The sequence below is a fragment of the Microbispora bryophytorum genome, assembly GCF_006874465.1.
In the GTDB taxonomy this organism is placed as follows: Bacteria; Actinomycetota; Actinomycetes; order Streptosporangiales; family Streptosporangiaceae; genus Microbispora; species Microbispora bryophytorum.
The window spans coordinates 676,830-789,355 of record NZ_VIRL01000001.1 but is presented as its reverse complement, the minus strand read 5'-3'; the positions used below and the strand labels follow the sequence as shown (position 1 = coordinate 789,355).

The 112,526-nt window shown below is 70.8% G+C and carries 108 protein-coding genes, 2 tRNA genes, 2 pseudogenes and 1 riboswitch (2 of these 113 cut by a window edge); of the genes and pseudogenes, 58 read left to right on the top strand and 54 right to left on the bottom strand.

Going from position 1 to position 112,526, the window contains the following annotated elements:
- The 4 genes from FLX07_RS03785 to FLX07_RS03770 all read left to right on the top strand — a co-directional run.
- A protein-coding gene (locus tag FLX07_RS03785; RefSeq protein ID WP_142567961.1) for an STAS domain-containing protein crosses the window boundary here: on the top strand, window positions 1-358 show its 3' portion. Its footprint begins 26 nt before the window's first position; 358 of the gene's 384 nt are visible here — the last part of the coding sequence; its start codon lies beyond the left edge, outside the window; its stop codon occupies window positions 356-358.
- 126 nt (window positions 359-484) lie between these two features.
- The gene (locus FLX07_RS03780; RefSeq protein WP_142567960.1) at window positions 485-958 is read left to right on the top strand and encodes a hypothetical protein; all 474 of its coding nucleotides are present in this window, start codon (window positions 485-487) and stop codon (window positions 956-958) included.
- Entirely contained in the window at window positions 955-2,130 is a 1,176-nt protein-coding gene (locus tag FLX07_RS03775; protein ID WP_142567959.1) for a zinc-dependent alcohol dehydrogenase, read from the top strand. The genes FLX07_RS03780 and FLX07_RS03775 overlap by 4 nt, the downstream gene beginning before the upstream one ends.
- 568 nt (window positions 2,131-2,698) lie before the next feature.
- Complete coding sequence (locus FLX07_RS03770; protein WP_142567958.1) at window positions 2,699-4,975, top strand: HelD family protein; 2,277 nt, start codon at window positions 2,699-2,701, stop codon at window positions 4,973-4,975.
- Window positions 4,976-5,045: 70 nt separating this feature from the next.
- Here the strand turns inward: FLX07_RS03770 and FLX07_RS03765 are convergent, their stop codons facing one another.
- Window positions 5,046-5,447, bottom strand: a complete 402-nt coding sequence (locus FLX07_RS03765; protein WP_142567957.1) for a hypothetical protein — start codon at window positions 5,445-5,447, stop codon at window positions 5,046-5,048.
- Between the two features lie 239 nt (window positions 5,448-5,686).
- Between FLX07_RS03765 and FLX07_RS03760 the strand changes: the two genes are divergently transcribed.
- Both FLX07_RS03760 and FLX07_RS03755 read left to right on the top strand, forming a co-directional pair.
- The gene (locus FLX07_RS03760) at window positions 5,687-6,217 is read left to right on the top strand and encodes a peptidylprolyl isomerase (protein WP_142567956.1); all 531 of its coding nucleotides are present in this window, start codon (window positions 5,687-5,689) and stop codon (window positions 6,215-6,217) included.
- A 122-nt stretch (window positions 6,218-6,339) separates the two neighbouring features.
- Window positions 6,340-7,206 carry a rhomboid family intramembrane serine protease gene (locus FLX07_RS03755; RefSeq protein WP_142567955.1) on the top strand — a complete coding sequence of 289 codons (867 nt, stop codon included), beginning with the start codon at window positions 6,340-6,342 and terminating at the stop codon, window positions 7,204-7,206.
- Window positions 7,207-7,350: 144 nt separating this feature from the next.
- On the opposite strand, the gene FLX07_RS03750 is transcribed toward FLX07_RS03755, so the two are convergent.
- Window positions 7,351-7,596: a cell division protein CrgA gene (locus FLX07_RS03750; RefSeq protein ID WP_142567954.1), complete on the bottom strand. Its 246-nt coding sequence runs from the start codon at window positions 7,594-7,596 to the stop codon at window positions 7,351-7,353.
- Window positions 7,597-7,791: 195 nt separating this feature from the next.
- Between FLX07_RS03750 and FLX07_RS03745 the strand changes: the two genes are divergently transcribed.
- Window positions 7,792-8,370 (top strand): anthranilate synthase component II, encoded by a 579-nt coding sequence (locus FLX07_RS03745; RefSeq protein WP_142567953.1) that lies wholly within the window; start codon window positions 7,792-7,794, stop codon window positions 8,368-8,370.
- 266 nt (window positions 8,371-8,636) lie between these two features.
- On the opposite strand, the gene pknB is transcribed toward FLX07_RS03745, so the two are convergent.
- From pknB to FLX07_RS03710, 7 genes are all read right to left on the bottom strand, one after another.
- Window positions 8,637-10,553 (bottom strand): Stk1 family PASTA domain-containing Ser/Thr kinase, encoded by a 1,917-nt coding sequence (pknB, locus tag FLX07_RS03740; protein ID WP_142567952.1) that lies wholly within the window; start codon window positions 10,551-10,553, stop codon window positions 8,637-8,639.
- A gap of 67 nt (window positions 10,554-10,620) precedes the next feature.
- Window positions 10,621-12,102: a serine/threonine-protein kinase gene (locus FLX07_RS03735; RefSeq protein WP_142567951.1), complete on the bottom strand. Its 1,482-nt coding sequence runs from the start codon at window positions 12,100-12,102 to the stop codon at window positions 10,621-10,623.
- 7 nt (window positions 12,103-12,109) lie between these two features.
- Window positions 12,110-13,567, bottom strand: a complete 1,458-nt coding sequence (locus FLX07_RS03730) for a peptidoglycan D,D-transpeptidase FtsI family protein (protein WP_142567950.1) — start codon at window positions 13,565-13,567, stop codon at window positions 12,110-12,112.
- Window positions 13,564-14,913 carry an FtsW/RodA/SpoVE family cell cycle protein gene (locus FLX07_RS03725; protein ID WP_142567949.1) on the bottom strand — a complete coding sequence of 450 codons (1,350 nt, stop codon included), beginning with the start codon at window positions 14,911-14,913 and terminating at the stop codon, window positions 13,564-13,566. The genes FLX07_RS03730 and FLX07_RS03725 overlap by 4 nt, the downstream gene beginning before the upstream one ends.
- A 26-nt stretch (window positions 14,914-14,939) precedes the next feature.
- A complete protein-coding gene (locus tag FLX07_RS03720) occupies window positions 14,940-16,214 on the bottom strand; it encodes a Stp1/IreP family PP2C-type Ser/Thr phosphatase (protein ID WP_142567948.1) in 1,275 nt (424 codons plus the stop codon).
- Window positions 16,211-16,675: an FHA domain-containing protein FhaB/FipA gene (locus tag FLX07_RS03715; RefSeq protein WP_142567947.1), complete on the bottom strand. Its 465-nt coding sequence runs from the start codon at window positions 16,673-16,675 to the stop codon at window positions 16,211-16,213. The genes FLX07_RS03720 and FLX07_RS03715 overlap by 4 nt, the downstream gene beginning before the upstream one ends.
- Before the next feature lie 17 nt (window positions 16,676-16,692).
- Window positions 16,693-17,433, bottom strand: coding sequence for an FhaA domain-containing protein (locus tag FLX07_RS03710; RefSeq protein ID WP_142567946.1), 741 nt, complete (start codon window positions 17,431-17,433; stop codon window positions 16,693-16,695).
- 157 nt (window positions 17,434-17,590) lie between these two features.
- On the opposite strand from FLX07_RS03710, the gene FLX07_RS03705 reads away from it, so the two are divergent.
- Window positions 17,591-17,676: transfer RNA gene (locus FLX07_RS03705), tRNA-Leu, on the top strand.
- Window positions 17,677-18,181: 505 nt separating this feature from the next.
- Here FLX07_RS03705 and FLX07_RS03700 read toward each other — a convergent pair.
- Both FLX07_RS03700 and FLX07_RS03695 read right to left on the bottom strand, forming a co-directional pair.
- Entirely contained in the window at window positions 18,182-19,198 is a 1,017-nt protein-coding gene (locus tag FLX07_RS03700) for a CNNM domain-containing protein (protein ID WP_142567945.1), read from the bottom strand.
- Window positions 19,195-20,664, bottom strand: a complete 1,470-nt coding sequence (locus FLX07_RS03695) for a hemolysin family protein (protein WP_142567944.1) — start codon at window positions 20,662-20,664, stop codon at window positions 19,195-19,197. Before FLX07_RS03695 ends, FLX07_RS03700 begins: the two co-directional genes overlap by 4 nt.
- A 253-nt stretch (window positions 20,665-20,917) precedes the next feature.
- Here FLX07_RS03695 and FLX07_RS03690 point away from each other — a divergent pair, with 253 nt between their 5' ends.
- Window positions 20,918-22,186 (top strand): LCP family protein, encoded by a 1,269-nt coding sequence (locus FLX07_RS03690; protein ID WP_229689471.1) that lies wholly within the window; start codon window positions 20,918-20,920, stop codon window positions 22,184-22,186.
- Window positions 22,187-22,283: 97 nt separating this feature from the next.
- On the opposite strand, the gene FLX07_RS03685 is transcribed toward FLX07_RS03690, so the two are convergent.
- On the bottom strand, window positions 22,284-22,934 hold the full coding sequence (locus FLX07_RS03685; protein WP_142567943.1) for a GOLPH3/VPS74 family protein: 651 nt from the start codon (window positions 22,932-22,934) through the stop codon (window positions 22,284-22,286).
- Between the two features lie 43 nt (window positions 22,935-22,977).
- Between FLX07_RS03685 and FLX07_RS03680 the strand changes: the two genes are divergently transcribed.
- The 4 genes from FLX07_RS03680 (at window position 22,978) to FLX07_RS03665 (ending at window position 26,415) form a co-directional block, all read left to right on the top strand.
- Window positions 22,978-23,583 (top strand): TenA family protein, encoded by a 606-nt coding sequence (locus tag FLX07_RS03680; RefSeq protein WP_142567942.1) that lies wholly within the window; start codon window positions 22,978-22,980, stop codon window positions 23,581-23,583.
- A 21-nt stretch (window positions 23,584-23,604) separates the two neighbouring features.
- The gene (locus tag FLX07_RS03675; protein WP_142567941.1) at window positions 23,605-24,483 is read left to right on the top strand and encodes an Fpg/Nei family DNA glycosylase; all 879 of its coding nucleotides are present in this window, start codon (window positions 23,605-23,607) and stop codon (window positions 24,481-24,483) included.
- A gap of 105 nt (window positions 24,484-24,588) precedes the next feature.
- Window positions 24,589-24,912: a rhodanese-like domain-containing protein gene (locus FLX07_RS03670; protein WP_142567940.1), complete on the top strand. Its 324-nt coding sequence runs from the start codon at window positions 24,589-24,591 to the stop codon at window positions 24,910-24,912.
- Window positions 24,913-24,967: 55 nt separating this feature from the next.
- Window positions 24,968-25,084: riboswitch (TPP riboswitch) on the top strand.
- Window positions 25,075-26,415 (top strand): purine-cytosine permease family protein, encoded by a 1,341-nt coding sequence (locus tag FLX07_RS03665; RefSeq protein ID WP_142567939.1) that lies wholly within the window; start codon window positions 25,075-25,077, stop codon window positions 26,413-26,415. (Overlaps the previous riboswitch by 10 nt.)
- 54 nt (window positions 26,416-26,469) lie before the next feature.
- On the opposite strand, the gene FLX07_RS03660 is transcribed toward FLX07_RS03665, so the two are convergent.
- Window positions 26,470-27,030 (bottom strand): methylated-DNA--[protein]-cysteine S-methyltransferase, encoded by a 561-nt coding sequence (locus tag FLX07_RS03660; protein WP_142567938.1) that lies wholly within the window; start codon window positions 27,028-27,030, stop codon window positions 26,470-26,472.
- A gap of 212 nt (window positions 27,031-27,242) precedes the next feature.
- Here FLX07_RS03660 and FLX07_RS03655 point away from each other — a divergent pair, with 212 nt between their 5' ends.
- Window positions 27,243-29,093, top strand: coding sequence for a PAS domain S-box protein (locus FLX07_RS03655; protein WP_142568127.1), 1,851 nt, complete (start codon window positions 27,243-27,245; stop codon window positions 29,091-29,093).
- Between the two features lie 148 nt (window positions 29,094-29,241).
- Entirely contained in the window at window positions 29,242-29,694 is a 453-nt protein-coding gene (locus FLX07_RS03650; RefSeq protein ID WP_229689470.1) for an ATP-binding protein, read from the top strand.
- A 108-nt stretch (window positions 29,695-29,802) separates the two neighbouring features.
- Here FLX07_RS03650 and FLX07_RS03645 read toward each other — a convergent pair whose 3' ends face one another.
- From FLX07_RS03645 to FLX07_RS36275, 3 genes are all read right to left on the bottom strand, one after another.
- Window positions 29,803-30,465, bottom strand: coding sequence for a YidC/Oxa1 family membrane protein insertase (locus FLX07_RS03645; protein WP_142567937.1), 663 nt, complete (start codon window positions 30,463-30,465; stop codon window positions 29,803-29,805).
- 73 nt (window positions 30,466-30,538) lie between these two features.
- A complete protein-coding gene (locus tag FLX07_RS03640) occupies window positions 30,539-30,820 on the bottom strand; it encodes a DUF6412 domain-containing protein (protein WP_142567936.1) in 282 nt (93 codons plus the stop codon).
- A gap of 1 nt (window position 30,821) precedes the next feature.
- Window positions 30,822-30,989 (bottom strand): hypothetical protein, encoded by a 168-nt coding sequence (locus FLX07_RS36275; protein WP_167748099.1) that lies wholly within the window; start codon window positions 30,987-30,989, stop codon window positions 30,822-30,824.
- Between the two features lie 271 nt (window positions 30,990-31,260).
- Between FLX07_RS36275 and FLX07_RS03635 the strand changes: the two genes are divergently transcribed.
- A complete protein-coding gene (locus FLX07_RS03635) occupies window positions 31,261-31,974 on the top strand; it encodes a response regulator transcription factor (RefSeq protein ID WP_142567935.1) in 714 nt (237 codons plus the stop codon).
- Window positions 31,971-33,086, top strand: coding sequence for a sensor histidine kinase (locus FLX07_RS03630; RefSeq protein ID WP_208762055.1), 1,116 nt, complete (start codon window positions 31,971-31,973; stop codon window positions 33,084-33,086). The genes FLX07_RS03635 and FLX07_RS03630 overlap by 4 nt, the downstream gene beginning before the upstream one ends.
- A gap of 23 nt (window positions 33,087-33,109) precedes the next feature.
- On the opposite strand, the gene FLX07_RS03625 is transcribed toward FLX07_RS03630, so the two are convergent.
- From FLX07_RS03625 to FLX07_RS03615, 3 genes are all read right to left on the bottom strand, one after another.
- Entirely contained in the window at window positions 33,110-34,714 is a 1,605-nt protein-coding gene (locus FLX07_RS03625; RefSeq protein ID WP_208762054.1) for a multicopper oxidase family protein, read from the bottom strand.
- 11 nt (window positions 34,715-34,725) lie between these two features.
- The gene (locus FLX07_RS03620; RefSeq protein WP_142567934.1) at window positions 34,726-35,196 is read right to left on the bottom strand and encodes a hypothetical protein; all 471 of its coding nucleotides are present in this window, start codon (window positions 35,194-35,196) and stop codon (window positions 34,726-34,728) included.
- Between the two features lie 213 nt (window positions 35,197-35,409).
- Entirely contained in the window at window positions 35,410-35,811 is a 402-nt protein-coding gene (locus tag FLX07_RS03615) for a hypothetical protein (RefSeq protein ID WP_244311149.1), read from the bottom strand.
- A 260-nt stretch (window positions 35,812-36,071) separates the two neighbouring features.
- Between FLX07_RS03615 and FLX07_RS03610 the strand changes: the two genes are divergently transcribed.
- The 7 genes from FLX07_RS03610 (at window position 36,072) to serS (ending at window position 45,191) form a co-directional block, all read left to right on the top strand.
- Window positions 36,072-36,422 (top strand): STAS domain-containing protein, encoded by a 351-nt coding sequence (locus FLX07_RS03610; protein ID WP_142567933.1) that lies wholly within the window; start codon window positions 36,072-36,074, stop codon window positions 36,420-36,422.
- Between the two features lie 13 nt (window positions 36,423-36,435).
- Window positions 36,436-37,182 (top strand): glycosyltransferase family 2 protein, encoded by a 747-nt coding sequence (locus FLX07_RS03605; RefSeq protein ID WP_189104864.1) that lies wholly within the window; start codon window positions 36,436-36,438, stop codon window positions 37,180-37,182.
- Window positions 37,183-37,462: 280 nt separating this feature from the next.
- Window positions 37,463-38,923 (top strand): polyprenol phosphomannose-dependent alpha 1,6 mannosyltransferase MptB, encoded by a 1,461-nt coding sequence (gene mptB, locus FLX07_RS38800; protein WP_373292428.1) that lies wholly within the window; start codon window positions 37,463-37,465, stop codon window positions 38,921-38,923.
- A gap of 2,139 nt (window positions 38,924-41,062) precedes the next feature.
- Window positions 41,063-42,337, top strand: coding sequence for a glycosyltransferase 87 family protein (locus FLX07_RS03590; RefSeq protein ID WP_142567930.1), 1,275 nt, complete (start codon window positions 41,063-41,065; stop codon window positions 42,335-42,337).
- Window positions 42,338-42,359: 22 nt separating this feature from the next.
- On the top strand, window positions 42,360-42,779 hold the full coding sequence (locus FLX07_RS03585) for a DUF4446 family protein (RefSeq protein WP_142567929.1): 420 nt from the start codon (window positions 42,360-42,362) through the stop codon (window positions 42,777-42,779).
- Between the two features lie 187 nt (window positions 42,780-42,966).
- Entirely contained in the window at window positions 42,967-43,887 is a 921-nt protein-coding gene (gene pheA / locus FLX07_RS03580; protein ID WP_142567928.1) for a prephenate dehydratase, read from the top strand.
- 38 nt (window positions 43,888-43,925) lie between these two features.
- Window positions 43,926-45,191, top strand: coding sequence for a serine--tRNA ligase (gene serS, locus FLX07_RS03575; protein ID WP_142567927.1), 1,266 nt, complete (start codon window positions 43,926-43,928; stop codon window positions 45,189-45,191).
- Between the two features lie 346 nt (window positions 45,192-45,537).
- Here the strand turns inward: serS and FLX07_RS03570 are convergent, their stop codons facing one another.
- Entirely contained in the window at window positions 45,538-45,741 is a 204-nt protein-coding gene (locus FLX07_RS03570; protein ID WP_041952879.1) for a cold-shock protein, read from the bottom strand.
- 396 nt (window positions 45,742-46,137) lie between these two features.
- On the opposite strand from FLX07_RS03570, the gene FLX07_RS03560 reads away from it, so the two are divergent.
- Window positions 46,138-46,935, top strand: a complete 798-nt coding sequence (locus tag FLX07_RS03560) for an HAD family hydrolase (protein ID WP_142567925.1) — start codon at window positions 46,138-46,140, stop codon at window positions 46,933-46,935.
- 19 nt (window positions 46,936-46,954) lie between these two features.
- Here the strand turns inward: FLX07_RS03560 and FLX07_RS03555 are convergent, their stop codons facing one another.
- Window positions 46,955-47,482 carry a bacterial proteasome activator family protein gene (locus FLX07_RS03555; RefSeq protein ID WP_142567924.1) on the bottom strand — a complete coding sequence of 176 codons (528 nt, stop codon included), beginning with the start codon at window positions 47,480-47,482 and terminating at the stop codon, window positions 46,955-46,957.
- A gap of 58 nt (window positions 47,483-47,540) precedes the next feature.
- Window positions 47,541-48,503 carry an NAD(P)H-quinone oxidoreductase gene (locus tag FLX07_RS03550; protein ID WP_142567923.1) on the bottom strand — a complete coding sequence of 321 codons (963 nt, stop codon included), beginning with the start codon at window positions 48,501-48,503 and terminating at the stop codon, window positions 47,541-47,543.
- Window positions 48,504-48,689: 186 nt separating this feature from the next.
- On the opposite strand from FLX07_RS03550, the gene FLX07_RS38265 reads away from it, so the two are divergent.
- Window positions 48,690-51,137, top strand: coding sequence for a nucleotide-binding protein (locus FLX07_RS38265; protein ID WP_208762053.1), 2,448 nt, complete (start codon window positions 48,690-48,692; stop codon window positions 51,135-51,137).
- Between the two features lie 99 nt (window positions 51,138-51,236).
- Window positions 51,237-51,325, top strand: a tRNA-Ser gene (locus tag FLX07_RS03540).
- Between the two features lie 958 nt (window positions 51,326-52,283).
- On the opposite strand, the gene FLX07_RS03530 is transcribed toward FLX07_RS03540, so the two are convergent.
- From FLX07_RS03530 to FLX07_RS03505, 6 genes are all read right to left on the bottom strand, one after another.
- Window positions 52,284-53,600, bottom strand: a complete 1,317-nt coding sequence (locus FLX07_RS03530) for a DJ-1/PfpI family protein (protein WP_142567922.1) — start codon at window positions 53,598-53,600, stop codon at window positions 52,284-52,286.
- Between the two features lie 7 nt (window positions 53,601-53,607).
- Window positions 53,608-53,997 (bottom strand): hypothetical protein, encoded by a 390-nt coding sequence (locus tag FLX07_RS03525; protein ID WP_142567921.1) that lies wholly within the window; start codon window positions 53,995-53,997, stop codon window positions 53,608-53,610.
- 121 nt (window positions 53,998-54,118) lie between these two features.
- Window positions 54,119-54,772, bottom strand: coding sequence for a response regulator (locus FLX07_RS03520; protein ID WP_142567920.1), 654 nt, complete (start codon window positions 54,770-54,772; stop codon window positions 54,119-54,121).
- Window positions 54,769-55,974 (bottom strand): sensor histidine kinase, encoded by a 1,206-nt coding sequence (locus FLX07_RS03515; protein ID WP_208762052.1) that lies wholly within the window; start codon window positions 55,972-55,974, stop codon window positions 54,769-54,771. Before FLX07_RS03515 ends, FLX07_RS03520 begins: the two co-directional genes overlap by 4 nt.
- A 39-nt stretch (window positions 55,975-56,013) precedes the next feature.
- A complete protein-coding gene (locus FLX07_RS03510; protein ID WP_142567919.1) occupies window positions 56,014-56,613 on the bottom strand; it encodes a YdeI/OmpD-associated family protein in 600 nt (199 codons plus the stop codon).
- A 160-nt stretch (window positions 56,614-56,773) separates the two neighbouring features.
- Window positions 56,774-57,223: a carboxymuconolactone decarboxylase family protein gene (locus tag FLX07_RS03505; protein WP_142567918.1), complete on the bottom strand. Its 450-nt coding sequence runs from the start codon at window positions 57,221-57,223 to the stop codon at window positions 56,774-56,776.
- Window positions 57,224-57,398: 175 nt separating this feature from the next.
- On the opposite strand from FLX07_RS03505, the gene FLX07_RS03500 reads away from it, so the two are divergent.
- Window positions 57,399-58,355: a helix-turn-helix transcriptional regulator gene (locus FLX07_RS03500; RefSeq protein WP_142567917.1), complete on the top strand. Its 957-nt coding sequence runs from the start codon at window positions 57,399-57,401 to the stop codon at window positions 58,353-58,355.
- A gap of 16 nt (window positions 58,356-58,371) precedes the next feature.
- On the opposite strand, the gene FLX07_RS03495 is transcribed toward FLX07_RS03500, so the two are convergent.
- The gene (locus tag FLX07_RS03495; RefSeq protein WP_142567916.1) at window positions 58,372-60,066 is read right to left on the bottom strand and encodes a hypothetical protein; all 1,695 of its coding nucleotides are present in this window, start codon (window positions 60,064-60,066) and stop codon (window positions 58,372-58,374) included.
- 382 nt (window positions 60,067-60,448) lie between these two features.
- Between FLX07_RS03495 and FLX07_RS36270 the strand changes: the two genes are divergently transcribed.
- The 6 genes from FLX07_RS36270 (at window position 60,449) to FLX07_RS03470 (ending at window position 65,828) form a co-directional block, all read left to right on the top strand.
- Window positions 60,449-60,613: a hypothetical protein gene (locus tag FLX07_RS36270; protein ID WP_167748098.1), complete on the top strand. Its 165-nt coding sequence runs from the start codon at window positions 60,449-60,451 to the stop codon at window positions 60,611-60,613.
- A 77-nt stretch (window positions 60,614-60,690) separates the two neighbouring features.
- The gene (locus FLX07_RS03490) at window positions 60,691-61,155 is read left to right on the top strand and encodes a S26 family signal peptidase (protein WP_208762051.1); all 465 of its coding nucleotides are present in this window, start codon (window positions 60,691-60,693) and stop codon (window positions 61,153-61,155) included.
- Between the two features lie 17 nt (window positions 61,156-61,172).
- Entirely contained in the window at window positions 61,173-64,031 is a 2,859-nt protein-coding gene (locus FLX07_RS03485; protein ID WP_142567915.1) for an ABC transporter permease, read from the top strand.
- A gap of 8 nt (window positions 64,032-64,039) precedes the next feature.
- Window positions 64,040-64,543, top strand: a complete 504-nt coding sequence (locus FLX07_RS03480) for a MauE/DoxX family redox-associated membrane protein (protein WP_142567914.1) — start codon at window positions 64,040-64,042, stop codon at window positions 64,541-64,543.
- Between the two features lie 17 nt (window positions 64,544-64,560).
- The gene (locus tag FLX07_RS03475; protein WP_142567913.1) at window positions 64,561-65,118 is read left to right on the top strand and encodes a TlpA family protein disulfide reductase; all 558 of its coding nucleotides are present in this window, start codon (window positions 64,561-64,563) and stop codon (window positions 65,116-65,118) included.
- A 2-nt stretch (window positions 65,119-65,120) separates the two neighbouring features.
- Window positions 65,121-65,828: an ABC transporter ATP-binding protein gene (locus tag FLX07_RS03470; RefSeq protein ID WP_142567912.1), complete on the top strand. Its 708-nt coding sequence runs from the start codon at window positions 65,121-65,123 to the stop codon at window positions 65,826-65,828.
- 11 nt (window positions 65,829-65,839) lie between these two features.
- Here the strand turns inward: FLX07_RS03470 and FLX07_RS03465 are convergent, their stop codons facing one another.
- Together FLX07_RS03465 and FLX07_RS03460 are read right to left on the bottom strand one after the other, a co-directional pair.
- Window positions 65,840-66,553, bottom strand: coding sequence for an AfsR/SARP family transcriptional regulator (locus FLX07_RS03465; protein ID WP_223853790.1), 714 nt, complete (start codon window positions 66,551-66,553; stop codon window positions 65,840-65,842).
- A gap of 164 nt (window positions 66,554-66,717) precedes the next feature.
- Window positions 66,718-68,547 carry an ABC transporter ATP-binding protein gene (locus tag FLX07_RS03460; RefSeq protein ID WP_142567910.1) on the bottom strand — a complete coding sequence of 610 codons (1,830 nt, stop codon included), beginning with the start codon at window positions 68,545-68,547 and terminating at the stop codon, window positions 66,718-66,720.
- Between the two features lie 479 nt (window positions 68,548-69,026).
- Between FLX07_RS03460 and FLX07_RS03455 the strand changes: the two genes are divergently transcribed.
- The gene (locus tag FLX07_RS03455) at window positions 69,027-70,208 is read left to right on the top strand and encodes a geranylgeranyl reductase family protein (protein ID WP_142567909.1); all 1,182 of its coding nucleotides are present in this window, start codon (window positions 69,027-69,029) and stop codon (window positions 70,206-70,208) included.
- A 355-nt stretch (window positions 70,209-70,563) separates the two neighbouring features.
- On the top strand, window positions 70,564-71,496 hold the full coding sequence (locus FLX07_RS03450; protein WP_142567908.1) for a hypothetical protein: 933 nt from the start codon (window positions 70,564-70,566) through the stop codon (window positions 71,494-71,496).
- 17 nt (window positions 71,497-71,513) lie between these two features.
- On the opposite strand, the pseudogene FLX07_RS38795 reads toward FLX07_RS03450, so the two are convergent.
- Both FLX07_RS38795 and FLX07_RS03445 read right to left on the bottom strand, forming a co-directional pair.
- Window positions 71,514-71,815 (bottom strand): annotated as a pseudogene (locus tag FLX07_RS38795) (IS5/IS1182 family transposase); the annotation flags it as partial.
- Window positions 71,816-71,896: 81 nt separating this feature from the next.
- On the bottom strand, window positions 71,897-72,613 hold the full coding sequence (locus tag FLX07_RS03445; RefSeq protein ID WP_142567907.1) for a hypothetical protein: 717 nt from the start codon (window positions 72,611-72,613) through the stop codon (window positions 71,897-71,899).
- Window positions 72,614-72,772: 159 nt separating this feature from the next.
- Here FLX07_RS03445 and FLX07_RS03440 point away from each other — a divergent pair, with 159 nt between their 5' ends.
- Together FLX07_RS03440 and FLX07_RS03435 are read left to right on the top strand one after the other, a co-directional pair.
- On the top strand, window positions 72,773-73,945 hold the full coding sequence (locus FLX07_RS03440; RefSeq protein WP_142567906.1) for a sensor histidine kinase: 1,173 nt from the start codon (window positions 72,773-72,775) through the stop codon (window positions 73,943-73,945).
- Entirely contained in the window at window positions 73,942-74,598 is a 657-nt protein-coding gene (locus FLX07_RS03435) for a response regulator (RefSeq protein ID WP_142567905.1), read from the top strand. The genes FLX07_RS03440 and FLX07_RS03435 overlap by 4 nt, the downstream gene beginning before the upstream one ends.
- A 247-nt stretch (window positions 74,599-74,845) precedes the next feature.
- Here FLX07_RS03435 and FLX07_RS03430 read toward each other — a convergent pair whose 3' ends face one another.
- Complete coding sequence (locus FLX07_RS03430) at window positions 74,846-76,453, bottom strand: ABC-F family ATP-binding cassette domain-containing protein (RefSeq protein WP_142567904.1); 1,608 nt, start codon at window positions 76,451-76,453, stop codon at window positions 74,846-74,848.
- A 26-nt stretch (window positions 76,454-76,479) separates the two neighbouring features.
- Complete coding sequence (locus FLX07_RS03425; protein WP_142567903.1) at window positions 76,480-76,671, bottom strand: hypothetical protein; 192 nt, start codon at window positions 76,669-76,671, stop codon at window positions 76,480-76,482.
- Between the two features lie 731 nt (window positions 76,672-77,402).
- On the opposite strand from FLX07_RS03425, the gene FLX07_RS03420 reads away from it, so the two are divergent.
- The gene (locus tag FLX07_RS03420; protein WP_229689469.1) at window positions 77,403-78,860 is read left to right on the top strand and encodes an MDR family MFS transporter; all 1,458 of its coding nucleotides are present in this window, start codon (window positions 77,403-77,405) and stop codon (window positions 78,858-78,860) included.
- Window positions 78,861-79,006: 146 nt separating this feature from the next.
- Here FLX07_RS03420 and FLX07_RS03415 read toward each other — a convergent pair whose 3' ends face one another.
- The 4 genes from FLX07_RS03415 to FLX07_RS03400 form a co-directional block, all read right to left on the bottom strand.
- A complete protein-coding gene (locus FLX07_RS03415) occupies window positions 79,007-80,200 on the bottom strand; it encodes an endo-1,4-beta-xylanase (protein WP_208762050.1) in 1,194 nt (397 codons plus the stop codon).
- A gap of 47 nt (window positions 80,201-80,247) precedes the next feature.
- On the bottom strand, window positions 80,248-80,637 hold the full coding sequence (locus FLX07_RS03410) for a polysaccharide deacetylase family protein (protein WP_229689468.1): 390 nt from the start codon (window positions 80,635-80,637) through the stop codon (window positions 80,248-80,250).
- A 224-nt stretch (window positions 80,638-80,861) separates the two neighbouring features.
- Complete coding sequence (locus FLX07_RS03405; RefSeq protein WP_142567902.1) at window positions 80,862-82,856, bottom strand: ABC transporter ATP-binding protein; 1,995 nt, start codon at window positions 82,854-82,856, stop codon at window positions 80,862-80,864.
- A gap of 32 nt (window positions 82,857-82,888) precedes the next feature.
- Window positions 82,889-83,563, bottom strand: a complete 675-nt coding sequence (locus tag FLX07_RS03400; RefSeq protein ID WP_142567901.1) for a TetR family transcriptional regulator — start codon at window positions 83,561-83,563, stop codon at window positions 82,889-82,891.
- Between the two features lie 178 nt (window positions 83,564-83,741).
- On the opposite strand from FLX07_RS03400, the gene FLX07_RS03395 reads away from it, so the two are divergent.
- Window positions 83,742-84,476, top strand: coding sequence for an alanyl-tRNA editing protein (locus tag FLX07_RS03395; protein ID WP_208762049.1), 735 nt, complete (start codon window positions 83,742-83,744; stop codon window positions 84,474-84,476).
- 24 nt (window positions 84,477-84,500) lie between these two features.
- Here the strand turns inward: FLX07_RS03395 and FLX07_RS03390 are convergent, their stop codons facing one another.
- Both FLX07_RS03390 and FLX07_RS03385 read right to left on the bottom strand, forming a co-directional pair.
- Complete coding sequence (locus FLX07_RS03390) at window positions 84,501-85,115, bottom strand: GNAT family N-acetyltransferase (RefSeq protein WP_142567900.1); 615 nt, start codon at window positions 85,113-85,115, stop codon at window positions 84,501-84,503.
- On the bottom strand, window positions 85,112-85,657 hold the full coding sequence (locus tag FLX07_RS03385; protein ID WP_142567899.1) for a DinB family protein: 546 nt from the start codon (window positions 85,655-85,657) through the stop codon (window positions 85,112-85,114). Before FLX07_RS03385 ends, FLX07_RS03390 begins: the two co-directional genes overlap by 4 nt.
- A gap of 59 nt (window positions 85,658-85,716) precedes the next feature.
- Here FLX07_RS03385 and FLX07_RS03380 point away from each other — a divergent pair, with 59 nt between their 5' ends.
- A complete protein-coding gene (locus FLX07_RS03380) occupies window positions 85,717-86,727 on the top strand; it encodes a helix-turn-helix transcriptional regulator (RefSeq protein ID WP_142567898.1) in 1,011 nt (336 codons plus the stop codon).
- A 126-nt stretch (window positions 86,728-86,853) separates the two neighbouring features.
- On the opposite strand, the gene FLX07_RS03375 is transcribed toward FLX07_RS03380, so the two are convergent.
- A complete protein-coding gene (locus FLX07_RS03375) occupies window positions 86,854-87,450 on the bottom strand; it encodes a hypothetical protein (RefSeq protein WP_142567897.1) in 597 nt (198 codons plus the stop codon).
- 117 nt (window positions 87,451-87,567) lie between these two features.
- On the bottom strand, window positions 87,568-87,699 hold the full coding sequence (locus FLX07_RS38260) for a helix-turn-helix domain-containing protein (RefSeq protein WP_263407669.1): 132 nt from the start codon (window positions 87,697-87,699) through the stop codon (window positions 87,568-87,570).
- Window positions 87,700-87,791: 92 nt separating this feature from the next.
- Between FLX07_RS38260 and FLX07_RS37450 the strand changes: the two genes are divergently transcribed.
- Both FLX07_RS37450 and FLX07_RS03370 read left to right on the top strand, forming a co-directional pair.
- The gene (locus FLX07_RS37450) at window positions 87,792-88,136 is read left to right on the top strand and encodes a hypothetical protein (RefSeq protein WP_223853774.1); all 345 of its coding nucleotides are present in this window, start codon (window positions 87,792-87,794) and stop codon (window positions 88,134-88,136) included.
- Entirely contained in the window at window positions 88,064-88,597 is a 534-nt protein-coding gene (locus FLX07_RS03370) for a serine aminopeptidase domain-containing protein (protein ID WP_229689467.1), read from the top strand. The genes FLX07_RS37450 and FLX07_RS03370 overlap by 73 nt, the downstream gene beginning before the upstream one ends.
- On the opposite strand, the gene FLX07_RS03365 is transcribed toward FLX07_RS03370, so the two are convergent.
- Window positions 88,530-89,375, bottom strand: a complete 846-nt coding sequence (locus FLX07_RS03365) for a PIG-L family deacetylase (protein ID WP_229689466.1) — start codon at window positions 89,373-89,375, stop codon at window positions 88,530-88,532. The genes FLX07_RS03370 and FLX07_RS03365 overlap by 68 nt on opposite strands.
- An 80-nt stretch (window positions 89,376-89,455) precedes the next feature.
- Here FLX07_RS03365 and FLX07_RS03360 point away from each other — a divergent pair, with 80 nt between their 5' ends.
- Complete coding sequence (locus FLX07_RS03360) at window positions 89,456-89,935, top strand: hypothetical protein (RefSeq protein WP_223853773.1); 480 nt, start codon at window positions 89,456-89,458, stop codon at window positions 89,933-89,935.
- 31 nt (window positions 89,936-89,966) lie between these two features.
- Here FLX07_RS03360 and FLX07_RS03355 read toward each other — a convergent pair whose 3' ends face one another.
- The gene (locus FLX07_RS03355) at window positions 89,967-91,166 is read right to left on the bottom strand and encodes an MFS transporter (protein WP_142567896.1); all 1,200 of its coding nucleotides are present in this window, start codon (window positions 91,164-91,166) and stop codon (window positions 89,967-89,969) included.
- A gap of 147 nt (window positions 91,167-91,313) precedes the next feature.
- Here FLX07_RS03355 and FLX07_RS03350 point away from each other — a divergent pair, with 147 nt between their 5' ends.
- A complete protein-coding gene (locus tag FLX07_RS03350) occupies window positions 91,314-92,042 on the top strand; it encodes an alpha/beta fold hydrolase (RefSeq protein WP_229689465.1) in 729 nt (242 codons plus the stop codon).
- A gap of 34 nt (window positions 92,043-92,076) precedes the next feature.
- Here the strand turns inward: FLX07_RS03350 and FLX07_RS03345 are convergent, their stop codons facing one another.
- Window positions 92,077-93,027, bottom strand: coding sequence for a sigma-70 family RNA polymerase sigma factor (locus FLX07_RS03345; RefSeq protein ID WP_142567894.1), 951 nt, complete (start codon window positions 93,025-93,027; stop codon window positions 92,077-92,079).
- Window positions 93,028-93,181: 154 nt separating this feature from the next.
- Between FLX07_RS03345 and FLX07_RS03340 the strand changes: the two genes are divergently transcribed.
- From FLX07_RS03340 to FLX07_RS03325, 4 genes are all read left to right on the top strand, one after another.
- Window positions 93,182-94,573, top strand: a complete 1,392-nt coding sequence (locus FLX07_RS03340; RefSeq protein WP_208762047.1) for an MFS transporter — start codon at window positions 93,182-93,184, stop codon at window positions 94,571-94,573.
- Between the two features lie 200 nt (window positions 94,574-94,773).
- A complete protein-coding gene (locus tag FLX07_RS03335) occupies window positions 94,774-95,199 on the top strand; it encodes an ester cyclase (protein WP_142567893.1) in 426 nt (141 codons plus the stop codon).
- Window positions 95,200-95,270: 71 nt separating this feature from the next.
- Complete coding sequence (locus FLX07_RS03330) at window positions 95,271-96,116, top strand: MBL fold metallo-hydrolase (protein WP_142567892.1); 846 nt, start codon at window positions 95,271-95,273, stop codon at window positions 96,114-96,116.
- A 167-nt stretch (window positions 96,117-96,283) separates the two neighbouring features.
- Complete coding sequence (locus FLX07_RS03325; RefSeq protein WP_142567891.1) at window positions 96,284-97,519, top strand: glycoside hydrolase family 16 protein; 1,236 nt, start codon at window positions 96,284-96,286, stop codon at window positions 97,517-97,519.
- A 13-nt stretch (window positions 97,520-97,532) separates the two neighbouring features.
- Here the strand turns inward: FLX07_RS03325 and FLX07_RS03320 are convergent, their stop codons facing one another.
- The 3 genes from FLX07_RS03320 to FLX07_RS03310 form a co-directional block, all read right to left on the bottom strand.
- The gene (locus FLX07_RS03320) at window positions 97,533-98,633 is read right to left on the bottom strand and encodes a calcium:cation antiporter (protein WP_142567890.1); all 1,101 of its coding nucleotides are present in this window, start codon (window positions 98,631-98,633) and stop codon (window positions 97,533-97,535) included.
- Window positions 98,634-98,830: 197 nt separating this feature from the next.
- Entirely contained in the window at window positions 98,831-99,706 is an 876-nt protein-coding gene (locus FLX07_RS03315) for an NUDIX hydrolase (protein ID WP_142567889.1), read from the bottom strand.
- A gap of 39 nt (window positions 99,707-99,745) precedes the next feature.
- The gene (locus FLX07_RS03310; RefSeq protein ID WP_142567888.1) at window positions 99,746-99,997 is read right to left on the bottom strand and encodes a hypothetical protein; all 252 of its coding nucleotides are present in this window, start codon (window positions 99,995-99,997) and stop codon (window positions 99,746-99,748) included.
- Window positions 99,998-100,703: 706 nt separating this feature from the next.
- Between FLX07_RS03310 and FLX07_RS03305 the strand changes: the two genes are divergently transcribed.
- Window positions 100,704-102,332, top strand: coding sequence for a cellulose-binding domain-containing protein (locus FLX07_RS03305; protein ID WP_142567887.1), 1,629 nt, complete (start codon window positions 100,704-100,706; stop codon window positions 102,330-102,332).
- Between the two features lie 161 nt (window positions 102,333-102,493).
- On the opposite strand, the pseudogene FLX07_RS03300 reads toward FLX07_RS03305, so the two are convergent.
- Together FLX07_RS03300 and FLX07_RS03295 are read right to left on the bottom strand one after the other, a co-directional pair.
- Window positions 102,494-102,907, bottom strand: a pseudogene (locus tag FLX07_RS03300) (ISL3 family transposase); the annotation flags it as partial.
- Between the two features lie 88 nt (window positions 102,908-102,995).
- On the bottom strand, window positions 102,996-103,364 hold the full coding sequence (locus FLX07_RS03295; RefSeq protein ID WP_030510433.1) for a VOC family protein: 369 nt from the start codon (window positions 103,362-103,364) through the stop codon (window positions 102,996-102,998).
- 63 nt (window positions 103,365-103,427) lie between these two features.
- Here FLX07_RS03295 and FLX07_RS03290 point away from each other — a divergent pair, with 63 nt between their 5' ends.
- A complete protein-coding gene (locus FLX07_RS03290) occupies window positions 103,428-103,877 on the top strand; it encodes a MarR family winged helix-turn-helix transcriptional regulator (RefSeq protein WP_142567886.1) in 450 nt (149 codons plus the stop codon).
- A gap of 279 nt (window positions 103,878-104,156) precedes the next feature.
- Here the strand turns inward: FLX07_RS03290 and FLX07_RS03285 are convergent, their stop codons facing one another.
- Complete coding sequence (locus FLX07_RS03285) at window positions 104,157-105,002, bottom strand: M15 family metallopeptidase (protein WP_223853772.1); 846 nt, start codon at window positions 105,000-105,002, stop codon at window positions 104,157-104,159.
- A gap of 174 nt (window positions 105,003-105,176) precedes the next feature.
- On the opposite strand from FLX07_RS03285, the gene FLX07_RS03280 reads away from it, so the two are divergent.
- From FLX07_RS03280 to FLX07_RS03265, 4 genes are all read left to right on the top strand, one after another.
- Complete coding sequence (locus FLX07_RS03280) at window positions 105,177-106,010, top strand: prolipoprotein diacylglyceryl transferase (protein WP_142567885.1); 834 nt, start codon at window positions 105,177-105,179, stop codon at window positions 106,008-106,010.
- Between the two features lie 368 nt (window positions 106,011-106,378).
- Window positions 106,379-106,684 carry a hypothetical protein gene (locus tag FLX07_RS36265; protein WP_167748096.1) on the top strand — a complete coding sequence of 102 codons (306 nt, stop codon included), beginning with the start codon at window positions 106,379-106,381 and terminating at the stop codon, window positions 106,682-106,684.
- Complete coding sequence (locus FLX07_RS03270) at window positions 106,681-108,249, top strand: radical SAM protein (RefSeq protein WP_142567884.1); 1,569 nt, start codon at window positions 106,681-106,683, stop codon at window positions 108,247-108,249. The genes FLX07_RS36265 and FLX07_RS03270 overlap by 4 nt, the downstream gene beginning before the upstream one ends.
- Before the next feature lie 16 nt (window positions 108,250-108,265).
- Window positions 108,266-108,613, top strand: coding sequence for a hypothetical protein (locus FLX07_RS03265; RefSeq protein ID WP_223853771.1), 348 nt, complete (start codon window positions 108,266-108,268; stop codon window positions 108,611-108,613).
- A gap of 51 nt (window positions 108,614-108,664) precedes the next feature.
- On the opposite strand, the gene FLX07_RS03260 is transcribed toward FLX07_RS03265, so the two are convergent.
- Window positions 108,665-108,886 carry a hypothetical protein gene (locus FLX07_RS03260; protein ID WP_142567883.1) on the bottom strand — a complete coding sequence of 74 codons (222 nt, stop codon included), beginning with the start codon at window positions 108,884-108,886 and terminating at the stop codon, window positions 108,665-108,667.
- A 219-nt stretch (window positions 108,887-109,105) separates the two neighbouring features.
- A complete protein-coding gene (locus FLX07_RS03255; protein WP_142567882.1) occupies window positions 109,106-109,771 on the bottom strand; it encodes a helix-turn-helix domain-containing protein in 666 nt (221 codons plus the stop codon).
- Between the two features lie 82 nt (window positions 109,772-109,853).
- On the opposite strand from FLX07_RS03255, the gene FLX07_RS03250 reads away from it, so the two are divergent.
- The 3 genes from FLX07_RS03250 to FLX07_RS03240 form a co-directional block, all read left to right on the top strand.
- Window positions 109,854-110,732 carry an oxidoreductase gene (locus tag FLX07_RS03250; protein ID WP_142567881.1) on the top strand — a complete coding sequence of 293 codons (879 nt, stop codon included), beginning with the start codon at window positions 109,854-109,856 and terminating at the stop codon, window positions 110,730-110,732.
- A gap of 105 nt (window positions 110,733-110,837) precedes the next feature.
- Window positions 110,838-111,800: an ankyrin repeat domain-containing protein gene (locus FLX07_RS03245; RefSeq protein ID WP_142567880.1), complete on the top strand. Its 963-nt coding sequence runs from the start codon at window positions 110,838-110,840 to the stop codon at window positions 111,798-111,800.
- A gap of 417 nt (window positions 111,801-112,217) precedes the next feature.
- A protein-coding gene (locus tag FLX07_RS03240; protein WP_142567879.1) for an ATP-binding protein crosses the window boundary here: on the top strand, window positions 112,218-112,526 show its beginning. Its footprint extends 873 nt past the window's final position; the window shows 309 of its 1,182 coding nt (coding positions 1-309); its start codon is at window positions 112,218-112,220; its stop codon lies beyond the right edge, outside the window.

Here is a 112,526-nt window from a genome sequence, read left to right as displayed (position 1 = left end):
AGCCGAGACCACGTTCGCCGCCGAGAGCAGCGGAAGCATGGGCGTGCTGACGGTGCGGGGAACGCTCGACTTCACCACGCACGAATCGGCCACCGAATTCTTCGACAAGGCATTCGCCCAGTTCGGGCCGCACCTCGTGGTGAACCTGCTCGGGCTGGACTTCCTCGACTCCAGAGCGACGGGGCTGCTGGTCACCTGCTGGAAGCGCGCGCTGGACGACGGAGGCTGGCTGGGCCTCGTCGCGGTCGAGCAGGGCGCGGCCCGCGCGTTGTGGATCACCGGGCTGGCGTCCCACGTCCCGATCTTCCCCACCGTCGCGGACGCCCTCGCCGCCGCGCCGTCTCCCGACGCCGGATAGCCCGCGGACCGTCGTCCCGCGACCGTCACCTGGCGTCCAACTCCTCCTCAGATGCCTGCCTTGGGCGGATAGAGCCCATGAGCGGGGGTAGCACCCGAGGAAGTCGGCCGTGGAGGGGGCGAAGCAATGAAACGTCTCGTTGCCGGAGCGGCGCTCGCGGCTGCCGGCCTGGCGGTGGCGCGATGGGTGGCCGCGCGTGGCCGGGTGCCGGCCGCGGCGAAGGACCCGCTGGAATCCAGCCGCTGGCTGGGCGTCACCGTCAACCGGCCGCCGGACGAGGTCGCCCCGGCTGGGCACCTGCCCGAGCCGCTGGCCCAGGTGGACGCCGAGGTGCGGATGAACCGGGCGCCCGGCGACCGGGGCACGGAGATCTACGCACGGCCGAGGGAGCACCGGGGCGGCGCCGACGGCGTCCTCGCCCGGCTGCGGGGTGAGGATCCCCGCCCGGGGATCCGTACGGCGCTGCGCGAGACGAAGTCACTGCTGGAGACCGGCGACGTGCTGCGCTCGGACGAGGAGATCGCGACGACCCGGCCGACGCTGCCGGGCAAGGTCCTCGACATGGCGCTGGGACGCGCGGCTGAAGGGGGGCGGCTGTGAAGGCGCTGTGCTGGCAGGGCGTGAACGACCTGTCGGTCGAGCAGGTGCCCGACCCCGCGATCCTCAACGCCCAGGACGCGATCGTGAAGGTGACGGCGAGCACCACCTGCGGTTCCGACCTCCACCTGCTCGGCGGCTACATCCCGGCCATGCGGGCCGGCGACGTCATCGGGCACGAGTTCATCGGCGAGATCGTCGACGTCGGCCCCGAGGTGAGCCGGCACCGGCGGGGCGACCGGGTGGTGGTCTGCTCGATTATCGGATGCGGCCGCTGCTGGGCCTGCCGTCACGACGAGTGGTCGCTGTGCGAGAACAGCAACCCCAAGCCGGGCGTCACGGACCTGATGTGGGGTGGCACGACCGCGGGCATCTTCGGCTACTCCCACGCGATGGGCGGCTTCCGGGGCAGCCACGCCGAGTACATCCGGGTGCCCTTCGTGGACTACAACGCGTTCACCATCCCCGAGGGGGTCGCGGACCTCGACGCCCTGTTCGCCTCCGACGCGGCCCCGACGGGCTGGATGGGCGCCGAGCTCGGCGGCGTACGACCCGGAGACGTGGTCGCGGTGTGGGGCTGCGGCGGCGTCGGCCAGATGGCCGCCCGGGCCGCCATGCTCCTCGGGGCCGAGCGGGTCATCGCGATCGACCGCTACCCGGAACGGCTGGCGATGACCGCCCGGCATGTCGGCTGCGAGGTGATCGACTACACGAGCACCGACGTCACCGCCGAGCTGCGCGAGCGCACCGGCGGCCGGGGCCCGGACGTGTGCGTCGAGGCCGTCGGCATGGAGGCCGACAGCACGGGGATCCAGCGCGTCTACGACGGCGTCAAGCAGCAGCTGCGCCTGGAGCAGGACCGCCCGATCGCGGTGCGGGAGGCGATTCACGCCTGCCGCAAGGGCGGCTCGGTGTTCGTGCTGGGGGTCTTCGCCGGCTTCGTGGACAAGTTCCCGCTCGGTGCGCTGATGAACAAGGGCCTCACGCTGCGCGGTGCGCAGCAGCACGGCCAGCGGTACATCCCGAAGCTCCTCGAACGCATCGCGAAGGGCGATCTGAAGACCTCCTACCTCGCGACGCACACGATGACGCTCGACGAGGGGCCCAAGGGCTACGACATGTTCAAGCACAAGAAGGACGGCTGCGTCCGCGCGGTCTTCCGCCCCTGGGCCTGACCTGCCGGGGTCTGACCTGCATGGGTGTGACCTGTGTGGGCCTGCGTGGGTGTGACCTGCCGGGCCCTGCGTGGGCCAGGGTGGGTGTTACCTGCCTGGGCCCGCATCTGACGGGGGCTGACCCGTGGAGAGCGCCCGCCGCCCCCGTGTGAGGCGGCGGGCGGGTGATCTCAGCGGACGGCCGGGGCGGCCAGCCGTTCCGCCTCGTGGTGCAGCGCCTCGATGACGACGAGCTCCAGGCGGAGCTCGTCGTCCACGAGGCTTTCGAGGACGTCCATCCGGGCCTCCTTGTTTCCAAAGACGTTCCGCGGCGCGCGACGGTTGACCCTGGTGCGATGCGAATCGGGACGGAAATGTGGCGATGCGTCCCGGTGATCGCGCCGTACGGCGGCTACCCAGGACGGAGGCGACATCACTCACTTCAGTCACAGAAGTCTCGGTAAACAAAAAATCCACCCCGGAACGGAGTGGATAGAAGCGCGCCGCATCACAGAGGCGCGATGCCCTATAGTGAGAGATTCCCAGTTATCTGAAAATCAGACGCTCTCACTAGGAGTTTATCACGGGAATGGGTGACCGTCAATCTGAATCCGCTCGCGCTGAGGCCCTGCGGATCGAGCAGTCACATGTCTCCATGCTGTACGGCCGTCTCGACATCGCCCGCGAACGGGCCGAGCGTGGCATGCGGGAAGTCCTGGCCCGTGGCGGCACGGGAACCCGGCAGGCCGTCGTGGAGCGCGAGGCGGCGGCGGCCGAGCACGCCCGCCGCCACGCGCAACTGTCGGCCGTCGAACGCGGCCTGTGCTTCGGCCGCATCGACGACGCCGGGGGCGAGACCCTCTACATCGGCCGCGTCGGGCTGCGCGACGACGACCACACGTCCGTGCTCGTCGACTGGCGTGCCCCCGCCGCCCGGCCCTTCTACGTCGCCACCCCCAGCGACCCGGGCTCCCTCGTACGCCGACGGCACCTGCACACGCGGCACCGCGACGTCGTGGGCATCGACGACGAGGTCTTCGACCTCGACCGGATGGCCGACGGAGACCGCCGTACGCTCGTCGGCGAGGCCGCGCTGCTCGCGGCGCTGCGCCGGGGGCGCACCGGACGCATGGGCGAGGTCGTCGCCACCATCCAACGCGAGCAGGACCGGGTGATCCGCGCCGGCCTGGCGGGGGCGCTCGTCGTGCAGGGCGGGCCGGGCACGGGCAAGACCGTCGCCGCCCTGCACCGGGCGGCGTACCTGCTCTACACCCACCGCGACACGCTGGAGCGGCGCGGCGTTCTCGTCGTCGGCCCCAACGCGACCTTCTCCCGCTACATCGGCCAGGTGCTGCCCGCGCTGGGTGAGACGCAGGTGGTGCTGACGAGCATGGGCGGGCTCCACCCCGGGGTGCGGGCCACCGCCGAGGACGAGCCGGCCGTCGCCGTCGTCAAGGGCGACCCGCGCATGGTCCTGGTGGTCGAGGAGGCGGTCCGCGACCGCGAGCGCGTGCCCGAGGGCGACCTGGAGGTGAAGATCCCAGTTCGCACGTCGGTGCGCGGCGGCGTGGAGGTCGTGGTCGAGGAGATGACGCTGCGGGTGGACCACGCCACCTGCCTGCGGGCCCGCGACCGCGCCCGCGGCCTGCGGCGGCAGCACAACATCGCCCGGTGGACGTTCATGGACCGGGTGCTGCTGGCGCTGGCCCGTGACGAGGCGGCACAACTCGACCGGCCGCTGGAGGACGGCGACCTGCGGTACGCCGCCACGACCCTGTGGGAGCACCGGTCGGTGCGCGACGCGCTCGACGCCCTGTGGACGGAGATCACCCCTGAGCGGCTCGTCCGCGAGCTTCTGTCGGACGAGGAGCGGCTGCGTACGGCGGCCGGGCCCTACCTGACGGAGGAGGAGCGCGCGCTCCTGCTGCGGCCCCGCGAGGCGCCGTGGACGGTCGGCGACGTCCCCCTGCTGGACGAGGCCGCCGAACTGCTCGGCGAGTACGACTACGGGGCCGGGGCCAGGCGGCGCCGTGCGGACGACGAGCGCCGCGAGGAGGAGCTGTACGCGCGGGAGGTCCTGACCATCACCGACGTCGATCCGGTGCTCGACGCGACCCTGCTGGCCGGCCGCAACCGCGACGCCGGGCCGTACGTCACGACGGCCGACCGGGCCGGCCGCGACCGCACCTGGGCGTACGGGCACGTGATCGTGGACGAGGCGCAGGAGCTGTCGGCGATGGCCTGGCGGACGGTGATGCGGCGGGTCCCGGCCCGCTCCCTGACGGTCGTCGGCGACATCGCCCAGACCGGCTCGGCGGCGGGCGCGCGGTCGTGGGGCGAGATGCTCGACCCGTACGTGAAAGGACGCTGGCGGGAGGAGCGCCTGCTGGTCAACTACCGGACGCCGGCCGAGATCATGGAGGTCGCCGCCGACGTGCTGCGCGCCGTGGCGCCCGGGGAGGAGCCGCCCGAGTCGGTCCGGTTCGGCGGCGCCCGCCCCCGCGCCGTGCCCGCCGACGGCACCGACCTGCGCCGGCTCGTGGAGTCGGAGCTGCGCGAGATCGGGGAGGGGCGGGTCGGCGTCGTCACGCCGGACGCCCGGCACGCGGAGGTCGCCGCGCTGTTCCCCGAGGCCGTCGACCCCCTGGACAGCCCGGTGGCCGTCCTCACCGTGCGCGGCTCGAAGGGCCTGGAGTTCGACGCCGTGGTGGTCGTGGATCCCGAGGGTATCCTGCGTCAGTCGCCGAAGGGCGGCCAGGACCTGTACGTCGCCATCACCCGGGCGACCCGGCGGCTCACCGTGGTCTACGAGGACCGTCTCCCCGCCGTACTGCACCGCCTGGAGACCGCTCCAACACCCCTATGAGTGAAGCGGGAAACACAGTACGGCCGGCGTTGGGGGAACGCCGGCCGTACTGGTGGCTGTGAGGGATGTGTCAGGGCATTTTCCCCGAGATCTCGTCGGCGGCCTTGTCGGCCTTCTCGCCGGCCTCCCCGGCCTTGTCTCCGACCCACTTGCTGGCGTCGGAGCCGGTGTGACGTATGCTCTCCCGCATCGTCTCGGTCCAGCGCTGGGCGTTGTTGCGGTACATCGCCACACCCACCGCGCCGATCGCGACGCCGCCCAGCAGTGCGACAACCGGCCAGCGCCTGCGGGGCTTCCTGGTGCTGCCCACATCGATCCGGCGGGCCAGTTCGGCCAGGAACGCGCTCACGATCGGAGCGATCTGCTCCTCGACCGACTGCGCCGCCTGATCGAGCTTCGGCGCCGCCCAGACCCTGGCGTCCTCGATCCGGTGCGAGGCGAGATCTCGTGCGGTCTCCGCGACCGGACTCATCCGGCCGCCGGCCTTTGTCGCCTGGTCTCTCATCCTGCTCAGCCACGTTTGCGGGATGACCACCTCGGCACGCTGCCTTCTGTTCATTGTCAGGGACACGATCAACCTCCCCAATCGACGGGGCCCCGGAACGACCCCTTCCCGGATGGTTGTGCCTCAATCACGAGCGGTGCTTGAAGGCATGCTCGATACCCTGTTCCCCGGACAACTAACACGAGCTACCAAAGGGGGCGGCCCTCGTGGCTGACAACCTCATCGCGAATCTGCGCACGAACCACGGCACGATCCGTGTCCAGCTTTTCCCCAACAAGGCGCCGAAGACCGTGCGCAACTTCGTCGAACTCGCCGAGGGCACCCGGGAGTGGACCCACCCGGAGACCGGTGAGAAGACGAACGCCAAGCTCTACGACGGCACGATCTTCCACCGTGTCATCAGCGGCTTCATGATCCAGGGCGGCGACCCGCTCGGGCAGGGCGTCGGCGGCCCGGGCTACAGCTTCGACGACGAGATCCACCCGGAGAACCAGTTCAACCGGCCCTACCTGCTCGCCATGGCGAACGCGGGCAAGCGGTTCGGCAAGGGCACCAACGGCTCGCAGTTCTTCATCACCGTCGCGCCGACGCCCCACCTTAACCAGGGGCACACGATCTTCGGTGAGGTGATCGAGGGCGCCGAGGTGGTCGACGCGATCGCCAAGGCCCCCACCGGCCGCAACGACCGGCCGGTGAACGACGTGGTCATCGAAGAGGTCACCATCGAACGGTCCTGACGCCGCCCTTCCGGCGCTCCGGAGACGCCTCGGCCCCGCGAACACGCGGCCGGGGCGTTTCCGGCTTATAGGCTGGCTGGTGGATGCGCCCCCGCACAGGGACTCGCCCAGGAAAGGACCGCATGACCTCCCAGCCTCCGCCGCCCCCGCAGTCGGGGGCGCAAGCCGTGCCCACCTGCTACCGGCACCCCGACCGCGAGACCTACGTCCGCTGCCAGCGCTGTGAGCGCCCGATCTGCCCCGACTGCATGCGCGAGGCGGCCGTCGGTCACCAGTGCCCCGAGTGCGTCCGCGACGGCGGTCGCGAGGCGCCGCAGGCCCGAGCGACCTTCGGCGGCGCCGCCGTGGCCGTGCCCCGCGTCACGTGGACTCTGCTGATCCTCAACGTGCTCGCGTACGGGGCCGAGGTCCTGCGTCCCGACGAGGTCATCCAGCGGTTCGCGATGTGGTCGCTCGGGGTCCACATGGGCGAGTGGTGGCGGCTGATCACCAGTGCCTTCCTGCACTCCCCGCCGCCGTCGTTCTGGCACATCCTGTTCAACATGTGGGCGCTCTACGCGATCGGCCCGGAACTGGAGCGCAGGCTCGGCGCGGGCCGGTTCGCCGCGCTCTACCTGCTGTCGGCGCTGGGCGGCTCGGTCGCCATCTACCTGTTCGGCACGTCGGCCGTCGGCGCCTCCGGAGCCATCTACGGCCTGTTCGGCGCGTTGTTCGTCGTCGCCCGCAGGCTCGGCTACGATGCCCGCGGCGTTCTGTGGCTGATCGGCATCAACGTGGTGCTCACGTTCGTCGTGCCGGGCATCAGCTGGCAGGGGCATCTCGGCGGGCTCGTGACCGGCACGGTCGTCGCCGTCGGCTTCGCCTACGCTCCGCCGCGCAACCGCACCCTCGTGCAGGCCTGCGTCGCGGCCGTGGTGCTGGTGGCGCTGGTCCTGCTCGTCACCATGCTTCCGCCGTACGGCCTGCCCCTGGAGGGCGCCTTCACCTGACACCCCGCGCACCGGGCTGGGTGACGCGGTCGAGCCGGCCGGAGCCGGCTCGACCGGGCCGGCGTCTACCCCACCAGGGGGTCGCTCGGCGCCTGCTGCCCACAGGCTGTGGATAAAGGCTGTGGAAAGATTTCAGAAAGCAGCCTATCGCCACTTCGTGGAGAGCACGACGCCGACGATGATGAGCCCGAAACCGATCAGCAGGTTCCAGTTCGCCAGGGCGGAGATGACGGGAACGCTCGGCGCGATGTAGTAGATCGCGATCCAGACGATACCGATGATCCAGCAGGCCACCATGACGGGGGCGAGCCAACGTGGGCTGACCTTCACCGTCTGCGACTTCTGCGGCGGCGTGTAAACGGCCTTCTTGCGGGTCTTCGACTTGGGCACGGGAGTTTCTCCTGGTGGGTACCCGCGCGGTCGTGCGGGCTGGTGTCAATAGCGTAATCGCTGTGGCGGTGAAGTCCCGAGCAAGGATAGTCGTCGCGGACCCCAACGGGCGATCCCCCATGCGGGATTGCCGTACGCTGAAAGTCCGGTTTCCGCTCTGGACACCCAGCAACCCCCGTGAAGCGGGAGACATCTATGAGCCCGGTCCGGGTGCTCGTGGTCGACAATCACGACAGCTTCGTGCACACGATCGTGCAGTATCTACGCGGTCTGGGGGCCGACTGCGACGTACGGCCGCGCGATCACGTCGCCGTGGGCGACGCCGACGAATTCGACGCCGTGCTCGTGTCGCCGGGGCCCGGCACGCCGAAGGCCGCCGGGGTGTCGGTGTCCCTCGTGCGGCACTGCGCCGACCGCGGCCTGCCGCTGCTCGGGGTCTGTCTCGGCCACCAGGCCATCGCCGTGGCGTACGGGGCCGCGGTGGAGCGCGCGCCCGAGCTCATGCACGGCCGCACCAGCCTGATCTCCCACGACGGGCGGGGGGTGTTCCGGGAGCTCCCGTCGCCGGTCACGATGACGCGCTACCACTCGCTCGCCGTGGTCCCCGGCACCGTGCCGGACACGCTGGAGGTCACGGCCACCACGCCCGACGGCGTCATCATGGGTTTGCGCCACCGCGACGCCCCCATCGAGGGCGTGCAGTTCCACCCCGAGTCGGTCGTGTCCGAGCACGGCCATCGGCTGCTCGGAAACTGGCTCGCGCAGATTGTGTAACGCTTTCCGCTCTCGTTACGAATAGGAAAGTGAGGGCTTCCGCCATTGCCCCCGAGTGGCGGAAGCCCTTCCTCATGCCCGGCGACCTCCGGCAGGGTGAACGGGGGATGCCGGGCGGCCGCGGCCTCGCCGACGTCGATGCCCCGTCCGGGCCGCTCGCCGGGGTGGGGGCAGCCGTTCACCGGCAGAGGTCCCGGGAGAGACCCCGGTCGATGAAACGCCGACGGCGGCCACCGCCTCGCGGTGACCGCCGTCCGCTCGCTCGCCTAGTTGCCGAACGGGTTGTCCCCGCCCTCTCCGGGCGGCCCGATCTGCACGCCGCCGCCACCGTCACCGCCGTCACCCATGTCGCCGCCGTCTCCGGTGTCGTCCCCGGTGCCGTCTCCGGTGCCGTCCGTCGGCGTGTCGGGTACGGGCTGGTCGGTCGGCTGCTGCTGCGGCTGCGGGCCGCTGGAGACCGTCAGCGTGATGGTGGTGCCGGGGTTGAGCTTCGCCCCCGCCTGCGGCGACTGGTCGATCACGTTGCCCTGCGCCACCACGTCGCTCGGCTGCTCCGACGTCTTGACCTTGAAGCCGGCGCCCTTCAGCGTCTGACTCGCGTCCTCGAGCGTGAGGCCGACGACGCTCGGGACCTCGGTCATCTCCTTGGGCACGTACAGCCGGACCAGGGCGCCCTTCTCGACCTTCTCGCCGCCCTTCGGGCTGCTGTCGAAGACCTTGCCCTGCTCCTTGGTCGAGGCCTTCGGCACGATGCTGACCTTCAGCTCCAGCGCCTCCAGTTCGGACCTGGCCTCTTCCGTCGTCTTGCCGATCAGGTCCTCGGGGACGGTGACCTTCTCCTCGCCCTTGGACACGACGACGGTGACCGCGCCCCCGCGGTCGGCCTGCTCGCCCCCGGCGGGGTCGGTGCTCACGACGGCGCCCTTGGGGACGTCGCTGTTGTACTCCTCCGGTCCGAAGGTGACCGTGAACCCGGCCGCCTTCAGCGCCTGCTCGGCCGCCGCCTTCGTCTGGTTCGTCACCCGCGGCACCTCGACCTTGTCGGACGCCGAGGATCCGCCGGACCCGAGGAACGCGTATCCGACACCGATCATGGCGCCGATCACCGCCAGCGGGATCAGGATCCACAGGGCGGTCTTCAGCGCGGTGTTGCCGCCGCCGCTGCGCCGCCGTCCGTCGTACCGGCCCCCGCCGCGCTGCTCCTGGGCGTACTCGTAGTCGGGGATGGCGCGGGTGCTCTGCGTCATGGGGGCGCCGGAGGCGGCCATCGTCCGCGTGCGGTCCGCCGTGCCGTACCCGTTGTACTGCTGGGTGGCCATCGCCATCGTCTGCGGGTCGACCGGCATGCCCGACAGGGCCCGCTGGAGGTCGCCGCGCATCTCCGTGGCGCTCTGGTAGCGGTGGAGCGGGTCCTTGGCCATCGCCTTGAGCACGATCGCGTCGGCCCACTGCGGGATCTCGGGGTCGATCCGCGACGGCGGGATCGGGTCCTCCCGCACGTGCTGGTAGGCGATCGCCACGGGCGAGTCGCCGGTGAAGGGCGGCTGGCCGGTGAGCAACTCGTACAGCACGCAGCCGGTCGAGTAGATGTCGCTGCGGGCGTCCACGCGCTCGCCGCGGGCCTGCTCGGGAGACAGGTACTGCGCGGTGCCGATCACCTGCGCCGTCTGGGTCATCGTGGCGGCGGAGTCGGCCATCGCCCGGGCGATGCCGAAGTCCATGACCTTGACCTCGCCGTTGACTGTCAACATGATGTTGGCCGGCTTGATGTCCCGGTGGACGATGCCGCCCCGGTGGCTGTAGTCCAGCGCCCGCAGGATGCCGTCCACCAGCTCCACGGCCCGCTCGGGCAGCAGCCGCCGGTCGGCGCGCAGCAGGTCGCGCAGCGTCCGCCCGTCGACGAACTCCATCACGATGTACGGCACGGGCGTGCCGTCCATCATGTCCTCGCCGGTGTCGTACACAGCGATGATCGACGGGTGGTTGAGCGAGGCGGCGGACTGCGCCTCACGCCGGAAGCGCGCCTGGAACGTGTGGTCCCTGGCGAGGTCGGAGCGGAGCGTCTTGATGGCGACGATACGGTCCAGCCGGATGTCCCGGGCGCGATACACCTCGGCCATGCCGCCACGCCCCACGACGCCGTCCAGCTCGTAGCGTCCGCCGAGAAGTCGTGGCTGAGTCATTTCCTGCACTGTCCCTTGCCGTTCATCGTGGGGTGCCACCGGTCTCCATCATCGACCCCTGTTCTCATCACTCCCCCTCATCCGGAGGGTTCGTGTCGGGTGGGTCGTCCGCGGGGGGCGGAGTCTCACTGGGTTCCGTGGCCGGGGTGGACGTCGGAGTCGGGGTCGAGGTCGAGGTCGGGGACGAAGCCGGTGTAGGCGTCTGGGGGGTTGATGCCGACCTGCTTACGGTAGCCGACGGAACGGCGCTCGGCTCGTCCGACATTGCCGGAGCGGTCGGCCGATGCGTCCGTGGAATCTCTGACCTGTGCGTACGCGCCGACGACGGCGATGGCGACGGCGAGGGGGACGGAGAGACGGGCGCGACCGTCTCACCCGGGGCCGGCGGTTCGCCGGTACGGGCGGCGGAGAAGGCCAGGACCCCGATGCCGACCGCGGCGGCGCAGCCGGCCGTCACGAGGAGCAGGGTCGCGGGACGGGGGCGCCGTTCGCCGGCCGGCCCCCGACCTCCGGGCCGCCGCGTACCGGCGTCGGGGACTCCCACAGCCCGGCGCGAGGTGGCCGGGACCGGGCTCAGCGGCGCGGTGGCGCCGGAACCCGGGGTGCGAGCGCCGGGCTCGCCGAGGGGCGTCGTGAGGCCGGGCGCGACCGGAGGGATCGTGCGGCCGGGGCCGCCCGCCACGGGGAAGCCCCGGGGGTCGGTCAGCGAACCGAGGGCCGCCGGGGAGGCCGTGCCAGCGAGGGTCTCGCGCAGCGCCCGCGCCCCGTCGAGGAGCACCGGCCCGGTCTCCGGCCGCGCGGCTGGGTCCTTGGCGATCATGGCCGTCACGAGGGCCGCCACCGGAGCGGGCACGTTCCCGGGCAGCGGCGGGGGCGTGTCGTTGAGGTGCCGCAGCGCGAGCGCCACCGGGTTGTCCGCCGTGAACGGCGGGCGGCCCGCGAGGCACTCGTAGGCCACCACTCCGAGCGAGTAGATGTCGCTCGCCGGGGTGAGGGTGGCGCCGGACGCCTGCTCCGGGCTTATGTACTGGGCGGTGCCGAGGATGGTGCCGGTCGCGGTCAGCGGCGCGGCCTCCAGCGCGCGGGCGATGCCGAAGTCGGTGATCTTCACCTGGCCGGTCTCGGTGACGAGCAGGTTGCCGGGCTTGACGTCGCGGTGGATGACCCCGGCCCGGTGGGCCGCGTGCAGGCCACGGGCGGTCTGCTCGACGAGGTCGAGCGTGACGTGCGGCCCGAGCACGCCGTTGCGGGCGAGGATGGCCGACAGCGGCTCGCCCCGCACCAGTTCCATCACGAGGTAGGCCACGCCGTCGGTCTCGCCGTAGTCGAAGACCTGGGCGATCCCGGGGTCGGTCAGCCCGGCGGTGATCCTGGCCTCGGAGCGGAACCGGTCGCGGAAGGTGGCGTCGCCCGCGACATGGCGCCCGAGCAGCTTGACCGCCACCTCCCGGCCGAGCAGCTCGTCCTCGGCCCGCCAGACCTCGCCCATGCCGCCCGCGGCGATGGGGGAGGTCAGCCGGTAGCGGCCGCCGAGCACGGTGTCGGTCATGTGTCGGTCACCGTCCGAGCACCGCCTGCATGACGTCGTGGGCGATCGGCGCGGCCACCGCGCCGCCGGTGGCGTCGTTGCCGGCGCTGCCGGACTCCACGAAGACCGCCACGGCGACCTTCGGGTCCTCCACCGGAGCGAAGGAGATGAACCACGCGTGCGACGGCTTGCCCGGCAGGGTCTCCGCCGTGCCCGTCTTGCCGGCCACGGTGATGCCCGGAAGCTTGGCCGCGCCGCCGGTGCCGTTCTCGATCACGCCGATCATCATCTTGGTCAGCTCGCCGGCCACCTCGGGCGTGACGGCCTCGTCCAGCTCCTCGGGGTCGGTCCCGTCGATCTCCGCGCCGTCCGGTCCCATGATCTTGTTGACCAGGTACGGCTTCATGACGGTGCCCTGGTTGGCGATGCCGGCCGCGACCATCGCCATCTGCAGCGGGGTCATCTGGTTGCTCTGCTGGCCGATCGCGGTCTTGGCGAGAGCCGCCTTGCCCTCGTCCGCGCCGATGTTGCTGGCCGCGACGTTGAGGGGGATCTCCAGCGGCTGGCCGACGCCGAACTTCTCGGCCTGCTCCTTGAGCTTGTCGTAGCCGAGTTCCATGCCCATCTTCGCGAACGGCGTGTTGCAGGAGATGGTCAGCGCCTCCACCAGCGTCGCCCGGCCGCCGCAGGACTCTCCGTGGTAGTTGGGCAGCGAGATGCTCGTGCCCGGCAGCGGCAGCGAGTCGGGCGCGTCGACCTGCGTGTTCTCGTCGCGTGAGGTGTCGTCGCTGAGGTAGGCCGCCGAGGTGACCGTCTTGAACGTGGACCCCGGGGCGAACGTCAGGTCGATGGCCCGGTTGAGCAGCGGCTTGTTGTCGTCCTTGTTCAGCTTGTTGTACGCCTTGTTGACGGTGTCCTTGTTCGCCTTGGCCAGCGGGTTCGGGTCGTACGACGGCACCGACACCATCGCCAGGACCTTGCCCGTCTTCGGCTCGAGCGCGACGACCGCGCCGCGCTTGCCGGTGCCCGCCAGGTCCTTGTACGCGATCTCCTGCGCCTTGCTGTTCAGCGTGAGGTCGACGCTCGCGCCCTTGGCGGGCTTGCCGCTGACCATGTCGATGGCCCGGCGGACCACCAGTTCGGGGTGGCTGCCGTCGAGGTAGCGGTTCATCGCGGCCTCGATGCCCGAGGCGCTCTCCGGCGCGAACCAGCCGACGACATGCGTGAACGGCTTGCCGAGGGGGTATTCGCGCTCAAAACGGAACGTCTTGTCCCCGCTGTCCACGGTCTTGGCGAGGGTCGTCTTGCCGTTGTCGGCCGTGATCCAGCCGCGGTCGACCGCATACCGGGCGTAGAAGCCCCTGACGTTGCGCGAGTCGGTCCGCAGCCCGTCGGCCTTCACCGTGCCGATGTAGGTCACGTTGGCCATGAGCAGGCCGAACATGAGCAGGCAGGCCACGGAGACGCGCTTGAGCGGGCTGTTCATCGCTGCATCACCTGGGTCATTCCCTCGTCCTGGATCGCCTGCGGCGGCGGCCGGCGGGCCGCGTCGGACATCCGTACGAGCAGGGCGATGAGCATCCAGTTGGCCAGCAGCGCCGAGCCTCCCGCGGACATGAACGGCGTCACGAGACCGGTCAGCGGGATCAGCCGGGTCACACCGCCGACGATGATGAACACCTGCCAGGCGAGGATGAACGACAGGCCGCCCGCGAGCAGCTTGGTGAACGGGTCGCGGGCGGCCAGCGACGTGCGCAGCCCCCGCTGGACGATCAGCGCGTAGATCATCAGGATCGCCATCAGACCGGTGAGACCCAGCTCCTCGCCCGTCGCCGAGAAGATGAAGTCGGAGAACGACAGCGGGATCAGCTTGGGGTAGCCCTGCCCGAGGCCGGTGCCGAGGATGCCGCCCGAGCCCATGGCGAACATGCCCTGCATGAGCTGGTAGCTGCCGCCGCCCGCGTCGTACAGCGCGGGGTCCTCGGCGTGCAGCCAGACGTTGAAGCGGGCCTCGACATGGCTGAAGACCTGCCCGGCGAGGAAGGCGCCGCCGACGAACAACAGGATGCCGATGAGCACCCAGGACGTGCGCTGGGTGGCGATGTAGAGCATCGCGATGAACGCGCCGAACAGCAGCAGCGAGGTGCCGAGGTCCTTCTCCAGGACCAGCGTGGCGATCGCGAAGCCCCAGGTGATGAGCACCGGGCCGAGGTCGCGGGCGCGGGGCAGGTCGATGAACAGCAGCCGGCGGCCGGCGAGAGCGAGCACGTCGCGCTTGGCCACGAGATAGCCGGCGAAGAAGACGACGAGTGCCAGCTTGGCGAACTCGCCGGGCTGGATCGAGAACCCGCCGATGCGGATCCAGATCTTGGCGCCCTGGACCTCGCTCAGCGACCCGGGCAGCAGCGCCGGGATGGCCATCAGCACCACGCCGACGAACCCGGCGGTGTAGGTGAGGCGCTGCAAGGCGCGGTGGTCCTTCAACACGATCAGAGTCGCGGAGAACATCACCACGCCGAGCGCCGTCCACATGAGCTGGTTCGTGGCGGACGCGCCCGCCTGCCCGGCCAGCTCGATCCGGTAGATCATCACCAGGCCGATGCCGTTGACCAGCGTCACGAGGGGAAGCAGAAGGGGATCGGCCCACGGCGCCCACTTGGCGAGCACCAGGTAGGCCGCGAGCATCAGACCGCCGAGGCCGAGGCCGTAGCCGAGCATGCCGGACGGGACCTTGCCGTTGATCCCGAGCCCGACGCTCGCGTACGCGCCCATCACGATCAGCACGGCGAAGGCGAGCATGCCCAGCTGGGCCCCCCGCCTCTTCGCGGTCATCGGTACGGGCGTGGCTTCGACAGCAGTCACTTACTGGACCTCGTGGGGGTCGGCGTCGACTTGGCGTCCGGCGGGGGTGTCGCCGAGTCGCCGAAGCTCTTGATCCTGGTTATCCCGGTCTGCAGGTTGTCGACCGGGATGCCGCTGCGGACCTGGTCCTGCTGCACCGCCGGCAGCGACGAGACGCGCATGTGGTCGGTGTAGGCGACCTTCTTGAAGGACACAGGGCCGACCTCCGCGTCGACGCCCTGGAAGACGACGAGCTCGTCTCCCTTGGCGCCTATGTAGAACTGGCTCTGGGTCCACTGGTAGCCGAGATAGCCGCCGACCCCGAGCGCGGCGGCGACGACCAGCACCCCGACGGCCACTTTCGGACCCGATCGGCTTTTGCGCGAACGCCGCGCGGAGGCCGGGGCCTCGCGCACGGGTTCGTCGTCCAGGTCGTCGTCGGTGAGCACGGGTTGGGGCGCGGTGACCGTGGTGGCCCGGCCCGCGGGTGTGTCGGGCGGCGCCGAGCGGGCCCGGCCGGAGCCGGCCGCACCGACGACCGCCGCCACCGCCGGGGGCGGCTGCAGGTCGTCCACCTCGATCACGTCGGCGAGCACGCAGGTGATGTTGTCCGGCCCGCCGCCCCGGTTGGCGAGGTCGATGAGCTGCCGGACGACGTCCTCGGGATCGTCGATCGTGGACAGGGTGTGGTGCAGGGTCTCGGCGCTGACCACCGTGGACAGGCCGTCCGAGCAAAGCAGGTACCGGTCGCCCACCTGGGCCTCCCGGTCCTGCAGGTCGGGGTCGACCTCACCGCTCCCGTCCAGCGCGCGCAGCAGGATCGAGCGCTGGGGGTGGTTGGCGGCCTCCTCCTGGGTGATCCGCCCGTCGTCCACCAACGACTGCACGAGCGTGTGGTCGTGCGTGATCTGGTACAGCTCGCCGTTCCTGAGCAGGTACGCGCGGGAGTCGCCCACGTGGACCAGCGCGAAGCGTGAGCCGCTCCAGAGCATCGCGGTGAGGGTGGTGCCCATGCCTTTGAGACTCGGGTCCCGGCCCACCATCGCGTGCAACTGGTGGTTGGCGTCCCGGACCGCCGCCTCGATGGCGCTGAGCAGGTCATTGCCGAAGGCGTCCCGGTCGAGGGACGACAGTGCGGCGATGGCGACCGAACTGGCCACCTCGCCGTGGGCATGCCCGCCCATGCCGTCTGCGACGGCCAGCAGGCGGGCACTGGCGTACGCCGAGTCCTCGTTGCCTTCACGGAGGAGCCCGACGTCCGAGCGAGCGGCGTAGCGGAGTGCGATGGTCATTTGCGCAATTCGATGACGGTTTTGCCGATGCGGATCGGAACTCCGAGGGGCACCGGGGTCGGGCGGGTCACTTTGGAGCGTTCAAGGTACGTGCCATTGGTGGAGCCGAGATCCTCCACGATCCACTGGCCGTCCTGAGGGAAGAGCCGGGCGTGCCGGCTCGAAGCGTAGTCGTCGCTGAGAACCAGCGTGGCGTCGTTCGCCCGGCCGATGGTGATTGGCGTCTCCGTGAGGTTGATGATGGTCCCTTGCAGGGGGCCACCGGTGACGATCAGCTGGCGGGGTTCGCCCTTCTTGGGCTTGGAAACCGCTCGGGGCTGCTTGACCGGTTTGCGTGTGGGCGCGGGTGCCGTACGCGGACCGAACAGGTCTGTCCGGATGACGCCGACCGCGGCGATCACGAAGAACCACAGCACCGCCAGGAAGGCGAGCCGGATCAGCAGCAGCGTTAGCTCGGACATGGACCGTTTGTCTACCTCTAATCGCGCCTGAAAACCAGTGTCGTGCGGCCGAGCGTCACCCTCGTCCCGTCCTGCATCTCGATCCTGCGGATCGGCTGGCCGTTGATGAAGGTGCCGTTGGTCGACCCCAGGTCCACGAGCACGACCTGCGGCCCTTCCACTCTTAGCTCGGCATGATGCCGTGATACGCCGGGATCCACCAGCCGAAGATCACAATCGGTTCCGCGGCCCAGCAAAGTGACCGGCGTGGTCAGCTCGTACGAGCGCTGGCCCTGGGGGTCGTCCTGGGTGGAGACGAGCAGCCGGGGACGGCCCTGGAACGCGCTGGGCCGGCCGGTCGGCACGTCGCTCGGCGGCTGACGGATCTCGTCCTGCTCGACCGTGGCGCCCCGGATCACACCCGACCGGATGCGGAAGAGCCCGACCGCGAGGTCGTCTGCGGTCTCGAAACGCACCCGCACCGGCCCGACGAACGAATAGCCCTGCTCCTTGGCGTACTCCCGTGCGAGAGTGGCGAGCTCGTGGCTGATGCTGTCGGCGTACACCTCCAGCCGCTCGCTGTCGGTCGTCGACAGCTCCACCACGAAGTCGTTCGGCACGAGCGTGCGACCCTGAGCGACGATCGCGGCGCGCTCGTCCATCTCCCTCTGCACGGCGCTGGCGACCTCGACCGGCTGGAGATCGGACTTGAACGCCCGAGCGAAGGCACCTTCAACCAACCCTTCGAGCCTGCGCTCGAAGCGCTGAAGGACTCCCACCGGATCCCTCCCTTCCATTGCCACTATGGTCGCGACCGCTCCGGTGCTGCACTGAGCCCCTTCGCATCGTCGTTTAGAAGGATCGTATCCGGGTTCGTAAGCACGGGCGGTTACGTGCTAACCTTTCCAGGCACCCAGAGATGGGGACCAACCGCAAGGGCAAGTGGCGGAATGGCAGACGCGCACGGTTCAGGTCCGTGTGTCCGAAAGGACGTGGGGGTTCAACTCCCCCCTTGCCCACCAAGAACAGGCCTCGCTCGGCAGTAGCCCGGCGGGGCTTCTTCGTTGTGTGACCTAGGGGGACAGCCCCGGGGAACTCCCGGGCCGACGAGCGGCCTCGCCCGGTGGGAAGGAAATCTCCGCCCCGGCGAATATTTTCCTCCGCACCGTCGAAAAGGACCGTCTCCTGCGGCCCCGGGGCGGGTGGGCGGCCTCGCCCGGTCGCAAGCGAAGCGTCCACGTCCGGCCCCCCATTCCGTCCCGGCCCGTACGGCACGGGCCCTCCCTGGCGATGTCGCGGCGGGGGTCCCGGACTCGGGGCCCCCCGCCGCGCACTGCACATTCTCAGGAGATCGCCTTTCAAACCACTTTCCCCGCGCTTGCAGGGGCGACCTTTACCTTCTGTCCTGGTTCATGAGCTCAGCGGCCTCGCTGAGGGAGATCCTCCGTGCGGCCGCGGGCGTGGGGCCGCGCCGTGACGTCCCAGGCCGGCGCGCCCGCTCACGGGAGGGGCGCGCCGCCTCGGTCGTCAGGCGACGAGCAGTTCGCCGACCAGGGTGGTGAGATCGATCACACCGACGGGCGTGCCGCCGGCGTCCGTGACGAGCCCGAGCTGCGCGCGGGCCTCCTGCAGCAGGGTCACGGCGTCGGAGATCGTGGTGTCCCTCGCCATGCGGGGGACGGGGGTCGCGAGCTCGGCGGCCCTGCGCCCCGGCTGGAGGACCGCGTCGCGCACGTGGAGCACGCCGACCACGTCGTCGGCGGTCGGCTTGTGCGCGAGGACCAGCATGCGCAGGCTCCCGCCGCCCGCGGCCGTCCGGCGCACGAGCAGGTCGTCGGCGTCGGCGGGCACCGAAGGCGCCTCGCCGACGGGCACCATCAGCCGTTCGACCGGCTGGGAGTGGACCCGCAGCGCGCGGGTGAGCAGGTCGTGCTCGTCGCGGTCGAGCATGCCCATCCGGCCCGACTCGGCGACCAGCATGGCGAGCTGGCGCGGTGTCCGGGTGGTGGCCAGCTCGTCGCGGGGCCGCACGCCGGCCAGGCGCAGGATGCCGTTGGTCAGCGCGTTCAGCAGGGCCAGGATCGGGCGGACGACCCAGGCGAAGCTACGGAACGGCAGCGCCAGCCCCATCGCGGCGCGCTCGGGGTGGGTGAGCGCCAGCGACTTGGGCGCCATCTCGCCGACGACCATGTGGAGGAACGTCACCAGGGCGAGCGCCACGACGTACGCCAGGGGCGTGCGCAGCGACTCCGGCAGCAGCGTGAGGACCGGCTCCATCAGATGCTCGATGGAGGGCTCGGCGACCATGCCGAGGCCCAGGGAGGCCAGCGTGATGCCGAGCTGCGCCCCGGCGAGCATGAGCGACAGCTCGCGCCCGCCCCTGACCGCGGCGCGGGCCGTGACCTTGGCCAGCCGGCCGCCGCTGACGGCGACCTCCTCCAGCCGGTGACGGCGGGCGGAGACCAGGGCGAACTCGGCCGCGACGAAGAACCCGTTGACGGCGAGCAGGACGACGCCGAGCAGGACCCCCGTGAGAGAGCTCATGCGGGCCTGCCCTGGAACAGCGCGGAGAACAGCTCGGGGGCGTAGTCGGCGCCGCCCGCGCCGCGGGCGGCCGCGCGGGCCTTCTCCCGTTCCGGCCGCTCCTCCTCGTCCGCGCCGGCCGGCGCGTCCGCCGGCGGATGCGTCGACACCCGCACCCACTCGGGGACACGGCGGCGCACGCTCAGGACCGTGAGCGCGGCCCGCTCGGCGTCGTCCTCGTCGTCGAAGAGATGGGGCTCGGGCACGAGGGGGGAGACGACCTGGTCGCCCTCCTCGGCCATCCGGCCGAGGAGGGCGAGGACGAGGCCGGCCACGGTCTCGTAGTCCTCGCTCTCGGGCAGCCGGACGTGCGTGGCGCGCTCGACCTCGTCGAGGCGGAGGGTGCCCGGCACGTCCCAGACGCCGTCACCGTGTCGTACGACGCCGAGGGGTTCGGGGTCGTTCTCGTCCACCAGCTCGCCGACGAGCTCCTCGGCCAGGTCCTCCAGCGTCACCACGCCGGCCAGACCGCCGTACTCGTCGATCACGCAGGTGAACGTCTCACCGGCGGAGGTCATCCGCCGAAGCAGTTCGGGCAGCGGCAGGGTCGCGGGGACGAGCAGCGGCGCGTGGGTGATGCCGCCGACGAGCCCTCGGGAGGGAGAGCCGGCCTTCAGATACTCGGGCAGCCCGGCCACCCCGACGACGTCGTCGGCGTCGGTGCCCAGCACGGGGTAGCGGGAGTGCCCGTGCGTGCGCAGGGCGTCGAGGAACTCGCCGACCGGCCACTCGGCCCGCAGCGAGACCACGCGCGGGCGGGGGACCATGACGTCCTCGGCGGTGCGGTCGCCGAACTCCAGCGCGCGCTCCAGCATGTCGGCCAGCCGGGGCGGCAGCTCGCCGGCCGCGGCCGACTCCGTCACGATGCGCGACAGCTCCTCGGGGGTGGCGCCGTGTTCGAGCTCCTCCACGGGCTCGATGCCGAACAGGCGCACGAGCCGGGTGGCCGCGGCGTCGAACTGGCGGATGAGCGGCCCGGCGACCATGAGATACACGTGCGTCGGGCGGGAGAGGGACTTCGCGACGTCCTCGGGCCGCGCGATGCCGAGGTTCTTGGGGGCCAGTTCGCCGAGGATCATCTGCACGACCGTGGCGATCGCGACGCCGAGGGCGACCGCGACACCGGGGACGGCCGAGCCGGGCAGCCCGGCGGCCTCCAAGGGGCCGCGCAGCACGCCGGCGATCGCGGGCTGGGCGATGAAGCCCACCAGCAGGGTGGTGACGGTGATCCCGAGCTGCGCGCCGGAGAGCATGAACGACAGGCGTCCGGTGATGTCGAGGGCCCGTTGCGCCGCGTCGTCACCGGCGGCCGCCTGCTCGCGGAGGGCGCCACGGTCGGCGGCCACGAAGGCGAACTCCTGCGCCACGAAGAATCCGGTGGCCAGGGTAAGAAGGAGGACGGCCAGGAGGCCGAGGGCGGCGCTCATCGGGCGCCCGCCGTGCGATCATGAGATCCCGTGCCGGTGCACGGGCAGGTACTCCAGGGGTCCGGAACGGACACGACGATCCTTTCGCGTGGTGGTATACCACCGTAACGGCTGGAATCTCTCCTGTGTTTCCCGGCAACCTTTACTGACTGCTTAGAAGGCGTCTGGGTACCGTGAAGTAGGGGACGCATCGGCAAAGACTTCGGCCGCTGCGATGAAAGCAGTAGCAAGACGCTGAGGGCTGGGGGATCAGGTGGCCGACGAGGACGAGGCGACCCGTGCGTACCGGCGTGCGGTCCAACCCCCCGCTGCCCCGCCCAGGGCGGCCCAATCCCCGGCTGCCCCGCCCAGGGCGGCACAGCCTCAGGCGGCGGCGCCGGCGGGGTCCGGCAGGGAGGACACCGTCCCCCGCGCCCAGTCCAAGGTGTACGGCAAGCCGCGCTCCGGCAGCGCCCCGGTCCGCCCGCTCGGCGGGAGCAGGCACGAGGCCGGAGACCGGGCAGGCGCCCCGCACGGCGGGGGCGGTGGGCCGGCGGGCCGCGACGGGTCCGTGCGCGGCGGCGGACGCGGGCCGCGCCGGACCGGGAGGCTCGTTCTGCGGGTCGTCCTCGTGGTGGTCGTGCTCCTGCTCGTCGCCGCCGTCGCCGGATATTTCTGGATCGGCTCCCGGCTCCGGCCGGTCGAGTCGCTGACCGACTACGACGGGCGGCCCGCCGAGACGCCGGGCCAGGACTGGCTGCTGGTCGGGTCCGACAGCCGGGCGGGCCTGACGGCCGCGCAGCGCAGGAAGCTGGCGACGGGAAAGGCGGTCGGCAAGCGCACCGACACGATGATGTTGCTGCACATCCCCGACAGCGGCCGGCCCACCCTGGTCAGCCTGCCCCGTGACTCGTACGTCCCGATCGAGGGGCACGGCAGCGGCAAGCTGAACGCGGCGTACGCCTTCGGCGGCCCGAAGCTGCTGGCCAAGACCGTCGAGCGGGTGACCGGCATCAGGATCGACCACTACATGGAGATCGGCTTCGGCGGGTTCGTCGGCATCGTGGACGCGGTCGGCGGGGTCAACATCTGTGTGAAGCAGGACATCAAGGACCCGAAGGCCGGGATCAACCTGAAGAAGGGCTGCCAGGACATGGACGGCGGCACCGCGCTCGGCTACGTGCGCACCCGTGCCACCGGCGCCATCCCCGACTTCGAGCGCACCCAGCGGCAGCGCCAGTTCTTCTCCGCCGTCGTGCAGAAGGCCGCGAGCCCGGGCACGCTGATCAACCCGTTCACCTCGGTCCCGCTGGCGCTGAGCGCGGCCGACTCGGTCGCCGTCGACCCCGGCACCGGCCTGTTCAACCTGCTGTCGGTCGGTCTCGCGATGCGCGAGGGACCCGTCGCCACCGCCGTGCCGATCGGCTCGCTGCCCACGATCGGGGGCCAGGCGGTGGTCAAGTGGGACACGCAGAAGGCGCTGCGCCTGTTCGAGGCGCTCGCCGCCGACAAGCAGGTGCCCAAGGACGTCATCACCAAGTAGGGCGTCATCACCGAGCAGGACGTCGTCTCCACGTAGGGGCACCGCCGCTCGCGCGGGCGCACGACGCGCGCGGCACGAGCGGCACGAGCGGCAGGGCTCAGCTCCCCGCGGTGGCGGCGACCGTCGCGGCGGTGGTGGCGGCGACCACGGCGGCGTGGATCGAGGCGATCGTCTTGCGGACCGCATCGGCGGTCCACTGGCCCTCGGCGATCTCCTTGATCCGGCCCTTCGGCGCGTCGGGGAACGCCTTGCGGTCGAGCTTGGCCGCGTGCATGACCGCGATCAGGACCGCCGTCCGCTCGTCCGGCTCGGCTCCGGCCAGCACGTTCCGCACGCGCTCCCGCACGCCCTGCTCGTGGCTCGGGTCGAGCTCGGGATAGCGCGTCGTGGGGAAGATCCCCAGGATCTTGCCCTCCTGCTCGCTCAGCACACCCCGGGCGGCCAGACGGGTCAGCAGCCGCTTGCGCAGCCTGCCCGCGCGGAGCTTGCCCACCCACCAGTCGGCCTTGCGCGGGGCGCGCTCCTCGGCGATGCGGGTGAGCGTCGCGTTCAGCTCCTCCTCGCCCACCGGGGTGGGGTCGACGGGCACGACCTTCGCGCCGTCGAGGTCCACCCGGCGGCGTACGGCCAGATCCGCGAGCAGGGCCCCGGCCAGGGCGCAGTCGAGCTCCACCGAACCGATGATCGGCTTGCCGGTGTCCTCCCGGTAGGCCAGAAGCAGCACTTCCTCGGCGATCGTCAGTGTCACGGAGTCGAGCCTAACTCGCGGATTACGGCCACAATGAGCCCTTATGGGAATCTCTGCGGACCTGCACGCCATCGGGCGGCCGATGCTGGACGCCCAGCTCGCGCACCCGACCGTACGCGGCATCGCGGCGGGCGACCTGCCCGAGGCGGTCTTCCGGTCATGGCTTGAGCAGGACTACCTGTACCTGCTCGACTACGTCCGGGTGTTCTCGCGGCTGGCCTGGCAGGCTCCGGACGCCCACCTCGGCGACCTGGTCGACCTGGCGCACTCGACGTGGCACGACGAGCTCGACCTGCACCGGTCGCTGTCGGCCGGGTTCGGCGCCGACCTCGACGGCGCGGTGAAGGGCCCGGCCTGCGCGGCGTACACCTCGTTCCTGCTGGAGTCGGCGGCGGACTATGGCGAGGGGCTGGCGGCCCTCTACCCCTGCATGTGGGGCTACTCGACGCTCGGCCGGATCCTGGCCGCCGACCCGCCCGCCGAGCCTCGGTACAAGGCGTGGGTGGACACCTACGCCGACCCGGCGTTCGCCGCCCTGTCCGCGCGCATCGCCGTCATGATCGACGAGGCGGCTCCGGACCCGGCGCGCGCCCGGGAGCTGTTCGTCCGCGGCATGGAGCACGAACTCGCGTTCTGGGACGTCCCCTGAACGCGGAGCTAGTGTGAGGACATGCCGGAGCTGCCCGAGGTCGAGGCGCTCGCCGAGTTCCTTCGCGAGCACGCCGTCGGCCATGCCGTCGTCGGGGTCGACGTGACCGCCTTCCAAGCGCTCAAGACCGTCGACCCGCCCGTCACCGCGCTCGCCGGACTGCTCGTCACCGGTGTGGCGCGGCACGGCAAGTTTCTCGACGTCGACTGCGACGGCCTGCACTTCGTCACCCATCTGGCCCGCGGCGGCTGGCTGCGCTGGCGCGACGACCTCACCGGAGCGAAACCGGTGCGGCCGGGCAAGGGCCCGCTGGCGGTGCGGGTGAGACTGTCGCCGGACGAGGACGGCCGCGCCCCCGGGTTCGAGCTGACCGAGGCGGGCACGCAGAAACGCCTGGCCGTCTACGTGGTGCGCGATCCGGAGGACGTCCCCGGCATCGCCGGCCTCGGGCCGGACCCGCTGGCCGAGGGCTTCACGCCGGACCTGCTCAAGACGATCGTGGGCGGGAGCCGCACGCAGATCAAGGGCCTGCTGCGGGACCAGAAGGTGATCGCCGGCATCGGCAACGCCTACTCCGACGAGGTGTTGCACGTCGCGAAGATGTCCCCCTTCAAGATCGCCGGAACGCTGACGGACGGCCAGGTCGCCGACCTGCACGACGCGATCGTCAGCACGCTGCGGGACGCGGTCGGGCGGGCCAGGGGGCTGGCGGCCAAGGACCTCAAGTCGGAGAAGAAGTCGGGCCTGCGCGTGCACGGCCGTACGGGCGAGGCGTGTGAGGTGTGCGGCGACACGATCAGGGAGGTCTCGTTCGCCGACTCGTCGCTGCAGTACTGCCCGACCTGCCAGACCGGCGGCAAACCGCTGGCCGACCGCCGGATGTCCCGCCTGCTCAAGTAGGCCCCGCGAGGAGCGGCCGGACCTGCAGAGGGTTCTGCGCATCACCGTGGGTCACAGCTCGCCGCATGGGCCCGGGCACCGATGGTGTGCCGTCAGAATGGGCGCATGACATTGCCGGAAATCGCCCCCGACGCACTGCCCGAGGACGCGTACCTGCTGGACGTCCGCGAGAACGAGGAGTGGGTGGCGGGCCACGCCCCCGGCGCCGTCCACATCCCGCTCGGCGAGCTGCAGGTGCGGGTGGACGAGGTGCCGCACGACCGGCCGGTGTACGTGGTCTGCCGGGTCGGCGGACGTTCGGCGCACGCCGCGATGTGGCTCAACCACATCGGCCGGGACGCCGTGAACGTGGACGGCGGCATGCGGTCCTGGGCCGCGGCCGGACGTCCGATGGTGAGCGAGGGCGGTGAGGCGCCCTACGTCGCGTAGGGACGGGGGCGGCGTAGGGCAACGGTCAAAGAAGTGTCATAATCCCCAAGACATCATGAATACCCGCGGGAGCTCGGGCGTGACCGGGCTGAGAGGGCGGATCGAAGTCGTGCCGCCGACCGCATGAACCTGTCCGGATAATGCCGGCGTAGGGAGCGTGTGATGACTTCTGCCGTCGTCGACGACGTGCACGCGGAGGTTCCGCTCACCCTGGACGAGGAGGCTCCGAGGACTCTGGGCCTGCTCGACCAGGGTGCCTTCTGGGCCAACCTCGGCGTCAGCCTCCTCGGCTTCTCGGGGGCGCTGTTCCTGCTCGACCCGCTGGGCGGCAAGCCGCTCACCTTCACCGCGGCGGTGCTCGCCGCCGTCGTCGGCAGCCTGCTCGGGACGGCGATGGTCGGCCTGGCCGCGATCCCCGGCGTACGCACCGGGCGGCCCGCGATGGTGCTGCTGCGCGGCCTGTTCGGGGCCCGGCTCTCCTACATCCCGACCGTGCTGAACATCGTGCAGATGCTCGGCTGGGGCGCCTTCGAGCTGTGGGTCATCGCCAACGGCGCGCAGGCGCTATTTGGCACGGCCGTGCCGTACGCGGTGTGGGCGGTCGCGGCGGGCGCGCTGACGATCGCGCTGACGATCCGGCCGCTCGGCGCGCTGCGGCTGCTGCGGCGGTACGTCACGGCGGGCGTGGTGATCGCGATGATCTGGCTGTCGATCGCCCTGTTCCGGCAGGGGCCGTCCGTGGGCGGCGGCAGCTGGGACGCCTTCGCCCCCGCCGTCGACTACGTCATCGCGCTGTCGGTGTCGTGGGTGCCGATGGCCGCCGACTACGCCAGGCACTCGCGGTCGAGCGGCGCGGCGTTCACGGGCGTCGTCGCCGGATACACGATCGCTCAGGTGGCCTGCCTGGCCCTCGGCATCGCCGCGCTCGCCCTGGTCGGCAACGACGGGGACAAGGTGTGGGACCCGTTCGTGGCCGCCCCTCTCGGGGTCGTGTTCTTCGGCATCCTGGTGCTGCGTGAGGCCGACCAGTCGTTCGCGAACGTCTACTCGACGACCGTCTCGATCCAGAACCTCGCGCCGCGCTGGGACCGCCGGGTGATCTCGGTCGTGATCGGCGTGCTCACCACGCTGATCGCGCTGTTCGCCGACGTCAACTCCTACGGCGCCTTCCTGAGCGTGATCGGGGCGGTGTTCGTGCCGATGTTCGCCGTGCTCGTGGTGGACTACTTCCTGCTCGGCGGGGCCGCCCGGTGGAACACGGCCAAGGACGCCCCCTCCCGCTGGCTCATGGTCGTGCCGTGGATCCTCGGGTTCGCGGCGTACTGGATCGTGACCTCCACCCCGACCGTCGGCTGGTGGGACGGGATCTGGACCGAGGTCCGCCTCGCCCTCGGGTTCGTCCACCAGCCCTGGATGAACGCGGCGCTCGCCGCGTTCCTCGTGGCCGCGCTGGCGACCGTGGTGCTGTCCCTTCCGGCGCGCCGCCTGCGGTCGCGCCGTTAGAGGCGCCCGGTCTGGCGCTCGGCCTGGCGCTCGGCCTGGCGCTCGGTCTGGCGGTCAGAGGGCGCCTTCGAGGCGGAGCAGATGCTCCTTGGCCGCCGGGCCGCCGGCGTACCCGCCGAGCGCGCCGGGGCCCTCCACCGCCCGATGGCACGGCAGGAGCAGGCAGACCGGGTTGCCGGCCAGGGCGTTGGCCACCGCGCGGGGCGCCTGCGGCCGCCCGATCCGCTCGGCGATCTCCTGGTAGGTGGTGACGCTGCCGTACGGCACGGCCGGCATGAGCTGGATCACCGTACGGCTGAAGCCGGTGACCAGGCGCAGGTCCACCGAGAGGGAGAAGGTGCGCAGCCTGCCGGTGAAGTACGCGTCCAGCTCCCTGCGCAGGGGATCGAGGCGGCGCGGGTCGGGCCCGATGAACGAGCCGACGGCGCGGGAGATCCGGGCGAAGACCTTGTGCTCGTCCTCGTAGGCGCAGGCCAGCACGCCACGTGCGGTCACCGCGAGGGCCAGGCGGCCCATCGGCGCGTCCATGGTGCCGAAGGCGACCTCGGGCGGGGCCACGCCGACATAGCCCGGCGAGGTCACGCGGAGCAGGGCTTCGAGGTCCTCGGTGGACATGGGCGCCCCACTTTCTCTTCTCTGCGTGCAGGCAGCGTATCGGAGCGGTCGCGAGGTGACGGAAAACCCCAAGATCAAAAGGTGAAAGGGGGCACGATGGGGACGTGGGTGACAGCAGCGTGGACGGCCGGGCGGCGGACCTCGCCCCCGTGGTCCCGGACGTCACGGTCGCGGACGTCACGGTCCCGGACGTCGCGCCCCTCAGTGACGCGGTGTTCGGTGACGCGGAGGAGGGCCTCGCGCGGGCGGTCCTGGCCGGCTCCCCCGACGCGATCGTCGCGCTCGACCGCGACCTGGCCGTGCTGAGCTGGAACGCGGCGGCCGAGCGGCTGTTCGGCTGGCCCGCGTCCGATCTGCTGGGCAGGAGGGCCCCGATCGTGCCCGACGAGCTGACGGCCGAGCACAACGCCGTGCTCGAACGCGTACGCGCGGGCGGCCGGGTGTCGTTGACCACCAAGCGCCTCCACCAGGACGGGCGGCTGCTCGACCTGCGGGTGGACACGAGCGCGTTGTGCTCGCCGGGCGGCGTCCTGCTCGGATACGTGAGCGTCTACCACGCCGCCGAGGACGACGACGCCGCGCACGGCAGAATGGTGCAGCGCGCCCGCCTGGTGCGGCGGCTGACCGACGTGGTCGGCGACATCAACGCCGAGCTCGACCTGCCCGTCGTGCTCGACCGCATCGCCGCGAGCCTGACCGAGCTGACCGGCGCCGACGCCGGCGGCTTCGTGTCCATCGAGGGGGAGCGGCTGCGCCTGGTCGGCGTCCACCAGTTGCCCGAAACGCTGCGCGGGGCGACCGCCGGGCTGCACACCAGCCTGGTCGCCAAGCTGCTGCGCACCGGCAAGACCGTGTTGCTCGAGACCGGCCCGGAGGGCTTCCAGGACCTGATCTGGGCGCGTCTGCCCGGCCTGCACACGATCGCCGTCGGCATCGCCGCCGTGGGCGGGCGTCCCTATGGAGCGCTCTACGCGCTGTTCGCCCGGCGCAAGGCGAGCCATCTGGAGCTCGAACTGCTCGAACTGCTCGCCGGACACGCCGGGATCGCGGTCGCCAACGCCATGGCGTACCAGGAAGCGGTGCGGCAGCGCGCACACGAGCGGGCCGTCTTCGACGCCAGCGCCGACGGCATCGCGGTGCTCGACGGCTCGGGCGCGGTCGTGCGGTGGAACCCCGCGGCGGCCGAGCTGACCGGCCACCCGGAGGACCGGGTGATCGGAGGGCCGCCGCCCTTCCCGCTGCCGGCGCCGGGGGAGAAGCTCACCTTCCAGCTTCCGTCCGGCCGATGGCTCGACGTGCTGTGCGCGGAGATCCGGGAGACGGGGGAGACCGTCGTCGACTTCCGCGACGTGACCCGGGCCAAGGAGCTGGAGGAGGCGAAGGACCTGTTCCTCGCCACCACCAGCCACGAGCTGCGTACGCCGATCACGATCGTCCACGGCTTCGCCAGCACGCTCGACTCCCGCTGGGAGCACCTGGCGGACGAGGAGCGGCGGTCGGCGGTTCACACGATCGCCGAGCGCGCCCGCTCGCTCGGGCAGCTCATGGACCATCTGCTGCTGGGCGCGCGGGCAGGGGCGAAGGAGCTGAAGGTCAGGGTCGAGCCCTTCGACCTGGCCGCGCGGGTGCACGCGGCGACGCTCGGGCTGCCGGTCCTGTCCGACCGGCACCGGCTGGAGGTGGACATCCCGCCCGATCTCCCCTTCGTGTACGGGGACGCGCTGGCCACCGACATCCTTCTGGCCCAGCTCCTGGAGAACGCGTTCAAGTACTCCCCCGACGGCGGCCTGATCCGGGTCGAGGCATGGCCGGAGGACGACCGGGTCGTGCTGGTGGTGGACGACGAGGGAGTGGGCATCGCGGCGAGCGACCGAGAGCGGATCTTCGAGCGGTTCGTCCAGGCCGACGGCGGCGACCGGCGCAGGTTCGGCGGGGTCGGGCTCGGGCTCTACATCGTGCGCAACCTCGCCCGCGCCCAGGGCGGAGACGTCGCCGCGCTGCCCCGATCCAGCGGGGGAACACGCATGTGGCTGGTGTTGAACTCGGCAGGATCTTCATCCTGATAAGACAGATCGGAGCGTGGCGTCACCACTTAAGGACTGAACTATTGTCCAATGTGCACAAGCTGTGATCCGGAGCACGGTTTCCCAGCCGAGTAAGCGGGGCATTTCGGTCGTACTGGCTCGTGCAGCAGGAACGGGGGAACGGGAGGTGAGTGCGTCGAGCGTCGTGATGCTGCCGTACGCACCGTCGAGCGTCGCCGTCGCACGTCAGCGCCTCAGCGCCGACCTTTCGAACGCGGGGCTGCTCGCCACCGCCGTGGACGACGTCGTTCTGATCATGAGCGAACTGCTGAGCAACGCGCTGCGCCACGCCCACCCCCTTCCGTCCGGCCAGCTCAAAGTGGCATGGCTCTGCTCGGACACCCAGGTCGAGGTGGCCGTGAGCGACGGCGGCGCGTACACCGAACCCCGTGCCGGTCGCCCGACCCTGTCGTCCCTCGGCGGACGCGGGCTCGGCATCGTCGAATACCTGGCCGAGCGCTGGGGGGTCAGGCACGAGGAGGAGACGACCACTGTCTGGGCCGTCGTCCCCGCCTCATGGCCCGCCCGAAATGTGCATCCCGAGCTGTCCGAAACCCCGGTGCTGCGCGAGGTCGGCTGAGCGCCCCGCTACGCTCCGCGCCCGCAGGCCGTCCCCGCCGGTGTCCCCCGCCGCCCAGGTCATGATCGCGTGGTGACGGGTCCTGCCGTCGGCGTTCCAGGCGCCTCGTCACGCGGCGCGCGGGTGGAGGACGGCCCGCTCGGCCGTCGTCCAGGCGCTGCTCACCAGCAGGTAGACGCCCGCCGCGAGCGGGAGGAAGGCCGCCACGGCCACGGTCCAGAACGGTGCGAGGAGTTGCAGGCGCCGCATCGGCGCCGTGGGCTCGACCCTGCGGGCGGCGACCACGGCCACGGCCACGAGCAGCGCGAGCAGCCCGGCGAAGACCAGGACCGGCGGGCCGGCCAGGCCCGCCCCGGCGACCGCGGCGGCGAGGTGCTCCCCCAGCGGCACGCCGAGCACGCTCTGCGCCAGCAGCAGGTTCGGGTGTCCCGCGATCACGGCGGCCGTGAACAGCCGGTAGGTCACCATGAAGAACGGCGACTGCGCGAACGCCGGAAGATAGCCGGTGAACCGGCCGACGCCCTCCTTTGCGTGCAACGCGTTCACCTCACGCAGGAGCCGCTGCGGATCGTTCTTCCACCGCGTGCGCAGCCTGTCCACCTGGGGAGCGAGCCGCGTCCTGATCCGCTGGGCGCGGGCGACGCGGACGCTCAGCGGTAGCAGCGACAGCCGTACGGCGAGGGTGACCAGGACGATCGCGAGCCCGGCGCCGGTGACCTGACTGAGTGCCTCGACGAGGCGATAGGCGGGATCGAGCACGAAGTCGAACATGGGAAGCCTTTCGTCTGTGACCTTTTGCGAGGGATCAGGACATGACGAAAGCGCTCGTGACCGGAATGGCCGGTCAGGCGAGCGCGGGGCTTCCGGATGGCGCACGGGGACGGGGACGGCCGGGCGCGCCGGGATCGCGCAGCCTGACCATCGCCGTCTCGCCGTTGTACGGCGGACTGCCCGGCCCCCGGCGCAGAACGGCGACGCCGGTCAGCCGGCAGAGCATCCAGGCGAACACCAGGACGGTCACGCCGGCCAGGCCGGCCGCGGTCAGCGCGCCGGGGCCCGAAGACCCGGCGGCCGACTCGGCCAGCAGCCAGACGAGCGATCCGATGGCGGCCTGGAGCGCGTGCACGTCAGCGGGACAGCTTCCCGACGACGGTGACCACGGCGACGGCGACGAGGGCGATGATCCCGATGATGAGCAGGAACTTCAGCGTCGCGAACAGTGCGGGGATCACGAATCCGAACACCAGCCAGAGGGCCAGGAGGATCCCCAGTACGGTCAGTACGGTACGGGCCATGGCCCCAAGGTACGCGGTGGCACCGACAACTGCGAGCTTGATCCAGAATCGGTTCACATACCCGCGTTCCATGAGGTTTCACGTGAATCATCGTTTTCGGCGGCGGCCCGCCGGACGGTGAACAGCCGGACGCCGCGCCCGGCGCCTGCTCGCCGCGCTGGAACCCGCGGCCGGAACCCGCGGCCGGAACCCGCGGCCGGGAGCGGCGGCGGGTTCTTACGAGACGGTGACGGGACTCCGCCGGGTCGGCCGGCGGACATACCGTTGAGGCGTGCCGCCCTCAAAGACTCCCTCGAATCCCGCCCGTGTCCTCGTGGTGGACGACGACCCCACCGTCGCCGAGGTGGTGGCCCGCTATCTGGAGCGGGACGGGCACCAGGTCGAGTGCGTGGGTGACGGGGCCGAGGCGCTGCGGCGGGCCCTGGCCGACCCGCCCGACCTGATGGTGCTCGACCTGATGCTGCCCAAGCTCGACGGCCTTCAGGTCTGCCGGAAGCTGCGGGAGCGCTGGCCCGTCCCGGTGATCATGCTGACCGCCCTCGGCGAGGAGATGGACCGGGTGGTCGGCCTGGAGACCGGCGCCGACGACTACGTGACGAAGCCGTTCAGCCCGCGCGAGCTGGCCCTGCGCGTGCAGTCCGTGCTGCGGCGGGCCCGCGGCGCGCTGGTGCCGACGGGCACCGGCGTGCTGCGTGACGGCGACCTGGTGGTGGACGTCGGCGCCCACGAGGTGCGCCTGGACGGCAAGGAGATCACGCTGACCGCCCGGGAGTTCGACCTGCTCGTCTACCTGCTGCGCAACCCCCGCCAGGCGTTCAGCCGCGCGGCCCTGCTCGACCAGGTCTGGGGCTGGTCGTTCGGCGACTCCTCCACGGTGACGGTCCACGTGCGCAGGCTGCGGGAGAAGATCGAGGACGATCCCACCGACCCGCGCCGGATCGTCACGGTCTGGGGCGTCGGCTACCGCTACGAGCCGCTGTCGTGATCGTCCAGATCGTCGCGGTCGCCGCCGGGCTCGGTCTCGTCATCGCGGCCCTCGGCCTGGCGCTGCTGCGGGTGCTGCGCCGCCGGTCGATCGGAGTGATGCTCGCGGTCGTCGCGGCCGTGACGGTCTCCGCGACGCTGGCCGGGGTGGTCGCCATCACCCTCGCCATGATCCTCGACGGACGGCCGAAGAACATCGTGCTCACCGTCGTCGGCATCGGCGGCCTGGTGGGCATCGGCGTCGCGCTGGTGAACGCCCGCACGGTGGTGCGCGCCAGCAGGAGCCTCGTCGGCGCGCTGGAGAGCGTGCCGCCCTCCGGCCTGTTCACCCCGCCGCCCGCGCCGCTCCCCGCCGAACTGCAGACCATCAGCACCGCGCTCGAGCAGGCGTACGAGCGGCTGCGGCTGGGCCACGAACGCGAGCGGGCGCTGGAGAGCGCGCGGCGCGAACTGGTCGCGTGGGTCAGCCACGACCTGCGCACTCCTCTCGCCGGCATGCGGGCGATGGTGGAGGCCCTGGAGGACGGGGTGGCCGACGACCCCGAGACCGTCAAGCGCTACCACGTCCAGATCAGGGTGGAGGTCGACCGGCTCGCCGGGATGGTGGAGGACCTGTTCGAGCTGTCGCGCATCCACGCGGGCACGCTGCGGCCCAGGCTCACCCGCACGGGGCTCGGCGACCTCGTCGCGGACACCCTCGCCGCCGTCGAACCGCTGGCCCGCGCCGAGGGCGTGCACCTCACCGGCGAGGCGGACCCGCGGGTCCCGGTGTCCGCGGACGCCGGGCAACTCGGCCGGGCCGTACGCAACCTGGTGGTGAACGCCATCCGCCACACGCCCGCCCGGGGCACGGTCGTCGTACGGGCGGTGGCGGAGGGGACGACCGCCCGCCTGTCCGTGCTGGACGGCTGCGGCGGCATCCCGGAGGAGGACCTTCCCCGGGTCTTCGACGTCGCGTTCCGCGGCGAGGCGGCGCGGACACCCGGCCCCGACGGAGGCGCCGGGCTCGGCCTCGCCATCGCGCGCGGCATCGTGGAGGCCCACGACGGCGAGATCGACGTGGTCAACCAGGGCCCCGGCTGCCTGTTCACGATCACGCTGCCACTGGCCTGACCGCGCCTCGCCGCGGCCGGGGGTCACTCCGGCTCGTTCCCGGCCGTCCCGCCCACGGTGAAGGGCGTGGTGACCCCCTCGTACATGAGATGGGCGACGAGCCCCTCCGTGGCGTGCGGCAGGTTGTGGCAGTGGTCCATCCAGATGCCCGGGTTGCCGGCGACGAAGGCGAGGTCGTACGACTCGCCGGCGCCGACTTCGAGCGAGTCCACCCACCAGGGGCCGCCCGTCGCGCGCACGCCGTCACGGCTCAGCACCACGGCGTGGTGGCCGTGCAGGTGCATCGGGTGCGGCTCTCCGCTGTCGTTGACGATCCGCACCCGCACCACGTCGCCCTCCGCGACGACGAACATCGGCACGTCGGGGAACATGTGGCCGTTGATCGTCCACCAGATTCCGGGACGTCCGTCGAGGAAGCCCGGACGGCGCCCGATCACGTAGTCGAACCGCCGATCGGGCCGGTCCGGGTCGAACCCGAGCGGCGCCGGCGTGCCGTAGGTGAGCAGGTCCAGCGAGGTCGCGGGCCGGGGGACGGCGGGCACGTCGTACGACCGCGAACCGAGCACGACGCCGGCCGGACCGCCGATGTGCACCCGCACCGGCGAGCCGTCCTCGGGCATCGTCACCTCGATGTCGGCCCGGCCTCCCGCCGTGACCGTCACGGCGGTGTCCCGTACGGGAGCGGGCTCGTGCAGGTCCGTGCCGTCGACGGCGATGAGCCGGAACGGGGCGCCGCCGACCCATAGGGACGTCTGGCCGTTCTCCGTGTTGATCATACGTACGCGCACCCGTTCGCCGGGGAGCGCCTCGGCGCGGACGTCTCCCTCACGCCCGTTGATCGTGCGGGCCCCGTCGTAGAGGTGCAACAGCGCCACGACGTCGGCCGTGCCCGCGGGCGGCCGCGCCGCCGGGGTCACCACCAGGGCGCCCAGCAGGCCGCGGCGCACCTGCTCGTGGGACACCTGGTGGGAGTGGTACCAGAAGGTGCCGGCCTGACCGGCGACGAACCGGTAGGTGAACGACCGGCCCTCGCCGACCGCGTCCTGGGTGACACCGGCGACCCCGTCCGCGGCGTTGGGCACGTCGACGCCGTGCCAGTGCAGCGTGATGCCGTCCGGCACCGACTCGTTGACCAGGCGGACCTGCACCAACTGTCCGACGGTCGCGTGGATGACCGGGCCGGGGGAGGTGCCGTTCAGCGTGTACCCGTCCACCGGGCGGCCGGTGGACAGGCGGAACCGCTGCCTGCGCGCGACCAGGGTGATCGAGACGTCGGCCTCGCGGTCGGGGTCGGCCGTCAACGACGTCAGGCTGCGCGCCGACGCCGCGTGTTCCGACGCCCCGTGTTCCGAGGGCATGTGCTCCGGGCGCCCGCTGTGTTCCGAGGGCGTGTGCGCCGAGGGCATGTGCTCCGAGTCCGAGTGCGTGTGCGCCGAGTGCGCGGAGGTGCCGGCGGCCACGTGTGTCAGGGCGCCGCCGTAGTCCGCGTACCCCATGTCCATGACGGAGTACGCGCCGGGCATGAGGCTGTCCTGCCACATCCAGGCCGGCGGGCCGAGCAGGGCGATGGTCGCGGCGCCCGCCAGGACGGTCCGGAGGCGGGCGCCGCGACGGCGAGTCCCGTCCATGCGAGTCGTCGTCAGACGACGGTCTCGACCCGGGCGTGGGGCTGGGCGGTCACGCTCGCCGCCGCCCGACGCCCGCGAAGCGCCGCGTGGACGGCCGCGCCGAACAGCAGCAGCGCGTTCAGGCCGTGCAGGGCGCCCAGGGCGGGGATCTGGTGGCCGAGGAGGCCCAGGGAGACCTGGACCGCGACGAGCAGGACCACGAGGGCGGCCCCCTTGACCGCGCCGGGGAGCTTCGCGAAGAACGAGGAGACCAGCAGGAGCAGCGCGATCGCAGGGATGATCATCATCCCGTTCATGCCGTGGACCATGAAGGCGAAGAACTCGGGGAACTCGATCCCCCCGCTCTCCACGCCCGCCTTGTCGATCACGCCGCCCTGCTCGATGTACTTGAACAGCCCCGCGTCGCCGAGCACGACCATCATCGCCTGCACGGCGACCTCGACCGCGACGAGTGCGGCCAGGACCTTGTAGACCAGCTTCATGACGCTCTTCCCATCCGGGACCCGGCAAGCCCTTCGACGCCGGGCTCCGCGGTCCTCTCCTGTGTCGGCCGGCGCCCGTCTCCGCGCGCCGGCCCTTACACAGAGGACGTTAGGAACGCCTCCATGGCGAACACTTAACACCGACTTGGTGACTCTTGGCGTCGCCGGTTCCGGCATGAGAAGCGCGGCTCGGCGCCGCGCTCGCCGCCCAGGTCACAGGTCGGTCTGGTGTTCCAGCTGGCCGCGCCAGGAGGGGACGTCCGGGGCGACCTCCCGCCGGCGCGGGGTGAACGCCTCCGCCATGGCCCGGAACGTGGGGCACGGCCAGCGCCACATGCAGCTCCGGCACCGCAGGATCGGGTTGCCCGGGTCGCTGGAGATACCGCCGGCGTCCCGGGGCTGGTGCAGATCGAGCAGCCGGATGCCGAGCTCGGAGAAGCTCAGCAGCTCCTCGCGCGCCTCGGCGAGGAAGTCGAGGTCCTCGGACGCCAGCCGGGCGCTGACCGGGACGTACCCCTCGCGGTTGACCAGGCCGCGCAGCGGCTCGGCCGCGTCGCGCCACGATGAGGCCTTCTCGGTGCGCACCTGCATGGTCTCCAGATGCTCGCGTAGCACACGCCGCTGTGGATCCTCGGGAATCTCACTGTTCATCTGCTCTCGGGCCCGCTGTGCTCGGCGCCCGCCCTCCTTTGCGAAGTGACGACCAAGACGCGGAGGATCCGGGCCCTCCATCCGGCGACGCCGGTGTCGCATACCGTCAAGCTTCGCGCACTCCGCGTTTACGTGGGGCCGGAATCGGGGACAAAGGGCGGACGACTCTTCGACGAATCCGATGGAGCGTGACCCGGGGCCGGGACGACGCTAGTGTGCGCCTCGTGGAGCTCAAAGTCGCGACGCAATCCCACGCCAGTCAGGCCGTCATGGCCGTCTTCGGCGAAATCGACCTATATACCGCGCCCCGGCTGCAGGCGGAGTTCACCCGTCTGCTGGAGACCGGGCCCGACAGGGTGGTCATCGACATGTCAGGAGTGGAGTTCTGCGACTCCACGGGCATGAACGTGCTGCTGTCGGCGCTCAAGCGGCTGCGCGAGCGGGGCGGCACGCTGGAGGTGGCGGCCCCGAGACCGGCGGTACGCAAGATTCTCCAGGTCACCGGCCTGGACTCGGTGTTCACCGTGCACGACACGGTGCCCGCCGACCTGCTCACGGCCGAGCATCAGGGCTAGGCGCATGGGGGAGATGGCAGTACCCGAGCCGGACACCGCGGTGGTGATCCCGGCGAAGGACGAGGCCGACCGGATCGGCGCCACCGTGACCGCCGCCCTGAAGCTGCCCGGCGTGGATCTCGTGGTCGTGGTGGACGACGGCTCGTCCGACGAGACCGGCCGGGTGGCCAGGGCGGCGGGCGCCCGGGTCGTACGGCACAGCCGCAACCGGGGCAAGGCGGCGGCGATGGAGAGCGGCGCCGAGGCCGTGCGCCTCCTGGACGAGGACCATCCCCGGCACCTGCTGTTCCTCGACGCCGACCTGGGCGAGACGGCGGCGGCGGCTCTCCCGCTGATCGCGCCGGTGCGCGCGGGCGAGGCCGACATGACCATCGCGAAGTTCGCGACCAGGGTGAAGCTCGGCGGGCACGGCATCGTCGTGCGGCTGGCCCGCGACGGCATCAAGCGGCTCACCGGCTGGGAGGCCACCCAGCCGCTCAACGGGCAGCGGTGCCTCACCCGGGCGGCGTTCGAGGCGGCCCGGCCGCTCGCGCACGGCTTCGGCGTCGAGACCGGCATGACCGTCGACCTGCTCAGGAAGGGCTTCCGAGTGGTCGAGGCCGAGGTCGAGATGTCGCACCGGGCGACCGGCACCGACTGGCGCGCCCAGTTGCACAGGGCCAAGCAGCTCCGCGACGTCGGCCTGGCCCTCGCCGCCCGCGAGCCCGCAGTGGACCAGGCACGCGCCGCCCTGCGCCCGCCCCGCCGCCACCTCCCCTAACCCCCGCCGTGATCTTGTAGTTTGTCGCAGGCTGCGCGTCTACCTGGGCCGATCGGCTCCGTGATCATGCAGCAAAGCGACCTGTGGGCGTCTTGACCCGCGGCTACATTGTTCGTGATCTTGCACTGTCCGTCGCAATGCAAGATCATCTGTCGAGATGCCGCAGGTGAGCGCCCGTCGGTCGTGATCAGTGCAAGATCACGAAAGGGATAGCCCCTGGTCGACGCCGCCACTTGCGACAAAATCCAAGATCACGGCGCGGGTGTGGTGGAATTCGGGGGTGGATTCGCGGGGGCGTGCTCGGATCGCCGCCCGGCTGGCCCCGGCCGCCGGCGGCCTGTCGATCGTTCTCACGATCACCATCGGCGTCCTCGGGCCGTCGGCGATGGTGCCCCGACTGCCGGGGCGGTCGTGGCAGCCTCCCTACTCGCTCGATCTCGCGCCGGACGGTCGTCTCGTCGTCGCGCTGGCCGCCGCGGCGCTCGTCCTCGGCGCGGCAGGCCTGGCCGCCGGCCTCGCGTACGCCGACCGATTGCCGCAGGCGCGCGCACTGGTCGTCGCCGGGTGCGCCGCCGCCGCGGTCCTCGCGTTCCTGCCGCCCTCCGGGTCGGCCGACCACCTCAACTACGCGGCGTACGGCCGGATGGCGGCCCTCGGCCACGACCCGTACGCGACCGTGCCCGCCGACCTTCCCGCCGATCCGGTCATCGGCCGGGTGGAGGAGTGGACCAGGACGCCCAGCGTGTACGGCCCGGTCGCGACGGCAGTACAGGCGCTGGCGAGCCATGCCGGGGGCGACTCGGTCCGCCTGACGGTCTTCGTGATGGCCCTGGTCAACGCCGCCGCCTTCGTCGCCACCGGCCTGCTGCTCCACCGCGCAACCGCCGGCGATCCCGTACGGCAGCGCCGCGCGGCCCTGCTGTGGACGGCCAATCCGCTGCTCGTCTACGAGCTCGTGGCCGGGATGCACCTCGACACCGTGGCGATCGCGTTCGTCGTGGCGGGGCTGGTCGCCCGCAGGGGCGTGCCGCTCGGCCTGGGGGTCGCGGTCAAGGCCACCGTGGGCCTGGTGGCGCTGGGCACGGCGTGGGAGTTGCGCAGGAGCCCTCGGCGGCTCGCCCTGGTCGCCGGGCTGGCGGCGCTGACCGTGTTCGTGGCCTATCTGCTGGCCGGGCCCCACGCGCTCGACCAGCTGCTGAACGCGAGCAAGTCGGTCTCGCTGGCCACGCCGTGGAAGCTCGCGCAAAGGGCCCTGCAGGTGATGTTCGGGTCCGGGGCCTACCGGGCGTGGATCCAGGCGGGGTCGCTGCTCCTGCTGGCCGCGCTCGCCGCCCTCCTGCTGCGTGGACGTCCCACCGCCGAGCGCGAGGGGCCGGTGGTGGCCCTGGCCGTCGCCGTGGCCTGGTTGTTCGCCACGCCGTACGCGCTGCCCTGGTATGACGGGCTGGGGTTCGCGCTGCTAGCCCTGGTCGCCTGGCCGGGCCTGGAGGCGTTCCTGGTCGCCCGGCTCGCCGTGCTCTCGCTCGCCTACCTGCCCGCGCGCCAGGCGGATCAGCCGGCCGACCTGGGGTGGCTCGTCGGCGTAGTCAGGGCCTGGGTGGCGCCGTCGCTCCTGCTGGCGCTGACGATCGCGCTGCTGTGGTGGGCGGCGCGGTCTGGAACGCGCGTACGGACGCCGCCAGCGCCAGCGGCACCGCGACCGTCAGGGCCATCGCCGGAATCGCGATCCCCGAGTCGTTGATCAGGAACCCGGCGAACGCCGCGGTCAGCGCGCCGAACAGCCCGGCCCGCAGCTCCGGCGCCCGCTCGTAGGCCAGGCTCAGCGCGGGCGCGCCCCACCGGGACGGCCGGGCCAGCACGAGGAACAGGAACGCCAGCGCGACCACCGACAGCAGCGTCAGCGGGAGATTGCCCAGCGTGTGGAGCATCGCCCCGAGTTTGCGCCCGACGACCGAGCCGCCCTCGCCGCCGATGATCTGCTGGACGAACGCCCCGAGGTGGGTCCGCCGGTCGGCGGGACGCAGCCAGTCGGCCACCGCGATCAGCGAGATGAGCAGAACCCCCGCCACGCCGATCAGCCCCAGCCGGAGGACCGACACCCGCTTGCCCGCGGCCATCAGCACGCACACCGCCACGCCGAGGACGAACGACGGCACCCCGCCGAAGTCCGCGCCCCAGGTCGGCCAGCCGTCCCCGGCGATCGCGAGCAGGCCGTACGCCACGCACACGGCCGCGGCGAGCCTCGGCCGGCGGCGCAGCACGTGGGCGACGGCCGCCAGGAGCAGGATCGTGCCGGTCGAGTAGACGGCGAAGGCCATGTTGCCGAAGCCGTAGAACCTGCCGCCGGTCACGGGCTCGTAGCCGGCCACCGCGTTCACCTGCAGCCGCGAGCCCGTCACCACGTCGGCGAGGAGCGCGAGCGAGCTGATCCCGGCGACCACGGCGGGCGGCCCCAGCACATGGCGGCGCCACGGCCCGGCGTACGCGAGCCCGGCCACCAGGACGGCGAAGCCCAGGATCGTGCCGAGCAGGGCGGGCATCGGGTGCGCGAAGCCCCACCACGGCACGAGCTGCGCCAGGAAGATCGACACCGGGAGCGCGCCGCTGACCGTCGCGACGACCCGTGTGGTCGTCGGCATCCGCCGGTGGCGCCTGATCACGAGCGCGGCCAGGCCGTAGAAGAGCAGTTGCGCGGCGACCAGCGTGATGAAGAACGGCTCTCTGACCTCCCTGAGCACCTGGCTCGCGAGGTCGGCGTCGGCCAGCTCGGCCGCTGAGGGCGCCTCGCCGCCCCCGGACCAGGGCCTGCCGACCGCGCCGTCGGGAGTGGGGAGGCCGAGCAGGTGCGTGACCGTCATCGTGACGTCGGTGACCGTGACCAGCGCCCGCTGCCGGGTCGAGGAGGCGGTCAGCGCCCCGTGCCCGTACGGCCCGCCGGCGGCGATCGCGACGTGCAGGTGGGCGATGGCCCCCTCGCCGCGGCCGGGGGAGTCGGACAGCCCCGCCACGAGCACGACCGAACCGGCGGGCACCTTGGCGAGCACCTCGGCGACGGTCCGGTCGGCGGCGCTCACGGCCGCCCGCCGCGCCTGCCCGCGCCCGTCGCCGGCCGGGTCGCCGGCCTGGTCACCGGCCGGGTCGTCTGCCGGGCCGTCGGCCTGGGCCCCGGTGATCTCCCCCGCCTCCGCGACCACGAGGGCGTACGGCGCGAGGTCGGGCAGCGCGGCGGGCGTCGCGGCGTACGTCGCGACCCTGCCGGACCGGTCGGCGGCGGCCAGGGCGGCCCCCGGGCCGACGGCCGCGATCCTTCCCCCGGCGGCGGTCACTGTGTCGGCGAGGAGTCCGAGCCGGGCCTTGAAGGGACCGGCCTGCTGTACGGCGACCAGTTCGGACCAGTTCGGGATCGTCGCCGTGCCGCCGGCGGCGGTCACGGGCTCGGGAAGGGGGCCGCAACCGGCGCCGGGAGCTCCCGCCCGCTGGCCCGCGGAGACCGTCAGCCAGCCGGCGGCCGGGCAGGTCACCGGCAGCCCCTCGGGAGGGACCGTCCTCGTGGACAGCGACGCGCTGGAGCCGCGGGCGGCCAGCCCCCACAGCGCGGGGGTCCGCCGCGGGTCGAGGTCGTCCCAGCGCAGGCCGGGCACTCCGATCACCACGACCCGGCCCGTCACCGAGGCGGCCTGCCGTGCGGCCGACGCGGGAGCGGCGGGCAGGACGAGGGCCGCCACGACGAGCACCAGGATCGACGCCAACAGCCTCGCCGCGGCTCGGGCCGCCGGGCCCCGAGCCGGGCCCTGTGCCGGGGCTGATCCAGGTGGCACTGTCCCGCGCTCCCTCATGATCGATAACGGTGCGGACACGGTCCACGGTAGCCTGCCTGGTCATGACGACTGGCCGCATCGCCGGGGGCCGCCGGCCCGCCTGGGCGTGGGCGCTCGCCCTGGTGGCGCTGGCCGCCGCGGCGTCGCCGCTGATCGCCTACTGGCTGACCAACCCCGAGGACCAGCGTCTGGTGGACCTGGACGTCTACCGTACGGGCGGCTGGGCGCTGCTGCGGGGTCTGCCCGTCTACGACGTGATCACGCCGGCTCCTCAACTGCTGCCGTTCACCTATCCGCCGGTGGCCGCGATGCTGGCGGTGCCGCTCGCCGTGATGTCGTGGCCGGTCGCGCAGTGGGTGTGGACGGTCGCCATCGTCGCCGTCCTCGCCGTGACGGTCCGGCACGCCTTCCGGGCCTTACTGGACGGGGTGCGCGGCGTCCTGGCCGCGCCGCTGCTGTTCGCCGTGCTGTGCGCCGCGTGCACCTATCTCATGCCGATCAGGGACCAGTTCAGGTTCGGCCAGGTGGACCTGTTCCTCCTGGCGTTGTGCCTGCTCGACTGCGTGGCCCGCAGGCCGTGGTGGCCGCGCGGGATGCTCATCGGCCTCGCCACGGCGGTGAAGCTCACGCCCGGCGTGTTCCTCGTCTACCTGGCGATCACCGCCTTCCCCGCCCGGGAGGGGGATACAAGGCAGCGTCACGGGAGCGCAGGACAGCGGCGTGCCTTCTTCATGGCGGTGTTCACGGCGGCCCTGCTCACGCTGCTGCCGTTGCTGGTGATCTTCGACGACGCCCGGGACTTCTGGTTCGGGGCGCTGCTCGACTCCGAGCGCCTCGGCGCGAACGCCGCCACCACCAACCAGTCGCTGCGCGGCATGCTGCTCAGGCTCTACCTGCCCGATTGGCTGACCACGGTGCTCTGGCTCGCCGCCGTCGCCGTGATCGGCTGGTACGGCTTCCGCCGCGCCCGGCGGGCGTACCTGGCCGGTGACGTGACGACCGCGGTGGCGCTGACCGGGCTGATGGCGGTGCTGCTGTCGCCGGTGGCCTGGATCCACCACATCGCCTGGGTCGTGGTCGTCCTCGCGGCCCTCGCGGGATCCGGGCGCGACCCGGTCCGGCTGCTGGTCGCGGCGGGTGTGTGGCTCTATTACGTGCTGCCCATCCCGTGGTGGGGAGTGACGCTCAAGGCGCTGGAGATCCCCGTGCTCAGCCCGGTCGCGGGCAAGATCGTGCAGAACGCGTTCGGACTCGGCGCCATCGGGCTCGTCTGGCTCCTCGGCACCTGGTTGCCCCGGCGGCGGGCCGCTGTCGCCGTTCCCGCTGCGGCCACTTGACCGAGTCATTACGCTCAGTGCCGTGCTGGTTACCGTTGTGGAGATGGCCGGTGTCCTGGCGGGGGTGACCGGCGTGGCCGTCGGCCTGATCGCGCTGCGCGCCGCCCGCCGTTCCGTGCGAGTGTGCCTGGACGCCCTTGATCGGCGGGCCGCCGTCGAGGGCCCGGTGGACAGCAGGGCGATCCGCGACGTGGCGCTGTATCGGTATGAGGCGCTCGACGAGATGACCGGCAGGCTGTCGTTCTCGCTCGCGCTCATCAACGGCTTCGGCGACGGCGTCGTGCTGACGTCGATCAACGGGCGCACCGAGACCCGCACGTACGCCCGGGCCGTACGCGGCGGGAAGGGGCTGCAGCCGCTGTCGCCGGAGGAGGAGCACGCCGTGCGGGCCGCCAGGCTCGGCATCGGGCCCGAGGTCGAGCCGCAACGCCTCCCCGGCTGAGCCGCGACACCTCCCCGGCCAAGCTGGGCCGATGCCTCCCCGGCTGAGCCGGGCCGGCGGTTCACCGGCCGAGCTGGGCCGATGCCTCCCCGGCTGAGCGGGGCCGGCCGGTTCACCGGCGAAAGCCGGTCGGGCACAGGGGTGTCTCCGCACGCAGGCCACACCTACCTGCGGATACCCTTGGGGCATGTCGAAGCTCGCGTACCTGGGGCCCCAGGGCACCTTCTGTGAGGCGGCCCTGCGGCTCCTGGAGCCCGATGCCGAGCGCCTGCCCTGCGCCAACGTCGGAGCCGCGCTCGACGCCGCCCGCGACGGCGAGGCGGACGGCGCGGTGGTCCCGCTGGAGAACTCGGTGGAGGGGGCGATCACGCAGACCCTCGACGAGCTGGCCGGGGGGAGGGCGCTCCACATCACCGGCGAGTGGCTGCTTCCGGTCGAGTTCTCCCTGCTGGTGCGGCCCGGCACCGAGCTGGCCCAGATCAAGCGGGTCCTCACCCACCCGGCGGCCCACACCCAGTGCCGCGGGTTCATCGAGCGCGAGATGCCCGGCGCCGTGGTGATCGCGGCCTCGTCGACGGCCGCCGCCGCGCAGGAGGTCGCCTCTCCCGGGTCTCCGTACGACGCGGCGATCAGCCCGGCCATCGCCGGGGAGTACTACGGGCTCGACGCGATCGCCTCGGACATCGGCGACCGCTCCGACACCGTCACCCGGTTCATCAAAGTGAACCGCCCCGGGCGGCTGCCCGAGCCGACCGGCGCCGACCGCACCTCGCTCGTGGCCTTCCTGCGCGACGACCACCCGGGCGCGCTGCTGGAGATGCTGAGCGAGTTCGCGGTGCGCGGGGTCAACCTGACCCGCATCGAGTCGCGTCCCACCGGCGACGGCATCGGCCGCTACTTCTTCCACTTCGACTTCGAGGGGCACATCGCCGACGCCCGGGTCGGGGAGGCCGTCGCCGGGCTCCACCGGCTCTGCGACGATCTGCGTTTTCTCGGCAGCTATCCGCGGGCCGACCGGGTCGCGACGCAGATCAAGGAGGGTACGGCCGACCCGGACTTCGCCGAGGCCGCCGAATGGCTCGGAAAGATCCGCGCCGGCCTCGCTTGACGGGCGGGAGCCGCACCGGCTCCGGTAGCCTTTGAGCCGTGATTGACCTGCGAACCCTTCGTGAGGACCCTGACCGGCTCCGGGCGTCGCAGCGCGTCCGCGGCGAGGACTACTCGGTCGTGGAGACCCTGCTGTCGCTCGACGAGCGCCGCCGTGCCGCGCTCAACACCTTCGAGTCGCTGCGCGCCGAGCAGAAGAGCATCGGCAAGTCGGTGTCCCGCGCGTCCGGAGACGAGCGCCAGACGCTGCTCGACCGCGCGAAGGAGCTGGCCGCGCAGGTGAAGGCGGCCGAGACCGAGGCCGCCGCGCTGGCGAGCGAGCTCGACGAGCTGCTCATGACCGTGCCGAACTTCGTCGAGGAGGGCGCGCCTCCCGGCGGCGAGGACGACTACGTGGTGCTGGAGGAGGTCGGCGAGAAGCCGGTCTTCGACTTCGAGCCCCGCGACCACGTCGAGCTGGGCGAGCGGCTCGGCGCGATCGACACCGAGCGCGGGGCCAAGGTTTCCGGCGCCCGGTTCTTCTTCCTCAAGGGCGTCGGCGCGCGGCTCCAGCTCGGGCTGCTGAACATGGCGATCCAGCAGGCCGTCGAGGCCGGCTTCACCCCGATGATCACGCCCGTGCTGGTCAAGCCCGAGGCGATGGCCGGCACCGGCTTCCTCGGCGCCCACGCGAGCGAGGTCTACCGGCTGGAGGCCGACGACCTCTACCTGGTCGGCACCAGCGAGGTGCCGCTGGCGGCCTACCACTCCGACGAGATCCTCGACCGGGCGTCGCTGCCGATGCGGTACGCCGGCTGGTCGTCCTGCTTCCGGCGCGAGGCCGGGTCGTACGGCAAGGACACCCGGGGCATCATTCGCGTCCACCAGTTCGACAAGGTGGAGATGTTCTCCTACTGCCGTCCTGAGGACGCGCACGAGGAGCACCTGCGGCTCCTCGCGTGGGAGAAGGAGATGCTGGAGAAGGTCGAGATCCCCTACCGCGTGATCGACGTCGCGGGCGGCGACCTCGGCTCGTCGGCGGCGCGCAAGTACGACTGCGAGGGCTGGGTGCCCACGCAGGGCCGCTACCGCGAGCTCACCTCGACCTCCAACTGCACCGACTACCAGGCCCGCCGCCTCAAGGTGCGCTACAAGGACGAGGACGGCAAGCCGCACCACGTGGCGACGCTCAACGGCACGCTCGCCACCACCCGCTGGATCGTGGCGATCCTGGAGAACCACCAGCAGGCCGACGGCTCGGTGGTCGTGCCGAAGGCGCTGCGGCCGTACGTGGGGCTCGACGTCCTGGAGCCGCTGTCCCGGTAGATCCACCGGCCCTGATCGAGGAGACCTCCGGCGTGGTGCCGCCCACCACGTCCGGAGGTCTTCGCGTCTCACGCTCTGTGGCGGGTTCCGGCGGCAGCGCCGGGCCGGCATCGATTGCCTCAGATGTCCGGCGAAAGGGCAATCTGCACCTTTGATGGCACGGTGCCGTCAGGTGTGATGTAAATCTCTCGGTTCGGACGGCATCCGAGTGCGAGAAGGGCTCCGTGCGTGAAACTTTCATGCGCGAGGGTCTTCCACGGGTCCGCCCCCGCGCTTACGGCCGGATGCCCCCGGACATGCGAAAGGCGGGGCTCGCCACCGCGAACCCCGCCTTCGTTACGTCAGGTCACAGACCGCGGACGTTCGACGCCTGCGGACCCTTCGGACCGGCGATGACCTCGAACTCGACCCGCTGGCCGTCCTCGAGGTTGCGGTAGCCGCTGCCAGTGATCGCGGAGAAGTGCACGAACACGTCGGGCTCGCCGCCGTCCGGTGCGATGAAGCCGAAGCCCTTCTCAGCGTTGAACCACTTGACGGTTCCCTGAGCCATTACTGCTCTCCCTAAGGAAGTGAATCTTGGGGGCCACACCTCGTGGACCCCGGGTGTGTCGCACAGCTCCCCGGGTGGCTCATACAGTCAAACTGGTTTTCGCTACGGGAACAGCTAATACAACGCCTTCATATCTAACACTATGTAGCCCGTTGGTGTTCCATGTCCGGGGGAGATTTCTCGCCGCCGATGTGGCCACCGGTGTGGGTGTGACCGCCGGTGTGGCAGTGGCCGTAGGCGTCGCTGTGGCCGGGGTATGGCGGCGGAAGTGGCCGTGGCGGTATGCGTCGGGTGGCCGGGTGTGGCGGGGTACGACGGTGGGTGTGGCCGTGGGCGTGACGGTGGTTGTGGCCGTGGGTGTGGCATCGCCCATCTCGGTGCACACTGGAACCTGTCATGACTTGTCCCCGACTCGTCGCCACGGACCTCGACGGCACCGCTCTGCGCACCGACGGAACGGTCTCCCCACGTACCGCCGCCGCTTTCGCCCGGGTGGAGGAGGTCGGCGGCACCCTCGTCTTCGTGACCGGGCGGCCGCCCCGGTGGATGCACACCGTCGCGGGAGCCGTACGGCACCGCGGGCTCGCCATCTGCGCGAACGGCGCGCTCCTGTACGACCTCCACACCGAGGAGATCGTCGACTCACGCCTGATCGACGCCGACGTGCTCGAAGAGTGCGTCGCCCGGCTGCGGCGGCATGTGCCCGGCCTCAGGTTCTCGGTGGAGTATGAGGGAGGCTTCGCGCACGAGTCGGACTACCCGCTGGGGCGCTGGGACGCCCGGGAGCTGGCCTACGGGCGGATGGCGGCCATGGCGGCGCTGACATCCCGGCCGTGCGCCAAGCTGCTCGCGCAGCACCCCTCGATGGACCCCGACGAGTTGCACCGCGGAGTGCTGGAGATCGTCGGCGACATCGTGACCCCGACCCACTCCAGCGGGCGGGCTCTGATCGAGATGAGCGCGTACGGCGTGACGAAGGCCACCGCGCTGGCGACGTTTGCCGAGGAGCGGGGGATCAAGCCCGCGGAGGTCGTCGCCTTCGGCGACATGCCGAACGACCTGCCGATGCTGACCTGGGCCGGCACGTCGTACGCCATGGCGAACGCCCATCCCGACGTGCTGGCCGCCGTCGATCACGTGACGGCGGCCAACAACGACGACGGTGTGGCGGTCGTGCTCGAGACCCTGTTCTGAGTCGGCGGGGAGCGGGGGTTTACAAGTAGGGGCCACCCGCGCGGTGGCCCTGATCGTCCTGTGAGGCTTGAGTCATGCCGCCGGGGAGTGCGCGGCGCATCTGCTCCAGCTGCGCCCGGGCGGCCATCTGCTGGGCGAACAGCGTGGTCTGGATGCCGTGGAACAGGCCCTCCAGCCAGCCGACGAGCTGGGCGTGCGCGACTCTCAGCTCCGCGTCGCTCGGCGGGGTCGCGCTCTCGTCGTTGAACGGCAGGGTCAGCCGTTCCAGCTCCTCCACCAGCTCGGGGGCCAGGCCCTCCTCAAGCTCCTTGATGGAGCTCTGGTGGATGTCCTTGAGCCGCTTGCGGCTGGCGTCGTCGAGGGGAGCCGCCCGCACCTCCTCCAACAGCTGGCGGATCATGCTGCCGATCCGCATCACCTTGGCGGGCTGCTCCACCAGGTCGGCGACGGACCGCTCCTCGTGCTCGCCCTTACCGTTGCCGCCGGAGGCCGAAAGGCCCTGCGGCCCCACGACCACGATCTGCGGCGTGCTCTCGTCTGCGTTCATCGATCGCTTACAACTCCTGATTCGCCGGGGCACACCGTGCTCACCCCATCAACTTAACTCACCTGACCAGCAAGAGCTTTCCGATGTGTTCACCCTCTTCGAGCATCCGGTGGGCGCGGGCGGCCTGGTCGAGGGGGATCCGCTCATGCACCACGGGCCGTACGGCTCCGGCGGTGACGAGCGGCCACACGTTGTCGACCACACCCCGGCAGACCACGCCCTTGTCGTCCACCGGGCGGTTGCGCAGCCCGGCCGCGTGGACCGAGGCCCGCTTGGCGAGCAGCGCGCCGAGGTCGAGCTCGCCCTTCGCGCCGCCCTGCATGCCGATGACGACCAGGCGGCCGCCGGTGGCGAGGGCGCGCAGGTTCCCGGGCAGGTACTTCGCGCCGATGATGTCGAGGATGACGTCGGCCCGGCCCTCGAACCGTTCGGCGAAGTCCTCCTCGCGGTAGTTCACGCCCTCGTCCGCGCCGAGTTCGCGGCAGCGCGCGAGCTTGTCCGCGGAGCCGGCCGTCACGAGCACGCGCGAGCCGTACGCCTTGGCGAGCTGGACGGCCAGCGTGCCGATGCCGCTCGCGCCGCCGTGCACGAGCAGGGTCTCGCCCTTGCGAAGGCGGGCCGTCATGAAGACGTTCGACCACACTGTGCAGGCGACCTCGGGCAGACCGGCGGCCTCGTCCAGCGCGATTCCCTCCGGCGCCGGCATCACCTGCTGCCAGGGGACCGCCACGCGCTCGGCGTATCCGCCGCCGGCCAGCAGGGCGCAGACCCGGTCGCCGGCCGCGAGACGTGGGACGTTCTCGCCGACCTCGATGATCGTTCCGGAGCATTCGAGCCCGGGGATCTCGGAGGCTCCCGGCGGCGGCGGGTAGAGGCCGCGGCGCTGGAGCAGGTCCGCCCGATTGACGGCCGAGGCGGTGACCTCGATGACGACCTCACCTGCGGCGGGACGCGGGTCGGGCACTTCCTGCCAGGCCAAAACCTCAGGTCCGCCAGGTTCGGAAATCACGATCGCACGCATGTGACCTAAAGTAGCGTGGCGGAGAACTCGGCGGTTGCCCGCATTCACGGTATTACGTGGCGCTAATCTGCAATGTGTTTGCTACCCCATTAGCTCAGCCCGAGGGGGTACACGGTGGCGAGACATGATCGTGAGGATCCCCATTCTCTCGAGGACCAGCTGGCATGGCTTGACGCGATCAAGGAAATGCCCGACGAGGTGGAGATAGCGGTCAGCGCGGTCACCTCCGCGACGCTCGCCTCTCCACAGCCACCGCCCGCCGAGCCTGAGCCCGCCTCGCCGTACCCCGCCGACCCCTGGAGCCTCGTCCCGTCCGAGTCCGCCTCCGGGGGCCTGCTTCGTGGTGTGGGCGAGGGTCTGCTTGGTGGCGCCGCCGACAGCGCGACCGGCTCCGCGTACGGCGCCCCGGCACGGGAGGACGCGCAGACATCCGAGTCGTCGTCCACCGGCCCCATCCGCGACCCCCTCTTCGATGCCGGCTATTCGGAGAGATTTGGGTATGAAAGCGGCGAAAAGTCCGGATTTGGGTCCGGCTATGGCGCTGACTCGGCCTACGGCGAGACGAGCTTCGGCGACACGGCGAACGTGAATGACACGACGGCCTTCGGTGAGACGACGGCCTTCGTGACCAGGCCCGAGTCCTCGCCGCCGGAACAGCGTGAGGACACGCCGTCGGCCGAGTCGCCCGCCGCGTTCGGCACACCGCCGGCCGAGTCGCCCGCCGCGTTCGGCACACCGCCGGAGACGAGGGGTGCGGAGCCCGCCACGTCGACCGGGCCGGTGAGCGCCCCGTCGTTCGGTTCGCCTTCCGGTTCGTCTTTTGGGACGGCATCGGAGCCGTCCTTCCCGGGGTCTTTCGGCTCCTCTTCCGGAGCGGGACCGGAGTCCGCCGAGGGGGCCTCCGACGCGACGCCGGAGACACCCGGGGATGACCAGGAGCCCACGGAGGACGACGGCCGCTCCACCCCGCCGTCGGGCGGCCTGAGCGGTTCCTCGTCCTTCACCACCCCCCTGTTCGGCGAGCAGTCTTTCGACAGCGGCGCCTTCCCCGGCTCCCCGGCGGACACCGACGCCTACAAGAACATCGGCGCGTTCTCGGGCAGCGAGTCGGCCAAGCCCTTCGCCTCCCCGGCGCCCGGCGATTCGTCCTCGGCGACGGAGTCGCTGCGGGGCTGGCTTGAGCCCGCTGTGCCGGTGCCGGCCGCGCAGCAGGAACCCGGTGTCTCCGGTGCTCCCGCCGCTCCCGCGGCTTCTGCGGCTCCTGCCGCCCCCGCCGCTTCTGCCGAGCCGGAGGAGCCGCCCGCGCCGCCGCAGAGCCCGTCTCCGTTCGCCACCCCACGGGCCGAGGCCGCGCCGGACTTCACGGACGACCGCTTCACCGGCTCCCTGCGGGAGGACCTGGCCGCCGAGGAGCGGAAGCCGTACGAGCCGGGTGCGGTCGCGGCGCCGACGCCAGCGCCCGCGCCTGCACCCGCACCTCAGTCCACCCCTCAACCCGCACCCGAGCGCGCCTCGGCGCCGAGCCACGCACCGGTCGAGGCCGCGGCCGTGGAACGGGACGCGGTGGCGGAGCGGGAGGCGTACCAGCCCCCGCGCCGGCCGGCTCCCGTCTCCGCCTTCAGCTCGCCCGCGCGTACGACGGGGAAGTCGGCCGGCTCCAAGCCGACCGCCGACAGCCTCGATCCGGGCACCCTGCTGAGGGGGCGGCGCAACACTCCCGCGACGGGCTGGCGGCGGCTGGTCTACAAGGCGTCCGCCGGGCTGATCAAGCCGGGCGAGGCCCCGGAGGTGCGGCGGCGCCGTGAACTCGTGCAGCGCGCCCGCACGCCCGTCGCCACCGGTCACCACCGAGTTGCCGTGCTCAGCCTCAAGGGCGGGGTGGGCAAGACCACGACGACCGTCGGCCTCGGCGCCACGCTCGCGCAGGTGCGAGGCGACCGTGTCATCGCCGTCGACGCCAACCCCGATCGTGGAACGCTCTCCGACAAGGTCGAGCTGGAGACCGCGGCCACCGTACGCGACCTGCTGAACGAGCGCGCGCAGATCAAGCGATACGTGGACATCCGCGCCTTCACCTCGCAGACGACCTCGCGGCTGGAGATCCTGGCGTCGGACCGCGACCCGTCGGTGTCGGAGGCGTTCAGCGCCAAGGACTACCACGCGGTGGCGCAGGTGCTGGAGAACTTCTACTCCATCTGCATCACCGACTGCGGCACCGGCCTCCTGCACTCCGCCATGTCGGGCGTGCTCGGCATGGCGGATCAGATCGTGCTGGTCAGCTCGCCGTCCGTGGACGGCGCCCGGGCGGCATCGGCCACGCTGGACTGGTTGGAGGCGCATCACTACGGCGACCTCGTCCGGGCCGCAACCGTGGTGCTGTGCAGCGTACGGCCACGGTCGAAGTCCACCGTGGACCTCGACAAGCTGGAGGCGCACTTCGCCGCCCGCTGCCGCACCGTCGTCCGCGTGCCGTACGACGCCCACCTGGAGGAGGGCGCGGAGATCGACCTGGACCGCCTCCAGCAGGCCACCAGGGACGCCTACCTCCGGCTGGCGGCCTCCGTGGGCGACGGCTTCGCCGGGCCGCACGCGCTGGCCGAGCCCAGGTTCTCGGAGATCCCGGATCATCTGTAGGCGAGACGTCGAGGCGAAATGATCTCTTTTGTGGTCGCGGTCACCTACGGGAGAGTGAGAGACTAGGCTGCTGCGTGGCGCTCTGGCATGGGGCGCCCGGGAGAGCTCGCCTAGTGGACGATGGCGGCGGTCTTGAAAACCGCTAGGCCGGGTGACCGGTCTCGTGGGTTCGAATCCCACGCTCTCCGCTCAACCAGCAAAAACGGCGTCTGACCAGCGGTTTCGCTCGGTTCAGACGCCGTTGATCATTTCAGCCATGCGCAGCCATACGCCACCCTGAGCAGCCCTCGGCCGCTGTCCGCGGGATATATGCGGGATGGATCTTGGGGGCGCTCCGGCTCCGGGGTGATCGCCAAGACCTGCGAATCGTGGCCGGCCGTAGATGGCTGAGGGGACAGACGGCACCGGTCGGCCGGTTCCGATCGCAGTTGTCCGAACCCTCTTGGCCAGAATGTTGTAGGAGATGTTGCCGGTTGCTCAGGAGTGATGAAGCTCTTCATGCGCATGCCCGGCGCTTTAGAAGCCGCTGCGAATGAGGGCCGCTCGTCGGGTCATTCGACGAGCTTGCCGCCCTCGAAGGTCGCTCCGGCGCGGACCAGCGCGATGTCGTGGTGTTTCTCCGTCCAGTCAATACCGTAGGTGATGGCCAATCGAGCCTCCCGTGTTCTGATGTGTGCCCAGCGTGTGATCCTGTGCGGGGTCACGCAGCGCCCTAATAGAAGGGCTCGGTGGCCCGGCATCCGATGAGCAGTTCGCGGCCCCAGCTCACCGCACGGGTGTCAGTCTGTGGGCAGAGCTCGCGGCTCGCGTTGCAAGAGGGGAAGTCACCGTGCGGTCGGCTCAGGTCACGATCATGGCCCTCGTGCGGCCAGGAGCGCATCTGCTTCACGAGAGGCGCGGCACCGGAGCCCGCCGCCTGTGGATAGGGGTCAAGCCCCGGGTTTCAAGTAGGAGTCATCCGGTGCCGTGCAGTGCTATTAGGTTTCAAGCATTGCTCCCGCCGTGCTGCTGTGGCCGACCAGGCGGGAGATCTCTTCGAGCGGGATGCCCTTGGTCAGAGAGCAGGGATACGAAACTGTGCCGTAGCTCTCGGGGCGTCCACGGTTCTGACGGCGGCTCCCTCGCGTCACGAGGGAGCCGTCGCGATCAGGCTCGGACGAGAGCGTCCACAGTGGTCCAAAGACGCGGAAGGCAGATCACCGCGGCAATACCCAAAAGGATCAACAAGATGGGCAACGCCGTCTGCTGCCACGGCCACGCCGGGCCGTCCAGTTGCAGGCCGTCGGTCGGCAGTTCCATGGTCTCGGCGGTCCAGCGGGCGGTGGCCACATCCGTTGTCCGGGCCAGGTCCCGCACGGCGTCGTTGTAGGCGAAGTCCTGTCCGGAGTGGACGTACACCGGCTCCAGGCCGTCGGGGACCTGGCCCAACCGAACTCCCGCTCCGGGCACGAGCAAGCTATCCAGGTCTGGGGCCGCGCTAGCGAGATCGGCGCGGGGCAGGAACGTCAGACCATGCCGTGACCGGATCGGGCCGCCGTCCGCGCTCACGGCCAGCGTCCGGTCTGCGAGCGACTTGTCGTGCGTCTCGAACACCGACGCCAGGTCGATCTCGCCGACGCCCGGCGTCAGCATCACGCCGACGGTCGGCGGCGCCCACGTCCATCCCGCGTTGAAGATCGCGGCCGGGGCGGGCATGGCGATGCCGGTCACGACCGGCGGCGTGTTGCCGTAGTACCGCCAGCGCACGGCCTTGGCCGCGTTCGCCGCCACCGTCGAACCGGCCAAGCGCTCGATCATGTGCAGGGTTCCGTCGATGCCGGACAGCACGCCCGCGGTCGTGACGACGGTACCGCTGTCGACGAAACGCTTGCCGTGCACCCAGTTCACCGCGGGATAGTCCGACTCGAACGAGCCGATCCGCAGCCAGTGCGCGGTCGCGGGCCGGCCGTCGAGCAGACCCGCCGAGGCGAGGACACCGGCGCCGTTGCACACGCTCAGCAGCAGCGTGCCGCGGTCCACCTGATCACGCAGCCACGTCGTGACCGGGGCGGTGCTGGGCTTGCCGACGTCCGGCATCGCCGGGATGACCGCGAGCTTCGGCGCGGCACCGCCGGTGAGTTCGGCAAGATCCGCGAAGCTCAGGTCCGGCACCAGGTCCAGACCACCGGTCAACGGCAGCGGACGCCTCTGCGACGCGACGGTGTAGACGTTGAACCGGCCCGAGGCGGCGAGGATCTCGTACGGGGCGAGGGCATCCGACGCGACGGCCCCGTTGTCGCCGATCACCACGACCGCGGTCGGTTTGGCGGGGTCGAAGGCCGGGTGAGCGGCGGCGGGAACGGGCCGGTTCGGCCCGGGGGCGTACTCGGCGTTGAACGTGGCGAGGGCGGAGATCGCCCCGCCCGCCACTGGAATCAGGAGAACCGCGATCACCGCGAGCGCGCGGCGCAGGAAGGTGCGCATCGAAACCTCAGTGCCAGTAGTGGTCGCGGCGCCACACCATGGCGGCCAGCATCAGCGGGAACATGATCACGTGCCCGGCCATCATCAACCCCATGGCGGACAACGCCCCGAGCCAGAACGGCACCAGCAAGACGAGGAACGGCAGGTACATCGCAGCCGCCATCTCACCGATCCGCGCCCACGAATGCCTGCGCAAGGCCATCGCCACGGTCATTCCGATGGTCATGTCGGTCGCCATGACGAGCGCGCCGATCTCCGGCCGCGCCGACCAGGCGTCCGGCCACAGCGGCGCCAGTGCGAACATCCCGGCGAGCATGGCGATCACCATCTCGACGTAGTGCCAGACGAACCGGCCCAGCTTGCGACTGGTACTCCGGCTGGTTGTCATGGTCGTCATGACGTCCCCTCAGATTCGGCATCGACTGATACCGACGAGAGTGGCCGCCGGCCGCCGTCCTGCCATGTGCCGGAAGTCATGCCGGAGGTCATGCCCGGGATCATGACCCGGGCGGAAATGGTCAGAGCAGACCGAGTGACCGTGCGCGTAGTGCGGCCTGGGTGCGGTCGCGGGCGTTCAGTTTCGACAGGATGTTGGTGACGTGGTTTTTCACGGTGCCCTCGGCCAGGTAAAGCGTTGTGGCGATTTCGCGGTTGCTGTGGCCGGTGGCGAGGTGGCGGAGGACTTCGAGTTCGCGGTCGGACAGCGGCACGACCAACGGCTGCGGTTCCGGGGCGCTGGTCGAGGGTAGGCGGGCGAACTGGGCGACCACCTTCGCGGCAACGGACGGCTGCAACACCGACTCGCCGCGGGCGGCGGCCAGGACGGCCTCGATCAGCTGAGCCGAGGAGACGTCCTTGAGCAGGTAGCCCAAAGCTCCGGCGCGAAGGGCGGCGAACACGTCCTCGTCGTCGTCGAACGTCGTCAGCGCAATGATGCCGATGCCGGGGTGGTCGGTACGCAAGCGGCGGGTCGCGGCGACGCCGTCCAGGACGGGCATACGCAGATCCATCAGGACGACGTCCGGGGTGAGCTCGGCGGCCTGGCGGATCGCTTCGTCGCCGTTGCCTGCCTCGCCGACGACCTCGATGGCGTCGTGCGTGGCCAGGAGGGTGGCCAGGGCCTCGCGGAACAGAGCCTGGTCGTCGACCAACAGGACGCGGACCGGGCTCATCCAGGAACCTCCATGCTCAATGTGTAGCCCGCCCCCGGTGCCGACTCGACGCTCAACCGTCCGCCCAGGTGCTCGGCGCGTTCCCGAAGCCCGACCAGGCCGAAACCAGACGCAGGCGTAGAAGCGGAGCCGGCGCCGTCGTCGCGGATGGCCAGCCGGACAGCGGTGTCAGCGTAGTCCAGGACCACGTCGGCACGGGTTGCCTGGGCGTGCTTGCGGACGTTGGTCAGACCCTCTTGCGCCGCACGGAACAAGGCCTCGCGCGTCTCGTCAGGCAACGGTCGTTGCTCGCCGGATATCGCGACGCTGGTGGTCACGCCCGCGGCGGATGTCAGTTCGGCCAACGCCTGCAAGGCGTCGGGCAGGGGAGGGGTTTCGCGTGGTTCGCGCAAGGTGCGGACCGAGCGGCGTACCTCGGCGAGTGCGGCCTCGGCCTGGTTCTGGGCCTTGGCGAGTACCTCGTCGGCCTTGGCGGTGTCGGTCGGCAGGACCGCACGGGCGGCCTTGACCTGCATCTGGACGACGGTGAGCGAGTGTCCGAGTCCATCGTGGATGTCGCGTGCGACCCGGTTGCGTTCCTGCACGGTTGCGAGCCGCTCCGCCTGCGCGGCGTAGCCACGCAACTGCTCGTGCGCCTCGGCTAGTTCGACACGGGCGCGTTGTTCGCGTTGCAGCAACTCCGTCGCGATCGCGGCGAACACCGCGGCGACAAGTATTCCAAGCCCTTCTCGCAGCCCTTCGCCCCACGACATGCCGAGGTGGACGAACGGGACCAGCCCGACCACGACCGCCGTCGCGGCGATCGGCAACCGTAGCAGCACGCACTGGCTGACCAGCACGACGAGCAGAAGCGTCGCGGCGACCCCTGCGTTCAGCGAGAACACGACGAACGCGATCGGCAGCTGCACGGCCACGTACCCGAGCGACCAGGCCAGCTGATTGCGCGCACGTACCCACGAGAAGCCGGCGGTGGCCAATGCGGTGAACACCGCGCCGAGCACGAGCGACGGCAGGGACTCTCCAGATGCGACGACCCCGATCAGCAGCGTGAGCAGCGCGCCGAAGGTCAGCACGGCCAGAGCCCTGTTCATGCGCTCACTGTGGGCCGTCCGGCGGCGCACGGTCAACTCACGGTAGAAACGCGCCATGATCTCGCGGATCTCGGCTCCGTCGCAGATGACGGCGGTCGCGTCCCGCAGCATGCGGGCGCACGTGCGATGGCACGACAACGAAGCGAGCATTCAACTGCCGAGGGCGCGCTTTTGTGGGTGGATCGCCTCGCCGCGGGCGAGCATGTCGACGAACTGGGTGATACGGCGGGCTCGGGTCTCGGCGCGTTTGGCGTTCGCGATCCGATAGAGAACGGCGTAGCGGTTTTGCGAGGTGAGGATGTCGAACATCGCTTGTGCCTGGGGATTCGCGGCCAATGCGGTGGCCAGGTCGGCTGGTATCTCGATGCCGGCTTGTCCCGCGTAGGCCGTGTCCCAGCGGCCGTCGGCCTTGGCGCGTTCGACCTCGGTCATTCCGGCCGGATGCATCCGGCCCTCGCTGATCAGACGGGTGACGATGGAAACGTTCCGCGCTGACCAGGGACTTTGCCTTCCGCGAGGGGTGAAGCGCCGGCAGAAGGTGGTCTCATCCCGCCGTCGTAGCCGGCCATCGATCCAGCCGTGGCACAGGGCTTCGTCGAGCGCCTGGTCATAGGTCAGGCTGGTGGGCCCGGTCGTGTTCTGCTTGGCGAGGACCAGCCACACCCCTGCCGAGCTGTCGTGGTGCTCGCTGAGCCACTCCCGCCAGGCTCGGGCATCGGTAACGGTCAGTTCCGGTAGTTCGTTGCTCATCGTCACGTATCCCTATGGTTGTCGGCGGTCACCCGAAGGTGGGAGCCCAGGACGAGGGCCTGCCGGAAGTGGCGCTGGATCGATCAGCGGTGGAGCCGGCCGATCACGTCCTTCGCCGCGTCGCCACCGGGCCCCCTGGACGGCTGACGCCCGCCCGTCTTCACCAGGTCTTGCCGGCCGGCTCCCGGATCGTGTGGTTGATCCGGTTGAAGAAGTTGGTGAGTGCGATGTTCAGGATGATCGCGGACATCTGCTTCTCGTCGAAGTGGCCGGCAGCAGCGTCCCAGATCTCGTCGGTCACGCCCGGCGCGCCGTCCTGGATCCGGGTGGCGGCCTCGGTCAGCGCGAGCGCTGCCCGCTCCTCCTCGGTGAAGAACGGGGCCTCGCGCCAGGCGACCACGTTGTGCAGCCGCTCCTCGGTCTCTCCATGCTTCTTCGCCGACTGGACGCCGGCGAACACACACGGGCTGCAGCCGTTGATCTGGCTGGCCCGCAGGTGGACCAGTTCGAGCACGAGCGGGTCGACGCCACCGGCGTGAATCGCCTTCTGGAGATGCTGGATCGCTGTGATCAGGTCGGGATTCGCCACACTCTTCATGCGTGCTTCCATGGGTCCTGCTCCTCGTCGGTTACGTACGCCCATCCGGGCCCGTCCTCTGACGCACCCTGGCCGAGGTCATCGTGGCCGTAATGGACTTTTCGGCCGAGGCGTTCTCGGTCATGCCGGCGACATTACGGTGTGACCCGGTCAGAAACGGTCCTGGTTATCGAGCAGACTGTTGGCCGTGGTCAACACCTCGGCGCGGCTGCTGCGGCTGCTGTCTTTGCTGTCGACGCGGCGGTCCTGGACGTGCGCTGATCTTTCCGCCCAGCTGGAAATCACCGAACGGACGGTTCGCCGGGACATCGCCCGGCTACGGGAACTCGGCTACGGCATCGAATCGGAGATGGGCCCATGGGGCGGCTACCACCTCGGGCCCGGAACCAGCATTCCGCCACTGATCCTTGACGAGGAGGAGGCCCTCGCGGTCGCCGTCGGGCTGCGCACCGCCGCCTTCAGTGGAGTCTCCGGCAGCGACCAGGCAGCCCTGTCGGCGCTGCTGAAACTACGCCAGGTGCTGCCGGCCAGGATCGCCGACCGGCTCGGCGAGCTGGACGCCGCGTTCACCCACACCGCACGACCCGACGACAGCCAGATTTCCCCCGCGCTGCTGCTCGACCTGGCCACCGCGTGCCGGCGAGGCGAACGCACCCAGTTGACCTACCGCGACGGGGCCGGAACGACGTCCACCCGCCGAGTCGACCCCTACCGGCTCATCTACACCGGCCGCCGCTGGTACCTCCTCGCCTACGACCTGACGCGGCAGGACTGGCGCACCTTCCGTACCGATCGCATCATCGACGCCACAGCCACCGGGCAGGCCACCGCCCTGCCCGACCCGCCGGATCCGGCACAGATGGTCAGCCCGGGCGTCGCGCTGAGGCCCTACCCGGTGCGGGTGACCATCCGCCTGGCCGTACCGGCCGATGAGGCCCGTAGGCTGGTCCCACCAACGGTCGGCGTCCACCACCCGGACGGCGATGACGCCACGATCATCGACATCGGCGGGCCGGACGCCGACAGCCTGGCCCGCTACCTGCTCAGCCTCGGCCGACCACTCCGGATACTGCACCCAGAAGAGGTTCGCCAGGCATTCCTCGCCCGCACACAACAACTCCTCGAGGACAACCGGCAACCGTGACGCTTGGCGTCGGGTGTCAGGTCGTTGGCTGTGGGGGTGGAATGTGCAGGAGGCGGGCGGCCCAGGACAGGGCGGCGGTGAGGCGGCGCCGGCGTTGGTCGAACAGAGCCGGGTTGGCGTCGCGCGCCGGGGTGAGCAGGGGTTGTTGCCCGGCGATCAGCGCGGCGTGGCCCGTGGCGTGCGGCCCCTGGCCGGTGTCCGGTACGGGGCCGCCTTCGGCGCGCAGGGCGACGAGCCAGAGGTGGTGGTCGAGCCAGGGATCGCCGATCGCCGCCGACGCCCAGTCGGCCAGTACCAGGCGGCCGTCGCGGCACCAGAGGTTCGCTGCGCGTACGTCGCGGTGGATCAGGCTGTCTCCCTCGGTGGGTGCCTCGGCGGCCGCGGCATGAAGCGTTTCCAGGTGTGCGGCCAGCCACCGGCGCGTGCATACGTTCATGCGCAGCAGGCGGTCCGGGTCGGCGGCGATGGTTTCCCAGGGATTGGACGCCTCTCGCAATACCGGCACGCCAGATGGTGCGGGCAGCGTGTGTACTTCGTGGAGCAGCTTCCGGGTGGCTGCGACCAGGGGTGCGGTCCAATCGCGGACCCAGTGGTCCTGCTCCAGCATTTCCAGCACGAGCATCGGCAGCGGCTCGCTGGTGCTCGACAGCAGCCGCGGCAGGAATGGGCGGTCGCCCAGCGCCTCGTACACCGCCAACTCCACACCGAGCTCGGCGCGGCCGGCAGGCGCGGCGGCCTTGACGAACGCAGAACCGCCACCGGCATGGTCGGCGATTCGCGTCACGGACCTGCTGTGCCCGCCCGTGACCGGTCGCAGACCCGTGATCTCGCGGCCGAGCGCGCGGCCGGCCGAGGCGGCGACGTCCGCGTCGGTTGCGGGCCCGGTGGTCACGGGCCGGCCGGACACGCGCGACAGCAGCAGTTCGACCACCGGTTCGTTGGCGCGGCGGACCGCCTGCCTGCTGCCTGGGTCCGGTCGGCCGAGCGACTCGGTGACCAGGCGCCATATCAAGGCGCGCAGCAATAGCTGGTCGATGTCGTCCTCGCCGTCCAGTTCGTCGAGGATGCTGGGCGGTGCGGCGGACCAGGCCAGCAGGTCCACGGCAGCGATCGCCAGGGCGTAGCCCGCCGGCCGCCGGCTCGGTGAGAAGTCGATGACCGCCGGTGGCTGCCCAGGTGCGAACAACACGTTGCCCGCGATGTCACCGTGGACGAGCTGGTCGGGCAACCGTACCGGCCGGATGGCGGCCCGCAAGCCCTCCACCAGATCCGACAGTTCCGGCGCCAGCTCGACCTCGGCCTGGTCCCACGCCACCCGTTCGGCCACCGCCCAGCGGTTTCTGCCGCGTCCCAGCCAGTCCGGGGCGGGGACACCGGCGAGGGCCGCGTGGAAAGCCCGGCTGGCCGCGACGAGCTCCGGCCACCGCGCCACGGGATCCGGCTCGCCCTCGACAGCGGTCCACGCCGCCCACCCGCCGGCGACCCACGAGCCGTCAGCCGCGCGCACTGGCAGGGGCACCCGGAAACCCGGACCGCGCAGATCGGCGAACACCTCGGCCAGCCACGACGCCACCGCCGGACGCGGGGCGGGCTTGAGCACCAGTTCGCCCGCCAGCCAACAGGTGCCGTGCCCTCCGGGCAACAGCCGCGCGGGACCGGATGCAACCCCGAAGGCCGTGCGCACCTCCACCGGCAGATCATCAGACACCACGCCACCCTCCACACCGGATCGCGCCGGTGTCAATCGAAATACCGCCCCTGCCGGCGTCCTCCCTTGGTTGCGTCTCCGCTTGAGGGTGAGCCGCAGGCCAAGGTCATTTCGGGCGGGATAACCGTAGTGCTCCTGAAAACCGCTAGGCCGGGTGACCGGTCTCGTGGATTCGCATCCACCGGATTTCCAATGACCCCGCCGGCAACGGCTATCCAGCACGCGGCGCCGATTCCGTCACGCTGGACCTCCTGGGCATTCCGTCGAATTCGCGTTTCCCCGGGTTGAGGAATATGACGCCCGCGCGTTGTACGGAGCCTGTATCCCCGCTGAACCCCCGCTCTTTACGATCGGGGTCAATCACGTCCGGCGAAAGGAAGTGGTCATGAGAGCGCTGATCAGACGGGTCGCCGACAGGATGGTCGACAAGGTGGTCCCGCACGCCGAAGCCCGCGCCTGCGGATGGGAGGGCTACTGCAAGTGCGTCGGCGGCGACATCTACCTCTACTACTGCGGCCGCTGCACCTACTACGCGCACGCCGGCTGCTGACAGGCGGCGCGTGACCGGGTGACCGAGCCGGACCCGGTGCGACCATCGGGTCCGGTGGCACACGAGGGGGATGGCGGTTGTCGCTTCTGCTCACCGTCGCGGCGATGGCGGTCCTCGCGCTGGCGACGGCGACCTTGGGGATGCGCCGGGCCTTCGTCGTGGTGACCGTACGGGGCAGGAGCATGCAGCCCACGCTCCGCGACGGTGACCGGGTGCTGGTGCGGCGACGTGGTGTGACGGCGGTCCGCCCCGACGACCTGGTCGTCTTCGCCGACGTGATCGACGCGCCTCCCGTGCCGGTGCCCGCCGGGGCGGCGGAGGACGACGGCCCCCGCACGGTGTGGGTGGTGAAACGGGCGGTAGCCGTTCCCGGAGACCCCGTCCCCGAGGCGCGTGTGCCCGTGCTGGCCGGGGGGACCACGTCCGTCCCCGCCGAGCGGCTGGTGGTGCTCGGGGACAACCCGGCGGTGAGCCGGGACTCCCGCCTCTACGGGTACGTCGCCGCAGAGCGTCTGCTGGGGGTTGTGATCCGGCGAATGTGACCGTCTGATGGGGATTCATGCTGAGGCTGATGATCGGCCAGTTACGCCGCCAGTCGGTGCGCTCGATGACGATGCTGCTCGGCGTGCTGCTGGCCACGAGCGGGTTCACCCTGCTCACCGGCTCGGTGGAGACCTCACGCCTGCGCGTGACCGGGACCGTGGACGACAACTACCGGAGCACGTACGACGTGCTGGTGCGGCCCAGGGGGAGCCGGGACGCGCAGGAGCTCGCGCACGGGCAGGTGCGCCCGAACTTCCTGTCCGGCCAGTTCGGCGGCATCACGCTCGACCAGTGGCGGCGGATACTCGCGCTGCCCGGCGTCGAGGTGGCCGCTCCGGTGGCGATGGTGGGGTACGTCGACGTGACGGCGACCGCCGAGATCGACCTCACCGAGCAGCTCGACCGAGGGGCACGACAGCAGTTGCTCAAGGTGGACAGGACCTGGATCAGCGACCGGGGACTGTCGACGATCGACGACCCGGGTGACAGGTACGTGTACGTCACCCGCAACCCCGTGCTGTGGCCGCGGTTCACAACGAACAAGGCGAACTTCGTGGAGTTCGACGGCTACCGCTACGAAGGCCGGAAGGTGCGGGTGGACGCCGCGGTGTGTGACCGCCCGGGGATGTCGTCCGGCTACCCGGCGGCCGAAGTCCTCACGGACGGACGGATCCAGCCGATCTGTCCCACGGCGCGCAAGCGAGAGCCCGGACGCACCTACCTCACGGCGGCGGACCGGTCCCGCGTGGACGTCTACCAGATGCTGCCGGACGGCGGTTTCCGCACCCGGCTCGGCGACCCGGGCGGTGGGATCATTCCCCGGCAGGTACGGCTGCCGCGCCTGACGCTCCCTGTCGGCTGGCCCGTGCCGCTGTTGCTGGCGGCCGTCGATCCCGTGCAGGAGGCGGAACTGGTCGGGCTGGATCGCGCCGTGGTCAGCGGGCGTTACCTGCGCGCGACCGACGGCCCGACGCCGACCAGGTGGGAGCTGTTCGCCGATGTTCCCATGCTGCTCTCGTCGACCGCGCACATCGACGAGCAGCTGACCGCCGGAGTCTCCCGGCTGGACCGGCCGCCGCGGATCGCGAACCTGCGCGGCGATGAGCTGTGGAAGCGGCTACGGGCGGAGCCGGTCCGGCGCACGTCGACCGTGCGCGTCGACGCGGAGAGCGTCTACCGGCAGGTCAGCGAGCGCCCGATCACCGACCCCGGCGACACGTGGCTCAACGTGGACCGCGTCATCCAGTCCGGCCGCCCGCGCTATGGGGGCGCGGAGGGGGTGCTGAAGCCGGATCCCGTCACCGTCGGCCTCGACGAGGTGTGGCGGCAGGAGAACTCCCTCGTGGACACCTCGGCCCCGTTGTTCGCGCACGATCGAGCGCTCCGGCCGATGACCGCGCGTGAACTGGCGGGTCCGGGTGGCGTGACCGAATACGCGTTCCCGCAGGTGGTGGGTAGGTTCGACCCGGCCGGGCTGACCGAGTTCTCCGCGTTGTCCGCGGTGCCGCTGGAGACATACCAGCCGGCGAGCGCGACCGGCGCGGACCAGACCGCGCGGGCGGCGCTGGGAGACCGCCCGCTGCTGCCCAACGGTAACCCCGGCGGCTACCTGGCCACCCCGCCCCAGCTCCTGACGACGCTGACCGCGCTGCCCATGCTCATCCGCGGCGACGACCCGGCGCAGGAGGCGCCGGTCTCCGCGATCCGGGTGCGGGTCGCCGGGGTCACCGGGCTGGACGATCCGTCCCAGGAGCGGATCCGCGTAGTCGCCGAGAAGATCGCCACCACGACCGGGCTCGAAGTGGACATCACCATCGGCTCCTCCCCGGCCCCGCGGCCGGTCGAGCTGCCCGGCGGCTCGTTCGGCCGCCCCGAGCTGCGGCTGCTGGAGAACTGGACGACCAAGGGCGTGGCGGTCGCGCTGACCAGGGCCGTCGACCAGAAGAGCGCGCTGCTGTTCGGCCTCATCCTCGTGGTGTGCGTGCTGTTCCTGGGCAACGCGGTGGCCGCGTCGGTCCGGGTGCGGCGGCGTGAGCTGGCCGTCCTCGGCTGTCTGGGCTGGCCCGCCGGGCGGCTGGCCGCGCTGGTGCTGGGGGAGGTGCTGCTGGTCGGCCTGGTCGCCGGGATCCTGGGCGCCGCCGTGTCCCTGCCGCTGGCCGCCGCCACCGGCATCGGGGTGGGCCCCGGACACGCGCTGCTGGCCGTACCGGTCGCCTGCGGGATCGCCCTGCTCGGCGGGCTGGTGCCCGCGCTGCGCGCCGGGCGGGCGCACCCGATGGCGGCGATCCGTCCCCCCGTGGTCACCCGCACCCGGGCACGCCGGGCCCGGACGGTGTACGGCATGGCGGTGGGCAACCTGGTCCGGGTCCCGACCCGCAGTTTGGTCGGCGTGCTGGCGCTCGCGGCCGGAGTGGCGGCGGTGTCCACACTGCTGGTGATCACCTGGCGGTTCCACGGCGAGGCCCAGGGCACACTGCTGGGCGACGCCGTCTCGCTCCAGGTGCGCGGGGTGGATCTGGCCGCCGCCGTGACCACGGTGGCGCTCGGCGTGTTCGCCATCGCGGACGCTCTCTACCTGAGTGTCCGGGAACGCAGCGGCGAGCTGGCCGCGCTGCGCGCGTGCGGGTGGTCCGACGGGGAGCTCGGCCGCCTGATCGTCACCGAGGGAGCGCTGCTCGGCCTGACCGGCGCCGTGCTCGGGGCCGGTCTCGGCCTCGGCGTGCTGGCCGCGTTCCTGGGCGGCCTCACCTGGGCGACGGTGAGCGCCACGCTCCCCGTCGCCGCGACCGGAACCGCGTTGGCGGTGCTGGCCGCCGCCGTCCCCGCGCAGCTCATGCGCCGCCTGCCGCTCGCCGCCGTGCTGGCGGAGGACTGAGGCCGTCGATGAGACATGTGGAACTCGCCTGCCAGATCCTGCTCGCCGTGGTCTTCGGCTGGTCGGCGGTGAGCAAGCTGGCCTCCCGTGAGGCGTTCCGGCGGTTCGGCCGGTCGATCGAGCCGCTGACCGGAGGCGGCACCTGGCCGGCCGCGGCCCTGTGCGCCGCCGAGGCGCTGGTCCCTCCGCTGGTCGTCGTGGCCCCGCCGGTGGGGTTCGGGCTGGCGGCCGGATTGGTCGCCGTGCTCACGGCGGGGGTGGCCGTGGTGCTCCGCCGGGGCCTCGCCGTACGGTGCCGGTGCTTCGGGGGTGGCGAGGCGGACCTCGGCACGCGGCACGTGGTGCGCAATCTCGCCCTGCTCGGTGTGGCCGCGCTGGGCCTTGCCGCGGTGGTGCTGCCGGGCGGCGCCGGGATCGACGGCCCCGGCGTCCTGCTGGCGGCCGGGGTCGCGCTGCTCGCGGCGGCCCTGGTCATCCGTTTCGACGACGTCGCCGACCTGTTCGGCCAGTGAATGTGTGGAGGTGCGTTGTGGGATACGTGGTCGTGGCCCTCGTGCTCGTGGGACTTGTGGCGGTGCTCAACCTGGTGTTCACGTTCGGCGTTGTCCGGCGCCTGGCCCGGCAGGACCGTGAACTCGCGACCCTGCGGGCCGTCCTGCCGTCGAATCCGGAGGAGGTCATGAACGCACCGGGGTCGGCGCCGGAGGACTTCGGCGAGGTCACGACGACCGGTGGTGAGCACCTGGGCAGGGACTCCCTGACCGGCGGCATCATGCTCGGGTTCTTCACGCCGACCTGTGCTCCGTGCCTCGCGCAGGCGTCCCCCTTCGCGGAACGCGCGCGGTCCCTGGGCCGCGACCGGGCGCTGGTGGTCGTGGTCGGGTCGCGGGACGATGTGGGCGAGCTGGTCGCGCTGTTCGAGCCGGTCGCGCGGGTGCTGGTCGAGCCGGATCAGGGCCCGGTGCAGCGGGCCTTCGGCGTACGGGGCTTCCCGGCGATGTGCGTGCTGGACCCGGACGGGCGCGTCGCGGCCGTGGACACGGGAGTGGACCGGCTCCCGGAGCCCGCGGCGAGGGCGGAGAGGTGACGATGGAGGCGCGCACGACCGGCACCCGGCGCGGTGTCGAGGTGACGATCAGGGGCCTGACCAAGCGGTTCGGTCAGGGAGACAACCGGATCGTCGCCGCCGACGACGTGTCGCTGCACGTGCCGGCGGGGCAGCGGGTCGCCGTGGTGGGCGCTTCGGGCTCCGGCAAGTCCACCCTGCTCCACCTGATCGGCGGCATGGAGCGGGTGGACAGCGGCACGATCACGGTCGGGGACCGGGAGGTGACCGCGCTCGGCCGCCGTGAGCTGTCGGTCTACCGCCGCAGCGTCGGTTTCGTCTTCCAGCGGTTCCACCTGCTGCCCGCGCTCACCGTCCTGGACAACGTCCTCGCGCCGGTGCTGCCCCGCCGGGTGGAATTCGACCGTACGGAACGGGCCCGGCAGCTGCTCGCCGCCGTGGGCCTGCTGGACCGGGCACAGGCCGTGCCGTCGCAGCTGTCCGGCGGGCAGCAGCAGCGGGTCGCGGTCGCGCGCGCGCTGATCGGCGACCCTCGGCTGATCCTGGCCGACGAACCCACGGGCAACCTCGACTCGGCCACCGGCCGGGAGATGATGGAGCTCGTCGATCGCCTGGTCGCCGAGCAGGGGCTGACCCTGCTGGTCGCCACTCACGACGACGGGGTGGCCGCGCACTGCGATCGGATCATCCGCATCCGGGACGGCCGGATCGTCGACGACACCGCGCGCTGACCGCCCGGGGCTCAAAGCCGGAGCGGGTCGCCTGTCCTGTTCTGGACGCCCGGGCGGAGCAGGTCGGGGTCGCGCCGGAGGATGGCGGCCTGGAGCCACTCGACGCGGTCGTCCGGATCGAGGCCCAGCGAGCGCCGGAGCACCTCACGGGCGCCGGCGCACGCCCGGAGCGCCCCGGCGACGTCGCCGAGCCGGTACAGCGTGACCATGAGCTGCCGGTGCGGGCGCTCGCGCACCTGGTGCTCGGCGAGGTGCCCGCGCAGGTCGGCGATGAGGGCGGACCCGCTGCACCGGTCGGTCGCGGTCAGGTCGAGCCGGACGTCGAACCAGTCCTCCAGCACTCCGATGCGGCGTTCGTCCAGCGCGGTCGCGGTGGCGGTGAGGATCGGCCCGCGGCGCAGCCCGGTCAGCGCGGGCCCGCGCCACATGTGGAGCGCGCGCTCGTACGCCGAGGAGGCGGCCGGCAGGTCGCCGTTCATCTGGTCGTTCCTGGCCCGGGCGCACAGGTCGGCGAAAACGTCGACGTCGATCTGTTCCCTGTCGACCTGCAGCCGGAGGCCGTCGGGGTCCGAGACGAGCTGCGGCCCGCCGTCGAACACGACCCGGCGCAGTTCGGTCGCGTACGTCCGCAGGTTGGACATCGCCGAAGCGGGCTGGGCGCCGTCCCACAGTTCTTCCAGCAGCCGGTGCCACAGCACCAGCTTTCCTGAGTTCAGCAGCAGCATCACGAGCAGCGCCCGGGGCTTGTGAGCGGTCAGCGAAATCGGTTGTGCCCCATTGAGTATTTCGAGTGGACCCAATAACCGGAACTTAAGCCCCATGAAGACCCCGTAAGCCCCCGGAAACTTTCGGGCGATTGTAGAAAATATAAACTCCGACAGAACGTATTTCAAGTAAAGGGCATATCCGGCGTAGCTGATGGCCGGTCCCGATGCCCCGGCTCGGAGAACTGGTAGCCCCGCGCCTGGAGGGTGAACAGCCGCGCGTAGACGCCGCCGGCGTCCATGAGCGCCTCGTGCGTCCCCCTCTCCACCACCTGTCCCCGGTCGAGGACGACGAGCAGGTCCGCGTCCCGCACCGCGCTGAGCCGGTGGGAGATCAGCACGCTGGTGCGTCCGGCCCGGTGCGCGCGCAGGCCGGTGTGGATCTCGTGTTCCGCCTCGGCGTCCAGTCCGGAGCTGGGTTCGTCCAGGATGAGCAGGTCGCGTTCGCCGCGCAGGTACGCCCGGGCGAGGGCCAGGCGCTGCCACTGCCCGCCGGACAGGTGGACACCGTGCTCGCCGTCGTCCCCGTCGAGGAAAATGCGCGACAACAGGGTGTCGTAGGCGCGGGGGAGCTTCTCGGCGAAGGAGTCGGCGCCCGCCGCACGCGCCGCCGCGACGATCCGGTCTCGATCGCCCAGCACGGCGAGATCGCTCAATCCGATGTTGTCCGCCACGGTCAGGTCGTATTCCATGTAGTCCTGGAAGACCACGCCGACGCGGCGCCTCAGCTCGTCCGGCGCCATGTCGCGCAGGTCGACCCCGTCCCAGAAGATCGTGCCGCGCTCCGGGTCGTACATCCGGCACAGCAGTTTCACCACTGTGCTCTTGCCCGCCCCGTTCCTGCCCACGAGGCCGAGGGCTCCGCCGTACGGGATGTCGAAGCTGATTCCGCGCAGCGCCCAGTCCTGTTCGGGGGAGTAACGGAACCACACGTCCCGGAACTCGATGCCCCGCCTCAGCACGGGGACGGGCCGCGGACTCGCCGCGACCGGGATGTCGGGATGGCCGGACGTCACCGCGAGGTGGTGCGAGAACAACCGGAGGTGCTGATGCGCCTGGGCCACCTCGGTGACCAGGCCGGTGAGCGAGCCCTGCACCCCCGCGACGGCGGCGATGAACATCGAGACGTCGCCGATCGTGCGGCCGCCGTCCAGGGTGCCCACCAGCGCCCACAGCAGCCCGGCCCCGGCCGCCAGCGCGCCGGCGAGGCCGGTGCAGGTCTGCACGGCCAGCTCGCGCCGGTCCGTACGACGGCGTTCCGCGTCCGCTGCCCGGCGCTGGTCCATCATGAGCCGGCGCAGGTAGCCGGCGATGCCGAACAGCCGGATCTCCTTGGCGGCCCGCACGTTGACGAGGAGGTCACGGAAGAAGATCTCCCGCCGCTCATGCGGGCCTATGTCCCACAGCATGGTCGCCCGCCGCCGGGACAGCCACAGCTCGGCCAGCAACATGGGGGCGGCGGAGCCGAGCACGAGGACGGCCATCCACGGGCTGATCGCGGCGAGCGAGGCCACGAAACCCACCCCGACCAGGGCGCTCCTGGCGATCCCCAGGAGAGCGGCGACGAGCAGGGCGGGAGTGGCCCCGCCGTGCCGCTGGGCCAGCTGCAGCCGGTCGAGGAAGGCGGGATCCTCGAACCGGGCCAGCCCGACGAAGCGTTCCGTGGCCAGGAACAGGCGGTCCTGGGCGATCCGGCTCACCCGCCGCCCGGTCTCCTCGCGCAGGTAGTGCGTGATCGCGGGAACCGCCGCGGCGCCCGCTCCGCACACCGCCAGGGCGGTCCCCAGCGTGACCACCAGGGCGATCGTGGCGTCGCCGTGCGCGATCACGTCCAGCGTCACCTTCGTCAGCCAGGCGACGGCGAGTGGGACCGCGGCGGCGAGAACGGTGAGCGCGGCGAACAGGACCAGGCGGCACCGGCCGGCCTGCCAGGCGAGACCGAGCGCGTCCCTCATTCCGCGCGGCCTTCCGCCTCGCTGGTCGCGAACGCGAACGCGAACGCGGGCGCGGGTGCGGGCGCCGGTAGCGCGGTGACGGGGAACGGCATGCGGCCAGCCCTTTTCGATCGGGGACCCGGGGTCGCGGGACCGGGAGGACCACGCCTGTGACGTGGGCATCCTGACCTGCCGGTCTTCTCGCAGATTAGGGGCGCCGCGTATAGGAGTCGTACATTCCCGGCACAACGCCATCGCGGGTGGGCGCTGTTCGGCCGAGCCGCCCGTACGGCCGTGGGCATCGGCTGGAACTCGGCCGGAGGGCCACGGCGACTGGCCGCCCTGCTTTCACCGGGGAAAATCCCCTGTGTGATCGAAGTCAAGCGGGTTTACGCCTGTCTGCCCGCACACCCTCGGGGGCTCCCCCTCTTTGGTGTCCGACTCGGGCTCCCCAGCACGACCGAAGGAGGTCGGCCCTTTGCGATGGATAGCATGGCGTTATGACAAGGGGCAGAAATCTGGCGGAGATACACGATGTCGTCGTTGTGGGTGCGGGACCGGCAGGAAGCAGCGCGGCCTTGGCGGCAGCTCAGGCCGGCGCGCGCACGTTAATCCTTGATCGCTCACAGTTTCCGCGTTACAAAACGTGTGGAGGCGGGCTTATAGGTGTCACGCTGCGTTCCTTGCCGCCAGACCTCGATGTGCCCGTCCGGCAGGAAATCTTCACTACGACATTCAGTCATATCGGTCGTGACGTGCAACACAAGATGTCGCCTTCACGTATTTTGTCGCTGGTGGACCGATCGGAGTTCGATCAGGCTCTACTGGCGAGGGCAACCCAAGAGGGAGCTGTTGCGCAGCTGCCCACCACCGTATTGTCGGTGACGGAGGACGGCGACCATGTTGTGCTCAATACCGACCGTGGTCCGGTCAGGGCCCGTTGTGTCATCGGTGCAGACGGAAGCGCCAGCCGGATGGCGCGATACGTGGGAGTGGAGCTCAGTCAGGTAGACCTGGGCCTGGAAGTCGAGCTTGACGCGTCGGACATCGCGCACGCATGGACCGGCCGCATCCATCTCGACTGGGGCCCGATACCCGGATCGTACGCATGGGTATTCCCGAAAGGCCGGCGACTGACCGTCGGAGTGATCGCTCGCAAGGGGACGCCCCAGGAGACGCGTGATTATCTCGCCGCCTTTCTCCGTCAGCACGGGTTGTCCGACGTCAAGGTCCTTCATGAGTCGGGACATCTCACCCGCTGTCGTTCTCCTCAATCTCCTGTGGGCCGGGGAAGGGTTCTCCTCTGCGGGGACGCCGCCGGGTTGCTGGAGCCGTGGACCCGCGAAGGAATCTCCTTCGCGATCCGGTCGGGCGGAATCGCGGGCAGGCTTGCGGCGGAGGCGAGCAGAGCAGCCGGAGAGCCATCACTTATGCAGGCGGATTATCGGGGCCGGATAGGATCCGGCCTCGCGCTGGAGATGCACGCCGGCGTGCGGTTCCTCGCCGCCTTCGAACGCCACCCGCGGACCATGCACACACTGCTCAGTCGCACGCCTTGGGGATGGCGGGAGTTCCGGAGAATCACGCAGGGTGACACCACTTTGGCAAGGGCCATGCGCCACAGTCCGGTACGGCTTGCGCTTGGATTGCTGACAGCAGGATCGGCGAATGCCGCGTCCTAGGTCCTGGGCCTTCAGATGGTGGCGATCTGTCGCGGATCGAACACGCGACGCTCAACGCCTTGGGAGTGAGGTCTTATCTCGGCTGCTGAAGCATTTGGAGAAGCCGAGGGCGGCGGCCGGGAGAATGTGGGCGGACTCTCGGACTGAGGCGGGCGCCACCCTAAGGAGCCTGCTGGGAAAGCGAGGAATTGGGAGAAGGGACTTCCTCTCCAGGAGGCGCGATCTCTGGGTGCGCCCTCACCGCAATTATCCATCACTACAGTATCGCTACGCTCATGACATCGGTCATGTTCTCGGACTCCGCTGCTTCGGCGTCAATGCCGTAGCGGGGAGGCTTCGATGGAGGCGCCGATGGGTGGCGGCCCCACTGGTCGTGGCGTCGGCCCCTGTCGTGTTGGCGATTGTTCTCGGTTGGCGGTCGCCGCCTCCACAACAATCGGCGGTCGCGTACTACGGATGGTTGATTTACTTCTCCCTGCTGGTCCTGGTGGTTACGGCTTTCTCTTGGTGGGGAGTCAAAATCTTCTATCAGCTGACCCCGCAGCTGGAGAAGATGCTGAGCGTTGCTGGGCGTGGCGCGTATGACCGTTGGGCGAACATCACCACCGCAACCGGCCCGCAGCTCTCGTTTTCGATGCTCTTCTCCGTCGTGAGTGTGGTGGCTATACGGGTAGCCGCCTCCGTGCCTGGAATGTCTCAGCGCTTGTATGTCGACCAGGCATCCTATCTGGCAGTCCTGGTCGCCGCCTTTTTCATCGGGGGCGGAGTCTATTGGATAGTCGTGGGGACCACGCTGTCGATCGTTCTGACGCGGCCGGGGCATCTGATCCTTCACTGGTACGCCCCGGCTCACACTCCAGGCATGGAGCTGCTTTCGCGCTGTTATCGGATGGGGTTCTACGGCTCCTCCGTCGGCGTGGCTCTCTGTCTTTTTCCTTTGCTCGCCTGGGCTTATGACGGTCCGGACTCGACTCTGCTGCTCATCGTCAAGATTGCCTTGTTCCTGACGGCCGCGACGGCCACATCGCTCATTGCGGTCATTCCGCAGTGGCGGCTGAGTGCGGTGGTCGCGGAGCGGCGTCGCAGATCGTTGGAGGATATCAATGCTTTGTTGCCTGACACCGTCGAGCGAGTGAGTGACGGGGATCGATCTGATCCCAGTCTCCTCGCCTGGCTTCAGGTGCTCACCACTACTCCTGCCACCACCGTGAAGGAGTCGACCGTCGCCGGCTTGCTCCTGGGAATGGCGACTGCGCTCCTGCCGTACATCATCAAGATTCTCGCTTAGAAGTCCTAACAGAATGATCAGCGGGTGAGGCGTCGCCAGCAGATGATGGCGGCGGCGAGGGTCATGAAGGCCTCGTGGATGTGGTCGCGGATTTACCAGCGGATGCGCAGGCGCCGGAACCAGTGCAGCAGCGCGTGGGCTGCTCGATTACCCACCGATGCACGCCGAGGCCGGAGCCGTGCGGGGTGCCCCGGCGGGCGATGACCGGTTTGACTCCCTTGGCCCAGACCATGCGGCGGTACTTGTCGTGGTCGTAGCCCCGGTCGGTGTACACCAGCGTGGGTCGGCTGCGGGGCCGGCCCCTCCGCCCCCGCATCGGATCGTCAGTCGCTCGGGCACGTCAGCCTGGCCGGACGCGTCATGCCGGCCGCCGTCCCCAGACGGTTCCGCCTCCTGTGCATCACGCCGCTGTCATCCCAGAACCGGTGGGCTCGGGGGCCAGGGCCCGTGCGGGCTCTTGGCGGCTGACCCGCCAGAGGCCGTACGACGCCACAGCGGCGCCCACGGTCATCAGGCAGACGCTCGCGATCTCGCCGACGCCGCCCGTGACGACGTTGTCTCCGACGATGCCGGCCGCGAACAGAGCGGGCGCCAAGGGCGAGGTGACGCCACGGCGCACCAGCGCGATCAGCACCAGCAGCATGGAGAGGAACCCCAAGAACACGTAGTAGGTCACCGGCACGGCCCACAGCCCTGGGCCCTGGAAGCGCTCCACGACGAATTGCTCCATTGCCGTCTGGTTCAGACCGGAGGCCCCGGTCTCGACCAGAATCAGGTGGAACATCGCAAATGCGCCGGAGCACGGGACCGCGGGCACCAGCAGGGCCCACCCGATCCGTCCCGCGACGCTGCCTCGCATGATGGGCCCCAGACCGGCGAGGGCGAGCCCGAGCAGGGCCGCGGCGCCGAGCGCGATCAAACCGCCGGCTGTGAGCCGGCCGCCGCCCTCGGCGATGGCCGCGATCGAGGTGGTTTCGTCCAGGTCCCCGAAAACCGACTCCGCGACCGCGACGCACAGCCACGATCCGACCAGCGCCAGCGCGGTGACCCGGAGCGACGGCACCTGACCCGCGCCCTCGCCGGGCCGGAACGGGGGGAGGGGCTTGAGGAGTTTCATGAGTTTCCTCCGGTGATCGGCGAACAGTGCGGCCACGCTAGGTCGCCGCCGGCCGCCGGTGCGTCCGCCGTGACGGACCTTTCGCCTACTCCAAACGGAGGAGGCCACCGCCATCAGGGGCATGATCTGCGGCCGGTCCGCCCGCATTAAAGTTCGCTCATGCACAGTCCGTTGTCGCGGCGCCAGTGGGCCTTCGACCTCTTCCTCGCAGTGGTCGCCGCGGCCGTGGCGATCGCACAGCTCGTCATACCGAACAACGACGGCTACTTCGGTGGGCCGATGTGGCTCAACGTGGTCGTCTCCCTGCTGAGGACGATCCCCCTGGCCGTACGCCGGGTCTGGCCCGTCCCTGTCGCGGTCGTCGTGTTCGGGGCGGACATCCTCACGAGCCTGTGCGTTCCCCACACCTCCACCTTCTGGGGCATGGTCCTGCCGATGGCGATCGCGATGTACTCCGCGGCACGCTGGAGCGACATGCGACGGACACTGCTGGTACTGCCGCTCCCGGTGGCCGCCTTCACGCTGTACCCGATCCACATGCAGACCTTCGGTCGTTCGTGGCAAGACATCGCCTTTCCCCTGGTGATCCTGTGGGCGACCTTCATCGCGGGGTACGTGATCAACCGGCTCCTCCATCAGCGTCACGACCTCAAGGAAGCACTGCGCCAGCTTGCCGAGCAGCGCGACGCGCACAGCCGTCACGTCCTCCTGGAGGAGCGGACCCGGATCGCGCGTGAGATGCACGATGTGCTCGCGCACGGCGTGACCGTCATGGTGGTGCAGACGGGCGCGGCGCGGATGGAGCTCGACGAGTCGGCGACGGCGGCCCGCGAGTCGCTTCTCGCGGTGGAGGCCACCGGGCGACAGGTCATCGGCGAGTTGCGCCGCACGCTCAACCTGCTGCGGCTGAGCGACGACCTCCCCCTGTCGGGACAACCTTCACCCGGTCTGGCGGACCTGCCGGAACTCGTCGCGTCGATGCGTAAGGCCGGCCTGACGGTGGAGCTGCACCTCCCCGAGCACGTCGACGCCGATCCCGGGCGGGAGCTGGCGGTCTACCGGATCGTGCAGGAGGCTCTGACCAACGCGCTGCGGCACGCCGGCCGTACCCGAGTGCACGTGCGCATCACCGCCGCCCCGCACCTGGAGGTCGAGGTATCCGACGAGGGGCCGCGCCACGGTGACGGCCGGGGATCCAGACTCGGAGGCGGTCACGGGCTGATCGGAATGAAGGAGCGGGTCGCGATGTACGGCGGGCGGCTGCTGGCCGAACCACGCGGATCAGGATTCGTCGTGCACGCCGCCTTCCCATCCGTGGAGCGTACGCAATGATCCGGGTGCTGGTCGTCGACGATCAAGTGCTGGTGCGTGCCGGTTTCCGCTCCATCCTGGAGAAGCAGCCGGACATCGACGTTGTGGGCGAGGCCGGGGACGGGACCGAGGCCGTCCACATGGCCCGAACGCTGCGGCCCGACCTGGTGCTGATGGACATCCGGATGCCCCGGCAGGACGGGCTCTCGGCCACCGAGGAACTGATGGCCTCCGCATCGCCTCCCCGTATCGTCGTGCTCACCACTTTCGACGCGGACGAGTACGTATACGCCGCGTTACGCGTCGGTGCCACCGGGTTCCTGCTCAAGGACATCTCCCCGGAAGACCTGGCCACGGCTGTGCGCAACGCGATGTCCGGGGACGCGATGCTCTCCCCGCGAATCACTCAGCGTCTGATCGAATCCTTCGTGCGGAGCCCGCCGCCGTCCGGAGGTGTTCCCGAGCAGCTGCGCGGTCTCACCGGTCGCGAGATCGAGGTACTCCGCGAGTTGGCGACCGGAGCGACGAACGCCGAGATCGGGGCCCGATTGTGCCTGGCGGAGACCACGGTGAAGACCCACCTGGCTCATGTCTTCGCCAAGCTGCAGGTGCGAGACCGAGTGCAGGCGGTCGTGCTGGCCTACGAGTCCGGATTGGTCCGTCCTTCGGCCTGACGGCGGGGGTGGACAACCCGTATGCCGTCTACGTCTACGTCGTCGTCGACCTCGCCACGCTGGCGCCCTGACCCCCGCCTGCCGTTCCCCGACGGCGCAAGAAAATCGGCGGGCATATGTGCTTTAGCCACCGTGCGAGCAGTTGCGCCGCTTGATGCGTTAACGATGCCGGCCGGACTGACCACGACGCGGCGACACACGGCCGCTCGTTCGCTCGCTCGTCGTGGCCAGGGGCGATCCCACGCTGTCAGATGCCCAGGTCGCGGCGCTGGTGCATCCGTCCGTCCCCATCGAGCTCGATGACGGTGCCGACGCCGATCCGTTCGAGGAACGCGAGATCGTGGCTGACGACGAGGAGCGCGCCGCGGTACGCGTCGAGGGCTTCGGCGAGTTGCCCGACACTGGCGATGTCGAGGTTGTTCGTCGGCTCGTCCAGGATCAGCAACTGGGCGGGCGGCTCGGCCAGCAGAAGCCGCGCGAGCGAGACCCGGAAGCGCTCCCCGCCGGAGAGCGTGCGGACGGGGCGGTCCGCGGTGTCACCACGGAGCAACAGCCGGGCGAGCTGGTTGCGGATCGTGCCGGCCGGCGCGCCCGGGGCGACGGCCCGCACGTTCTCCATCGCGCCGGCGTCTTCGTCGAGCCCGTCAAGGCGTTGCGGAAGGAAGCCGACGAGTTCGGTCACAAGGCGGCCGTGCGGTCGCCCGGGAGTCGGCTCGGCACGCCGAACGAGCTGCTCGATCAACGTGGACTTCCCGGCACCGTTCGCGCCGATGAGCGCCACCCGTTCTGGGCCCTGGATCACGATGGTCCGGCCCTCGTCCTCCAGCTCCGCCAGTCGTCGTCCGCGCGGGACGTCCGGATCGGGCAGCACGAGATGGATGTGCTCCTCATCGCGGACGCGTGCGTCCGCGGCGTCGACCGCGGCCTGCGCGGCTTCGACCTTGTCGTCGAGCGTGGACCGGAGTGATCCCGCCGACGCCTGGGCCTTGCTGGCGCGGTTCCCGGCGAGGATCTTCGGGATGCCGCCGTCCTTCTGGGTCTTCTTCCCCGTCCGTTCGCGACGTGCCAGCTTCGTTTCTGCCTCGATCCGTTGCCGCTTTTCGACCTTGAGCGTCTGCTGGGCTGAACGAGCGGCCTGCACCGCGGCCGCCTGCTCCTGCTCCTGGTGCTCCTTCCATGCGCTGTACGGGCCGCCGAAGGTGTCCAGGGTGCCGCCGTACAGCTCTGTCGTGTTGTCCATGTGCTCCAGCAGTTCGAGGTCGTGGCTCACGACGACGAGCGTCCCGGGCCACTGGTCGACGAACTCGGCCAGCCTGGCGCGGGTGGTGCGGTCGAGGTTGTTCGTGGGCTCGTCCAGCAGCGTGATCGGGGTGCGGCGGATGCGCAGCCCGGTGATCGCGATGAGCATGCCTTCTCCACCGGAGACCTCGGCGACGCGACGGTCGAGATCCGCGGCGGAGAATCCGATCTGGTGCAGGGCTTCGTCGGCACGGGACTCGATGTCCCAGTCGTCACCGATCGCATCGAAGTGGCGTTGGTCGACGTCGCCGGACTCGATCGCCTTCATCGCGGCGAGGATCCCGTGGATGCCGAGCAGCTCGGCGACGGTGGTGTCCTGCCGCAGCGTGAGCGTCTGCGGCAGGTAACCGACCTCACCCACGGCGACGACCTGCCCGGCGGTCGGCTGCAGGTCACCGGCGATGAGCCGGAGCAAGGTGGATTTGCCTGCGCCGTTGCGGCCGATCAGCCCGGTCCGACCGGTGCCGAAGGTGCCGTTGACACCGGCGAGCGCAACGGTGCCGTCCGGCCACTCGAACGTCAGGTCGCGGAGAGTGATGACAGATTTCGTCGACATTGCGGGGTTTCTCCTTCTCTGTCCCGTCAACCGTCGGCGGGCCGGACGGGAATCAGTTCTGTGTCGTTGGGGGCGGCCCCCGGGGAGGGCGCGGCGAGACACCCCGCGTGCAAGTGGCCGCAGGCGGCGCCGGTGCCCGCGTCGGTGTCCGCGTCGGTGTCCGCGCCGGTGCCCGCGCCGAATCGGCGCCGCCTGGTCGCGTGCACGCCTGGGTTCATGCAGGCGGGGTTCATGCAGGCGGGATTCGTACAGGCGGGATCCGTACAGCCGGGATTCGTGCAGGCGGTGGGGCCGGAGCGCTGGTCTTCCAGTGCGTGCGGCGGTGACGGGTGTGGGAACGCGAGGTGCGGTGGTGCATGGCAACGCCTTTGTGAACGGGTTGCGGGAGCCGGTGAAAGCGGCAGGACAACCGGCCACGGGGCCGTGTGCCGATGCGGCGGCGGGTTCGACCGGAACGGGCACGGAGTCACGCTCCTGCGGCGATGGAGCCGCTGCCCGATGCCGGGCAGGAGGAGGTCGCGTACCCGGCAGGTCGTGGTCGCGCGTTCGCAGACATGCACCCGGACCGGGGTCGGTGCGATGCGAACGTGCCGGCGAGATTCACGCGGCGGTGTCAACGCCCGGAGAGGGCGGACTCACGCGCGTGCGTTGAAAACGATCGATCACCGGTGCGGACGATGCCCACACGAGTGAAAGCCACCGGCAGTTCGGTGGCTAGGCCCTGTCCACCTCAATCAGCTCCATGGCCGGGATGCTACCAGCCTCGCATCGTCGCACCGTCGCCCGAATGCGGCTGGCGGGGCGGCCAGATGCGCCGGCGGCTCCACGAGCGAGGCTAAATGTCGGTGGCGCCTGTCAGGCTTGCCTCGACCACGAACTCTTGTGGGACCCCGGGCTGGGACGCCAGCCGCGACCATGTCGTTTCCCGCCGACCCCTGATCGAGGTGCCGTGTCCATCGCACAGCTTGATTCGCCCGCCGAGCCCGCGACCGCCGTCCCAAGGCGCACCCCGGCCGTGATCCGGCTGCTGGTGCTCGCCACGTTCGTGGTCATCCTCAACGAGACGATCATGATCAACGCGATCCCTCGGCTGATGACCGCTCTGCACATCACCGAGCAGACCGCGCAGTGGCTCTCGACCGCCTTCATGCTGACGATGGCCGCCGTCATCCCGGCCACCGGGTGGTTCCTGCAGAGGGTGCCCACCCGTCACGCGTACGCCACGGCGATGGGTCTGTTCCTGCTCGGCACGGCGTTGGCCGCCGTCGCGCCGTCGTTCGAGGTGCTGCTGGGCGCGCGCATCATCCAGGCGTCCGGGACGGCCGTGATGATGCCGCTGCTGATGACCACGTTGATGCAGGTGGTGCCGGAGTCGGAGCGGGGCCGGGTGATGGGCAACGTCAGCCTGGCCATCTCGGTCGCGCCCGCGATGGGGCCGACGGTCTCGGGCCTGATCCTCCAGTTCGGGTCCTGGCGGCTGCTGTTCGCCGTGGTGCTCCCGATCGCCGCGGTGATCACATGGCGTGGCCTGAAGCAGCTCGAGAACGTCGGAGAGACCCAGGTCAGTGCGATCGACTGGTTGAGCGTGGTGACGGCCGCCGCCGGCTTCGGCGGCCTGGTCTACGGGCTCAGCCGGTTCGAGGGCGGTGACGTCCGCGTGGCCGCCGCGATCGTGGCAGTGGGCCTGGCCGCCATCGTGGTCTTCGTCGTCCGCCAGCTGTCGTTGCAGAAGCGCGGCGTGCCGCTGATGGACCTGCGAGCCCTGCGTCACCGCACCTATACGGTCGCCCTGGTCCTGACGTCGGTCGCCTTCATGGCGATGCTCGGCTCGATGATTCTGCTGCCGCTGTACCTGCAGAACGTCCGCGAGCTCAGCCCTCTGGAGACCGGACTCCTCGTGATGCCGGGCGGTCTCGCGATGGGGCTGCTCGGTCCGGCCGTGGGCCGCCTGTTCGACCGGTTCGGCGGCAGGGTGCTGGTCATTCCCGGCGCGATCGGAATCGCGCTCGCGCTCGCCGGCTTCACACAGGTCACCATGACCATGCCGTACTGGCAGCTCCTTGGTCTGCACGCGCTGTTGATGGTGAGTCTGGCGGCGACCTTCACCCCGGTGTTCACCCTCGGGCTCGGAGCGGTGCCCTCGAAGCTCTACTCCCACGGCAGCTCGATCCTGAGCACTCTGCAGCAGGTCGCCGCGGCCTTCGGCACCGCGCTTGTGATCACGGTGATGAGCGCGCGAGCCGATGCCCTGAAATCCGCGGGAGTCGCAGAGGCGCTCGCCAACCTCGACGGCATGCGGCTGGCCTTCATCATCGGCGCGGTGCTGTCGCTGGCGGTGGTCGTCACCGCCGTGCTCCTCCCGGCCCGAGCCGGCAGCGTCGCCGAGAGCGAGGAACCCGCCCGATAAAACGGGCGTCTCCGCGCGGCCGGTCTCCCGGCAGGCGTCACGCGTGGCGGCACACCTCCGTGGAGACGACGCCGCCACGCGTCACGTGGCCGAGTGCGGCGAACGGGGCCGCCCCGTGGAGTGCGGCCCCGCGCCTGTCGTTACGGTCAGTGGCGACCCGCGCCCGGGCCGGACCGGTGCGGCGCGCCCGCGGCCAGGGCGAGGTCCTGCTGGATCACGTAGTACTGCGACTTGGGCTTCAGGTCCGCGTCATACAGCAGGGCGGCGCCCTCCTGCGGGTTGTTGAACCAGCCGGGGATCCAGGAATAGGTGTCGCCGAAGCCCCACGGGGTGAACGAGATGCACTCGCGCACCGCCAGGCAGGCCTTCAGGGCGCGGGACCAGTAGCTCTCCTGCGCGTAGGAGGCCAGCGGGCTGGTCGGGGTGTTCACGTTCGGCGCGGCCTCGGTGAACGTGCGGACGTCCACCTCGGTCTCGGCCACCTTCAGGCCGAGATCCGCGAAGCGCTGCAGGTTGTTCTGCAGGTCCGGGAAGCCGTACTGGGTGTCCAGGTGGCCCTGGAAGCCGACGCCGTCGATGGGCACGCGCTGGGCCTTCAGGGTCTTGACGAAGTCGTAGACGGCGTTGCTCTTCGGCCCGGTGAACTCGAGGTTGTAGTCGTTGTAGAACAGCAGGGCCTTGGGGTCGGCCTCGTGCGCCCAGCGGAAGGCGTCGGCGATGTAGCCGAGGCCGCCCCATGCCTTGTACCAGACGGTCTGGCGCGGCTGCCCGTCGTCGTCGAACGCCTCGTTGACGACGTCCCACTGCCAGATGTCGCCCTTGAAGTGCTTCGCCTGGTCCTGGACGTGCTTCTTGAGCAGGGCCTTCAGCTCGTCGTTCGACAGGGTGGTGGTGGTGCCGTCGGAGGAGAGCCAGGTGGGCAGCTGGCTGTGCCACACCAGTGTGTGGCCGCGGACCAGCTGCTTGTTCTTCTTCGCGAAGGCGACCAGCCGGTCGGCGGTAGCCCAGTCGTACGTGCCGCGGGTGGGCTCCACCAGCTGCCACTTCATCACGTTCTCCGGAGTGACGCTGGAGAACTGCTCGGCCGTGATCCGGGTGTAGTCGGCGTTGCTGCCGAGTTCGTCCGTGTTCACCGCCGTGCCGATACGCAGCCCGACCCGGTCGCCGAGGGCGCGCAGCGAGTCCGCGGCGGGCGGGGCGGGGGGCGGTGCGGGGACGGGGTGCGGGGCCCCGGGCGGCGCGGGGGCGGGGCCGGGTTCGGCCGAGGCCGAGCCGGCGAGGGCCACCCCGCTCAGCAGTGCCACGCTCACCAGGCCGATGGCCAGTTTGGGACGACGCAAGGGAACTCCTCGGGTTGGGGGGAAACGGGGGGTGATGGGTGGTGCGATCAGGTCAGCCTCGGCGGGCGGGCAGCGACAGGCGCCATCCGGGCCGCCATGTCGTCGTGGCGCATGCCGTGATTGCACAGGGTGTGCCCGTCGGCGGCGATCCGCCGGACGACCTCCGGGTGCTGCCGCACATGGTCACCCCAGAGGCAGAAGACCGCCTTCACGTGGTGTTCGCGCAGCACGTCGAGCAGGCGCAGCGTGTCGGGCGGGTTCGGGCCGTCGTCGAAGGTGAGGCCGATCGACAGCCCGCCGCCGCGGGTCGAGTCGACAACCGAGGGAGTCGGGTCGTCCGCCAGGGCCGGACGCGCCATGCCCAGCAGCAGACCTATCGCGGCCAGTGGAACCGCGAGAAGACGTGGCCTGCGTGGGCGCCGGCTTCGGTTGACCACGATGACTCCATCTACAGGCGGCGAGGACGTCCGAAAGTTTCTGTGACATTACGAAAGTAATGCAGACCATAGGAACGCGCCTGTGGTACGTCAAGGGGTCAAAACCGCTCGTAAGTTCACGGGAGTCGCGGTGTCAGGGGCGGAGGACGCGTGATCCGCCGTCCTTGCTGCCTCAAAGCAACGGACAGCGCGTCCGAAACATTTCGGTCATCGGAGAGATGTGATCATAGGAGGTCGTCGAGGTACGCCGACGCCTGCAGGGTGAACAGTTCGGCGTATCTGCCTTCGAGCCGCATCAGTTCGGTGTGGGTGCCGTCCTCCACGAGCCGGCCGTCCTCCAGGAACATGATCCGATCGGACTGGCGGACGGTGGAGAAACGGTGCGAGATGTAGAGCGTGGTCCGCCCCGCGGCCAGGGCGCGCAGCCGGGTGAACAGGTCATGCTCGGCCTGCGCGTCGAGCGCGGAGGTCGGCTCGTCGAGCACGAGGATCGCGGAGTCGCGCATGAACGCCCGGGCCAGTGCGATCTTCTGCCATTCACCGCCGGACAGGCTGACGCCCTGGTCGAACCACCGGCCGAGCGGGCTGTCGAAGCCCCTGGGCAGCCGCTCGATGCGCTCGGCTATCCCGGCCCGCTCGGCCGAGCTCACGATCGCCTCCCTGTCGTCGAGCTGCGGCAGGTCGCCGAGGCCGATGTTCTCGCTCGCGGTGGCCTGATAGGTCACGAAGTCCTGGAACATCGCGCTGATCCTGGCGCGGTACTCCTCCGGGTCGTACTCCCTGATGTCGACGTCGTCCAGCAGGATCCGGCCCTCTGTCGGGTCGTACAACCGGCACAGCAGCTTGATCAGGGTGGACTTGCCCGCGCCGTTGCGGCCGACCACCGCGACGGTCTCGCCCGGACGGATCTCGAAGCTGACCCGGTCGAGTGCCTTGACGTCGGATCCGGAGTAGCCGAACGAGACCTCCTCGAACCGCACGTGACCGCGTACGTCCGCCGGCATCGGGCGGGGCTGAGCCGGCCTGCGGATCGCCGGGCGGGTGCCGAGAAAGCGGTACAGCAGGTCCAGGAACAGGTTGTTCTCGTACATGCCGCTGAACCCCAGGAACAGGCCCTGGACGGAACTCTGCACGGCGGTCGCGGCGCCGGTGTACAGCGCGAGGTCACCCAGGGTGAGCCTGCCGGAGACGGCCTGCAGCGCGATGTAGAGATAGATCGCGGAGCTGGTGAGGGTCGTCAGCATGCTCCAGGCGGCGGCGGCCATGTTGCGGGTGCCGATCAGCCTGCGCTGCCGTTCGTAGTAGACCTGGCCGAGCCGGCGGAACCGGTCGACGAGATAGCCGCCGAGCCCGAAGTGCTTGATCTCCTTGGCGTACGTGTCGGTGGTGACGAGCCCCGCCAGGTATTCCATCCGGCGGCGGATCGGGGAGCCGAGGAAGCTGAACGCGAAGCTCCGGGCGGAGTAGCGGGTTTGCGAGACGAACGCCGGGATCGGGGTCACGAGCGCCACGACCGCGAGCAGGGGGCTGATCGCGATCAGCATGGCGATCATCGTGCAGAACGTGATCACGGTCCTCACCAGGCCGAACGCGGAGTTCATCATCGACAGTGGGCGGCGGGGCGCCTCCTGGTCGGCCTGCCGTAGCAGATCGTAGGACTGGGAGCCTTCGAAGAAGGCGAGATGCAGGTTGCCGGCGTGGTCCATCACCTTGTGCCGGATGGTGAGCACCATCTTCTCCTGCAGCAGTTGCTGGGCGATGTTCGTCAGCGACGTGATGACCGTGGTCAGCGTGAAGAGGAGGAACTGCAGTGCGGCCACTGCGATGATCTTGCCGAACGACGTCATGGCGATGCCGGGGAACAGCGGCACCGTCAGCATGACGACGTCCGGACGGTGCTGGGCGTGCACCTGAATGCCCTCGACCACCGCGTCCATCAGCAGCTTCGTCATGTACGCCGCGGCGGTGGGCAGCAGGCCGCTGACGACGGTGACCACGCCGATCACCACGGTCAGCACGGGACTGGCCTGCCACGTCAGCCCGACCACGCGCGGCAGGCCGCGTACGGTGCCGGCGGAGGTCTCCCGAATCCGTCGCCACCGTGACCTCAGGTCCCTGGGCTGTTTTCGCGGTTTGGGGTCCGGAATGTCGATGGGGCCCGTCAGCCCGCTGTCGGCGACGCTGGTCGGGTCGTCCAACCCGAGTGGCAGGCGGCGCATCACCGATTCGATACCGCCCCCACCGTGGTCCACTAAGCACCGCCCGGAAACTCGGCCGGCAGTTTGGTGTGGTCGAACGCGCCGTGCAGGAACAGCTCGATCAGCGAGGCCAGGCAGATCGGTTCGCTGTCGGCGTCGGGCCGGCGGGAGTGGGCGAACAGCACGTCCAGCAGGACGCCCGCGAGCTGGTCCGCGGGTAGGCGCAACGCGGGCTGCTCGGGGGCGAACAGCTCGGCCAGCGCCGCTCTGGTCGCGGCGATGCTGGCGACGCGGCTGCTCCGCCCGCGCGGCTGCACGGGTGCCTCGCCCCGGTGGGGTTGCGCGGCGGCCTCGCCCTGCTGGGGTTGCGCGGCCGTCTCGCCGCGGTTGCGGGGGCCGCTGCGGAAGCCGGAGGCGTGCATCGCGCCGAGCACGCGGCCCATCCTGTCCATGTGCGCCTCCATCGCGGCGGCGGCCTCGTGCAGCCTTTCGTGCAGCGAGATATCCAACGGGATGGCGCGGATGGCCTCGACCACGTTGTCCGGCCGCAGCGCCTCGGCGATGCAGGCTTCGAGAAGCTCGTCCTTGTCCTTGAACACCCGGAAGATCGTGGCTTCGCCGATCCCGGCCGCCGCGGCGATCTGGCTGGTCTTGACCGCGGCGCCGTACTCGGCCACCAGCGGCAGGGTCACGTGCACGATCATCGCGCGGCGTTCTTCGGGGCTCATGCTCGGGGCCCGGCGCCGGGTCGGCTGCGGGGAGGGGACTGCGTCAGGGTCGTTCGGCGTGGATTTCATCATGCCCCGACCGTACGAAGTGAGCGCTCACTCCGTCAATGCGTTTTCGCCGATCCGGATCGTCCGCGCCCCTGCCGAGGCTCGTGGACACCCCACTAGACTCGGTGAGGTGACCTTCGATCTTCACGGGCGGACGAGGCGGCTGGAGCTGGCCGACCAGGGCCTGCGGTCCTTCGAGGCCGTCGTGCTGGAGGCCACGCCGGACGGGATCGTCCTGGACCGATCGGCCTTCTACCCGGGCGGCGGCGGCCAGCCGCCGGACCACGGCGTGCTGCTGTGGCAGGGCGTCGAGACCCGCATCGAGGGCGTGCGCAAGGGAGACGACCTTCATCTCGTCCCGGCCGCGGACGACCCGATCCCGCCCGCCGGCACGGTCGTGCGGGCGGCGGTCGCCGACGAGCGCCGCTCCGCGCTCATGCGCACCCACTCGGGCCTGCACGTGCTGTGCGGCGTCGTGTTCCGCGACTACGGGGCCCTGGTCACCGGCGGGAACATGGAGCCGATGACCGCGCGAATGGACTTCAACCTTCCCGAGGTGCCGCCCGGCTTCAAGGAGGCGATCGAGGACGCGTGCAACGCCGAGATCGCCGCCGACCGCCGGATCGACGTACGGGTGCTGCCCCGCGCGGAGGCCTTCGCGATCCCCGACATCATCCGCACCGCGACGAACCTCGTGCCGGAGGAGATCCCCGAGGTGCGGATCGTCGACATCGTGGGCCTGGACACCCAGGCCGACGGGGGCACGCACGTCGCCTCGACCAAGCAGATCGGCAGGATCAAGGTCGCCAAGATCGAGAGCAAGGGCCGCGGCTTCCGCCGCCTCCGCATCACGATCTCCGACTGACCGCGCCGGACCCCGGCGCGATGCTCAGAAGTCGATCCGTACGACGGCTCGCCTGAGGGTCGGCCTGCTCACCTCGGTGAACCCCGCGTCGAGGAAGACGTCGCGGCTGCCGACGTGGAGCTCGCCCCAGGTGATCTCGACGCCCGGCCGGGTGATCATCGGATAGGCCTCCAGGGCCCGGGCTCCCCGCTCACGCGCGAAGTCGATCGTGGCGCGTGCGAGCGCGTACGTCACCCCACGCCGGCGGAAGCCCTTGCGGGTGACGAAGCAGGTCACGGCCCAGACGCTGTCGTCGGTCTCGTCCTCCTGCCGCCCCTTCCAGGGGACGCGGGTGCGGGTGAGCTGGGGGTAGGCCGTCCGGGGCTCGACCGCGCACCACCCGACCGGCTCACCGTCCAGATAGGCTACAAGGCCGCTGGTCGACCGGGCTCCGGGGGTTCCGCAGCCGGTCTGCTCACGCAGACGCGCGGCACGCTCGGCGTCGGAGACCGAGCGCCACTGGTAGGTGAAGATTTTGTAGCGCTGGCAATGGCAGTCGGTCGTGCCGAAGACCGCCTGAAGGTCATCCCACGACGCCCGGTCGGCGGGGACGACGACGAGCTCATCGGCGGGAATCGGCTCGGGGATGTCCTGCCTCATCCCGCCGGCTGGTCCTCTCCGACCAGGCCGTCGACGGACTCGCGGATGAGGTCGGCGTGCCCGGCGTGGCGGGCGTATTCCTCGATCATGTCGATCAGCAGGCGGCGGAGGCTGGGTGACTCGCCACGTGAGCCGGTGTACGCCGCGAGCCGCCCGAGGCCGCCCTCGGCCAGCGCCTGCCGTACGTCTGCCCGGGAGCGGGCCACCGCGTCCTGCCACAACGTCGTCAACTGCTCGGGAGTGTCGTCGGCGGCCGTGCGCCACTCCCAGTCGGGGTCGGCGTCGAAGTCCACGGTGTCCCACGGCGGCGCCGGCGGTCGCCCGAACAGCTTCTGGGAGAACATGTCGTCCTCCACCAGGGCCAGGTGCTTGAGCAGCCCTCCCAGGGTCATGGACGACGCGGCGACGGTCGCCCGCAGGCCGGCCGCGTCGAGCCCGCCGCACTTCCACGCGAGAATGCGGCGCTGGCGGTCCAGCGCGCCCAGCAAGGTGTCGATCTCGTCGCCGGCGACCGGCGGCTCATTAAGGACGTTTTCGGTCATGCAGGGCAGGCTACGGTGCATTCCGGACGATCTACTTCCGGAATGCGACGGGTTGCCGAATGACGCACGACGCGAGCCCGACCGCGCGGGCGCTCCTGCTCCTCGAACTGATCCAGAGCAGCCCCGGCATCACGGCGGAGCGGCTGGCCGGCCGGCTCGGCGTCTCCGAACGGGCCGCCCGGCGCTACGTCGGCATCCTGCGTGAGGCGGGCATCCCGGTCGAGTCCGAGCGCGGCCGCTACGGGGGTTATCGCATCGGCCGGGGGCTCCGGCTGCCTCCCCTGATGTTCACACAGGCCGAGGCGCTCGGGCTGGTGATGGCCGTGCTGAACGGCCACCACGACCTGGCGGACCCGGCCGATCCGGTGGCCGATCCCGTGGGCCGCGCGCTCGGCAAGATCCTGCGGGTGCTTCCCGAGGCGGTCGCCGGTCCGGCCGCGGCCGTACGGAGCCTGAGCACGAGACACCCCGAGCCCGGGGCCAGGACTCCCAGCCCCGAGACCACCGCCGTCCTCGTCCAGGCGTGCGCGGGTCGCCGCCGGCTGCGGCTCGGATATCGCATCCGCCCCGGAGACGAGCGGGTCATGGAGGTCGACCCGTGGGCCGTCGTCGTACGCCGCGGTCGCTGGTATCTCCTGTGCTGGTCGCACACGAGGAACGCCCGCCGCGTGCTGCGGGTGGACAAGGTGGCGGGCGTCGAGGTGCTCGACGTGCCGGCCGCCCCTCCGGCCGATCTGGATCCGGCGCAGATGCTGGAAGACCATCTGTCGGCGGGGTGGCGGCACGAGGTGGAGGTCGTCGTCGACGCGCCCGCCGAGGCCGTTGCCGAGTGGATCCCGCGCAGCCTGGGCCGCCCGGAGCCGATTGACGCGACCACCACGCGCCTGGTGGGCAGCACGGACGAACCGGACTGGTACGTCCGGCAGCTCACGGCGATCCGGGCGCCCTTCCGCATCGTCGGATCACGCGAACTGCGGGAGGCCGCCGAAGCCCTCGGGCGGCGCCTCCTCCAGGCCGGATCCCAGAGCGCCGGGTCCCAGAGGGCCGGATCCCAGAGCGCCGGGTCCTAGAGGGCCGGGTCCTGTTTCTCTGATCACGGCGGGCCGGCCCGGCAGACGGCTGGCGGTGAAGCCGGCGGAGAAGTACGAGGGCGCCGGCGGCGTGGCAGGCGCACGGCGGCGCCGGCCCGCGCGGCTCTAGGCGGAGCAGGTGGCCCAGAGCTCGGCCCAGTTCTCGGCCATGAAGTCGTCGTTCTGATACCAGACCGAGTACGAGTGTTCCTCGGGGTGGACCGAGGTGATGCTGACCTTGGCGGGGTGGCGCTCGTCGACACCGGTGAGGCGCGGGTGGGTGGGCGGGCAGGCCACCGTGAGCAGAGCCTCGCCGCCCGGCGGCATCTTCGTGCTCTGCATGAACTCGAAGCCGGTCATGGGCTCGTGCTGCACATTCGAGCAGAGCACTTCGATCTTCACGGAGACGCGTGTTCCGTGCGGGTCCGACTTCGACTGGGAGTTGCTGAACGACACCTTCACCTGGCGCCCGTTCACGGTGATGCCCGTGAAGTTCAGCAAAGGCCCGTCGTAGGTGTCCTGGATGATGGACGAGGTCCGGGTCGACACCGGGTACGGCTTCGTCGATGGGCACTGCACCGAAACGTAGGCCGAGATGCCCGGCCCGACGGAGGTCGAGTTCGTCATGACCACCGTCTCCTCGGCGAACGCCGGCGCGACGAGAACCGTGAGTGCCGCGGCGGCCATCGCCGTGATCGCGCCCGTCCGCGTGAGCTTGCGCATGTATGCCTCTCCTTGTTCGTCAGGCTTGTCCCTGCGCCGACGACGTTAGAGAGACGGTCTTGCCGCGATCTTGCGCTCGTCGTGTCGAGCGCTTGACGGGCGCTTGGGGCGGGTGTTTCAGCTCGGCATGACGATGGTGGAAAGGAGGCGCCGGGTGCGGCCCGGCGCGGGCTGGTTGGCGAACCTCGGGGCGAGTATTTCTCGCAGGTCCTGCAGGAAGTCCCGGAACTCCTCGTCGCTGAGGTACATGGCCGCCTGCCGGAATCCCACTCCGTCGCGCGCGTGGACGACCCGCAGGCCGTGGTCGCCACCCTCTCCGGCGTCTGAGACGGATCGGCGCGATGCGCGACCTCGACCTCGGCTTCGCCTCGGGCGGCGAGCGGCTCGCCGGCACGCTGACCCTGCCCGACGGCGACGGACCCTTCCCCGCGGTGCTGCTGGTCCCCGGCTCGGGGCCCGTCGATCGTGACTCCAACCACCGGCGCCTTCCCCTCGGGGTGACCCGTCAACTGGCCGAGGCGTTCGCGGCCGCCGGGATCGCGTCCCTCCGGTACGACAAGCGGGAGTGGGGGCCAGCACCGGTGCCTTCCTGGCGGCCGGGTTCCGCGACAACATGGACGACGCCGGAGCCGCACTGGCCGCGCTGCGCGAACGTCCGGAGATCGACCCCGGCCGCGTGGCGTTGACCGGGCACAGCGAGGGCGCGCTGATCGCGGCGAACCTCGCCGCCAACGACCCCGCGGTGGCGGCGGTCGTGCTGCTGGCCGGCACCGCCCGGAGCGGGGCGGAGGCGTTGCGCTGGCAGGCCGCGCGTCTCGCGCCGACCATGCCGGCGTTCGTCCGCGCCGTGCTGCGCCTCACCCGCACCGACCTGGTCGCCAAGGTGACGAAGAACCACGAGCGCATCCGCCGTACGACGACCGATGTCGCCCGCATCGGCGGGGTCCGGGTGAACGCCCGGTGGACCCGCGAGTTCCTCGACTACGATCCCGCGGCCGATCTCGCCCGGATTCACGCGTGGGCCCCGGCGTCCGACGGCCGGGGCACGGCGTTTCCCCGGCCGCGGCCGGGGGCGGGCGTCAGCGCAGGCCGGCGAACAGGTCGTCTTCCTGGTCGGGGGCGGCCACACGGGACGTCGTCCGGATGAAGTACTCGCGCGAGAAGGCCTGGTGCTGGGCCTCCGGCGGCATCTTCAGGAAGGGGATGTTCTCGCCCTGGCTCGCGTGGGCCGCCAGCGCCTTCAGCTTGTTCTCCACGTACGGCGAAACGTCCACGACGCTGGTGATGAGCTCGTCGGGCGTGCCGAAGTCGTCGGGGAGCTCGAAGTCGTCCGGAGCCATGCCGTTCGCCCGCATGAACTCGAACATCTGCCGGATGCCCTCACGCGGCACGGCGGCGTAGTAGAACTTGTCCGGGATGCCGGTCTTCTCGGCCGCCGCGACCGCGATTCGGTGGGCCTGGATGTGGTCGGGGTGCCCGTAGTTGCCGTTCTCGTCGTACGTGACGATCACCTGGGGGCGGTAGCGCTCCATCAGCGCGGCGAGCCTGGCGGCGGCCGTCTCCACCGGGACGTTCGCGAACGCGTCGGGGTGGCCGTTGCCGTCCCAGCCGTCCATGCCGGAGTCGCGGTAGCCCAGCAACTCCAGGTGATCGATGCCGAGGTGGGCGACCGACTCGCGCAGCTCGGCCAGCCGCCGCTCGGCGACCGCGGCGTCGTCGTGGCCGGGCTCGCCAGGCTTCACCCCGCCGGGGCCGTCCCCCTGCTCGCCGTTGGTGCACGTCACCAGGACCGTGCGGATCCCCTCTGCCGTGTACTTCGCGAGGATTCCGCCGGTGCCGATCACCTCGTCGTCGGGGTGCGCGTGCACAGCCATGAGGGTGAGCTCTCGGTCCATTCCGTCCCCCGGAGTGTCGTTTACCGTCACCTGGACGAGCCTATATCGCCCGTTTATCGGCGCGCGGGCGCGTGTCGTTTGAGGCAGCCCGGCCCGGTTAGGCGACCGCTATGGGGATTTATCGAGACATGGCGGCCGGAGCGGTCGCGGGAGCGGCCGGGACGACCGCGCTCAACACGATCACCTATCTGGACATGGTGGTGCGCGGCCGACCGGCGAGCTCGCTGCCGGAGCAGGCGGCCGGTGCGGTCAGCGAGCGGCTCCACGTCGGCCTCGGCGAGGAGGACGTCCGCGGCAACCGGGAGCGGGGGCTCGGCCCGATGCTCGGCATCCTCACCGGCGTCGGTGTGGGCCTGGCCTACGGCCTGTTCCGCCACGCCGTACGGCGGAGGGTCAGCCTGCCCGCCGCGGCGACCGGGGTGGGCGTGGCCGCGGCGGTCGCGGGCAGCGCGCCGATGACCGCGCTCGGGCTCACCGACCCGCGCGAGTGGGGCGTCGGCGGCTGGATGTCCGACCTGGTCCCCCACCTCGGGTACGGCCTCGCCACGGTCGCCGCGTTCGAACTGACCAGGTCCCGCCGCCGGCGCTAGACGTTAGAAGTTAGGCGTTAGGCGTTAGGCGCTAGGAGACCGTGCGGGCGGCCGGGGCCATGCGGGTGGTCACCAGCCACCACATGACCAGTTGCAGCAGGGCCAGCGCCACGGCGAAGGGCGGCAGCGTCCAGGCGCCGATCCCCTGGGCGATCGCCCCCGTGAACCAGGGGAAGACCGCGCCGCCGACCACCGACACCCCGTTGATCAGCCCGATGGCGGTGGGCACCAGCCGGGCCACGGTGAGCCGGGGCGCCACGGCCATCGTGGTGGGGAAGACCGGCCCGAGCCAGAAGCCGAGCAGCACGAAGCTGACGCTGGCCATCGCGGCGCCGGGCACGAGCCAGGCCAGCATCGTGCTGAGCGTGACTCCGGCCAGGCAGAGGAAGGTCATCCCGGTCGCGGTCATGCCGAGCCTGGTGGCGATCGGGCTGATCAGGAAGCGGCCCAGGGTGAGCCCGAGCCAGTAGCCGGAGATGGTGTAGCCGGCCACCAGGTCGCTCTGCCCGTGCTCGTCGACCAGGAAGCTGAATCCCCAGTTTCCGACGCTGATCTCCAGGCCGACGTACACGGCGAGGAACACCGCGCCCAGCAGGACGGCGGGCTGCCGTGACGCGGTGGCCAGCAGGCCGGCACGCTCCGCCTGCTCCTCGGCCGTCGCGGGCGGCGGGGCCTCGCGGGCGGGCAGGGTCAGGTAGAAGCCGATCAGCAGCGGCAGGCTGACCAGGGCCAGCACCAGCCACACGGCCGTCCAGGGCAGGAAGGTCAGAATCCAGGTGGCCAGCAGCGGCCCGAGCAGCGCGCCGACGCCGAAGAACGCGTGCAGGCGGTTGAGCAGCGTCGTCGCCCCGGGCAGGTCGGTGAGGTAGGCGTTCAGCACCGATTCGAAGATGCCCGTGCCGTACCCTGCCACGATCTGGGCCACGAGGAAGGCCAGGAACGGCGGGCGCACCGCCGTGAAGAGACCGGCCAGGGCGAACGTGCCGCCGCCGAGGATGAGCGAGGCCCGGATCCCGAGGCGGTGGATCAGCGGGCCCGCGGTCGAGCCGGACAGCATGAACCCTGCGGAGAAGGCGAAGAACTGGGTGCCGATCGTGGCCTTGTCGAGGCCGTAGTCGTCGATCTGCGCCGGCAGCAGCACCCCGCCCACGCCGGAGCTCAGGCCGACCAGGATGAAGGTGACATAGGAGAGCGCGACCGGCGCCCAGAAATCGCGCCGCAGAGCGGACACCTGACCTCCCGCGTACGAGCAGCCTTCCGGCCACCCGTCAGGCGGGATCGGCCGTATCCGTGATCAACGGTGATCCCGTTTTCCGGCGTCATGCTACTTGGTGCGCCTGTTGCTCCCATAGGGGTTTATCAGGGTTATTGTCGCCATGTGACGGATCACGCGGTGGTTGAGGCCAACGGCGTCGGGATCGCGTACCGGACGTACGGCCCGGTCGACGGCGCGGTCGACGGCGCGGTCGACAGCGCGGTCGACGGCCCGGTCGACGCCGCGCCGCTGATCCTGCTGCACGGCCTGGGCGACGGCATGGCCGGCTGGGACGGCGTGGCCGGGAGATTGGCCGCCGACCGGCACGCGTACGCCCTGGACCTGCGCGGCCACGGTGCCAGCGACTGGCCGGGAGACTACGGCCTGGAACTCATGCGCGACGACGTCCTCGCCTTCCTCGACCTGCTGTCGCTCGGCCCGGTGGACGTGATCGGGCACTCGATGGGCGGCGTCGTGGCCTACCTGCTCGCCGCCGAGCGGCCGGGCCGGGTGCGGACGCTGGTCCTGGAGGACGTGCCGCCCCCGGTGCCGCGCGACCCGCCCCCGCTCGTACGGCCGGAGGAACCGCTGTCGTTCGACTGGGTCATGGTGGAGGCGATCAGACCGCAGATCGACCACCCCGACCCGGCCTGGCTGGAGCGGCTGGGCCGGATCACCGCGCGCACGCTCGTGATCGGCGGCGGGCCGGACAGCCACATCCCCCAGGACCGGGTCGCCGAGATGGCCCGCCGCATCCCCGGCGCCGCGCACGTCACGATCCCGGCCGGGCACCTGGTGCACGAGAACGCCCCCGACGCGTTCGTCCGGGAGGTCGCGGCCTTCCTCGGCTAGAGCGAGACCGCGGCCCTCCTCGGCCACAGCACCGCTAGGCCGTGGGCGGCAGCGAGAAGACGGCGAACAGGGCGGGGTGACCGAACACGACGTTCCGCGCGATGCCGTCCTCGGCGATCGTGAGCACCTGGAGCGAGTGGGCCCGGAAGACGCCGTCGCCGTCGTCCAGGTAGGCCGCGAGCGCGGGCTGCCCGTTGGCGCGCGTCGGCACCATCCGCCAGGGTCCCCGGATGGCGCAGACCCAGCGGATGAAGCTGCCGAACGCCTCCCGCCCGGAGAACCACGACAGGAACGGCGGCATCTCCAGGACGGCGTCCTCCCGCAGCAGCCGCTCCAGGGCCTCGACGTCGGCCTTCTCGAACGCCGCGACGTAGCGGTCGAGCAGGTCGCGGCAGGCCGGGTCGTCCGGTTCGAGGAGGTCGTCCTCGGTGGGAGCCACCCGGGCGAGCTGGGCGCGGGCGCGCTGCAGGGCGCTGTTGACCGCCGCGACCGAGGTCTCCAGCAGGCCGGCGACCTCGCTCGCCCGCCAGGCCAGCACCTCGCGCAGGATGAGCACCGCCCGCTGCCGCGGCGGCAGGTGCTGCAGGGCCGCGACGAACGCCAGCCGGATGCCGCCCCGCGACGCGACGACCGCGGCGGGATCCACCAGCGCGTCGGGGACGGGCTCCAGCCAGGTCACCTCCGGCAGCCGCCGCTGCGGTCCCGCGTCCGGGTCGTCGGACGGGTCGGTGAGGCCGGACGGCAGCGCCCTGCGCCCGCGCTGGTCGAGTGCCGTGAGGCAGGCGTTCGTGGCGATGCGGTAGAGCCAGGTGCGCGGGGAGGCCCGCCGCTCGTCGTAGTCGCCGGACGCCCGCCACGCCCGCAGCATGACCTCCTGCAGCAGGTCCTCCGCGTCGTGCACCGAGCCGAGCATCCGGTAGCAGTGCGTCATCAGCTCACGCCGGTAGGGCTCCGTGATCCGCTCGAACTCCTCGTCGCTCCACATGTGTTCTCCCGCGTCGCGTGGCCGTCACCGGTATCTACCGCCTCGCCGCACCGGACTCATCGGTCGCCGATGAGTTTCCCGGCCGGTCCCGGTACGTACCGGCGAACCCACTGCGGAAGGACACGAAGTGACAATCAGCCATACCGTCCGCCCCGTGACGGCCCGTGCCGGCCGGCCCTGGCCGATGCTGGCGGTGCTGCTCGCCGGTCAGTTCATGGGGCTGCTCGACCTCTACATCGTCAACGTGGCGATCCCTAGGATCGGCGCCGACCTTGGGGCGTCCGGCGCCGCGCTGCAACTGGTCGTCGGCGGCTACATCATCGCGTACGCGACCCTGCTGATCACCGGCGCCCGGCTCGGCGAGCTGTACGGCAGGCGCCGCATGTACGTGATCGGGGTCGCGGGCTTCACCGCTGGCTCGCTGCTGTGCGGGCTCGCGCCCGACGTCGGGACGCTGATCGCCTTCAGGTTCGTCCAAGGAGCCGCGGCGGCGGTCATGGTCCCGCAGATCATGAGCGTGATCCAGACCAGGTTCACCGGCAGGGCCAGGGCCACCGCGCTGAGTGCGTACACCGCGGTGCTCTCGGCCGGTTCGGTCGTCGGGCTGGCGCTGGGCGGGGTGCTGGTCGGCGCCGACCTGGCCGGCACCGGCTGGCGGCCGGTGTTCCTCGTGAACGTGCCCGTGGGCGTTCTGCTCACACTCGTGGTGCCCCGGCTGGTGCCGGCGGACGCGCCGCCGGACCGCGCGCGCGGCCCGCGCCGGCTCGACCTGCGGGGCCTCGCGCTCGCGCTGCCCGCCACACTGCTGGTCGTGCTCCCGCTCGTGCTGGGACGGGAGGCCGGCTGGCCCATGTGGACGTACGCGTCGATGGCGGCGGGGATCGTGCTCGCCGCCGTGTTCGTCGTGGCGCAGCGGCGTACGGCGGCCCGGGGGGACGACCCGCTGCTGAACCTGGACGTGCTGCGCGCGGCCGGCATGCCCTCGGGGCTGACGACGCTGATGGCCCTGATGGTCTCCTACGGCGGGTTCCTGTTCACCTTCGCCGTGCACCTGCAGGGCGTCCTCGGGGAGAGTCCGCTGCGTGCCGGGCTCACGTTCCTGCCCATGGCGGCGGCGTTCGGGCTGGGCAGCTTCTACTGGCGCAGGCTTCCGGGGCGGGTCCACCACCTGCTGCCATCGGCCGGGCTGGCGCTCAGCGTCCTCGGCACCGCGGCTCTGGCCGTCTCGGCGACCGGCGGCCCGGTGATGTGGGCCGCGCTGCTGGTGTACGGCGCGGGGCTGGGCGTCTCGACCAGTCTGCTCACCCACGCCCTGGTCCACGTGCCGCCCGCCCGCGCCGCCGACGCGAGCGGCCTGCTCACGACGACCATGCAGTTCGGCCAGCTCGGTGGTGTGGCGGTGTTCGGCGCGGTGTTCCTCGCCCTGGCCGACCCGCCGCGGCCGGAGGCCATGGGCGTGACCGCCTGGTGGCTGGCGCTGGCCGCGGCCGCGGGCGCGGCGGGCGCGGTCGCCCTGGCCCGCGCCGCACGGCCCCGGCCCGCGTGACCCGAGGCCGAACGGATCCGCGGGATCGGCGCCGGGCCCTCGCGCCGATCCCGCCCTGCGCACTCCTGCGGGTATCGTCCGCGAGCCCAGGGACGCCGCAGGCGCTTCGCCCGTTGCATCCGGCGGTGTTGCGTCTCCTGCGGACGGCCTTTGCCATGGCGGCGTTACCGTGGATGTACGCCTCTGGGGAGTGAACCGCCATGCCTGACGGCCGACAGCTCGCGGACCGCGTGCTGGACGCGGTGAACGATCATGACCTGGCCCGGCTGTCGTGGTGTTACGACCGGCATGCCGTCCTGTCCACCCCGTTGGGCGTGTGCGAGGGGCGCGAGCAGATCGTCCGCTACTGGGAGAGCTTGTTCAAGGGCTTCGCCGACTTGGCCGTGACGGTCTGGAACAGGATGGAGTGCGCCGACCCCGTCTTCAGCGAGTGGACGATGACGGGCACGCACACCGGGCCCTTCACGCTTCCGGACGGCGGTGTCGCGGGCGCGAGCGGCCGGCGGATCACCCTGCGCGGCTGCGGGGCGTGTCAGACGAGGAAGGGCCTCGTGGCCTCCCACCGGAACTATTTCGACCTGCTGGAGCTGTATTCCCAGCTCGGTTTCTCACTCGTCGCCGGCTAGCTAACCCACCCCCGCTTTCAGGTGATTTGTGGTGGTTTACGTAGCCTGAAAGCTGGGAGAGGGGAGGCGTCATGCCCGATCCAGCGGACGCGACCGTGTTCTTCGTTGGAAACGCCACCATGATCATTCGTTCTCACGGGTTCACCCTGCTGACGGATCCGAACTTCCTGCACCGGGGACAGCGGGCCCATCTGGGCTGGGGGCTGAGCACCCGGCGCCGTACGGAACCGGCGATGGAGGTCGGGGAGCTTCCGCCGCTGGACCTGGTCGTGCTCTCGCACATGCACGGCGACCACTGGGACAGGATCGCCAGGAACAACCTCGACAAGGACCTGCCGATCGTCACCACCCGGCACGCGGCGGCCCGGCTGCGCCGCCAGGGGTTCGGCCACGCCGTCGGACTCGAGCCGTGGGAGTACCACCACGAGCGCCACGGGGACAGCACGCTCACGGTGACGGCCACGCCGGCCCGGCACGCGCCGGGTAGGGCGAGCTCGCTGATGCCGCCGGTGATGGGGAGCGTGCTCGACTTCGCCCACGCCGGTGAGGTGGACCTGCGCCTGCACATCAGCGGTGACACGATCATGGACGAGTGCCTGTCGGAGATTCCACGCCGTTTCCCGGACATCGACGTCGGCATCGTCCACCTCGGCGGAACGCGGATCCTCGGCGTCACGGTGACCATGGACGGCGCCCAGGGGGTGGAGTGGCTCAGGCTGATGCAGCCGGAGTCGGCCCTGCCCATCCACTACGACGACTACGAGGCGTTCGCCTCTCCGCTGAAGGACTTCCAGCAGCACGTCCGGCAGGCGGGGCTGTCGCATCTGGTCCACTACCTCATGCGCGGCGAGACCTACCGCCTTCCCGTACGGCAGTCCGGCACACGCCCGCGCCGCCCCGTCATCGGGCCCGGCTGACAAGTTCGAGTCAGGGCCTATTGACGCTCCGCGCAATGGGGTGTTGCATCTTAATTCAAGCCGTAAAGCTTGACTGAAGCGCTGGACACGCCGGCGCGCGCCTCCGCTCACGGCGACGGCGCGCGCCGGAGATCCTGCTGGCATCCCCCCACCAACCGGAGATCTCCATGCGCAAACCCCGGCTCCTCATCATGGCCGCGGCCATGGTCGTCACCCTCAGCGGCCTGGTCGGCGGCACGGGCGCCGACCGGGCCGAAGCCGCCATCGGCCCCGTCACCTGGTCGGACGAGTTCAACGCCGCGGCGGGAACGCCCGTCGACGGCTCCAAGTGGAAGTTCGACACCGGTGGCGGCGGCTGGGGCAACAACGAGCTGGAGTACTACACCAACTCGACCCGCAACGTGTACCACGACGGACAGGGACACCTCGCGATCACCGCCCGGCGGGAGAACCCGTCCAACTACCAGTGCCACTATGGCACCTGCCAGTACACCTCCGGCCGCATCCTCACCGCCGACAGGTTCAGCCAGGCGTACGGCCGTTTCGAGGCGAGCATCAAGATTCCCAAGGGCCAGGGCATCTGGCCGGCGTTCTGGATGCTCGGCGGCGGCAACTGGCCGAACACCGGCGAGATCGACATCATGGAGAACGTCGGCAACACGCCCAACACCGTCTACGGCACCGTGCACGGCCCGGGCTACTCCGGCGGCAGCGGCGTCGGCGGCAACCGGACGATCGGCGCGCCGCTCGGCGACGCCTTCCACACCTACCGCGTCGACTGGTCGCCCAACCTCATCGTCTGGTCTCTGGACGGCTCGGAGTACTTCCGCGTCACGCCCGCCGACATCCGCGGCAACCAGTGGGTCTTCGACCACCCGTTCTTCATGATCCTGAACGTGGCGGTCGGCGGCTACTGGCCGGGCAACCCCGACTCCACCACGTCGTTCCCGCAGACGATGCTGATCGACTGGGTCCGCGTCTCCGCCTGGACCAGCGACGGGGGAGGCGGCACCGGCAGCACCGGCACCGCGCTGAAGTCCAACCTGAACGGCCGCTGCATCGACATCCCGAGCGCGAACCCCGTCGACGGCGCCCGGCTGCAGATGTACGACTGCAACGGCACCGCCGCACAGCAGTGGACGGTCAACGGCGACGGCACGGTCCGCGCGATGGGCAAGTGCATGGACGCGGCGGCGGCCGGCACCGCCAACGGCACGCCGATCCAGCTCTACACGTGCAACGGCACGGGTGCCCAGCGCTTCACGCTCACCTCGGCCGGCGACCTCGTCAACACCGCCGCCAACCGCTGCGTGGACATCGCGGACGTGAACCCCGCCAACGGCGCACGCCTCCAACTGTGGGACTGCACCGGCGGAGCCAACCAGAAGTGGACCCGCGGCTGACCGCGTGACCCGCTCATGGGCTCACCGCCAGGAGCAGGAAGGCGGCGAACAGCGTGAGATGGACGCCCGCCTGCAGGAGGGTGGCCCGTCCGGGCACCACGGTCAGCGTCGCCACGACGACCGTCAGGACGAGCAGCACGATGTGCGTCGGGCCGAGCCCGAGCAGCAGCGGCCCCTTCAGCCACAGCGACGCCGCGGCGATGGTCGGAATGGTGAGCCCGATGCTGGCCATGGCCGAGCCGAAGGCGAGGTTCAGGCTGACCTGCACCCGGGCTCGCCGGGCCGCGCGTACGGCGGCGAGGGTCTCCGGCAGCAGCACCAGCAGCGCGATCACGACGCCCACCGCCGACTGCGGGAGGCTCGCCGCTCGTACGGCCGTCTCGATGGCGGGGGACTCGATCTTCGCCAGGCCGACCACCGCGACCAGTGCGCCCAGCAGCAGCGCCAGGCTGACGGCGGCGGCGCGCGTGGTCGGCGGGGCGGCGTGCCCGGCGGCGTCCGCGCCCTGACCGGCGGGCTCCACCGGCAGGAAGTAGTCGCGGTGCCGCAACGTCTGGGTGAGCACGAACAGGCCGTACAACGCGATCGAGGCGAGCGCGGCGAACGCGAGCTGGGCCGGGGCGAAGGCGGGCCCCGGGCTGCTCGTGGTGAACGTCGGCAGGACGAGACTCAGCGTGGACAGCGTGGCGACGGTGGCCAGCGCGCCTCCGGTCCCCTCCGCGTTGAACACCGCCACCCGCCGCCGCAGCGCCGCGACCAGCAGCGACAGGCCGACGATCCCGTTGCAGGTGATCATTACGGCGGCGAACACCGTGTCGCGGGCGAGTGACGACGCGGCCGGCCCTCCGGACGTGGTGAGGCTGATGATCAGTGCCACCTCGATCACCGTGACCGCCACGGCGAGCAGGAGCGACCCGAAGGGCTCGCCCACGCGGTGGGCGATGACCTCGGCGTGGTGCACGGCCGCGAGCACGGAACCCGCGAGGAAGAGCGCCGCGATCACCACCACGGCGACAGGGATGGTCCGCCCCCACGCCAGCGCGAGCACTGCCACGGCGAGGATCGGAACGAGCGCGGTCCAGGTGGTGGCCAGTCGGCGGAAGAGCAGGATCACATGCTCCTTCCTGCCCAAATAGGACGAATGGTATGAAAGTCATGCACTCGCGGCCGTAGAAGCAGTCGGCGGGCCAGAGCTGTTTGGCCCGGTGCGGGCGTGGGTCAGAGCCGCTTGAGCAGGCGTGGGGCGTGGGCCAGAGCTGTTGGGCAGGCGGGGACGTGGCCGGAGCTGCTTGAGTAAGGCGTGGACGTGGGTCAGAGCTGCTTGAGCAGCCAGCGAGGACCGGCGACCAGGGCGCCGAGGGCCGTCACCCGCTCGCGCAGCCCCCGGTCGGCGGTGACGACGAGGGCGGTCTCCCAGGGCCGCATGCCGCGCACCGCCTCCACGATCGCGTCGTCTCCGCTGCCTCCGGCCACCACGACCGCCAGGTCCCCGGTCATCGGCCCCGGGTCGGCGGCGGAGGCCGCCGCGCCTTCGAGGACCGCGACCATGCGCGGGAACCACCGGGTCAGGGCGGGCACCCCTTCCGGCATCTGGCCGAGGCCCTGCCCGCAGAGCGGGGTCAGCTCGTTGAGCAGGCGGTTCGCGGCGCCCGCGCGGTCCTTCCACCAGCCGTGCTCGGCCCGCGCACCGATGATGTTGGCCATGTCCAGGACGACGACCACGGGGCTCAGCGCGGGCCGAATCCTCGGCCACGAGTCGGCGAAGCCGGGATGCAGTTCCTTCGACACCACCTCGTCGGCCGCCACCCAGCGCATGTCCGCGCTCTCGCCGTTGGCGGGCGCGGCGTCGAGCAGCCCTTCGGCCTCCGCGATCACCGTCTGGAACGACCAGCCGCCGTGGTCGTCGACGTAGAGCCCGCGCACCCGGACGAGATCGGCGTCCAGCGTCGCTTCCTCCTGGGCCTCGCGCAACGCGCCCGTGATGGCGTCCTCGTGGCTGTCGCGTGCGCCGCCCGGCAGCCCCCACGTCCCGCCGTGATGGCTCCACCAGGCGCGCTTCTGCATCAGCACGTACGGCATGCCGTCGAGCGTGTGGTGCACGGTCAGCAGGCCGGCGGCGCCGTACAGTCCCCAGTGCTGGTGCCCCAGCGCGCACAGGGCCCAGCCGTCGCCGTCCTTCGCCGTCATGCGCCCATCTTGCCGCAGCCTGCCGGCGCGCTCCGAGGGTCACCAGTGTTCGAGGGGGACCTCCATCCCGGCGACCAGGTCGAAGAGGGCCGTTCCGTCCTCGATGCGGACGACCTGGACCTGTGTCGCGAAGCCCACGTCCCGAAGGCGCGCGGCGGCTTCATGGGCGGTTCGCGAAAAGTGGTAGCGGTCGGCCGCGCCACCGTCCGGGATGGGCCGGGCCGAGCGGACCTCGAAGCGGTCCGGCGGCCATATGGGGGGAAGGGGAGCGAAGTGCTGCCAACCGGACATGTCTCTCCCGTCGTGCCGTCTTCACAGCAGTGGACCTGTGAGGTCCAGTTGATCGCCAGGGCGTGACGGGGTCGTAGGCCGATCGTTATTAACCGGTAAGCGATCCTTTCTGGTCCGGAGTCCGGAGCCCGTTAGCGTTTGAGCCCTCACTCGTGATTCCCCATTTGTCTGGAGAATCAGGAGATGTCATATCTGGAGAGACGCCCGCTTCCTGCGGCCGGAGGAGCGGGCGTTGTCCTCCCATTTCTCTCTCCACCTCTTCGCGCCGTCGCCGGTGCGGGTGGTGGTTGTTGCCCGATAGCCGTCTCCCGCGGCTCGGCTCTCTCCCCTGCCGGTGCATCCCGCGCCGGCAGGGGTCGCCGCCGTCACGCGTATCGAGGGGTGGCGCCGGCAGCCCGAGGTCTTGGGCGGCAGCGGTCCGATCAACGCCGGGTCCGCCTGCCGCCGCCGCGCTGTTTTCCGCGTTCTCGCCTGAACGTTTCAGCCGATCCCGGAGTCCCGTCCGTCGGTCCCGCGGTCCCTGTGCAAGTGGGAGTGGTCGTACGCGTAGCGGCGTTGTGGCGTGTCGTTGACCGGTGATCTGCGTGCTCGTAGCGTGATCCACGACGTTCCTGTGGATGAACGTGGTTCAGGTGGATGAAACCCTTGTGGGGCCAGGAGCAAGTCCTCGGTCAGGGGCCCTGCACGACCTGCGAGGAGCTCGGGCGTGAAAAGCAGAACCACAACGGGCACCGGGGTGATCAGCGCGCTCGCCGGAGTCGTCGCCCTGACCGGCCTGGCCACCGCCGGAACGGCACAGGCCGCGACCGGATGCGCCGTGACCTACACGACCAACGACTGGCCGGGTGGCTTCACCGCCGCCGTCACGATCCAGAATTTGGGCAACGCGATCAACGGCTGGACCCTCGGATTCACCTTCCCCGACAGCAGCCAGAAGGTGGACACCGGATGGTCGGCCACCTTCAGCCAAAGCGGGCAGAACGTCACCGCCACGAACGTGGACTACAACGCCGCCATCGCGACCGGCACCTCGGTGTCCATCGGCTTCAACGGCACCTGGTCGGGATCCAACCCCCAGCCCGCCGCCTTCACCCTCAACGGCGTCACCTGCACCGGCACCACCACCAACCCATCACCCACCCCCTCACCCTCGCCGTCGCCTTCCCCCACTCGCTCGCCCTCGCCGTCGCCTTCCCCCACTCGCTCTCCCTCACCTTCGCCCTCGCCCTCGCCCTCGACGACACCGTCGAATGGTTCGTTGTACGTGTCGCCGAACGGCAGAGACGGCGCGGCGGGGACACAGTCGGATCCGACGACCCTCACTTCGGCGATCAGCCGCGTCGCCCCCGGCGGGACAATCTACCTGCGCGGCGGGCGGTACGACTTCGTGCAGACGGTCACCATCGCGGCGGGCAACAACGGCAGCTCGAACGCCCGCAAGACCCTGTCCGCCTACCCCGGTGAGACTCCGGTGCTGAACTTCTCGGCCCAGAGCGAGTCCTCGTCGAACCGCGGGATCACCGTGAACGGCTCGTACTGGCATGTGTACGGCATCGTCGTCGAGCGTGCCGGTGACAACGGAATCTACGTCGGCGGCAGCAACAACATCATCGAGCGCACGGTAACCCGGTTCAACCGCGACACCGGGCTGCAGCTCGGGCGGATCGCCTCCAGCACTCCCCGCGACCAGTGGCCGTCCAACAACCTCATCCTCAGCTCGGAGTCGCACGACAACGCCGACGCCGACGGCGAGGACGCCGACGGCTTCGCCGCCAAGCTCACCACCGGAACGGGGAACGTCTTCCGCTACGACGTGTCCCACAACAACATCGACGACGGCTGGGACCTCTACACCAAGACGGACACGGGAGCCATCGGGCCGGTGACCATCGAGGACTCCCTGTCGTACAACAACGGCACCCTCACCGACGGCAGCCAGGCCGGCGACGGCGACCGCAACGGCTACAAGCTCGGCGGCGACAAGATCTCCGTCAACCACGTCGTCCGGCGCAGCATCGCCTACCGCAACGGCCACCACGGGTTCACCTACAACAGCAACCCCGGCACGATGTCGATATCGAACAACGTCGGCATCGACAACGCCGAGCGCAACTTCTCCTTCGACACCGGCACCTCGGTGTTCCGCAACAACACCTCGTGCCGCAGTGGCAGCGGGAGCAACGACAAGATCGTCGGTAACACGGACAGCTCCAACCAGTTCTGGTCGGGCTCCAACGGGTCCCGGTGCTCCTCCTACACCGGCGCCCTGGGGTGGTCCTACGCCTCGGACGGCCGCCTCGTCGTGACCTTCGGCGGTAGGACGGCCACGCCGTAACCGGTCGTCTCGGCACGCGGGGTACTGCACGGGCCGCCGCGGCGGTCTGGCGGGTCAGGTCGGCCGGCAGCCGTTCGTCGCCGGCGGTGGCATGCGCTCTGCGGCGGACCACGACTCAGCCCTGCCGGCCGTACCCCTCCCAGGGTCACCGGCGTCAATGGAACCGCGAGGCCTTCGGCGATCCGGGCCACGGTCAGGTGCTGGACCACGATCGCCTCCAGTGCCCACCGCAGCCCGCGGCGCGAGAGCTTCGCTCGTGGCTCGGCGGCACGGGTGGTGTCCTAGCGCCACACGTGCCCGCAGTCGCCGCACCGGTAATGGCGGGTCGTGACCAGCAGCGTCGTGGAACGCCACCCGAACGGCTCGTGAGCAAGGCGCCTGGTCACGGTGTCCCGCGGCGATCCCTCCGACCCGCAGCGCCGGCACCACTGGTCAGGTTCAACGACATGGCAGGCGAGGACGGCACGGTCGGGGTCGAGTCGTTGGCCGGTGACCTCGAGTCCGAGTTCGTCGAGTCGGCAGAAGGTGGTCAGATCAGCGCAGGCGAAGCCCGCGCCGACGGTAGCGTCGGGCACGGGGTAAACAAACGTCGCCCGGATTATCGAGCCTCGGGCGCAACCGCGGTCTTTGGGGGCCGGTGATCGTCCGGTGGCGTTTGGCCTGTCAGGCGCGGTCGTGGAGAGTGATCTGGTAGCCGTCGGGGTCGGCGAAGGTGAATGTCCGACCGAAGGGGCCGTCGATCGGTGCGGAGACGATGGTGTGACCGTCGGCGACGAGAGCATCGTGAATGGCCTGGACGTCTGTGGCGTGGAGCCAGATCGCGGCACCGATGCCGGGCTGAGCAGCGGATGCGAGATCGGTGCCGGGAACGATGTCGCGGAGTGCGAACGCGATCGGCTTCGTCTCGAAGACGACGGCGTGCGGAGGTCCGGCCTGCGAGCGGACGAGGCCGAGGTACTGCTCGTAGAACGCCTGCGATGCGTCGAGGTCGCGCGCTTGGAGCGAGATGAAGTCGGGGCCGGTGGCGGGCATGATGAAGCTCCTTCTCTTCATGTCAGTTTTCTGACACGGGCTAATCTATGTCAGAATACTGACATGAGTCAAAACGGTGTCGGCATCGACCTGGACAAATCACTGGGCTACTTGCTGAAACGGGCGTCGAGCGCGCTTCGCGCAGCCATGGAGGAGGTGCTGCGGCCGCTCGGGATGAGCGTGACGCACTACTCCTGCCTCGAGCTGCTGGCTCAACGACCGGGCTTGTCGAACTCCGAGCTCGCACGGGGCGCGTTCGTGACCCGGCAGACGATGAACGTGCTGCTCCAGGCCCTGGAACGAGACGGCTACGTGACCAGGCCTGCGGAGGCACCCGTCGGGAAGGTTCTTCCCACGCGGCTCACGCCTCGCGGCCGACGGAGCCTCGAGAAGGCGACCGTAGCGGTCCGGTCCGTCGAGGTCAGAATGCTGGCCGGCATGACCGAGACCGAGCAGTCAGACGCGTTCCGGATCCTGCAGAGCATGATCCGTTCCCTGCGCGATGGCGGGTAGGTGATCGCCACAGGTTGAAGCGGCCTGGCTGGCGCCGTACCCGCCCTTGGCGAGCGAGATGACGACGATGTCCCGGCTGTGGGCGAGCGTGATCAGATGGGACGCGACGAGACGGCGTCCCATGCTCTGCCCACGTTCGCATCGAAGGGCTCGGGACGAAGCGATCCCAAGCGCGGGCACAACGGGGGCACACCAAGGTGCGAGATGCCCGAAAACGTCGAGAAACGATGAGGGATCGAATCGCAGGTCAGAGGCCCGCCCGTGGCATCGGCACGGATCTCAGCGGCCGTTCTCCGAGAAGTGCTGGTAGTCCTTGGCACCGGACCACGAGCCGCCCCAGCCCCAGCCGATCTGCCCGAAGGCCCGAACGACACGGTCTCCACTGTTGATCACGCCGGGCTTCTTGAGCGGCCGGTCCACGAACGCGTCCGCGTTGCGGTGGGCGTTGGAGCCGTTCGCGTACACGTACGGGTTCTCCCGCGGGTTGAGGTCCACCGCCAGGCCGTACGCGTGGTTGGACCAATTGCCCGAGCCGGTGGCGTTGCGGCAGTTGAAGGCCGAGGTGTTGTCGGCGTCGATGGAGTCGTTGTCGCTGCCCTTGTAGACGTCGACGGGCACCATCCGGCGGATGGGGTAGCGCATCTCGTAGAGCTTCCCGAAGACGGAGGCCACGTCCTCGGCGACCTTTTTGTTGATCACGAGTACGCCGGTGTGCGCCTGGTCGTCGAAGCCCCAGTAGGTCATGGTGATCTTACGCAGCCCGCTCAGCGGAACCGGGCAGCCCGGACGCCAGGACTGCCGGACGTCGTCACGGGACACCTTTTCGATCTTCGCGGAGAAGGGGGGTGGCCCGCTCGGGCTCGGCGCGGGCCCGTTCCCGGGCGCGGGCGAGCCCGGCGCGGGCGAGGGCATGGCGGACGACGGGGTGGCGGACACCGAGGAGGTCGGTCCGGCGGAGGGGGCGGCAGGCGTGGACGAGCCCAGTGCCGCTGACGCCGGGGCGGGCACGGACACCCGGGTCCGGGCGGTGGCGGACGCGCCGGCGTCGCCGACCCCGGCGCAGCCGGTCACACCGACGAGGGCCGCCATCACTACCGCTGACCTGCGGTTCCACAAGGAGGTCATAGGCGCAGGTTACCCCTGGCCGAGGCGTGCGGGGGGCGGTCGCGCACGCTCCTGTGGACAGCGGGATCCCTGTGGACAAAGACCCGCACGGTTGGCGGGAATCGCGTGGTGAAGGGATGAGAGCCGTATGAATTGACGATCGGAATCGTCGTGGGCCGCCGCTAGGGTGGCGTCGTGCTTGAGCAACTACGCTTCGGCGGGGTGACCGTGCCGACCCACGCGTTTTTCGTGGGTCTCGGCGTGATCCTCGCGAGCGTGGTGTTCGTCCTGGAGGCGCGGCGCCGGGGGGCCTTACGGGAGGAGTCGCTCGTCGCCGTCACCGGCGCGTTGGTCGGCGGGGCGATGGGCATGCGGCTGTCCGGCTGGGCCGAGCATCTCGACCCCGCGCTCAACCCCGGCCTTGTCGAGGCGTGGATGTTCGGCGCTCGGAGCATTCTCGGCGGCCTGACCGGCGCGTACGTCGGGGTGCTGGTGGCGAAACGGCTGGTCGGCTACCGGGAGCGGACCGGTGACCTGTTCGCGCCCGCCGTCGCGCTCGGCATGGCCGTCGGCCGCATCGGCTGCTTCCTCACCGAGGCCCCCGGCCGTCCCACGAGCCTTCCCTGGGGCGTCCACGCACCCGCCACCGTGCCGGAATGCCCCGGCTGCCTGTCCGGGCAGGCCATGCACCCGTCTTACCTGTACGAGACCGTCTTCCAGCTCGCCGCCTTCGGCGCGTTGCTGTGGGCGCGGAGCCGGGTCGACCGACCGGGCGAGCTGTTCACCCTGTATCTGGGCGCGTACGCCCTCTTCCGGTTCCTCGTCGAGTTCACCAGGGCGAACGAGACGGTCTGGCTCGACCTGACCCGCCCGCAGTGGTTCCTCGTCCCGGGGCTCATGCTCCTCGCCGTCCGCCTCGGGCTCGGATATCGCAAGGGGTTCTACGATCGGCTGCTCTCCCGGCGGGGCGAGCGGCGACCGCTGTTACCGGCCGCCCGGCTGTCACCCGCGGGCGAGGAGGAAAGATGAGCACACCCCCCGAGCCGCCCGAGCGGCCGCACGACCCACAGCCGGACGATGCTCCCGGGCATCCGCACGATTCGCAGCCGGGCGATACTCCTCCCGGGCACCCGGGCGACCCGCAGCCGGGCGATGCTCCCGGGCACCCTCCCGTGCCGCCGCCTCCTGGCGCGCCGTACGGCCCGGCAGGCCCACCGCCGTCGCAAGGTCCGGGCGGGCCGCCGCCTCACGGTCCGGGCGGCCCGCCGCCTTTTGGCCCTGGTGGGCCGTACGGGCCCGGGGCCGGTGGTCCCTACGGACAGGGTGGGCCCTACGGACCGGGCGGGCCGCCGCGCGCATGGCCGCCGCCCCCGCCCCCGGCCCCGAACACGACCGGCGTGGTCATCGCGATGACCATCGCGGGGATCGTGGCCTACGTCGTCGTCAACTTCGTGCTCTTCCTCGCGACCCTCGCGGCGGCGGACGGAGTCGCGAGCGATCACAAGAGGCTCGCGCTCATCGGCGGATCCGTGCTCCTGGCCGTGATCGCGTTCGGCGGTGGAACGCTGCTGCTTCTCCTCCGCAAGCCCTGGTCGCGGGGGCTCGGGCTGGGTCTGATGATCGGCTGGGCGCTCCTGACGATTTTCACCGCCGGCTTATGCACCGGCGTCAACCCCTCGTTCTACACGGACGGACTCCTGTGACCACCGGAATGCCCCTGCGGGGAGATCGCATCCTCCGCTACGTCAACGCGTTCTGCCCCCGCTGTCACGACGAGCGGCCGGACCGTCCGCTGGCCGAGGTGCCGCGCCTGTCCGGCTGGCTCGCGGCTCGCGACGGCCGGGTCTACCTGGAGCGCGGCTGCCGCACCCACGGCATGGTCAGGACCCTCTACGACGAGGACCCGGAGATCCTCGCCTACCTGGAGGAGTGGACCGCCCCCACCAAGGCGCATCTGCCCGACGTCGCGGGCAACTTCGATCCGGTCCCCGAGGCGTACCTGCGGGGGCTGCCGGAGATGCAGACCCAGCACACGTGCATCCTCCTTGAGGACGTGGCGGAGGCGTGCAACCTGCGCTGCCCGACCTGCTTCACCGACTCCTCGCCCGACCTGCGGGGGATCGTGCCGGTCCGTGAGGTGCTCGCCAACGTGGACCAGCGCCTGGCCCGTGAGAACGGCCGTCTCGACGTGCTCATGCTCAGCGGCGGCGAGCCGACCCTCCACCCCGACCTGCCCGAGTTGCTCGCCGAGCTGACGGCACGGCCCGTCACCCGCATCCTGATCAACACCAACGGCCTCCTGGTGGCCCGGGACGACGCCCTGCTCGACCTGCTCACCGAGCACCGCGAGCGGGTCGAGGTCTACCTGCAGTACGACGGCCTGTCGGCCGAGGCGTCCCGGCACCACCGGGGCGGCGACCTGCGGCGGCTCAAGGCGGAGGCGCTGCGGCGGCTGTCGGAGCGGGAGATCTTCACGACGCTGGTCATGACGGCCGCCCTCGGAGTGAACGACGGCGAGATCGGCGACGTGGTGCGCCTGGCCCTCGACACGCCGTACGTCGGCGGGGTGTCGATCCAGCCGCAGTTCGGCTCGGGGCGGTCCCTTGCGATCGACCCGATGGACCGGCTCACCCACACCGGTGTGCTCAAGCGCCTCGGCCCCCAGACCGACGACCTGGTCACCTGGCGCGACCTGACCGCCCTGCCGTGCTCGCATCCGCACTGCTGCTCGGTCGGCTACATGATCAAGGACGACGCCGACCGGTGGCGCTCGCTGACCGCGTTGATCGGGCACGACCGCCTCAAGGAGAACCTGGGGCTCGTCGCCAACCGCATCGCCGACGGGGAGATCCCCCGCCAGCTCCGCGCGGCCGTGCAGGAGTCGCTGCTGGGCCTGCTGTCGGAGCAGTCGTCGCTGTCGCACCCCGAGATCGGCAAGGTCTGGCGCGATATCTGCGAGAACTGCGACCTCGGGATGACGACCCTGCTGACGCTCGCGTCCTCGGCCCTGCCCGGGCGCAGGCGGCGGCTGAGGCGGCTGCTGGGCGAGAGGGTCGTACGCATCACGATCAAGCCCTTCATGGACATGTCCACGATGCTGGAGGAGCGCCTGGTGCAGTGCTGCGTCCACGTCGGCACCCGCTCCGACCAGGACCAGTGCGCGCCGTTCTGCGCCGTGCAGGCCTGGCCCGCGCTCGCGCGTCAGCGCCTGTCCGCCGTCGCCGCGGCCGATGCCGGCCTACGGCTCCCGCTGCTGGAGATCACATGACAGGCGTGAGGCGGCGGTGACCACCGGAGAGGGACCGGCGCCCGCCACCCGGCCGACCGGCGTCGCGTACGAGCAGGCGCGCGCCGCCGAGACGGCCCGGGCGTCCGAGGGTGGGCAGGCCAAGCCGTACGACCCGCTGAAGCTGTGCGTCTACGCGACGGTGGCGCTGCTCGCCTGGCTGTTCGGGGCGTGGGCCGTGCTCGGGTTCGCGGCCCTCGGGTTCGCCGGATACTGGCGGGCCCGCCGTGCGGGGCTCACCAGGAGCAAGTGCTATCTCAGGGACACCCGGCTCGTCCTCGCCTACCTGGGGCTGATCACCCTGGTCGCCGCGGCGGCCCTCGTGCTCCCGCACACACTGCGGTAGGCGTTCCGGCAACGGGCGCCGGTAACACCAGGACGTGGAGCACGAGCCTCATCAGGCGTCGGGAGCGGCCCCGCGCCGTATGTGGCCGAACTCGTCCGCCGGATAGCGCGCCTGCTTGCTCTCGCAGAGGCGCCGGTGGAAATCGTCCATCACCGCTGCCGTTCCCGCATGCCTGTCAAGGATCTCGGCGGCGGGCGCGGCGACACCCTCGGCCGGTTCGCTCTCCACGCGAGGAAACGCCGAGACCTCCCTGCCGGCGAGCCAGGAGCCCAAGGTGCGCGGGATGTGCCGGTGCCCAGCGGGGTGGCCTCCCGTAAGAGCGTGGCAAGCCGGCGATCGCTCATCAGGGCGAACGCGGTGGACACCTTCGCGTAGGCGGCGACACGCGCCAGGCGCCGCTGCTCCGGATACGCCATCAGTGCCGCCCCTTTCCCCATCGGCCCCCTGGCACTGATCGTCGCACCGTCGGCGCCCGGAGGGTCAGGGGCGCCGCTACCCCGTGAGCCCGAGTTCGCCCGCGCGCAGCCCGGCCTGGAAGCGTGAATCGGCCTCCAGCGCGTCCATGAGCTCCGCGACTCGCCTGCGGTAGGTGCGCAACGACAGGCCGAGATGCCGCGCCGCGGTCTCGTCGGTGTAGCCCGCGCCGAGCGCGCGCAGGACCGCCCGGCTGTCGTCGTCGAGGTGCGGCGCGTCGCCGCGCAGGTAGGCGGTCAGCTCGGTGGCGGCGTCCCAGGCGGCCGCGAAGAGGGAGTACACGCCGTTCACCAGCGTGGGCGAGGTGGTCACGGTGTACTCGCGCGAGCCGGGCCCGTCCCGTTCGGCGAGGATCATCACGCGCCGGTCGATGACGATCGTCTCGTGCGGCAGCGGTGTGGAGCTGATGCGCACCTCGACGCCGTTGGTCACGACCTCGCGCAGGTGCGCCCGCGCGGCCTCGTCGGCGAGGGCGACGGGGGTGAACAGCTTTTTGACGGCCAGGCCGGAGGCGCCGTGCCTCGGCAGCCGCCGGGCCACGGACTGCCGCGCGTCGGGCAGCGACCACGTGTCGAGGTCGCGGGCGGCGCACACGAACTCGTGCCGGGCACCGGTGAACAGATGGCCGGCACGGGCCACGAGCTCCGCGTCGCCGCGGACTGTCATGACCTTGTCAGCTGCCACCCATTCATTATGACCCCGCCGCACGTGGCAGCTTGCTGCCATCACGTTGGCCGTCGTCTCCGGACGCACGAGGCTGACGGGTATGACGACGAACACGAACGCCGCACTCGGCGGCACGTTCCTTCTCGGCGGTGACCTCCCCGTTCACCGGCTGGGCTTCGGGGCCATGCGGCTGCCGACCGGCACCTTCCAGGGCGCTGTCCGCGACCCGGAGACGGGCGTCGCCGTGCTGCGCCGCGCCGTCGAGCTCGGCGTGGACCACATCGACACGGCCTGGTTCTACCGGAGAGGGGGCGTGGCGGCCAACGACCTGATCCGCCGGGCGCTCGCGCCGTACGCGGACGATCTGGTGATCGCGACCAAGGTCGGTCCCCTGCTCGACGACGACGGCGTGCCGAGCAGCCAGGCCGGCCCGGATGAGCTGCGCGGGCTGGTGGAGGACAACCTGCGCACCCTCGGGGTGGAGCGGCTCGACCTCGTGTATCTGCGGGTCGGCGGCCTGAACCCCCCGGGCGGCGAATCGATCTCCGACAGGTTCGCGGTCCTGGCCGAGCTGCGCGAGGAGGGGCTGATCCGGCATCTGGGCATCAGCAACGTCGACATCGCCCTTCTGGACGAGGCGCTGGCGATCGCCCCTGTGGCCGCCGTGCAGAACAGCTTCCACGTGCAGGACCGGGGCGACACCGAGCTCCTGGCCCGGTGCGAGAAGGACGGCATCGCCTTCGTGCCCTTCTTCCCGCTCGGCGGCGGGTTGCGGCCCATCGACCAGACACGCCTGACGGCGGTGATGCGGCGCCACGGGGCAACCGCCGCACAGATCGCGCTCGCCTGGCTGCTGGCGACCTCGCCCGCGGCGCTCGCGATCCCCGGTACGGGGTCCCTCGACCACCTGGAGGAGAACATGGGGGCAGGACGGATCCGGCTGACGCCGGAGGACCTCGCCGCCCTGGAACAGGACTAGCTTCGATCCCCCGCATCCGCCTCGTCGACGGCTCGGCGCGCAGAGCCGGCGAAACTGTCGGTGGGCCACGCCATGATCCGCATACCTACTCATCGAGGGAGCGTCATGGCTGTCGCCCACGAAGCGGACTGGTCCGGCATCGGCTGGGACTCCTGGAAGAGCCTGAGGCTGATCCGTGCCCGGCTCGACGCGGGTGCCGATCCCAATATCGGTGTGTTCTTCCACAGACGGCCGTTGCACGCGGCCGCCGAACTCGGCTCTCCCGACGTGGTGGCGGAGCTGGCCGCCCGTGTCGACGACGTCGATGCCGAGCACGAGGGCCGTACGGCGTTGTGGGCGGCCGTCTTCGCCAACCGCCCGGACAACGCCCGGGTCCTGGCGCAGGCCGGTGCCGACCCGTGGCGGCCGATGATGAACGGGTGGTCGCCCGGGCGGCTCAGCCTGGCCACACCGACCCCCGGCCTGTTCGGCGATCCCGCCGGTCGCCCCGGTCTGTCCGATGCCGAGGCCGTTGCCGTGGCCGAAGCCCGGCATCTGATCGCCGCTGTGGGGGACTCCTATGAAGACGGGATGGGGCTGGCATGCGTCGCCGGGATCAGCGCGGCGGAGGCGGTGCGCCGCCTGGAGGCGGTCCCGGCCGACGCTGCCGAGGTCGAAGAGATCCTGGAAGACCCCTGGTCCTGCATGGACGACAGCCTTGACGTCGTCGGCGTCACGGACGTGCCGGGCGGCTGCGTCGTCAGCCAGCCGTGGGGATACGGGCCGTACATGTCCGGCGTCACGAAGCTCCTGTCGGCCGGCACCGTCTGTTACGCCATGTTCGTCAACCCCAAGAGCGGCAACCAGGGAAGCATCACGCGGGACGGCGAGATCGTGGACTGGGACACCCACCCCGGCGGTGGCAGTCCCCATCCGGAGCAACCGGCCGGGGAGATCCTCATCGAGTACCTCTATCAGGGCAACGCCATGGCGTACTGCTGTGCCGGAGCGGGCCTGCGGCTGGACGACGCCGCGGCGATCGCCGGGGAGCCCGACATATGGGTGCGGCTCCCGGAACGCGACTACTGAAGCTGACCGCTCGGGGGAGTGCGCAAGCCGCTGCCGAGTCGGCGGCAGCGGGGGTGAGGCCGCCGGTGAACGACGGTGTTTGACGGCGCTTTCGTGGAAAGCTCGCGCAGGTGTTCGATGACGCGCTACAGTCATGGCCATCGGATCGAACACGGGTTCGGTCGAGTCCTGCCAGGTAAGGGGTGTGTGATGGCTGTGCCCACGGTGTCCGCCGCCCCCGTGCCGGCCCTCGCCGTTCCCGTGGCGTTCGATCCGGTCGTGCCTTCCCCGGCTCCGCTCGCTGTCGTCCCGGTCGTCCCGGTTCAGGCTTCGCCCGCCGCCGCGCGGTGCGTGCCGAGGCCGCGCCGGGCGACACGCCGTAGCGCTCTCTACGGAAATCTACGACGGCCGCTATATCCCGTCATAAAGTCCGAGAGCGTGGACCCCGTGCGCAATCCCTACGCCCCCGGCGCCGGCCAGCGCCCCCCGGAGCTCGCCGGCCGCGACCGCGAGCTGCAGCAGTTCGAGATCGTGCTGGAGCGGGTGGCCCGGGGCCGCCCTGAGCGGAGCATGGTCCTCACCGGCCTGCGCGGCGTGGGCAAGACCGTCCTGCTCAACACGTTCAAGTCCATGGCCATGCAGCGGCTGTGGGGCACCGGCAAGATCGAGGCCAGGCCCGACCAGTCGATTCGCCGCCCGGTGGCGGCCGCGCTGCACATGGCCATCAGGGAGCTCGCCCCCCGGCAC

Bases quoted from the DNA above. Each gene is read 5' to 3' on its own strand.
- FLX07_RS03780 (WP_142567960.1), top strand. From the start codon at position 485: ATGAAACGTCTCGTTGCCGGAGCGGCGCTCGCGGCTGCCGGCCTGGCG.
- FLX07_RS03770 (WP_142567958.1), top strand. From the start codon at position 2,699: ATGGGTGACCGTCAATCTGAATCCGCTCGCGCTGAGGCCCTGCGGATC.
- FLX07_RS03765 (WP_142567957.1), bottom strand. From the start codon at position 5,447: ATGAGTCCGGTCGCGGAGACCGCACGAGATCTCGCCTCGCACCGGATC.
- FLX07_RS03755 (WP_142567955.1), top strand. From the start codon at position 6,340: ATGACCTCCCAGCCTCCGCCGCCCCCGCAGTCGGGGGCGCAAGCCGTG.
- FLX07_RS03745 (WP_142567953.1), top strand. From the start codon at position 7,792: ATGAGCCCGGTCCGGGTGCTCGTGGTCGACAATCACGACAGCTTCGTG.
- pknB (WP_142567952.1), bottom strand. From the start codon at position 10,553: ATGACTCAGCCACGACTTCTCGGCGGACGCTACGAGCTGGACGGCGTC.
- FLX07_RS03735 (WP_142567951.1), bottom strand. From the start codon at position 12,102: ATGACCGACACCGTGCTCGGCGGCCGCTACCGGCTGACCTCCCCCATC.
- FLX07_RS03730 (WP_142567950.1), bottom strand. From the start codon at position 13,567: ATGAACAGCCCGCTCAAGCGCGTCTCCGTGGCCTGCCTGCTCATGTTC.
- FLX07_RS03725 (WP_142567949.1), bottom strand. From the start codon at position 14,913: ATGACCGCGAAGAGGCGGGGGGCCCAGCTGGGCATGCTCGCCTTCGCC.
- FLX07_RS03720 (WP_142567948.1), bottom strand. From the start codon at position 16,214: ATGACCATCGCACTCCGCTACGCCGCTCGCTCGGACGTCGGGCTCCTC.
- FLX07_RS03715 (WP_142567947.1), bottom strand. From the start codon at position 16,675: ATGTCCGAGCTAACGCTGCTGCTGATCCGGCTCGCCTTCCTGGCGGTG.
- FLX07_RS03700 (WP_142567945.1), bottom strand. From the start codon at position 19,198: ATGAGCTCTCTCACGGGGGTCCTGCTCGGCGTCGTCCTGCTCGCCGTC.
- FLX07_RS03695 (WP_142567944.1), bottom strand. From the start codon at position 20,664: ATGAGCGCCGCCCTCGGCCTCCTGGCCGTCCTCCTTCTTACCCTGGCC.
- FLX07_RS03680 (WP_142567942.1), top strand. From the start codon at position 22,978: ATGGGAATCTCTGCGGACCTGCACGCCATCGGGCGGCCGATGCTGGAC.
- FLX07_RS03675 (WP_142567941.1), top strand. From the start codon at position 23,605: ATGCCGGAGCTGCCCGAGGTCGAGGCGCTCGCCGAGTTCCTTCGCGAG.
- FLX07_RS03670 (WP_142567940.1), top strand. From the start codon at position 24,589: ATGACATTGCCGGAAATCGCCCCCGACGCACTGCCCGAGGACGCGTAC.
- FLX07_RS03665 (WP_142567939.1), top strand. From the start codon at position 25,075: ATGACTTCTGCCGTCGTCGACGACGTGCACGCGGAGGTTCCGCTCACC.
- FLX07_RS03660 (WP_142567938.1), bottom strand. From the start codon at position 27,030: ATGTCCACCGAGGACCTCGAAGCCCTGCTCCGCGTGACCTCGCCGGGC.
- FLX07_RS03645 (WP_142567937.1), bottom strand. From the start codon at position 30,465: ATGTTCGACTTCGTGCTCGATCCCGCCTATCGCCTCGTCGAGGCACTC.
- FLX07_RS36275 (WP_167748099.1), bottom strand. From the start codon at position 30,989: ATGGCCCGTACCGTACTGACCGTACTGGGGATCCTCCTGGCCCTCTGG.
- FLX07_RS03625 (WP_208762054.1), bottom strand. From the start codon at position 34,714: ATGGACGGGACTCGCCGTCGCGGCGCCCGCCTCCGGACCGTCCTGGCG.
- FLX07_RS03620 (WP_142567934.1), bottom strand. From the start codon at position 35,196: ATGAAGCTGGTCTACAAGGTCCTGGCCGCACTCGTCGCGGTCGAGGTC.
- FLX07_RS03605 (WP_189104864.1), top strand. From the start codon at position 36,436: ATGGCAGTACCCGAGCCGGACACCGCGGTGGTGATCCCGGCGAAGGAC.
- FLX07_RS03590 (WP_142567930.1), top strand. From the start codon at position 41,063: ATGACGACTGGCCGCATCGCCGGGGGCCGCCGGCCCGCCTGGGCGTGG.
- pheA (WP_142567928.1), top strand. From the start codon at position 42,967: ATGTCGAAGCTCGCGTACCTGGGGCCCCAGGGCACCTTCTGTGAGGCG.
- FLX07_RS03570 (WP_041952879.1), bottom strand. From the start codon at position 45,741: ATGGCTCAGGGAACCGTCAAGTGGTTCAACGCTGAGAAGGGCTTCGGC.
- FLX07_RS03560 (WP_142567925.1), top strand. From the start codon at position 46,138: ATGACTTGTCCCCGACTCGTCGCCACGGACCTCGACGGCACCGCTCTG.
- FLX07_RS03555 (WP_142567924.1), bottom strand. From the start codon at position 47,482: ATGAACGCAGACGAGAGCACGCCGCAGATCGTGGTCGTGGGGCCGCAG.
- FLX07_RS03550 (WP_142567923.1), bottom strand. From the start codon at position 48,503: ATGCGTGCGATCGTGATTTCCGAACCTGGCGGACCTGAGGTTTTGGCC.
- FLX07_RS38265 (WP_208762053.1), top strand. From the start codon at position 48,690: ATGCCCGACGAGGTGGAGATAGCGGTCAGCGCGGTCACCTCCGCGACG.
- FLX07_RS03530 (WP_142567922.1), bottom strand. From the start codon at position 53,600: ATGCGCACCTTCCTGCGCCGCGCGCTCGCGGTGATCGCGGTTCTCCTG.
- FLX07_RS03525 (WP_142567921.1), bottom strand. From the start codon at position 53,997: ATGACGACCATGACAACCAGCCGGAGTACCAGTCGCAAGCTGGGCCGG.
- FLX07_RS03520 (WP_142567920.1), bottom strand. From the start codon at position 54,772: ATGAGCCCGGTCCGCGTCCTGTTGGTCGACGACCAGGCTCTGTTCCGC.
- FLX07_RS03515 (WP_208762052.1), bottom strand. From the start codon at position 55,974: ATGCTGCGGGACGCGACCGCCGTCATCTGCGACGGAGCCGAGATCCGC.
- FLX07_RS03510 (WP_142567919.1), bottom strand. From the start codon at position 56,613: ATGAGCAACGAACTACCGGAACTGACCGTTACCGATGCCCGAGCCTGG.
- FLX07_RS03505 (WP_142567918.1), bottom strand. From the start codon at position 57,223: ATGGAAGCACGCATGAAGAGTGTGGCGAATCCCGACCTGATCACAGCG.
- FLX07_RS36270 (WP_167748098.1), top strand. From the start codon at position 60,449: ATGAGAGCGCTGATCAGACGGGTCGCCGACAGGATGGTCGACAAGGTG.
- FLX07_RS03485 (WP_142567915.1), top strand. From the start codon at position 61,173: ATGCTGAGGCTGATGATCGGCCAGTTACGCCGCCAGTCGGTGCGCTCG.
- FLX07_RS03480 (WP_142567914.1), top strand. From the start codon at position 64,040: ATGAGACATGTGGAACTCGCCTGCCAGATCCTGCTCGCCGTGGTCTTC.
- FLX07_RS03470 (WP_142567912.1), top strand. From the start codon at position 65,121: ATGGAGGCGCGCACGACCGGCACCCGGCGCGGTGTCGAGGTGACGATC.
- FLX07_RS03465 (WP_223853790.1), bottom strand. From the start codon at position 66,553: ATGCTGCTGCTGAACTCAGGAAAGCTGGTGCTGTGGCACCGGCTGCTG.
- FLX07_RS03460 (WP_142567910.1), bottom strand. From the start codon at position 68,547: ATGAGGGACGCGCTCGGTCTCGCCTGGCAGGCCGGCCGGTGCCGCCTG.
- FLX07_RS03455 (WP_142567909.1), top strand. From the start codon at position 69,027: ATGACAAGGGGCAGAAATCTGGCGGAGATACACGATGTCGTCGTTGTG.
- FLX07_RS03445 (WP_142567907.1), bottom strand. From the start codon at position 72,613: ATGAAACTCCTCAAGCCCCTCCCCCCGTTCCGGCCCGGCGAGGGCGCG.
- FLX07_RS03440 (WP_142567906.1), top strand. From the start codon at position 72,773: ATGCACAGTCCGTTGTCGCGGCGCCAGTGGGCCTTCGACCTCTTCCTC.
- FLX07_RS03435 (WP_142567905.1), top strand. From the start codon at position 73,942: ATGATCCGGGTGCTGGTCGTCGACGATCAAGTGCTGGTGCGTGCCGGT.
- FLX07_RS03430 (WP_142567904.1), bottom strand. From the start codon at position 76,453: ATGTCGACGAAATCTGTCATCACTCTCCGCGACCTGACGTTCGAGTGG.
- FLX07_RS03425 (WP_142567903.1), bottom strand. From the start codon at position 76,671: ATGAACCCAGGCGTGCACGCGACCAGGCGGCGCCGATTCGGCGCGGGC.
- FLX07_RS03405 (WP_142567902.1), bottom strand. From the start codon at position 82,856: ATGCGCCGCCTGCCACTCGGGTTGGACGACCCGACCAGCGTCGCCGAC.
- FLX07_RS03400 (WP_142567901.1), bottom strand. From the start codon at position 83,563: ATGAGCCCCGAAGAACGCCGCGCGATGATCGTGCACGTGACCCTGCCG.
- FLX07_RS03390 (WP_142567900.1), bottom strand. From the start codon at position 85,115: ATGAGGCAGGACATCCCCGAGCCGATTCCCGCCGATGAGCTCGTCGTC.
- FLX07_RS03385 (WP_142567899.1), bottom strand. From the start codon at position 85,657: ATGACCGAAAACGTCCTTAATGAGCCGCCGGTCGCCGGCGACGAGATC.
- FLX07_RS03380 (WP_142567898.1), top strand. From the start codon at position 85,717: ATGACGCACGACGCGAGCCCGACCGCGCGGGCGCTCCTGCTCCTCGAA.
- FLX07_RS03375 (WP_142567897.1), bottom strand. From the start codon at position 87,450: ATGCGCAAGCTCACGCGGACGGGCGCGATCACGGCGATGGCCGCCGCG.
- FLX07_RS38260 (WP_263407669.1), bottom strand. From the start codon at position 87,699: ATGTACCTCAGCGACGAGGAGTTCCGGGACTTCCTGCAGGACCTGCGA.
- FLX07_RS37450 (WP_223853774.1), top strand. From the start codon at position 87,792: ATGCGCGACCTCGACCTCGGCTTCGCCTCGGGCGGCGAGCGGCTCGCC.
- FLX07_RS03370 (WP_229689467.1), top strand. From the start codon at position 88,064: ATGGACGACGCCGGAGCCGCACTGGCCGCGCTGCGCGAACGTCCGGAG.
- FLX07_RS03360 (WP_223853773.1), top strand. From the start codon at position 89,456: ATGGGGATTTATCGAGACATGGCGGCCGGAGCGGTCGCGGGAGCGGCC.
- FLX07_RS03345 (WP_142567894.1), bottom strand. From the start codon at position 93,027: ATGTGGAGCGACGAGGAGTTCGAGCGGATCACGGAGCCCTACCGGCGT.
- FLX07_RS03335 (WP_142567893.1), top strand. From the start codon at position 94,774: ATGCCTGACGGCCGACAGCTCGCGGACCGCGTGCTGGACGCGGTGAAC.
- FLX07_RS03330 (WP_142567892.1), top strand. From the start codon at position 95,271: ATGCCCGATCCAGCGGACGCGACCGTGTTCTTCGTTGGAAACGCCACC.
- FLX07_RS03325 (WP_142567891.1), top strand. From the start codon at position 96,284: ATGCGCAAACCCCGGCTCCTCATCATGGCCGCGGCCATGGTCGTCACC.
- FLX07_RS03315 (WP_142567889.1), bottom strand. From the start codon at position 99,706: ATGACGGCGAAGGACGGCGACGGCTGGGCCCTGTGCGCGCTGGGGCAC.
- FLX07_RS03310 (WP_142567888.1), bottom strand. From the start codon at position 99,997: ATGTCCGGTTGGCAGCACTTCGCTCCCCTTCCCCCCATATGGCCGCCG.
- FLX07_RS03295 (WP_030510433.1), bottom strand. From the start codon at position 103,364: ATGCCCGCCACCGGCCCCGACTTCATCTCGCTCCAAGCGCGCGACCTC.
- FLX07_RS03290 (WP_142567886.1), top strand. From the start codon at position 103,428: ATGAGTCAAAACGGTGTCGGCATCGACCTGGACAAATCACTGGGCTAC.
- FLX07_RS03285 (WP_223853772.1), bottom strand. From the start codon at position 105,002: ATGACCTCCTTGTGGAACCGCAGGTCAGCGGTAGTGATGGCGGCCCTC.
- FLX07_RS03250 (WP_142567881.1), top strand. From the start codon at position 109,854: ATGACGACGAACACGAACGCCGCACTCGGCGGCACGTTCCTTCTCGGC.
- FLX07_RS03245 (WP_142567880.1), top strand. From the start codon at position 110,838: ATGGCTGTCGCCCACGAAGCGGACTGGTCCGGCATCGGCTGGGACTCC.